General features: G+C 56.3%; 106 protein-coding genes (2 of these 106 only partly in view). 67 read left to right on the top strand and 39 right to left on the bottom strand.

Annotation, left to right across the window (positions count from 1 at the left end):
- A protein-coding gene (gene mnmG, locus OSH04_RS17125) for a tRNA uridine-5-carboxymethylaminomethyl(34) synthesis enzyme MnmG (RefSeq protein WP_266108929.1) crosses the window boundary here: on the bottom strand, positions 1–582 show its beginning. It extends 1,335 nt beyond the left edge of the window; only the first 582 of its 1,917 coding nucleotides appear in the window; its start codon is at positions 580–582; the stop codon falls past the left edge of the window.
- Positions 583–1,470: 888 nt separating this feature from the next.
- On the opposite strand from mnmG, the gene OSH04_RS17120 reads away from it, so the two are divergent.
- Positions 1,471–2,643: a methionine aminotransferase gene (locus OSH04_RS17120; protein ID WP_203145277.1), complete on the top strand. Its 1,173-nt coding sequence runs from the start codon at positions 1,471–1,473 to the stop codon at positions 2,641–2,643.
- A 466-nt stretch (positions 2,644–3,109) separates the two neighbouring features.
- On the opposite strand, the gene OSH04_RS17115 is transcribed toward OSH04_RS17120, so the two are convergent.
- Entirely contained in the window at positions 3,110–3,325 is a 216-nt protein-coding gene (locus tag OSH04_RS17115) for a hypothetical protein (RefSeq protein ID WP_035269546.1), read from the bottom strand.
- Between the two features lie 486 nt (positions 3,326–3,811).
- Positions 3,812–4,870 carry a metallophosphoesterase gene (locus tag OSH04_RS17110; protein WP_266108928.1) on the bottom strand — a complete coding sequence of 353 codons (1,059 nt, stop codon included), beginning with the start codon at positions 4,868–4,870 and terminating at the stop codon, positions 3,812–3,814.
- Positions 4,871–6,377: 1,507 nt separating this feature from the next.
- Between OSH04_RS17110 and OSH04_RS17105 the strand changes: the two genes are divergently transcribed.
- From OSH04_RS17105 to OSH04_RS17095, 3 genes are all read left to right on the top strand, one after another.
- A complete protein-coding gene (locus OSH04_RS17105) occupies positions 6,378–7,745 on the top strand; it encodes a diguanylate cyclase (protein ID WP_035269543.1) in 1,368 nt (455 codons plus the stop codon).
- 220 nt (positions 7,746–7,965) lie between these two features.
- A complete protein-coding gene (gene asd / locus OSH04_RS17100; protein WP_009458320.1) occupies positions 7,966–8,814 on the top strand; it encodes an archaetidylserine decarboxylase in 849 nt (282 codons plus the stop codon).
- A gap of 198 nt (positions 8,815–9,012) precedes the next feature.
- On the top strand, positions 9,013–10,014 hold the full coding sequence (locus tag OSH04_RS17095; RefSeq protein ID WP_266108927.1) for an Lnb N-terminal periplasmic domain-containing protein: 1,002 nt from the start codon (positions 9,013–9,015) through the stop codon (positions 10,012–10,014).
- A 217-nt stretch (positions 10,015–10,231) separates the two neighbouring features.
- On the opposite strand, the gene OSH04_RS17090 is transcribed toward OSH04_RS17095, so the two are convergent.
- Entirely contained in the window at positions 10,232–11,149 is a 918-nt protein-coding gene (locus tag OSH04_RS17090; RefSeq protein WP_266108926.1) for a pyridoxal-phosphate dependent enzyme, read from the bottom strand.
- A 562-nt stretch (positions 11,150–11,711) separates the two neighbouring features.
- Between OSH04_RS17090 and OSH04_RS17085 the strand changes: the two genes are divergently transcribed.
- The 4 genes from OSH04_RS17085 to OSH04_RS17070 all read left to right on the top strand — a co-directional run bounded on the left by OSH04_RS17085 (position 11,712) and on the right by OSH04_RS17070 (position 15,340).
- Complete coding sequence (locus tag OSH04_RS17085) at positions 11,712–12,065, top strand: MarR family transcriptional regulator (protein ID WP_021447165.1); 354 nt, start codon at positions 11,712–11,714, stop codon at positions 12,063–12,065.
- 270 nt (positions 12,066–12,335) lie between these two features.
- Entirely contained in the window at positions 12,336–13,124 is a 789-nt protein-coding gene (locus OSH04_RS17080) for a PhzF family phenazine biosynthesis protein (protein ID WP_060186807.1), read from the top strand.
- Between the two features lie 157 nt (positions 13,125–13,281).
- The gene (locus OSH04_RS17075) at positions 13,282–14,307 is read left to right on the top strand and encodes a hypothetical protein (RefSeq protein ID WP_060186806.1); all 1,026 of its coding nucleotides are present in this window, start codon (positions 13,282–13,284) and stop codon (positions 14,305–14,307) included.
- A 280-nt stretch (positions 14,308–14,587) separates the two neighbouring features.
- Complete coding sequence (locus OSH04_RS17070) at positions 14,588–15,340, top strand: DUF4880 domain-containing protein (protein ID WP_266108925.1); 753 nt, start codon at positions 14,588–14,590, stop codon at positions 15,338–15,340.
- A gap of 27 nt (positions 15,341–15,367) precedes the next feature.
- Here OSH04_RS17070 and OSH04_RS17065 read toward each other — a convergent pair whose 3' ends face one another.
- Positions 15,368–18,670 carry an autotransporter outer membrane beta-barrel domain-containing protein gene (locus OSH04_RS17065; RefSeq protein WP_266108924.1) on the bottom strand — a complete coding sequence of 1,101 codons (3,303 nt, stop codon included), beginning with the start codon at positions 18,668–18,670 and terminating at the stop codon, positions 15,368–15,370.
- A gap of 232 nt (positions 18,671–18,902) precedes the next feature.
- Between OSH04_RS17065 and OSH04_RS17060 the strand changes: the two genes are divergently transcribed.
- Positions 18,903–19,373: a hypothetical protein gene (locus OSH04_RS17060; RefSeq protein ID WP_235332444.1), complete on the top strand. Its 471-nt coding sequence runs from the start codon at positions 18,903–18,905 to the stop codon at positions 19,371–19,373.
- Between the two features lie 126 nt (positions 19,374–19,499).
- Here OSH04_RS17060 and OSH04_RS17055 read toward each other — a convergent pair whose 3' ends face one another.
- From OSH04_RS17055 to OSH04_RS17040, 4 genes are all read right to left on the bottom strand, one after another.
- On the bottom strand, positions 19,500–19,889 hold the full coding sequence (locus OSH04_RS17055) for a DUF6180 family protein (protein WP_137431124.1): 390 nt from the start codon (positions 19,887–19,889) through the stop codon (positions 19,500–19,502).
- Positions 19,890–20,025: 136 nt separating this feature from the next.
- A complete protein-coding gene (locus tag OSH04_RS17050; RefSeq protein ID WP_088451666.1) occupies positions 20,026–21,063 on the bottom strand; it encodes a virulence RhuM family protein in 1,038 nt (345 codons plus the stop codon).
- A 43-nt stretch (positions 21,064–21,106) separates the two neighbouring features.
- A complete protein-coding gene (gene mnmE, locus OSH04_RS17045; protein ID WP_009461414.1) occupies positions 21,107–22,480 on the bottom strand; it encodes a tRNA uridine-5-carboxymethylaminomethyl(34) synthesis GTPase MnmE in 1,374 nt (457 codons plus the stop codon).
- 276 nt (positions 22,481–22,756) lie between these two features.
- A complete protein-coding gene (locus tag OSH04_RS17040; protein WP_022983402.1) occupies positions 22,757–23,359 on the bottom strand; it encodes a helix-turn-helix domain-containing protein in 603 nt (200 codons plus the stop codon).
- Positions 23,360–23,468: 109 nt separating this feature from the next.
- Between OSH04_RS17040 and argE (OSH04_RS17035) the strand changes: the two genes are divergently transcribed.
- From argE (OSH04_RS17035) to OSH04_RS16965, 15 genes are all read left to right on the top strand, one after another.
- A complete protein-coding gene (gene argE, locus OSH04_RS17035; RefSeq protein ID WP_083055098.1) occupies positions 23,469–24,665 on the top strand; it encodes an acetylornithine deacetylase in 1,197 nt (398 codons plus the stop codon).
- A gap of 30 nt (positions 24,666–24,695) precedes the next feature.
- Positions 24,696–25,670 carry a threonine ammonia-lyase gene (locus OSH04_RS17030; RefSeq protein ID WP_266108922.1) on the top strand — a complete coding sequence of 325 codons (975 nt, stop codon included), beginning with the start codon at positions 24,696–24,698 and terminating at the stop codon, positions 25,668–25,670.
- A 2-nt stretch (positions 25,671–25,672) separates the two neighbouring features.
- The gene (locus OSH04_RS17025) at positions 25,673–26,677 is read left to right on the top strand and encodes an ornithine cyclodeaminase family protein (RefSeq protein ID WP_266108921.1); all 1,005 of its coding nucleotides are present in this window, start codon (positions 25,673–25,675) and stop codon (positions 26,675–26,677) included.
- A 30-nt stretch (positions 26,678–26,707) separates the two neighbouring features.
- Positions 26,708–27,679 carry a tripartite tricarboxylate transporter substrate-binding protein gene (locus OSH04_RS17020; protein ID WP_026483987.1) on the top strand — a complete coding sequence of 324 codons (972 nt, stop codon included), beginning with the start codon at positions 26,708–26,710 and terminating at the stop codon, positions 27,677–27,679.
- Positions 27,680–28,304: 625 nt separating this feature from the next.
- Positions 28,305–29,435, top strand: coding sequence for an ABC transporter substrate-binding protein (locus OSH04_RS17015; RefSeq protein ID WP_226349074.1), 1,131 nt, complete (start codon positions 28,305–28,307; stop codon positions 29,433–29,435).
- Positions 29,436–29,479: 44 nt separating this feature from the next.
- Positions 29,480–30,355 carry a branched-chain amino acid ABC transporter permease gene (locus OSH04_RS17010; RefSeq protein ID WP_035269511.1) on the top strand — a complete coding sequence of 292 codons (876 nt, stop codon included), beginning with the start codon at positions 29,480–29,482 and terminating at the stop codon, positions 30,353–30,355.
- The gene (locus OSH04_RS17005) at positions 30,356–31,315 is read left to right on the top strand and encodes a branched-chain amino acid ABC transporter permease (RefSeq protein WP_045930453.1); all 960 of its coding nucleotides are present in this window, start codon (positions 30,356–30,358) and stop codon (positions 31,313–31,315) included. It begins immediately after the preceding gene.
- Positions 31,308–32,066, top strand: a complete 759-nt coding sequence (locus OSH04_RS17000; protein WP_035269509.1) for an ABC transporter ATP-binding protein — start codon at positions 31,308–31,310, stop codon at positions 32,064–32,066. Before OSH04_RS17005 ends, OSH04_RS17000 begins: the two co-directional genes overlap by 8 nt.
- Positions 32,063–32,791 carry an ABC transporter ATP-binding protein gene (locus OSH04_RS16995; RefSeq protein WP_254002473.1) on the top strand — a complete coding sequence of 243 codons (729 nt, stop codon included), beginning with the start codon at positions 32,063–32,065 and terminating at the stop codon, positions 32,789–32,791. Before OSH04_RS17000 ends, OSH04_RS16995 begins: the two co-directional genes overlap by 4 nt.
- 8 nt (positions 32,792–32,799) lie before the next feature.
- Entirely contained in the window at positions 32,800–33,627 is an 828-nt protein-coding gene (locus OSH04_RS16990; protein WP_254002474.1) for an alpha/beta fold hydrolase, read from the top strand.
- A gap of 19 nt (positions 33,628–33,646) precedes the next feature.
- Positions 33,647–34,687, top strand: a complete 1,041-nt coding sequence (locus tag OSH04_RS16985; RefSeq protein WP_060186799.1) for a M29 family metallopeptidase — start codon at positions 33,647–33,649, stop codon at positions 34,685–34,687.
- Positions 34,684–35,301, top strand: a complete 618-nt coding sequence (locus tag OSH04_RS16980; protein ID WP_035269504.1) for an isochorismatase family protein — start codon at positions 34,684–34,686, stop codon at positions 35,299–35,301. Before OSH04_RS16985 ends, OSH04_RS16980 begins: the two co-directional genes overlap by 4 nt.
- A gap of 93 nt (positions 35,302–35,394) precedes the next feature.
- Entirely contained in the window at positions 35,395–36,603 is a 1,209-nt protein-coding gene (locus OSH04_RS16975; protein WP_266108919.1) for an FAD-dependent monooxygenase, read from the top strand.
- 23 nt (positions 36,604–36,626) lie between these two features.
- Entirely contained in the window at positions 36,627–37,502 is an 876-nt protein-coding gene (locus tag OSH04_RS16970) for an oxygenase MpaB family protein (RefSeq protein ID WP_035269503.1), read from the top strand.
- 36 nt (positions 37,503–37,538) lie between these two features.
- Complete coding sequence (locus OSH04_RS16965) at positions 37,539–38,246, top strand: TetR/AcrR family transcriptional regulator (protein WP_035269502.1); 708 nt, start codon at positions 37,539–37,541, stop codon at positions 38,244–38,246.
- Between the two features lie 112 nt (positions 38,247–38,358).
- Here OSH04_RS16965 and OSH04_RS16960 read toward each other — a convergent pair whose 3' ends face one another.
- The 3 genes from OSH04_RS16960 to OSH04_RS16950 all read right to left on the bottom strand — a co-directional run bounded on the left by OSH04_RS16960 (position 38,359) and on the right by OSH04_RS16950 (position 40,635).
- Positions 38,359–38,748 (bottom strand): VOC family protein, encoded by a 390-nt coding sequence (locus tag OSH04_RS16960; protein WP_060186797.1) that lies wholly within the window; start codon positions 38,746–38,748, stop codon positions 38,359–38,361.
- Between the two features lie 104 nt (positions 38,749–38,852).
- Entirely contained in the window at positions 38,853–40,295 is a 1,443-nt protein-coding gene (locus tag OSH04_RS16955) for a catalase (RefSeq protein ID WP_063690085.1), read from the bottom strand.
- A gap of 103 nt (positions 40,296–40,398) precedes the next feature.
- Complete coding sequence (locus OSH04_RS16950) at positions 40,399–40,635, bottom strand: hypothetical protein (RefSeq protein ID WP_254002477.1); 237 nt, start codon at positions 40,633–40,635, stop codon at positions 40,399–40,401.
- Positions 40,636–40,690: 55 nt separating this feature from the next.
- On the opposite strand from OSH04_RS16950, the gene OSH04_RS16945 reads away from it, so the two are divergent.
- From OSH04_RS16945 to OSH04_RS16900, 10 genes are all read left to right on the top strand, one after another.
- A complete protein-coding gene (locus tag OSH04_RS16945; RefSeq protein ID WP_080747977.1) occupies positions 40,691–41,461 on the top strand; it encodes a response regulator in 771 nt (256 codons plus the stop codon).
- Positions 41,446–42,606: a sensor histidine kinase gene (locus OSH04_RS16940; protein WP_035269499.1), complete on the top strand. Its 1,161-nt coding sequence runs from the start codon at positions 41,446–41,448 to the stop codon at positions 42,604–42,606. Before OSH04_RS16945 ends, OSH04_RS16940 begins: the two co-directional genes overlap by 16 nt.
- Before the next feature lie 108 nt (positions 42,607–42,714).
- Positions 42,715–44,088 (top strand): efflux transporter outer membrane subunit, encoded by a 1,374-nt coding sequence (locus tag OSH04_RS16935; RefSeq protein ID WP_160289039.1) that lies wholly within the window; start codon positions 42,715–42,717, stop codon positions 44,086–44,088.
- A complete protein-coding gene (locus tag OSH04_RS16930; RefSeq protein ID WP_035269498.1) occupies positions 44,085–45,218 on the top strand; it encodes an ABC transporter permease in 1,134 nt (377 codons plus the stop codon). Before OSH04_RS16935 ends, OSH04_RS16930 begins: the two co-directional genes overlap by 4 nt.
- A 16-nt stretch (positions 45,219–45,234) precedes the next feature.
- Complete coding sequence (locus tag OSH04_RS16925) at positions 45,235–45,963, top strand: ABC transporter ATP-binding protein (RefSeq protein ID WP_200884461.1); 729 nt, start codon at positions 45,235–45,237, stop codon at positions 45,961–45,963.
- 1 nt (position 45,964) lies between these two features.
- Complete coding sequence (locus OSH04_RS16920) at positions 45,965–46,876, top strand: efflux RND transporter periplasmic adaptor subunit (protein ID WP_052159257.1); 912 nt, start codon at positions 45,965–45,967, stop codon at positions 46,874–46,876.
- Positions 46,869–47,576, top strand: coding sequence for an MtnX-like HAD-IB family phosphatase (locus OSH04_RS16915; RefSeq protein WP_266108918.1), 708 nt, complete (start codon positions 46,869–46,871; stop codon positions 47,574–47,576). The genes OSH04_RS16920 and OSH04_RS16915 overlap by 8 nt, the downstream gene beginning before the upstream one ends.
- Positions 47,573–48,499: an alpha/beta hydrolase gene (locus tag OSH04_RS16910; RefSeq protein ID WP_266108917.1), complete on the top strand. Its 927-nt coding sequence runs from the start codon at positions 47,573–47,575 to the stop codon at positions 48,497–48,499. The genes OSH04_RS16915 and OSH04_RS16910 overlap by 4 nt, the downstream gene beginning before the upstream one ends.
- Positions 48,496–48,855, top strand: a complete 360-nt coding sequence (locus OSH04_RS16905; RefSeq protein ID WP_035269496.1) for an EamA family transporter — start codon at positions 48,496–48,498, stop codon at positions 48,853–48,855. The genes OSH04_RS16910 and OSH04_RS16905 overlap by 4 nt, the downstream gene beginning before the upstream one ends.
- A gap of 9 nt (positions 48,856–48,864) precedes the next feature.
- On the top strand, positions 48,865–49,257 hold the full coding sequence (locus OSH04_RS16900; RefSeq protein ID WP_035269494.1) for a DMT family transporter: 393 nt from the start codon (positions 48,865–48,867) through the stop codon (positions 49,255–49,257).
- Positions 49,258–49,459: 202 nt separating this feature from the next.
- Here OSH04_RS16900 and OSH04_RS16895 read toward each other — a convergent pair whose 3' ends face one another.
- The 7 genes from OSH04_RS16895 to rpmH form a co-directional block, all read right to left on the bottom strand.
- A complete protein-coding gene (locus OSH04_RS16895) occupies positions 49,460–50,362 on the bottom strand; it encodes an arginase family protein (RefSeq protein ID WP_266108916.1) in 903 nt (300 codons plus the stop codon).
- Positions 50,344–51,405 carry a peptidogalycan biosysnthesis protein gene (locus OSH04_RS16890; protein ID WP_266108915.1) on the bottom strand — a complete coding sequence of 354 codons (1,062 nt, stop codon included), beginning with the start codon at positions 51,403–51,405 and terminating at the stop codon, positions 50,344–50,346. Before OSH04_RS16890 ends, OSH04_RS16895 begins: the two co-directional genes overlap by 19 nt.
- Positions 51,402–52,781, bottom strand: coding sequence for an aspartate aminotransferase family protein (locus OSH04_RS16885; RefSeq protein ID WP_035269489.1), 1,380 nt, complete (start codon positions 52,779–52,781; stop codon positions 51,402–51,404). The genes OSH04_RS16890 and OSH04_RS16885 overlap by 4 nt, the downstream gene beginning before the upstream one ends.
- Before the next feature lie 140 nt (positions 52,782–52,921).
- The gene (yidC, locus tag OSH04_RS16880; RefSeq protein ID WP_266108914.1) at positions 52,922–54,589 is read right to left on the bottom strand and encodes a membrane protein insertase YidC; all 1,668 of its coding nucleotides are present in this window, start codon (positions 54,587–54,589) and stop codon (positions 52,922–52,924) included.
- 107 nt (positions 54,590–54,696) lie between these two features.
- The gene (gene yidD / locus OSH04_RS16875) at positions 54,697–54,939 is read right to left on the bottom strand and encodes a membrane protein insertion efficiency factor YidD (protein ID WP_035269485.1); all 243 of its coding nucleotides are present in this window, start codon (positions 54,937–54,939) and stop codon (positions 54,697–54,699) included.
- Positions 54,936–55,301: a ribonuclease P protein component gene (rnpA, locus tag OSH04_RS16870; protein WP_009461433.1), complete on the bottom strand. Its 366-nt coding sequence runs from the start codon at positions 55,299–55,301 to the stop codon at positions 54,936–54,938. Before rnpA ends, yidD begins: the two co-directional genes overlap by 4 nt.
- A 69-nt stretch (positions 55,302–55,370) precedes the next feature.
- On the bottom strand, positions 55,371–55,505 hold the full coding sequence (gene rpmH, locus OSH04_RS16865) for a 50S ribosomal protein L34 (RefSeq protein WP_003800771.1): 135 nt from the start codon (positions 55,503–55,505) through the stop codon (positions 55,371–55,373).
- Between the two features lie 224 nt (positions 55,506–55,729).
- On the opposite strand from rpmH, the gene dnaA reads away from it, so the two are divergent.
- The 4 genes from dnaA to OSH04_RS16845 all read left to right on the top strand — a co-directional run bounded on the left by dnaA (position 55,730) and on the right by OSH04_RS16845 (position 61,910).
- Entirely contained in the window at positions 55,730–57,127 is a 1,398-nt protein-coding gene (dnaA, locus tag OSH04_RS16860; RefSeq protein WP_009461437.1) for a chromosomal replication initiator protein DnaA, read from the top strand.
- 2 nt (positions 57,128–57,129) lie between these two features.
- Positions 57,130–58,239, top strand: coding sequence for a DNA polymerase III subunit beta (gene dnaN, locus OSH04_RS16855; protein ID WP_026483982.1), 1,110 nt, complete (start codon positions 57,130–57,132; stop codon positions 58,237–58,239).
- 76 nt (positions 58,240–58,315) lie between these two features.
- A complete protein-coding gene (gyrB, locus tag OSH04_RS16850; protein WP_083055118.1) occupies positions 58,316–60,769 on the top strand; it encodes a DNA topoisomerase (ATP-hydrolyzing) subunit B in 2,454 nt (817 codons plus the stop codon).
- 439 nt (positions 60,770–61,208) lie between these two features.
- The gene (locus OSH04_RS16845) at positions 61,209–61,910 is read left to right on the top strand and encodes a pseudouridine synthase (protein ID WP_060186789.1); all 702 of its coding nucleotides are present in this window, start codon (positions 61,209–61,211) and stop codon (positions 61,908–61,910) included.
- 170 nt (positions 61,911–62,080) lie between these two features.
- Here the strand turns inward: OSH04_RS16845 and OSH04_RS16840 are convergent, their stop codons facing one another.
- Positions 62,081–62,548, bottom strand: a complete 468-nt coding sequence (locus OSH04_RS16840) for a GNAT family N-acetyltransferase (RefSeq protein WP_125304012.1) — start codon at positions 62,546–62,548, stop codon at positions 62,081–62,083.
- Between the two features lie 478 nt (positions 62,549–63,026).
- Here OSH04_RS16840 and OSH04_RS16835 point away from each other — a divergent pair, with 478 nt between their 5' ends.
- From OSH04_RS16835 to OSH04_RS16810, 6 genes are all read left to right on the top strand, one after another.
- Positions 63,027–63,509: a TRAP transporter small permease gene (locus tag OSH04_RS16835; RefSeq protein ID WP_196784084.1), complete on the top strand. Its 483-nt coding sequence runs from the start codon at positions 63,027–63,029 to the stop codon at positions 63,507–63,509.
- Positions 63,509–64,798, top strand: a complete 1,290-nt coding sequence (locus OSH04_RS16830) for a TRAP transporter large permease (RefSeq protein ID WP_266108913.1) — start codon at positions 63,509–63,511, stop codon at positions 64,796–64,798. The genes OSH04_RS16835 and OSH04_RS16830 overlap by 1 nt, the downstream gene beginning before the upstream one ends.
- Positions 64,799–64,837: 39 nt before the next feature.
- Entirely contained in the window at positions 64,838–65,872 is a 1,035-nt protein-coding gene (locus OSH04_RS16825; RefSeq protein WP_266108912.1) for a TRAP transporter substrate-binding protein, read from the top strand.
- A gap of 7 nt (positions 65,873–65,879) precedes the next feature.
- Positions 65,880–66,710, top strand: coding sequence for an alpha/beta hydrolase (locus OSH04_RS16820; protein WP_266108911.1), 831 nt, complete (start codon positions 65,880–65,882; stop codon positions 66,708–66,710).
- Positions 66,711–66,891: 181 nt separating this feature from the next.
- Entirely contained in the window at positions 66,892–67,182 is a 291-nt protein-coding gene (locus OSH04_RS16815) for a helix-turn-helix domain-containing transcriptional regulator (protein WP_239054931.1), read from the top strand.
- A 67-nt stretch (positions 67,183–67,249) separates the two neighbouring features.
- A complete protein-coding gene (locus tag OSH04_RS16810; protein ID WP_266108910.1) occupies positions 67,250–67,705 on the top strand; it encodes a GFA family protein in 456 nt (151 codons plus the stop codon).
- A gap of 246 nt (positions 67,706–67,951) precedes the next feature.
- Here the strand turns inward: OSH04_RS16810 and OSH04_RS16805 are convergent, their stop codons facing one another.
- The 3 genes from OSH04_RS16805 to OSH04_RS16795 all read right to left on the bottom strand — a co-directional run bounded on the left by OSH04_RS16805 (position 67,952) and on the right by OSH04_RS16795 (position 71,183).
- Positions 67,952–69,136 carry a porin gene (locus OSH04_RS16805; RefSeq protein WP_035269984.1) on the bottom strand — a complete coding sequence of 395 codons (1,185 nt, stop codon included), beginning with the start codon at positions 69,134–69,136 and terminating at the stop codon, positions 67,952–67,954.
- A gap of 165 nt (positions 69,137–69,301) precedes the next feature.
- Positions 69,302–70,225, bottom strand: coding sequence for a dihydrodipicolinate synthase family protein (locus OSH04_RS16800; protein WP_266108909.1), 924 nt, complete (start codon positions 70,223–70,225; stop codon positions 69,302–69,304).
- 43 nt (positions 70,226–70,268) lie between these two features.
- On the bottom strand, positions 70,269–71,183 hold the full coding sequence (locus OSH04_RS16795) for a Rid family hydrolase (protein ID WP_230940662.1): 915 nt from the start codon (positions 71,181–71,183) through the stop codon (positions 70,269–70,271).
- Between the two features lie 360 nt (positions 71,184–71,543).
- On the opposite strand from OSH04_RS16795, the gene OSH04_RS16790 reads away from it, so the two are divergent.
- From OSH04_RS16790 to OSH04_RS16775, 4 genes are read left to right on the top strand one after another with little or no spacing between them, the layout of a single operon-like run.
- Complete coding sequence (locus OSH04_RS16790; RefSeq protein ID WP_026483973.1) at positions 71,544–72,080, top strand: helix-turn-helix domain-containing protein; 537 nt, start codon at positions 71,544–71,546, stop codon at positions 72,078–72,080.
- Positions 72,081–72,123: 43 nt separating this feature from the next.
- Positions 72,124–73,353 carry an NAD(P)/FAD-dependent oxidoreductase gene (locus OSH04_RS16785; RefSeq protein ID WP_266108908.1) on the top strand — a complete coding sequence of 410 codons (1,230 nt, stop codon included), beginning with the start codon at positions 72,124–72,126 and terminating at the stop codon, positions 73,351–73,353.
- On the top strand, positions 73,346–73,636 hold the full coding sequence (locus OSH04_RS16780; protein WP_080655528.1) for a (2Fe-2S)-binding protein: 291 nt from the start codon (positions 73,346–73,348) through the stop codon (positions 73,634–73,636). The genes OSH04_RS16785 and OSH04_RS16780 overlap by 8 nt, the downstream gene beginning before the upstream one ends.
- The gene (locus tag OSH04_RS16775) at positions 73,629–75,065 is read left to right on the top strand and encodes an NAD(P)/FAD-dependent oxidoreductase (protein ID WP_266108907.1); all 1,437 of its coding nucleotides are present in this window, start codon (positions 73,629–73,631) and stop codon (positions 75,063–75,065) included. The genes OSH04_RS16780 and OSH04_RS16775 overlap by 8 nt, the downstream gene beginning before the upstream one ends.
- A gap of 9 nt (positions 75,066–75,074) precedes the next feature.
- Here OSH04_RS16775 and OSH04_RS16770 read toward each other — a convergent pair whose 3' ends face one another.
- Genes OSH04_RS16770 through OSH04_RS16750 form a run of 5 tightly spaced genes read right to left on the bottom strand, consistent with a single transcriptional unit; the run spans position 75,075 to position 79,993 of the window.
- Positions 75,075–75,893, bottom strand: coding sequence for an enoyl-CoA hydratase/isomerase family protein (locus OSH04_RS16770; RefSeq protein ID WP_266108906.1), 819 nt, complete (start codon positions 75,891–75,893; stop codon positions 75,075–75,077).
- Positions 75,893–77,002 carry a nitronate monooxygenase gene (locus OSH04_RS16765; protein WP_266108905.1) on the bottom strand — a complete coding sequence of 370 codons (1,110 nt, stop codon included), beginning with the start codon at positions 77,000–77,002 and terminating at the stop codon, positions 75,893–75,895. Before OSH04_RS16765 ends, OSH04_RS16770 begins: the two co-directional genes overlap by 1 nt.
- A gap of 1 nt (position 77,003) precedes the next feature.
- Positions 77,004–77,969, bottom strand: coding sequence for a tripartite tricarboxylate transporter substrate binding protein (locus OSH04_RS16760; RefSeq protein WP_086069710.1), 966 nt, complete (start codon positions 77,967–77,969; stop codon positions 77,004–77,006).
- Between the two features lie 41 nt (positions 77,970–78,010).
- Positions 78,011–79,159: an acyl-CoA dehydrogenase family protein gene (locus tag OSH04_RS16755; protein WP_035269439.1), complete on the bottom strand. Its 1,149-nt coding sequence runs from the start codon at positions 79,157–79,159 to the stop codon at positions 78,011–78,013.
- Positions 79,160–79,183: 24 nt separating this feature from the next.
- A complete protein-coding gene (locus OSH04_RS16750) occupies positions 79,184–79,993 on the bottom strand; it encodes an IclR family transcriptional regulator (RefSeq protein ID WP_266108904.1) in 810 nt (269 codons plus the stop codon).
- A gap of 158 nt (positions 79,994–80,151) precedes the next feature.
- Here OSH04_RS16750 and OSH04_RS16745 point away from each other — a divergent pair, with 158 nt between their 5' ends.
- Genes OSH04_RS16745 through OSH04_RS16735 form a run of 3 tightly spaced genes read left to right on the top strand, consistent with a single transcriptional unit; the run spans position 80,152 to position 83,401 of the window.
- Positions 80,152–81,363: a CaiB/BaiF CoA transferase family protein gene (locus tag OSH04_RS16745; RefSeq protein ID WP_266108903.1), complete on the top strand. Its 1,212-nt coding sequence runs from the start codon at positions 80,152–80,154 to the stop codon at positions 81,361–81,363.
- A 14-nt stretch (positions 81,364–81,377) separates the two neighbouring features.
- Positions 81,378–82,379 (top strand): YhdH/YhfP family quinone oxidoreductase, encoded by a 1,002-nt coding sequence (locus tag OSH04_RS16740; protein WP_266108902.1) that lies wholly within the window; start codon positions 81,378–81,380, stop codon positions 82,377–82,379.
- On the top strand, positions 82,376–83,401 hold the full coding sequence (locus tag OSH04_RS16735) for a CaiB/BaiF CoA transferase family protein (protein ID WP_266108901.1): 1,026 nt from the start codon (positions 82,376–82,378) through the stop codon (positions 83,399–83,401). The genes OSH04_RS16740 and OSH04_RS16735 overlap by 4 nt, the downstream gene beginning before the upstream one ends.
- Before the next feature lie 209 nt (positions 83,402–83,610).
- On the opposite strand, the gene OSH04_RS16730 is transcribed toward OSH04_RS16735, so the two are convergent.
- From OSH04_RS16730 to OSH04_RS16720, 3 genes are all read right to left on the bottom strand, one after another.
- Positions 83,611–84,303 carry a GntR family transcriptional regulator gene (locus OSH04_RS16730; protein WP_251196924.1) on the bottom strand — a complete coding sequence of 231 codons (693 nt, stop codon included), beginning with the start codon at positions 84,301–84,303 and terminating at the stop codon, positions 83,611–83,613.
- A 68-nt stretch (positions 84,304–84,371) separates the two neighbouring features.
- The gene (locus OSH04_RS16725) at positions 84,372–85,469 is read right to left on the bottom strand and encodes a porin (protein ID WP_247966206.1); all 1,098 of its coding nucleotides are present in this window, start codon (positions 85,467–85,469) and stop codon (positions 84,372–84,374) included.
- Positions 85,466–86,824 carry an MFS transporter gene (locus OSH04_RS16720; RefSeq protein ID WP_060186773.1) on the bottom strand — a complete coding sequence of 453 codons (1,359 nt, stop codon included), beginning with the start codon at positions 86,822–86,824 and terminating at the stop codon, positions 85,466–85,468. Before OSH04_RS16720 ends, OSH04_RS16725 begins: the two co-directional genes overlap by 4 nt.
- 257 nt (positions 86,825–87,081) lie before the next feature.
- Here OSH04_RS16720 and argE (OSH04_RS16715) point away from each other — a divergent pair, with 257 nt between their 5' ends.
- The 11 genes from argE (OSH04_RS16715) to OSH04_RS16665 all read left to right on the top strand — a co-directional run bounded on the left by argE (OSH04_RS16715) (position 87,082) and on the right by OSH04_RS16665 (position 98,770).
- A complete protein-coding gene (gene argE, locus OSH04_RS16715; RefSeq protein WP_266108900.1) occupies positions 87,082–88,251 on the top strand; it encodes an acetylornithine deacetylase in 1,170 nt (389 codons plus the stop codon).
- A gap of 58 nt (positions 88,252–88,309) precedes the next feature.
- Positions 88,310–89,503 carry a pyridoxal phosphate-dependent aminotransferase gene (locus OSH04_RS16710; RefSeq protein WP_266108899.1) on the top strand — a complete coding sequence of 398 codons (1,194 nt, stop codon included), beginning with the start codon at positions 88,310–88,312 and terminating at the stop codon, positions 89,501–89,503.
- A 323-nt stretch (positions 89,504–89,826) separates the two neighbouring features.
- A complete protein-coding gene (locus OSH04_RS16705) occupies positions 89,827–90,984 on the top strand; it encodes an ABC transporter substrate-binding protein (RefSeq protein WP_035269405.1) in 1,158 nt (385 codons plus the stop codon).
- Between the two features lie 79 nt (positions 90,985–91,063).
- Positions 91,064–91,909, top strand: coding sequence for a branched-chain amino acid ABC transporter permease (locus OSH04_RS16700; protein WP_021447158.1), 846 nt, complete (start codon positions 91,064–91,066; stop codon positions 91,907–91,909).
- Entirely contained in the window at positions 91,906–92,886 is a 981-nt protein-coding gene (locus OSH04_RS16695; RefSeq protein ID WP_021447157.1) for a branched-chain amino acid ABC transporter permease, read from the top strand. Before OSH04_RS16700 ends, OSH04_RS16695 begins: the two co-directional genes overlap by 4 nt.
- The gene (locus OSH04_RS16690) at positions 92,883–94,490 is read left to right on the top strand and encodes an ATP-binding cassette domain-containing protein (RefSeq protein ID WP_266108898.1); all 1,608 of its coding nucleotides are present in this window, start codon (positions 92,883–92,885) and stop codon (positions 94,488–94,490) included. Before OSH04_RS16695 ends, OSH04_RS16690 begins: the two co-directional genes overlap by 4 nt.
- Positions 94,483–96,000, top strand: coding sequence for a class I adenylate-forming enzyme family protein (locus OSH04_RS16685; RefSeq protein WP_250756386.1), 1,518 nt, complete (start codon positions 94,483–94,485; stop codon positions 95,998–96,000). Before OSH04_RS16690 ends, OSH04_RS16685 begins: the two co-directional genes overlap by 8 nt.
- Complete coding sequence (locus OSH04_RS16680; protein WP_021447155.1) at positions 96,000–96,371, top strand: hypothetical protein; 372 nt, start codon at positions 96,000–96,002, stop codon at positions 96,369–96,371. Before OSH04_RS16685 ends, OSH04_RS16680 begins: the two co-directional genes overlap by 1 nt.
- A gap of 2 nt (positions 96,372–96,373) precedes the next feature.
- A complete protein-coding gene (locus OSH04_RS16675; RefSeq protein ID WP_086060709.1) occupies positions 96,374–97,174 on the top strand; it encodes an alpha/beta fold hydrolase in 801 nt (266 codons plus the stop codon).
- A 12-nt stretch (positions 97,175–97,186) separates the two neighbouring features.
- A complete protein-coding gene (locus tag OSH04_RS16670; RefSeq protein ID WP_266108897.1) occupies positions 97,187–97,954 on the top strand; it encodes a GntR family transcriptional regulator in 768 nt (255 codons plus the stop codon).
- A 27-nt stretch (positions 97,955–97,981) separates the two neighbouring features.
- Positions 97,982–98,770 carry an enoyl-CoA hydratase/isomerase family protein gene (locus tag OSH04_RS16665; RefSeq protein WP_266108896.1) on the top strand — a complete coding sequence of 263 codons (789 nt, stop codon included), beginning with the start codon at positions 97,982–97,984 and terminating at the stop codon, positions 98,768–98,770.
- Positions 98,771–99,072: 302 nt separating this feature from the next.
- Here the strand turns inward: OSH04_RS16665 and OSH04_RS16660 are convergent, their stop codons facing one another.
- The 3 genes from OSH04_RS16660 to OSH04_RS16650 are packed head-to-tail and all read right to left on the bottom strand — an operon-like array spanning position 99,073 to position 101,591.
- Entirely contained in the window at positions 99,073–99,828 is a 756-nt protein-coding gene (locus OSH04_RS16660) for an arylmalonate decarboxylase (protein WP_266108895.1), read from the bottom strand.
- Between the two features lie 16 nt (positions 99,829–99,844).
- Entirely contained in the window at positions 99,845–100,813 is a 969-nt protein-coding gene (locus OSH04_RS16655; protein WP_009461472.1) for a Bug family tripartite tricarboxylate transporter substrate binding protein, read from the bottom strand.
- Positions 100,814–100,862: 49 nt separating this feature from the next.
- Positions 100,863–101,591 (bottom strand): GntR family transcriptional regulator, encoded by a 729-nt coding sequence (locus tag OSH04_RS16650; protein WP_026483950.1) that lies wholly within the window; start codon positions 101,589–101,591, stop codon positions 100,863–100,865.
- A gap of 206 nt (positions 101,592–101,797) precedes the next feature.
- Here OSH04_RS16650 and OSH04_RS16645 point away from each other — a divergent pair, with 206 nt between their 5' ends.
- Together OSH04_RS16645 and OSH04_RS16640 are read left to right on the top strand one after the other, a co-directional pair.
- The gene (locus OSH04_RS16645; RefSeq protein WP_035269388.1) at positions 101,798–102,724 is read left to right on the top strand and encodes a DMT family transporter; all 927 of its coding nucleotides are present in this window, start codon (positions 101,798–101,800) and stop codon (positions 102,722–102,724) included.
- 34 nt (positions 102,725–102,758) lie between these two features.
- Positions 102,759–104,000 carry a CobW family GTP-binding protein gene (locus tag OSH04_RS16640; protein ID WP_266108894.1) on the top strand — a complete coding sequence of 414 codons (1,242 nt, stop codon included), beginning with the start codon at positions 102,759–102,761 and terminating at the stop codon, positions 103,998–104,000.
- A gap of 214 nt (positions 104,001–104,214) precedes the next feature.
- Here OSH04_RS16640 and OSH04_RS16635 read toward each other — a convergent pair whose 3' ends face one another.
- The 3 genes from OSH04_RS16635 to OSH04_RS16625 form a co-directional block, all read right to left on the bottom strand.
- Positions 104,215–105,192 carry a tripartite tricarboxylate transporter substrate binding protein BugD gene (locus OSH04_RS16635; protein WP_035269381.1) on the bottom strand — a complete coding sequence of 326 codons (978 nt, stop codon included), beginning with the start codon at positions 105,190–105,192 and terminating at the stop codon, positions 104,215–104,217.
- Positions 105,193–105,414: 222 nt separating this feature from the next.
- Complete coding sequence (locus OSH04_RS16630) at positions 105,415–106,935, bottom strand: MFS transporter (protein WP_115634709.1); 1,521 nt, start codon at positions 106,933–106,935, stop codon at positions 105,415–105,417.
- A gap of 84 nt (positions 106,936–107,019) precedes the next feature.
- Positions 107,020–107,721, bottom strand: a complete 702-nt coding sequence (locus OSH04_RS16625) for a glutathione S-transferase (protein WP_266108891.1) — start codon at positions 107,719–107,721, stop codon at positions 107,020–107,022.
- A 127-nt stretch (positions 107,722–107,848) separates the two neighbouring features.
- On the opposite strand from OSH04_RS16625, the gene OSH04_RS16620 reads away from it, so the two are divergent.
- Entirely contained in the window at positions 107,849–108,850 is a 1,002-nt protein-coding gene (locus OSH04_RS16620) for a 5'-nucleotidase (RefSeq protein ID WP_083055291.1), read from the top strand.
- A 35-nt stretch (positions 108,851–108,885) separates the two neighbouring features.
- Here the strand turns inward: OSH04_RS16620 and OSH04_RS16615 are convergent, their stop codons facing one another.
- A complete protein-coding gene (locus OSH04_RS16615; RefSeq protein ID WP_035269374.1) occupies positions 108,886–109,626 on the bottom strand; it encodes an IclR family transcriptional regulator in 741 nt (246 codons plus the stop codon).
- A gap of 255 nt (positions 109,627–109,881) precedes the next feature.
- On the opposite strand from OSH04_RS16615, the gene OSH04_RS16610 reads away from it, so the two are divergent.
- Together OSH04_RS16610 and OSH04_RS16605 are read left to right on the top strand one after the other, a co-directional pair.
- Positions 109,882–111,477 (top strand): sulfatase-like hydrolase/transferase, encoded by a 1,596-nt coding sequence (locus tag OSH04_RS16610; RefSeq protein ID WP_266108889.1) that lies wholly within the window; start codon positions 109,882–109,884, stop codon positions 111,475–111,477.
- Between the two features lie 62 nt (positions 111,478–111,539).
- Entirely contained in the window at positions 111,540–112,523 is a 984-nt protein-coding gene (locus OSH04_RS16605; protein WP_009463828.1) for a Bug family tripartite tricarboxylate transporter substrate binding protein, read from the top strand.
- A gap of 228 nt (positions 112,524–112,751) precedes the next feature.
- Here OSH04_RS16605 and OSH04_RS16600 read toward each other — a convergent pair whose 3' ends face one another.
- Positions 112,752–112,958 carry the 3' portion of a MarR family winged helix-turn-helix transcriptional regulator gene (locus OSH04_RS16600; protein ID WP_009463827.1) on the bottom strand. 252 nt of this gene lie beyond the right edge of the window, so the window shows 207 of its 459 coding nt (coding positions 253–459); the start codon falls outside the window, past its right edge; its stop codon occupies positions 112,752–112,754.

Below are 112,958 nucleotides of genomic sequence, written 5' to 3'. Positions count from 1 at the left end.
TTGCGGTAACTGCAGTTCCCGCAAACGATGCGCCAAGCTGATGGACGGCGGATCCCCTGCCCGGCCCGCAGAATAATTATTCAGGCCTACATGGACCAGACCATTCAAAAAAGTTCCTGCTGTCAGAACCACAGATTTGGCTTTGAATTCCAAGCCGATCTTGGTCACAGCACCCACAACCCGATCTCCTTCCACAATCAAGTCTTCGACTGATTGCTGGAACACCATCAGGTTGGGTTGGTTTTGTAGAACCTCGCGAATAGCCTTGCGGTACAAAGACCGGTCCGCCTGAGCACGAGTGGCGCGCACGGCCGGACCTTTGGAGCTATTCAGAGTACGGAATTGAATACCGGCGTGGTCGGTAGCCAACGCCATTGCCCCGCCCAGCGCATCCACTTCCTTGACCAAATGCCCCTTCCCAATCCCCCCAATAGAAGGGTTGCAGGACATCTGCCCCAAGGTATCCATATTATGGGTTAACAATAAGGTAGACACGCCGGTTCGAGCTGCCGCTAAAGCCGCTTCGGTACCAGCATGTCCGCCGCCTATGACAATAACGTCAAACTCTTCGGGATAAATCATGTCAGAACAGCTAAAAAATAAAAATCAATTATACGATTACCAGCGGAGTATGTTCCACGTGAAACACATGGAACCAATATCTGTTCCACGTGGAACACAGTTTTTTGCGTAAATACCACTGTGGATAACTTTGTGGAGAAAGGGACGCTTTTTTATCCCCAGGCCACCTTGGGAAGCACAGGCAGCGCTTGCAAAGATTTTCTTCAGCCAGAACTCCCCACGGAGCCAAGCCATAAAAGGCGCGCTTATCACTCTTAAATCCCCTAAAAGGGGCTATCTAAGCCAGTACCTCACAACAGGTGGATAAAAGCAGCCCAAGCAGGCAGCAAAATTGTGGATAACAGAGCAATAAAAAGAAATACTGCCTGAGGACCACATCCACCGTTCTACAGTGTGGCGATAAGGATATTTCGGCTGGCCTGCGGAAAATATAAGGCGTCGATTATGTAATCCGACTACCTTGGCTGCAAGAAAAAAGTGTCCTATGCGCAAAAAGACAGCTACCCAGATAGAACAGGATTTACTTGAGACGACAGATACTTTGAAGAAACAACAGCAGCACCTTTAACGCCTAGCTTAAAACCTGGGACTTAATCGAGAGGACGAAGTTAAGACACAGGTCTAGCCAGAAAATTCCCGTGGCTACAAGACGAGCCTGCAGCGCGAGAGCTGAGGAAGCAAAACAGAAGGAGAAGCCGGGCTCGGAACCTATATAGGCAATAGCTATATCAATGTAAGAAACCGATCCTGAGTGCTCAGTTCCACGATCAACAGATACGCGCAGAATCTATGGTATTTTCGACAAGAATTTGTCTGATACTTCGCCACCCAACTTTTTACTCAAATCTGAAGCGCGGGTGCATTTTTATTATTCATATCAGTAGACCCATGCAGATCACTTCCAAGCTCCCTTCTGTGGGCACCACCATCTTTACCACCATGAGCCAGCTGGCTCTGGAGCATAAGGCCATTAACCTGGGCCAGGGCTTTCCAGACTTCAATCCGGATCCAGCCCTGATTGAGGCTGTGCACCAGGCCATGCTGGATGGCATCAACCAATACCCTGCCATGGCTGGTTACCCTGCCCTGCGAGCCGCCATTGCCAGCAAGACGCAGGCTCGGTATGGCCGCCTTTACAACGTGGATACGGAAATCACCGTCACCAGTGGCGCTACTGAGGCCTTAATGGCCAGTTTCCAGGCTTTTGTGCACACAGGCGATGAGGTCGTCGTAATCGAGCCCTTCTATGACCTGTATATCCCCGCCATCGAGCTGGCCGGAGGTACCCCTGTTGCTGTCCCGATGACAGCGCCTGGCGAGGCTGTACCCTACTACCGCGTCGACTGGGACCGAGTGGAACAAGCCATCACCAGCAAGACCCGTATGCTGGTGATCAATTTCCCACACAACCCAACCTGCACCATCTTGCAGCCCCAGGATCTGGACGCGTTGGAGCAGATTGTAGAAAAGCATCCTTCCTTGATCATCTTGTCCGATGAGGTCTATGAACACCTGACCTTCGATCAGAAAGAGCATCTAAGCCTTGCTACCCGCCCTCTCCTGGCAGAACGAGCAGTAATCGTTTCTTCCTTTGGCAAAACCTTCCACGCCACAGGTTGGAAAGTAGGCTACTGTTGTGCTCCTGCCAGTCTCAGCACGGAAATTCGCAAGGTCCACCAATACACCGTCTTTACCGTTCCTAGCCCCTTACAGGCTGGTTTAGCCACCTATATGCAGGATCCAGCCACCTGGGAGAGTCTGCCCGCTTTCTACCAGGAAAAACGCGATCATTTGCATCAAGGTCTGCAGAACACCCGTTTCACTCCTATGCCCAGTGAAGGGACTTTCTTCTTGCTAGCCAGCTACGAACACATTTCGGAGCTGTCCGAGCTGGATTTTGCCAAGCATCTGAACCAGAACTATGGCGTAGGCGCGATCCCCGTGTCTGCCTTCTACCTGAATCCCAATTCTGAGCAGGCTAACCATCGTTTGCTGCGTTTTTGCTTTGCCAAGCAGCTCAACACCCTGGACCAGGCTATTGAACGCCTGAAAAAGGTCTAAAGGCTTTTTTCCCTACCTTCATCAAACCGCCGTCAGGCGGTTTTTTTGTGTCCTGATTTTTGTGGACAAGTGCAGTCGTCGCAATCTTGCCTAAATCTGTCACACAAGCCCTGCAACGGCGACGTAAAACAGCAAGCATTGTCCGAAGCACAAACCATCCACCGTAAACCACAAAACCCGCATCTTGCGCCCCATAGAACACCAAACGTGAAACAGGCAATATAGCCTTCCAGCGCTGTCCTGTTGATAACTTTGGGGGTAAACCTGATTTTTTGCCCAGTTATCGCTTCTTTTCCTTTGAGAAAAGTAAAAATCAGCCAGCTCGCAGGCCTTCCTGTTTCAGTTCATGTGGCTTGCCAAAAAACAGGCCTCAAAGTTAAAACCACAAAAAATATAGATATAAAACAAGGACTTATTTCAATATCACAAGCTTTGAACAGACTTTGCAACTGTGAAAATACACAGGTCACCAAGCCTCTTCGAGCACCACAAGATACGAGCAAGCACAAACCAACGCTTTACCCACAAAATGTGGATAAGTCAAAAATTCAAACAAGATTGACCTAGTACAAGCTCCAGGCGCAGCAATCCCTGCAGCCATAGCAAACTCTTGGCCAAACATGTCGTCCAGGTAGAACACCCCTCTTTTGCCATCCCGTTCCTTTGTTTGAGTTTTTCTCATGTTGAAAGAAAACTCCGGGAACAGACGACAAAGTCGATCTTGTACGGTTCTGAAAATAAATTTTCAGCCTTTGACGCTCAGATTTCTGTATGCAAAAGCCGCATAAGCCAGCTTTGAGCGAGATCGTGATTTTTGTTCATGGACTGCATCTTAGTCGAGAACTTTTAGCTTGCAAAGGGCATGGAGCTGGCCTGCAGAGAGTTGAACTTATCTTATATAACAAGCACTTAAATCTTTTATTGGAATTATTGGATGGAGCCCTGTTGATAAGTCGAACAAGTGTCTTTAGCAGCGTTAAAACAAGAGCTTAGCGCTTTTTTTTCCGGGGATAGATCTAACGCTTACCGGTGGATGGTTTAGGTACAACTTTTAGACTTCACAAAGAAGTACCTACTTATGCCTTATGTATCCACACCCTGTTCACAATGCCCTTCCTAGAGCTTATCCACAGCAAAGAAAATTGTAACAGCGGAATATAAAGTGAATTTACCGGGTTGCTTGGGTAAATCCGGTGTCTGTCATGATGATTTTCTCTGGCCAACGCAAAGCGGCCAGGTGAAAAGCGGAGCCTTCAGGTGCCTGGTCCTTGCGGCGATCGCGCCAACGAGCTCCTACGGAAAAATCCACGCAAAATGTGTTTTTCTTTGCTCCATGCCAGGAAAATGGATCTATATCCTTGAATAATAAGGAATATTTAGACATTTTCGCTGCTGGTTGAGGAAAAAGCTGACGCCAATAATGACCAAAAACGACAGGAATATCGTCCTGGTAGCTGTTCCACCAAGGAGTTCGGTCGGAAAAACGCCAACGGTTGCCAGCAAAAAACGGACGATCTGCGGGTCCTTCAGTACCGGAAGTCAGCAAACGGATGGGGTTGAAGTCATTTTTGACCAAATCGTAGTCAATGTAGGCCTGCAATAAAGGTATCAGGGCCTTTGGGTCTTCAATTTTTTCTTTCCATTCTTGTTTTGCAGCTAGATATTTATTCAGAATTCCTTTTTTTTCTGCATAAGTATCAGCTTTACGCTCACATTCAAAGAAAAAATCAAGAAAATCTTCGTTTTTAACCGATCTAATTGCATCAATAGCAGGATTATTCCAGGCTGCATGCACAATTCTCAGGTCATTTCTTTCCAATGCAATAGGTAGTGAGCCTAAAAACCCTCGGATTTTGTCTCTATTTTGAGGTTTTGCACGTATAAATGGCGAGTAATTCTTTAAATCTGATTGATATCGCTGATCAAAATACCAACCTGATCCATCTTTCGCATCATCTATCAGTAGATTGATTTCATGATTACCTAATATCCCTTTTGCTTTACTATTATTTATCAAGGACTTAAGGTATTCAATTACAGCAGGGCTATTTGGACCTCGGTCACAATAATCTCCCACGAATATCAGGCTACGTTGCTCTGGATGAGAGCCATCTTCTTGGTAACCCAAATTTTGGATCAGTTGTTGCAAGGCCTGAAGCTCTCCATGTACATCACCGATGATGTCTAAAGAACCAGCAGGTAAAGGCTGTACAAGAAAGTTGGGCATGGGTGAAGAGATCTTTATTTAATAATAACTATATATATAACTGGTAATGGATAATGGGTGTCTGTGGATAAGTGGCATAGATAGAAATTAACCTTTAATTTCAGTACTTTATTGACCACTTTCGCCTGTGCACCACCCCGATGGAGTCGGTGGACCGAAACTGGACAAAATTTGAGGCCTGGCCAGACAGGCAACTTATCCCCCTTTCATCCACAGCAGGTCCACAGCAGGCCTTCTTGGAGCTTATCCACAGGGGGCCAGAGCCAGTAGCTGCCTTAAATATAGCTTTTTTGCCCCGTTCTTGACCGATTTTCTGGCCGGATCTCGCCCGCCTGGAGCGTCTGGATGAGCGGATGTCGGTGTTTGCACCAACACTATGTTGAAGTGCGAATTAAGCCCTTATAATATCCACAAATTATTCACTTTCTTGTTAACTGCTGATTTCTCCGGATTTTATATTTCCATTTTTGGTTTAATCTATTTTGTTAATAAAATTGTGGATTTCTTTGTTATCCAGATTTGTGGATAAGTTTGATTATCACGACTGTTATTTGTTTTCCAGTTCCAAACAAAATCCTGTTCTTGTAATTCAACACCGTGATTTTGTTTTCTTTCATTTTTTATTTCTGTATTCAAAAAATAAAAAATTAGCAGTCCGAATTATCATTTTTAATTGTTGTCTGGATTGCTTTCTTCTTACCTATCTATCTTTTATTTTGACTGGCCTCTTTTTTGGTTAATGTGTTTCCTTAGAAAAAATAGAAACTAATCAAATATTTGAGTCTGTTTGTCTCTATTCTCCAGTCGCTTTCTTTGATTATTTCTTGATTCCTTTCCGAGTTTTTTAGATAAAGTTGACTTATTTTTAATAAAAAAATAACTTGAAGCAGAGTAATAAGTATTGAATGATCGGGTTTAGCGATGGAACCTATCTGCCGACCCGACCCGACCCGACCCGACCCGACCCGACCCGACCCGACCCGACCCGACCCGACCCAATCGTTTCGGCCCGGCTTGTCTCATAGGAATCTGGGTATTTGCTCAGTATTGGATATAAACCCAGTTCCTGTTTCTTGGTAGCCCCACCTGCTTGAGCACCAGCATGCTTTATTGTTCGTTCTGTGCTTGGATGCCAAACGTGGCTTTTTGACGATAGTGGGCAATTCGTTTTGTCAGCTATCTACTTTGATAGGACAATCTGCTCACCGTGGAACTTTCGAGGCGTTTGGGACGACAAAGCCATGGGTTTGAATCGCAAATTGCTGTCAAAGTGAGGCGAAACCGGCACTTGCTCCAGTACATGGACAACGTATTTCTGCCTTGGCCCGTGGAATCACCCACTTATCTTCAAGGGGTATGTTTTTTCCTTGTGGGCAGCAAGGGTATTCTCCTGCTAGCCCGTGGCTTGTATCGCTATAAGAAATAGCGCGAAATCTCCCCTCATGTAACAATTGCCGCCAAGGCTGTTTAATCCTTAAGTATCGTCTCGCTACTCTCCCTGTACTTCATGTCTCAACCGAATATCGAAGAAGCCGCTCAGGACTGGCACGGCTTGCTCCAGAAAGTGCCCCTGGCGGTCCGTGCTCATGTGCTGACTATCACTCAAGATAACCAGGACGAGCTTGCGACCCACTTTTATACGCATATGCTCAAGCACCCTGCCGCACAGGTGTATCTCTCGCATGATCAGGTACATAAGCGCTTGCATCGCTCCTTGCGCAGTTGGTTGGTACAGCTGTTTTCGGTGGATGAACACAGTGATATGCAAGATCAGGTCAAGCTGCAAAATCAGGTTGGCGAGGTCCATGCTCGGGTTGGGGTGCCGGTTCACCTGGTGCTGCGTGGTGCTCGCTTGCTCAAGGGGCGTTATGCCCGCTTCCTGTTTGAATCTTCGACTATTAGTTCCGAGCAGGCCTGGGAGTGCTATCGCTACATTCAGAACTTCATTGATCTGGCGATGGAACTGATGAGCCATGCTTATGCCAATTCGCGTGAGCGTAAATCCCGTGCCGAAGAGTCCTATCGCCTGTTTGCCATTGTGCAGAACGTGGCGGCCGAGCGTGGCCGACAGCGAGCCGCGTTGCTGGACTGGGAAAATCTTTTCATGTTTGCTATGGCGGTCAACAATGGTGTGACGCCTGCCCCGCGGATTGGAGATTCGGACTTCGGTATCTGGTTCAAGCATAAGGGTGCGCATGCCTTCCAGGGCACGGTAGAGAGTCGTGAGATCCTGGACTTGATGAATCTGATTGATACCGAGCTGATGCCGGCTTTCGAGCAAGGGGATGCGAAAGGACAGGTTCTACGCTTGCATGAGCTGCGTGATCGAACCCGAGCCATTGGTTTGCACTTGGATCGCTTGTTTGAGCAGCAAAACGAGCTGGAGTCGGGCCGGGACGTGCTGACCCGCCTGTTAAGCCGTAAATACCTGCCTGTCGTGCTTAGCCGTGAAGTGGGCTATGCCCAGCAGCGGGGATCGCGTTTTGCGCTGCTGGCCGTGGATATAGACTTCTTCAAGCGGGTTAATGATACTCATGGCCATGATGCCGGTGATCGTATCTTGCGTCAGTTTGCTGAGCTGCTCAGCAATAGCGCGCGTGCCGGTGATTACGTGTTCCGCCTTGGGGGCGAAGAGTTCCTTCTGGTCTTGGTCGACGTGGATGCGGATGGTGCGATGCGTGCCGCCCGTAATTTGCGTCTTCGTATTCATGCGGAGACCTTCCGGGTTGTGGATGGCGAAAGCATGAATATCACCGCCAGTATTGGCGTGGCCTTGTACGACGGTCACCCGGATTACGAGCGCACGCTGCGCCGGGTTGACCGCGCCTTGTATCAGGCCAAAGAAGAAGGCCGCGACCGGGTTGTCTACGTCTGATGGGACGGGCTTGCCCGCCCTTTTATGTCGTATGGCGGCAACCTGTGCTACAAGTGCGTATTGTTTTGTTCCTGCCAGTGTTTGGTGCCTGATTCCTGACGGTTGCGCGGCCTTTGAAGTGGTGGCTCCGGCCGGATGTGGCGCGTGAAACACAATTACATTGAATGGCATAAACGCTTTGGCCCCAGGCTGAAGCAGGATTTGTTTGCGAGCTGATTTTATGCATCCCCGTTTGGCTGTTCTTCCCCAGTACCTGCTCCCTAAACAGGCTCTGACCCAGTTTCTAGGCGGTTTGGCCTCCAAGCCCATGGGCGGGCGCACGACCTGGGCTATCAAGCGTTTTATCGACCGTTATCAGGTCGACATGAGCGAGGCAGAAAACTCCGACCCAGCCAGCTACGCCACCTTTAACGAGTTTTTTGGTCGAGCTTTGCGTCCGGGGGCCCGCCCTATCGCGGAGACGGCCTTGGTCAGCCCGGTTGATGGTGCCATCAGCCAGTTGGGGCCTATCCAGGGTGCCGAGGTGTTCCAGGCGAAGGGGCATAGCTACTCGACGACGGCTTTGGTAGGCGGAGACGCTCAGGAGGCTGCCCGCTATCAGGATGGGCTGTTTGCGACCCTGTACTTGAGTCCTAGCGACTATCACCGGGTACATATGCCTTGTGCGGGTGTGCTCAAGCGCATGATTCATGTACCGGGCGATTTATTCTCGGTCAATCCGACGACGGCGCGCGGTGTTCCCGGCCTGTTTGCCCGTAATGAACGTGTGGTCTGCTTTTTTGACTCCGAGCAAGGCCCGTTCGTATTGGTGCTGGTGGGGGCGACGGTGGTGGGCAGTATGGTTACGGTTTGGCATGGTGTGGTAAATGCCTCGCGTGACGGCAAGATCCACGAGTGGAACTACGAAGGTCAGAATATCGCCTTGCAAAAGGGGCAGGAAATGGGCCGATTTCTGCTGGGTTCCACGGTGGTGATGTTGTTCCCCAAAGAAAGCGCCTATCGTTTTGATCCGAGCTGGCAGCCGCAAGGCGTAATCCGCCAAGGTCAAGCGATGGGCTATCAGGGCTAAACCCTGTTTTCTAATGAATAAAACCTGTGTTCAAGTGGACACAGGTTTTTTTTTGTCGTCGGGTCGTCTAAAGGCTCGGCGCCTCCGGCAAAAAACACCCCCTTGGGGGAGCCAGCAAGCCGAAGGCGTTGCGTGGAGCCTTTTTTGACGGTTCAGCGCTTAAAAGTAATCTGTATTCAAGAGGTCTGTGGAGTGAGTATGAAAAGGTGGGGGGCGATGGTGATCAAGATTTTGGTCCTGTTATTGGTCTTGGCGGTAGCGGCCTGGGGCGCGCTGGCACTACAGTTTCAGTTGTCAGCAGGTCTGGGGCGCTGGCTGGCATTGGCTGGCTGGGTCGCGGTGGCTGGATTGAGCCTGTATGCCTTGAGCAAGGGCAAGAACTGGCTCTTTGCACCCCAGGCGTTGGGCTTTCTGGTGCTGGTGGTCTGGTGGAGCAGTATTGCGCCCAGCAACGACCGGGAATGGGCGCCTGATGTGGCCAGAATGAGTTACGGCGAGGTAAATGGTTCAGTGGTGACTCTGCACAATGTGCGTGACTTTAACTGGCGCAGCGAGACCGATTTTGATGAGCATTGGATTAGCCAGGACTACGATCTGCAGACGCTCAAATCGGTAGATATGTTCCTTTCGTACTGGATGGGCCCGGTGATCGCCCATACCCTGGTGTCTTTCGGGTTTGAGGATGGCCGCCATGTGGTGTTTTCGGTAGAAATACGCAAGGAAAAGCACGAGGCATTTTCTGCGATAGGCGGTTTTTTCAAAGAGTTTGAGTTGAGCTTGATTGCGGCAACAGAGCAGGACATTGTGCGTACCCGTAGCAATGCGCGCGGCGAAGACGTGTATATGTACAGCGTGGAGTTGGCGAAACCTGCCATGCAGGCCTTGTTCTTGTCTTATGTGGAGCAGGGCCAGCAACTGCAGACTACTCCTCGTTTCTACAACACCTTGACGGCTAATTGCACCACCATTGTTTATGACATGGTCTCCAGGATTGTGGACGGGATACCGTGGGACTGGCGTGTGCTGGCTTCGGGCTATTTGGCCGAGTATGTGTATGGTCTGAATGCTTTGGCGCCAGGCCATAGTTTCCAGGAACTGAAGCAACTGGGCTACATCAACCCGAGAGCCTTGTCGCAGCAGGAGGGGCAGGATTTTTCTGCTTTGATTCGACAGAATTTGCCTCTCGTAAAGCCTTTTTAAGGCTGTTTTAGGCGCTTTTGTTCCACGTGAAACATATGTTTTACTTTATACGCTCTGAAAATTAGAGCGTATCAGGAATGAAGATAAGAAATAAAAACCCCATCGTATGAAAATCATGTGATGGGGTTTTTTAATCCCTGTACCCTGTTTTCCAGATTGCAGATGCGATAGAAAATAATTGTTTTTGCCAAATGCGTCAGGGCTGATAACGGACAGTTTAAGGAGCGGCCCGCCACTGCACCAACTGCTCCAGCGTCGTGGTGTTGCCACCACACACAACGACTAGAATGTTGTTGTAGGGAGCCAGGGCCTCATGATCCAGGTAGAGAGTCGACAAAGCCGCGCCACATGCGGGTTCCACCAGAACGCGATGATCGGTCAGAAAGCGCAGGCATGCGCTGACGGCCTGAGCATCGCTGACCTGAACGCAGGTGGTGGGATGAGATTGGTTGATGGCGTAAGCCTGGTCGCAGACGCGTGGTGCAGCCAAGGAGGTGGCAACCCCACTGACTTCACTAAGTGTGATGTGCTGGCGCTGCCTTACCGACTCGCCCAGGCTGGCGGTGCCCTGGGTTTCTACCGCAATAATCGGGGTTTTGTCCCAACCCTGCTCCCGCAGGCCTTGAGCCACACCGCATAGCAAGCCACCCCCGCCTACAGCCAGCAAGACGGCATCCGGCTGTACGCCCATTTGGGCCACTTCTGCGATCAGGCTGGCATGGCCTTCCCAAAGCAAAGGATCATCAAATGGGTGAATCAGGGCGTCGTCTTCTTGCACCAGGGTCAGCGCATACTCATGAGCTTCCTGCCAGTTCTTGCCGATTACGTGCAGCTCGGCTTTTTCCCGTTGAATCAAGCGTCTGGCGTGTTCGCTAGTGGTTTCGGGGACGACAACAAGGGTGGGCATGGTCAGGCGGCGTCCGGCATAGGCAACGGCAATTCCGGCATTGCCTCCCGAAGAAATGATAAAGCGCTTCTTTCCTTGCTGGGCATGGTGCTGACACAAGTGGCCAATACCGCGAATTTTGAATGATCCGCTAGGTTGCAGCGCATCCATTTTTAACCAGATTTGTTTGCCAAGCTGTTCGCTCAAGGCGTGTGAAAAAATGAGCGGTGTCTCAAGGTGAAGAATCATTTCTTATCGTTCCAGATTTTATAGTGATCTGAGGGGGCGCGTTGGGCGCTCCGAGCGCTGTTCACCACATTTTATCGGTCTGAAACACGTGTGGCTAAAGATCCTGGGCACGGTTTTGTGACGACCAGGACAAGCGGGCGGAAAATTGTTTGGAAAGGATGCTTATATCATCGGGCCTGGATTTTGTAACTGTTCTTGTTCTCTGCGCTAAGTCCCTTTATTAGCGTTTAATGTGAGGCAGCTTACTAACTAACTACGTGTCTGCACCTACTTACAATTTTGCTTCGTCAGGACTGTAGTGTTCAAGCTAAATCAAGGGCTTATCTGATAAAATTCCAGATAAATCGCCCGACTCAAGACCCCTTTCCGTACGGAATTCAGGCCCGGTCTTAAGCGTTTAATTTTAAGTGCATGATAAGCACCGAAACTCATTCCAATCACTCGGGCCATAAAGCAGTGTTGTTTTTTGCTTTGCCTGGGCGGAATAAAAACAATAATAACCAGAACTTATTTCTAGAAAGGACGCTGTGGTAGCGGTTCTTAAAGGAATAAAGATTTTGTTATGAAAACTGCCACCAGACCTGCTGATATTTATATGCGTTTTTTGCAGCTCGCCGATTCGCTGCATACCCTGCCTTGCTTGCCTTGCCTGGACCCTCTTGAAGAGCGGATCCTGGTGCTGGTTGCCAAGGCATCGAAAGACTGTTTGCGTTTGTCGGTGCGCGATGTCATGGCCGTAGAACGGCTGGGATCGCCCGCGACTATTCATACCCGCCTCAAATCCATGCGCGAGAAAGGCTGGATCGTCCTTAGTGATACGGAGGACACTCGCCGCAAACAAGTGGACTTGAGCCAGGCTGCCCTGCTGCATTTTGATCGTCTTTCCGCCTGTCTTTTAGAGGCGGCAAATGTTTGATTGATCAAATGGAGCGGCCAGGCACCCGTTGTAATTGCTGAACCCGCAAAAAGAAGCGTTTGGCATCAGGTAAATAAGCGGGAAGCGCTCGGGTCCAACTAATGGAATGCAAACAGGCGTTTGCAAAAAGCGCTCGCGTGTCTGGTGCTTAAAAAACGGAAAAGATAGGCGGCATTAAAACAATGCCCCTGTTCCGCGGATTTACCTGCCTTCAAAGAGTCTATTTTTCTATACTGGGGACTCACCTTGAATTCCATGCCTGGAGGCAGAATGCGCTTACCCATCTATCAGCTTGATGCCTTTACTGACACCTTGTTTGCAGGCAATCCTGCCGCCGTGGTGTTGTTGCCCGAGTTCCCTGACGATGCCTTGATGCAGTCGATTGCACAGGAGAACAATCTTGCCGAAACCGCCTTTCTGGTGCCACAAGGCCAGGACTTTCGCCTGCGCTGGTTCACCCCTACGGTAGAAGTGCCCTTGTGTGGACACGCAACATTGGCCAGCGCCGCCGTTGTGCTGCAGCATGTGCGTCCCCAGGACAGCCAGGTGGTGTTCCATACGCTAAGTGGTGCTTTGACGGTACGTCGTGACCAAGACAGCTATGTCATGGATTTGCCTGTGCGCCCGGTTCACCGTGTGGATGACAATCCTTTGCTGGAGCAAGCCTTGGGCACCAAGATTACGCAACTGTGGCGTAATGACTTCACCCATCTGGCTGTATTGGAAACGGAAGAGCAAGTGCGACAGCTGCAGGTGGATGCGGCAGCCATGCTGGCCAGTGGGTGTGACGGATGCATTGTGACAGCGCCGGGCTCGGGCCAGTTTGATATTGTCAGCCGCTTTTTTGCTCCTGGTCACGGTATTGAGGAAGATCCGGTGACGGGCTCGGCCCATTGTGCTTTGCTGCCGTACTGGGCTCCTATCCTGGGCAAAACTCATTTGCTGGCGTATCAGGCTTCTGCCCGTGGTGGTGTACTGGACTGCACCTTAACGGGTGACCGCGTGTTCTTGAAAGGCCAGGCCGTCCTGTATATGGAAGGACACATCCAGATCGCCTGAGACGATGCCAAGCGGTTTAAACGGGCATGGCGGTGCCATGCCTGTATTGGTAACGCCCTTCCCTTGTTTTTGCCCGATCAGCACAGTAGTCAGCAAGACAGGCTGTACATTTTTTCGGCCTTCTTTATTGCGACTTTTTATGGTTTTTTGATCTCTTATGATTCCTGTCGCTCCATTTTCTTTGCTGTTTCTGCTGATTATTACGCTCGGGCCGCTTGCCTTAATTATTGTGCTGGTCTGGGTGGTTTTGCTTTTAGTACAGCCACATCGCCGGGAAAACTTTAAGAAAAAACCCTGGCCACGCCTACTGGTTTTGCTTCCTTTGCTTGTATTGGCGCTCTACTACAGTTATTTCCAGTGGGAGGTCTATCAGTTCGATAAACGTCAGGCACAGGAGCTGGCTAGTCGGCAGCATGTTTTAAAAGAGCCTGGCCGTTTTGCCGGAATTGATATGCCAGCCGGAACAGAGCTGGAGTTGAGTGTGTGGGGCGACCCGGACAGCGTGTCCTGGGCTCGTTTCCCGGGGGCGGTCATGGTAGGCAATGCTCCAGTGCTGTCTTTCAAGCGCCCCCGGCCCGATTTGCAGAACTCCAGCTGGAAGCTGCATCTGGCAGGCGATACGGAATTGGAGGGCTGGCAATGTGATGGCAGCCAAGTGATTGAAATGGAACAAGATTCCATGGCAGAGCACGGTTTTCGTTTTGTCAGCTGCTTTTTGGCTAAAGGGAATCAGATCAGGGGCTGGAGTCCCTATGCGGCGGCTTCCAATATGAATACAGCCCCGGATTTTGTTCTGGATCTACCTGCCGGCACTTTGGTTCAGGCCAGGCCGGATGGGACTTTGTATGTCAACGGTGAGCGGGATCAGGACCGTTGGATGGTACGTGTAGAGGAAGAGGGTTTACAGGTTCAGGCATGGAATCTGCCTTTGGAACGTGCTTATTTCTCAGTCGATAAAAATAAAAATCTGCTTTATCTCTCGCATGCTCAATTGGCTCGAGAATTTCAATTCGGCGGATTTAGTTATCCAGCCGGTACGCGTGTGTCGACGCCCAACTATCGCTTTTACCCGCAGTGGCCACTTTTATTGAGAATGGTATTGCCTGCGGATGGCGAATCGGATCAAAGAAAAGAACAGGTTCATGACCTGCTTAGTGGCCAAATTTTGGACGGATTTCACTAGTTAACGACCTGATTTCGGCTTTTTTTACCTGTAATCTGCAGTTTTTTTGTGGTGAGTGTAATTAAATAAGGCGAATTTGTTTGGAATGGGTCAATTTGAGTTAATGTAAGCATTTGAAGCGAATGTATAAAATAAAAACGTATCGTTTTCAAAGGTGGAATGTAGAGGGTTGGTGGCTGCTGGTTTCGTTTTTTAAGGTTTTGGCCTTGAGCGGAAGAGACAATCCGTCGGACTGAAACCGCCCTATTGCTGGCTTAACTGAACAAGGTTAGATGCCGCTATGACGACATATCAAGGGGAACTGCTGGAGCATACGCAGGCCCACGCACAGGCTGCTTACTGGTTTACTCGCTTGAACTCGGGCGAGGCTACCGCAGCTGAATTACGGGAATTTGAGGATTGGCGCCGTGACAATCCTGAAAATGAACGTTCATATCGATATATTTGCTATTTTTGTGACGCCAGCCTGGATGCGCCCGAGCATGAGATACGCCGTTTATTGGCTGGCTCGGGGGAAAAGCCAGTGTTGCTCAAGCCCTATCACCGTGGTTTGCTGGCGGGTTTTCTGGTGTTGGCCTTGGCGCTGACCGTGTTTTTCTCCTGGCCCGAGCCGGTATTGCGAGAAGAGCACTTGGTATCGGGGGCTCAAATGCTGGAGCAACGGTTTGTCGATGGGGCCGTGCTGCGCTTGGGCCCGGATTCAGCCCTTGAAATCCGTGAATATGAGGACAGATTGAATCTGCAGCTTTTACGTGGACAGGTCACGCTGTTGCTGGCTGATCCCACACCAAAGAGTGTGACGGTCTTTTCCAGCTTTGCGCAGGCCCGCAGTAACAAGGGGCAGTTCTCGGCTTTTCTGGACAGCGATCAAATGAAATTTGCTGTGGATACTGGATCGGTCGAAGTATCTAGCGGGACATGGTGGCGACGACAGAGTCGGGTCTTGATTCCCGGTCAACATATTGATGTGGATCGATGGTCTGGAATGAAACGGGTTCAACCCGCTCCTGTATCTCCGAATGAGGCCGACTAACAGTCGGCCTCTTACGTTTCAGAGCGTTTAGAACATCCAGTTCAGGAACAATTTACCGTTTATATCGGCGCGGCTATCCCCTAATAAACGGGTGCTGGCCGACAGACCTAAACGCAGACGCTCGGATTGCTGCAAGCTGATGCTGGTGCCCAGCGCCAAAGCATGGCTATCTACCCGCGCGTAACGACCATCAAAACTCACGGATTGGGCACTGGCGAAGGCCGCCTCCTGGTTCTGGTTACGGCTTAGCAAAGCCTGCTCCCAAGCAATCGATAAGGACGTTTGCAGTTGGCGATCCTGGCTTAAATTCCAGTTTTGACGCAGGGCCAGGCCAATGGAAGCCTGCAAGGCATTTTGGCGGCTGGCGTCCAGGCGCAGACGGCTGGCGGCATCGCCGCTCTCTTCCAGTCCAGGACGCCGGTAATGGAGGTAATCCAGAGCCAGAACCGGCCCGATGCTGCCGTTCTCGCCCAGCGCCCAGTTGTAGCCAGTCTGTACACCGAGCGAGAAGGTATGCCCTGTCCAATCCGAGGAGGGACGTGCCTGATAGCCCGCAAAGCTGATGTTGCGGTTCATCTTGCCCTGTTCGATACCCACACGTAGTTGGGCCAAGCCATTCCAGCCTTCCTGGCTGTAGCCACGGTAGCGGGCATGCACCCCCAGGCCCAGACCGGTCAGCTTGCTCTTGGCCTGGAAGGGGGCGTCTACGTTGACGCGCTGCTCGTTGGCATTACCATGCACCCCCAGGCTCCAGTCACTGCCTTCAGCCCGGTGTTCCGCCCCCAGCATTACCCCATAGGTCTCGCTGCGGTGGTCAACATCGTTGTTACCCAGTTGCCAGTGGTAGCGGCCCCCATAGGTCTGGATGAAGCTTTGCCAGCCGCTCTTGTTGATACCGTCGGTTTGGCGCAATTGCTCGGATACCAGTTGTTCGCGACGCAAGGCGGCGGCGGTTTGGGCGGCGTAAGATCCTGCACTTAATTGGTCCAAAGCCAGGCCAATATCGCTGCCATCAGTTCGAGAGAAGTCCATGGCCAGATACACCGCTGCCAGGGACTGATTGCCCGAGAAAGCTTGTGCCAGGCTGGTACCTACCGAGGCTGCATTGGGCGAAGCAGCATATTGCGCATAAGCGTCCTGATTACGGCTGACGGACCAGCCATTGCCGGTACTTTTTACATTCAGGGTGGGGGATGCCAGCGTGGCATTGAGCGCAGCAAACTGCCCTTGTGTCTGGCTGGCAGTAAACACCTTGTCCTGATTCAGTGTCCATCCGTTCTGATACCAGTCTGGCTGCAAGTCCACGTGCAGTTCACCATCCAGCTGAGCCAAGCCTTGCACATCAATATGATCGTTCTGCGTGGTCGAGGCCTCCACCAGAATCCGGCCATCGGCACCTTGGACAAAGCTGCCCTTGATCGTCATGTTCCCGTAGGAATTCCCAGGGCTGAGTGTGCCGTTATTGGTGAAGTTGTATTCAGGGTTGATCGTGAATTCGCTATTGCCGTACAGGGTGGCGCCCTGATCTACTCGCAAGCCATACAGCTCGTGCTGCCCATTCAAGGAAGTTGAGCCCCCGGCAATGACAACAGCCAGATTGTTTTGACCTTTGATATTGCCGTCATAACGCATCTGGAAATTAGGATCAGCCGCCTTGGTGGCACGACCGTTTTCATCGGCCTTTTGACCGAAGCTGATGCGGGTCAGGAGCAGTTGCTGGTCAGAACCGCGACGGTTGTAGTTCGAGGTGATGTCACCAGTAATTTGCGCGCCCTGCAAGATATTGATGTTCTGTACCCAGGCATTGTCTGCGATATGGATGGCTGCTTTCTGGCCCGACAAGGTGCCGGACAGATCGTAATTGCTGATCAAGGCACCTTGCAAAATGGTCGGTACAGCTTGTAGCCGGCCATCCACTACGACTAGCCAGGAGCCGTGATACTCATCGTCGCTACCCATGGCGTTCTGGCCAAAGTCAAACAGGGCTCCGATGCCATCCTGGCCATCTGCCCGGACCTCACCTTGCTGAACAATATTGTGATGACGACCATAGCTGAATTGCAGGCCGCGGCCATACCAGCCCTGGGCATGAATACGCGTGGCTTCGGGGATAAGGAGAGTGTTTTCGCTACCATCCACACGTACGCCTACGCCTCCTGGCCCGGCTGTCAGTAAATCCGCCGCCTGGGTAATGGTGTTGCGTTCGCCATAAATGTGCAGCCCCAAGCCTTGCGTGGCCATATTGTATTGACCGGGCAGGTAGGCCGTGCCGTTTGCATTGCGGGCAAAGTAGCCATTGGTATTGTTCAGGGTGACACCGTCCCCATAGACCGAATAGCCAAAGAAGTTGCGGCGATCAATGCTCAGCCCAATATCCTGCAGGGCGGCAAGCTCGGCTTCCATCAGATTCACATAGTTGCGATAGGTCTGATGGCTCATCAAGCTGTTGCGCAGTTCGGTGTGGCTCATGTAGTTGCGATCCACTCCGTATCGCGGTTGGTCATGAACGTTCAGGATGCTGACGGGGATGCCCGGCATGGCGCCATTCAGGACTTCCTGTACATGATCTCCAGTGAAGTAGCCCTTGTCTTCGCGCAGGTCAAAAGCGGCAGGATCATATGGGTTGGTGCAGACCGAGCACAGGATTTTCTGTCCGGGGCTGGGGGCTCGACCCTGGTCATCGCGCAAGCCCAAGGCCCAGGGGCTAAGGTCATTCAGGAAAAAGGGATCGGGTGGATCAAAGCTGTTTTCAGGCAGGTTGTCGGTGACTGTATTGCTGATGCCCAAAGCATGCGCCAACTCGTGGAAAATGACTGCGTTGTAGTCCGCCTTGCCAGTTAAGGGCAGTTGGCTTGGATTGACGGGGGCGGTATCCAGATCCAGCTTTCCGACGCTGATAACCGCATCGGGGTTGTTTGGGTCACCCTGGAAGATTCCGTGCAAGCGTGCTTGCAAGGCCGACAGGACGAAGTTGGGATGATCAGGGTTACTTAGTTGGGCACCATAGGCATTGGCGTTCTTGTCATTCATGGTGCCCAGGTTGATCACAGCCGGTGTGTAGCCCGCCGGCAGATTCAGGATTTCGGCCCAGCGCTCCAGTGCGGCACGAATTTTCAGCCGACCATTCTCGTCAATATTCCAGGGGGAAACGCGTGGATTAGATTGATCCGACGTATCGTAACCGCCATCATCCGGCCCATAGATCCGCAGCTCAAAGGCTTGTTGACCTTGTTTGTTCAGAATGAATTCTGTCTCGTAGGCATAAGCGCTGCCGGCCCAGCTCAAGGCCAACAGGGTGTGGCCTAGTAGTGCTTTGATTTTGAAGTCCATGGGGTTCAGATAAAGAGAAGACAATGGTTAGGGGGCACTTTTCGTATAAAAGTAAATAAAAGTGTCTTTTCTTGCTACTTATTTCTGAGCTGTGCCGAACAGCTGAGTAAAAGGCGCCACACTTGGTGCACACATCACGGTAAAGAACTACCGGGTTTCAGCCGTAACCCTCTAGGGGATGATGTGTACAAGAGAGGAAAGTATGACCATAGAGATCAGTGGACAGGGTTTAATGCATAGACAAACTATGCCTGTGGCCGAACCATTAAACGCGTCGGCCATGACGCCCCCTGTGGTGCCCGAGCAGGAAGAGTCTGGTTCCATAGACTCATCGGGACGTATCAAGGTGCACCTGTCTCCCATGGGCAAAGATCTGTCGTTGACCAGTCAGCAAGCTCAGAAAAAAGGCCGCGACAAGGACATTGATGACAGCTCTTTGCCTGACGGAGTCAAGGACATACTTAAACGTATCCGCGACCTGAAAGAGCAAATTCAGCAAAAACTGATGGAGTTGCAGCGTATCCAGGCCAGCGACAAAGGTAGTGAAGCCGAAAAGAAACAGGAGCTGGAGCGCGTGCAAGGCGAGCTAACCAGCTTGAACGGTGCTCTGTCCAGTGCCCACGCCATGTTGAACAAGGTTATGGACGACATTGAGCTGGATGGCGATAGCCGTATGGAAGTGGCAGATTTGTTGATGAAGTAAGAAGCCGTTCGACTGGCTTCGGGAGTCCTCGGGGGCGCGGGTGGTTTGTTCGGGCGCAAGCCTGTATGAACCATTGACCGCGCCCTTTTTTGACTCTGGACAGCCAGGGGCTGCCGTCACTGATGCTCAGGGCTGGTTTGCCACCGTCAAGGCCTGCGTAATTTTGTGGTTGAGCTGATGTGGAGACATCAAATCCGCCGTGACCTGTGCTTTGGTACGAATGATGTAGGCAGTTGAAGGATTCAAATCAATGCAATACACCACCAGCGATCCGCCCCCTAGGGGAGCGGCACCAATATAAACCCCTAACTGTTCGCTGGCTGCCGAGTCATTGCGCTGCTGGTAGCCTTCGCCCGCGGCGGTTTGCTGAACGGTATCCAGGCACTGGGCCACGCTGAGACGGGAGATGGAGCGCTGTTCCGCCTCCAATTCCAGAGGCATCCATTCTTGAGCTTGTGCTGCCCAAGCGCCATGAAGCAAAGCTGCCATCAAAACCCACTTGTTGAGTGTGTGCATGATGTCCTCCCGCAGGAGACGATGGAATGCTCAGCATAGTCCTGATCGATGAGGGCGAGCTTTGATAGGGCTTAATTCAGGGATGAATTTCGGGTTTTTACTGAGGTGGGGGAGCAAGCCGTTTGGAGCGATCAGGCTATTGATCTGATTCCGGACTTGAAGAGCCTAGTTCTTTTATGGCTCTATCAAAGTCGCTCTCAAACAAGCGATCTTGTATGACGCGGTATTTCTCGAACTCGCTTTCAGCATGGGTTTGGGCCAGCTTGGCAGAAATTTTGCCGCTGTCTTGCAGAATTTCCCGATCGTCGAACTCCAGAAACATATCCAGGCGTTTGGCCCAGTCTTCCATTGTCATGGGGATTTTTCTGCGGGCACGGTTCTCAGCCAGCTCCAGATAGGCATTGACGATGCGCCCCAAGGCATCCAGCTCGTCTTGTTTCAGATAGTTCTTGGCAATACTGATGTCTGTTTTCAATATTTTGCCGTCGGGAGCATTGGCCCAGGAAGTAAGTCCCATATGGGCTTGCCGGCTGTCGGCACGCTGATGAACAAGCTCCGCTGCAGTTTGACCGTGGATGGCGTAATGCAGCTTGTTCTGCACCTTGGCAAAGAAGGTTTTACTGGTCGGGGCGTTCTTGTTGTAGTCCACGCTGGTTGCGTAGATATCGGTGATTTTCTGGTAGAAGCGCCGTTCGCTTAAGCGAATCTCTCGGATTTCTGCCAGCAACTGCTCAAAGTAGTCTTCGTTTAGAAAACTGCCGTTCTCCATGCGCTGACGATCAATCAGGTATCCCTTGATCGCAAATTCGCGCAGGATTTGGGTGGCCCATTGACGGAATTGGGTGGCACGGATGGAGTTGACCCGATAACCGACAGAGATGATGGCGTCCAGATTGTAGAAGTCGACTAGACGCGTGACTTCCCGATTACCTTCCTGCTGAACTATCCGGAATTTCCGGATAGTTGCCTCCGAAGCCAGCTCATTGCTGGCAAAGATGTTTTTCAGGTGCTCACTGACCGTACGCACATCAACGCCAAAAAGCTCCGCCATCAGCTTCTGGGACAACCAGACGGTCTCGTCTTCGTAGCGAGCCTCGATGCTTTGCTCACCAGCCTGACCGGTAAAGATCAGAAATTCAGTGGTGCTATTTCGAATCAGCTTCTTGCCGCTCATGCTTGGCCCCTCTGCACATCGATGGCTCAGTCTTTCGACGAGGTCACTTCCCAATACAAAAACTGGAGAAAATCTCCCCCAGCAAATCATCGCTGCTGAACTCGCCGGTAATCGAGCACAGATCCAGATGTGCCAGACGCAGCTCTTCCGCAAACAGATCCAGCACCTGATCGCTGTGTGTGGCGTGTTCCGCAGCCAGGCCCAGGTGGTACTCCGCGCGCTCCAGGGCCCGCAGGTGTCGTTCTCGTGCCAGCCAGGGGGACTCACTGCCGGGGTTCCAGCCTGCGATATCCAGCAAGGTGCGGCGCAGCGTGTCCAGACCGATGTCCTTACGGGCAGAAATTGGCAGCACGGTGGCGCCGCTTTCCTGTGCCGGCAAGGCGGCCTGTTGCTCAGCTGTCAGCAAGTCTATCTTGTTATAGACGCGCAGCACGGGTACGTGTGATGGCAGGCGAGTGGTAATGGCACTGTCCAGCTCGTCTTGCGGGTTGCGAGCATCGAGCAGGTGCACGATCACGTTCGCCTTGGCGATTTCGTCCCAGGTACGGGCGATACCGATGCGCTCTACGGTGTCCTCGGTTTCACGCAAACCGGCGGTATCCACGATATGCAGCGGAATGCCATCAATGTGGATCAGCTGCATGACGCGATCGCGGGTGGTGCCGGCAATGTCGGTCACGATGGCCACATCTTCACCGGCCAGGGCGTTGAGCAGGCTGGATTTGCCCACATTGGGCTGGCCTGCCAGTACAACGTGCAGGCCCTCGCGCAGGATCGCTCCCTGACGTGAATGCTGCAGGATGCGTTCCAGCTCGTCCTGTATACCTTGCAGGGTGGCCGCTGCCTGATACTTTTCCAGGAAGTCGATTTCTTCTTCGGGGAAATCCAGCGTAGCTTCTACCAGCATGCGCAGGTGAATGATGCGGTCGGCCAGGGCGTTGACGTTGTTGGAAAACACGCCGGACAGGGAGGCGACGGCACTGCGGGCGGCGGCCTCCGAGGAAGCGTCAATCAAGTCGGCCACGGCCTCGGCCTGGGCCAGGTCCAGTCTGTCGTTCAGGAAGGCGCGCTGGGTGAATTCGCCGGGCTCGGCCAGGCGCAGGCCCTGATCTTTACCCGCTTCCAGGCAGCGATCCAGCAGGCGGCGCAGAACAGCCGGGCCGCCGTGACCTTGCAATTCCAGTACGTCTTCGCCGGTATAGGAGTGCGGGCCCTTAAAGAACAGTGCAATGCCCTCGTCGATTGCCTCGCCTTGTGCATCCTTGAAGGGTAAAAAGTGCGCATGACGCGCTTGCAGCGTGCGGCCAAACAGGGTCTGGATCAGAGCATCAAGCTCCTTGCCGGACACACGGATGACACCAATACCACCCCGGCCGGGGGCGGTGGCAATAGCCACAATAGGGGAAGAACTGGACATGGGCAGATCGATCAAAGAGGCGGAACAGAGCCGTATTGTAATGGAGCAGGTGGATGGTTCGGGCTTGGAGCGTTAGCCCTTGTTGGTATCTGAAATGCTTGCTTTTATGTACTGGTGGCCCAGGCTCTTGAGAATCAGGCAATCAGGCAATCAGGCAATCAGGCAATCAGGCAATCCAGCAGACATCTGGGCTATCTAATCGGGGACAAAGCAAATAAACGAGCTCTTTGGTATGCCACCAAAGCGTCAAAAGCTAACTGTCTACGCCTCTTGAGCCTAGTGATTGTTCACACAAACCACCAAGATCTCCACGCTTTCCCCGTGTTCGCACAGGTACAAGTGGCCCAGATTGCTTTTGAAGTAGATGCTGTCGCGCGCCTGCAGCACGTGGCGGCGCCCGTCCTGAAACTGCATGGTCAACTGCCCTTCGATCACAAAAATAAATTCTTCGCCTTCGTGCTGGCTGAAGTCGCTGGCATCGCGTGGTTTACCGGCCAGGACACGCCCGTGCATGGGCGTCATCTTCTTGTTGATCCATTCCGATGCCAGCATGCCATATTCATAACGATGCGCATGGTAGGTCACGGTACGTGAAGCCCGTCCTACCAGAATATCCATGCCGGACTCATTCTGATCGCGAGGCGTCTTGAACAGGTCGGACAAATCCATCTTCAAGGCCCGGCTGACGGCCAGAAATTTTTCGTAGCTCAGGCCAATCAGACCGCGCTCTGCCTTGGACAGGGTGGACAAAGACACATTGGATAAGCGTGCCAACATCAGCAGGGTCAAGCCCTGTCGTTTGCGTTCATCACGTATGCGCGCCCCCATGGCTGTTTTGCTTAATAAATTGGGGGCGGTGTTGGCTAAGTCTTTTGTCATAACCTAAAGAAGTAAAAAACCATCTTCTTATAAATAATATTAATTTTCTTATAAGAAAACTCTGTCCTATTGTATAGAACTACACGCTTTACGCTGGGAGAAAGAAGGCATGACTGCGTTGTTTGATCCTACTGCTTATCCCTCTACCTCGGTGGAATGGATACAGAAACTGATTGCTTATGATACGACAAGCCGGGAATCCAACCTGGAACTGATTCATGACGTGCAGGCCTATTTGCAGCAGCAAGGGCTGGAAACTGTGCTGACGCATGACGCCAGCGGCCGCAAGGCCAATCTGTTCGCTACGATTCCGGCTGCCGATGGCACGCGTACGGGTGGCATTGTTTTGTCGGGCCATACTGATGTGGTGCCTGTCGATGGCCAGAACTGGAGCAGTGACCCTTTCAAAGCCGAGATTCGCGACGACCGCCTGTATGGCCGCGGTACTTGCGATATGAAAGGCTTTGTCGGTGTGACTTTGCAATTGGTTCCTGAAATGCTGGCGACCAAGCTGGCCAAACCCATCCACCTGGCTTACTCCTACGACGAAGAAGTCGGTTGTGTCGGCGCGCCCGTCATGATTGATGATCTGGTTCGTCGTGGCGTGAAACCCGAAGGCTGCGTGGTGGGTGAACCCACCAGTATGCGCACCATCGTGGCGCATAAAGGCATTAACGCCTATCGCTGCCGGGTGCACGGTCATGCCGCGCACTCCTCGCTGACCCCCAAGGGTGTGAACGCGATTGAACATGCGGCACGCATCATCACGGCCATCCGTGATCTGGCCGACGACTACAAGAGCATGGGCCCTTATGACCATGATTTTGACGTGCCCTTCACCACTTTGCAGACCAGCATGATTCGTGGCGGTATCGCCTTGAATACCGTACCTGACCTTTGCGAGTTTGAATTTGAATATCGCAATCTGCCCGGCGTGGACCCCGAGCCGATCTTGCAGGAAATCCGTGAGTTCATCGACCTGAAAGTCCTGCCAGCCATGCGTCGCGAGCATCCCGATGCTTTGGTGGAACTGGAGAAACTGGCCAGCGCCCCCGGCCTGAATCCTGAAGAGCAGGCCGCCATTACCAAGCTGGTGCGTGAACTGACGCGAGACGATACGGTGCGCAAAGTGGCCTATGGCACAGAGGCAGGTCTGTTCCAGCAAGCCGGTATCCCTTCGATTATTTGTGGTCCCGGCAATATCGAGCAGGCCCATCGTCCCGACGAATACGTAGAACTGGAGCAAGTGGAGCAGTGCGAGCAGTTCTTGCGCGCTCTGATTCGCAGCCAGGCCGTAGCCTCTTAAAAATAGACAAACAGGTTTCAAGGCAAACCCATGACAACAGAAAAAGTTACCAAGGAAAATGTGGTGCAGGCGCATGAGCGTCTGCGTCCCTATGTGCGCCAGACGCCCGTGTTCGATTACCAGACCGGGCGTCTGGATAGCGCCGTCAATTTCAAGTTCGAGCATTTGCAGGCCTCGGGCACGTTCAAGGCACGCGGTGCTTTCACCAACTTGCTGAGCTTGTCCGAAGAAGCACGCCAGCAAGGGGTGACTTGTGTTTCTGCAGGTAACCACGCCGTGGCCGTGGCCTATGCCGCCCATCAAATGGGGGTGAAAGCCAAGACCGTGATGATCAAGACGGCCAGCCCGGCGCGCGTAGCCTTGTGCCGCGAATATGGGGCCGAGATCGTCTTTGCTGACAATGGCGAGCAGGCGTTTGAACTGGTGCGTCAGATAGAGAAGAACGAACAGAAGACCTTCATTCATCCGTTCAGCACCTACCCCACCGTGCTGGGAACCGCCACGCTGGGCTACGAATGGTTGCAGCAAGCGGGCAAGCTGGACGCGGTGCTGGTGCCCATTGGGGGCGGTGGCTTGGCCGCCGGTGTGTCGGCTGCCGTCAAGCTGTGGCAGCCTGATTGCGTGGTCTATGGCATCGAGCCTGTGGGAGCAAACGTCATGGCGCTTAGCCGCCAGGCTGGCGAGCCGCAAAAAATCGGCGCCATGCAGTCCATCGCAGACAGTCTGATGGCTCCGCATACTGACGAGTTCAGCTTCCGTGTGTGTCAGGACAATATCGATACGCTGGTGACCGTCAACGACGACCAGATCCGTGCAGGGATGCACTTCCTGTTCAACGAATTCAAGATGGCCACTGAACCGGCTTGCGCTGTGGCAACGGCTGCCTTGATGTTCCCCTTGCGCAAACATCTGGCCGGGCAACGAGTGGGCGTGTTGTTTTGCGGCTCCAATACGGATACCGACACCTTTATCCGCCATATCACCACGCCACTGGCGCAAGGCTAAACATGCAGCTAAGCGTTTATGTAGCAAAAGCCCAGGAAGTGTATGAAGGGCTGGATATGGGGGCGGCGATTGATCTGATGCGCCAGGGTTTTATCGCCATGCAGCAAGGGCGTATTGACCAGCCCTTGCGTACGATTGTGCGCAGCCATTTGTCCAGCGGCTTTCTGGGCATGATGCCTGCCTGCATCGACATGCCGGAGATTTATCCCGAGCCTTTGTACGGTGCCAAGATGGGCACCCTGTTTCCAGACAATGTGCGCCTGGGTAAGGACCCCCATCAAGGCTGCGTGCTCTTGATGAGCGGCTTGACCGGCGAAACACGTGCCATTCTGGATGCCAGCAGCGTGACGGCCTTGCGTACCGCAGCGGTCAGTGGCCTGGCCACCGACATGCTGGCGCGCCCGGATGCCAGCGTGCTGACCTTGTTTGGTGGCGGGCATCAGGCCTTGTGGCAGTTGCGTGCCGTGGCGCAAGTGCGTCGCTTGAGCAACGTATTTGTGATTACCCGCTCCGCACAGTCGGCTCAGCATTTCATTGAAGAAGCCCAGGCGTATCTGGATTGCCCCTTGATAGCCGGAGTCTCGGCCCAGGAAGCCGTGTCCCAGTCGGATATGGTACTGACAGCCACCAGCTCTGCCACGCCTGTCTTGCAGCGCGAATGGCTGCGCCCTGGTACGCACATTACCGCCATGGGTTCCAGCACACCCGCCAGCAGTGAGCTGGATGGCCCCACCATGACGGCAGGCCGTTTGTTTGTGGACCGTGCGCAATCCACTCGTAATGAGTCGGGCGAGTTCTTGAATGCGTGTAAGCAGGGCTACTTGTCGGCCGATACCGAGCTGAACGAGCTGGGTGCCATTCTGGAGGGGCAAGCCGCAGGCCGCATCAACAATGAAGAAATCACGATTTTTAAATCCTTGGGCTTGGCATTCGAGGACGTATTGACGGCGGCCGCCTTGTTAAGCCGTCATGCCGCACAAGGAAATGGACGAGTAGTAGAACTTTAATAGCGTCATCAAGAGGTAGGGAGACAAGTAATGAAAAAGAAATGGGCGCAGGTTTTGCTGGGAACGGCGTTGGCCTTGGCAACAGGCATGTCTGTTGCCAGCAAATTGCCGGACACCATACGTTTGGTCGTAGGTTATCCGGCCGGAGGAACAGCGGATGCCGTCGCGCGGGTGTATGCCGAGCAATTGCGTGAAAAGCTGGGTGTGAATGTGGTGGTGGATAACCGCGCAGGCGCGGGCGGGCAGGTTGCTGCTCAAGGCTTTTTGCGCTCGCCTACCGATGGCTCGGTGCTGTTGGTCGCTAATAATCACATGATGACCACCCTGCCCCTGACCGTAAAAACGGTCAGCTACGATCCAATAAAGGATTTTGCGCCGGTAGCCGTGATCGCCAAGTTCGAACATATCTTTGTGGTGGGTAAAACCACGCCTGCCAATACCTTGCAGGAGTACGTGGAGCTGGTGCGCAAAGAACCGGAAAAGTACGGCCACTATGGTATTCCCGCCCCCGGCAGCGCCCCTCAGTTCATTGGCTACAGCATCGCCAAGAAGAACGATATCCAGATGTCCCCCGTGCCTTATAAAGGGGGTGCCCCTTTGATCAACGACCTGCTGGGTGACCATATTCCTGCTGGCGTGGACGCGGTGGGCATGATTACCGAACACGTTGCCGCCGGTTCGGTGCGGGTGCTGGGGATTACCGGTGCGGAACGCCTGCCTATCTTGAAAGACGTGCCCACCTTTGCAGAAATGGGCTATGGCGACCTGAAAGCGTCGGGCTGGATGGGGATTTTTGCCCCGCTGGGCATGGAGCCGGAGATGGTCAAACAGTTCCAGGATGCCTTCAATGAAGTGGCCAAGCTGCCACGCATTGAAAGCGCGATTGTGCCGATCGGCTTCCGACCCGAGTCGGGCGATGCGCAGGAGCTATCGCGCATTGTTCAGGATGATCTGGATACTTGGGGACCCATCATCAAGGAGTCGGGGTATTTGCAGCAGTAAAACTCAAGGCGTCGGTGCAGACGCTTTGTTGTGCTGTGTCGTGCTTTTCAAACTTGAATGAGTACAGACTGGCGTTTCAACCCAGTTCTGATGGGGTATGTAGAGAAACGACTAGTAGTAGCTAACAACGCAAAATTTGTGAGCGCAGAAAAGCTGGACGCGGACCTGATTCCAAATCAGGTCCGTTTTTTTTATGGCGATTTCAAGAAGGTAACGGGCACTGACAGAGCATGTTGCCTGTGCGTCGTGGGAACTCAGCTCATGGACAGAACATCACCATTGGAAAGAGGCTTTGCACTCCGAAAGGGAGCTGATCATCTCTGTGCCGGGCTATCGAATTCTTGTTTCGTAGCCAGCCTCGGAGTAGCCGAAGTACCTCTGGTTCACCCCTTCAAATAGCACTTGGAAGTTGTTCCTAAGATGGGGCGGCCAAACGTGTTTCTCCCGGCCACGAACATCCGATCAAGTTGCGTTAATTCCATTAAGTGACTGATAGATAACAATAAAAAATTATTTTAAGTCTGTAGGGAATTCCCTATATTTTATTTATTGGCTAGTCAGTTAATAATATTTCAAACTAGAAATAATCAATCAGTTAATTAAAAACCAAGGAAGGAGATACAAGGTGCGTAAGACGATATTGACGATGGGGTTGCTCATGACGCTGGGTGCTGTGGGGGCCGTGCAAGCGCAAACCATCAAGATTGGTGTGATTCAGCCTTTGACCGGGTCGGTGGCCTACAACGGGGAGGCCGATGTGAATGGCTCCAAGTTGGCTGTCAAAGAGCGTAATGCTCGTGGCGGGGTGTTGGGGAAACAGGTTGAACTGGCTATTGAGGATGGAGAGTGTCAGCCCTCCAAAACCGTGAACGCGGCTGAAAAACTGATTCAGAAAGACAAGGTGCCGATTATCTCCGGCGCCTTTTGCAGCTCCGCCACCATCGCAGCCATGAGCGTGGCGCAAAAGTACAAAGTGCCCCTGCTCTCGGGCGTGTCGTCAAAAAGTGATTTAACCGAGCGTGGCAATGAGTGGTTCTTCCGCACCGCAGAAACCGATGGTTTGCTGGCTCATGCCTTTGCCACGATTCTGGTCGAGCAGCTCAAGCTGAAAAAAATCGCCTACATCGGTGTGAATGATGATTGGGGCCGAGGCGGCATGGAAGAGTTCTCCAGCCAGATCGAAGCCTTGGGCGGTGAAACTGTGCAAAAGCTGTATTTCGACCATGGCACCACGGACTTCTACACGCTGTTGACGCGGGTACGAGCCGCCAAACCGGATGGTGTTTTTGTGGCAGCCGAAACCCAGGATGGCTCGATTCTGGTCAAACAGATGAAGGAAGTGGGTCTGGAGAGTCTGATTTTTGGCGTGGGTAGTTGGGCGACGGCGGACTTTGTGAATTTGGCGGGCTCTGCCTCAGAAGGCATTCATGCTGCCGTTCCTTATGCCCACACCTTGCAGCGTCCCGAAAATCTGGAGTTCGTGCAGTCCTATCAGAAAGAGTATGGCGAGCTGCCCGGCAAGTATTCGGTAGCTGGCTATAACGCGATGAACATCATCATGGACGCGATCGAACGCGCAGGGGAAGCCGATCCGGACAAGATTCGTCTGGCACTGCCGGCCACGGATTACAACGGCCCCAATGGCAACTTCAAATTCAACGAAAAACGCCAGGGCTACGGCTTTGATGCCGTGCTGGTGAAGCTTCAAGGCGGGCAGCCGGAAATAGTTGCTCAGGCCAAGGTAACGGCGGACTAAGAGCACGATGAGCTGCGGATTCTATCGTTTGATGAGGGGGCATTGTGTTTGATTTATTGCTGCAGTTCATTGCCAATGGACTGGTGAACGGGACGTTCTACGCGCTGTCGGCCCTGGGCCTGACCCTGATTTTTGGCTTGATGCGATTGGTGAACTTTGCTCATGGCGAGTTCTACATGATCGGTGGCCTGCTGGGATGGTTGGTGACCCAGCAACTGGAGCTGAATTTCTTTGTGGGCCTGGCGCTGGTCATGGTGATCGTCGCGGTGTTTGGTTGGCTGCTGGATCGCTTCCTGATTGCTCGTATCCGGGACAAGGGCCCGGAGCCCGGCATTTTGCTGACTATCGGTTTGTCGATTTTCCTGACAAATACCGCCTTGATGATCGTGGGTACGGCACCTCTGAAAGTGGTGGCGCCGGTGCCTAATACTCCCCTGTTTTTGGGACCGATATTCATTACCGAGGTGCGTGTTTTTGCGATCGGGATGTCTATTGCGGCCATCGTCGGCGCACGCCTTCTGATCCAGAAAACCCGTTTGGGCAAAGCCATGCGGGCCACCTTCCAGGACTCGACGGCGGCCAGTCTGGTCGGTATCAATACCGCCACTATCTACGCCTCCACCTTCGCCTTGGGTGTAGTCCTGGCGGCAACCTCGGGCATGTTGCTCAGCTCCATTTATGTCGCGCAGGCTTCGATCGGTGGCCTGATCAGTTTGAAGGCCTTTGTGGTGGTCATTCTGGGCGGGATGGGCAATTTCGGTGGTGCCATTCTGGGTGGCTTGATCCTGGGCGTGGCAGAAGCGCTGTGGGGAGGTTATGTGCAAACGGGGACAGCGGACATGGTGGGCTTTGCCCTGGTGATTTTGATTCTGTTCTTCCGCCCCTATGGCTTGTTTTCGGTTCGAGCGGAGCGCGCGTAAATGAAAATAGAACGTCACTTTATGGTGGGCTTCCTGGCCTTGTCGGCGTTGCTCGCTGGTTTTGTGCAGAACGATTATTTGCTGCATATCCTGGTGCTGGTGCTGATGTATAGCGTGCTGGCCAGCAGCCTGAACCTGATCATTGGCTATGTAGGGGAATTCCCGCTGGGTCATGTGGCATTTTTTGGTCTGGGTGCGTATTCAGTCGCCATTTTGAGCTCGCCCGCGGTGGGCTGGCCCGTTACGGTCACCATTGCTGCGGCGGCCTTGATTGCTGCGGCAGCGGGTTACGTGATTGGGCGTGTGACTTTGCGTCTGAATGGGCCCTTCTTTGTCATTGTGACGCTGGCCTTTGCCGAGGTCCTGCGCCTGCTGGCCAATAACTGGGTGGACCTGACCAATGGCCCGATGGGCATCTCGGGTGTGGCTCATCCTGCTTTGCTGGACATGTCGCCCTGGCTGGCTGGCAAGCGGGGTTTTGTGGTGATGGGCATTGTGCTGGCCGCCATCACTTTCTACATCTGCTACCGCCTGGTGCATTCCAGTGCGGGCCGTGCTGCCGTCACTCTGCGAGAGAACAACTACGTGGCGCAATCGGTCGGTATTGATCCTTTTCGCTACTCGCAGTTTGTCTTTGTGGTGGCGGCCTTTCTGGCCGGGATTGCCGGGGCTTACTACGCCAGCTACATCAGTTTTGTAGGGCCGGAAGTTTTCGGTTTTCCGTTTACCGCGACCATGATCATTATCGTTTTGCTGGGCGGTAAGGGCACCTTGCTGGGGCCGATTGCAGGGGCCATTGTGGTGGCCTTGCTGGAAGAGTATTTGCGCGAATTCAAGGAGTTGCGTCTGTCCTTATTTGGACTGATCGTCATGGCTTCGGTGCTGTTTGCGCCGGATGGAATCATGGGATTTGTGCAGCAGCGTTTTCATCATTTATTTGGGAGGACGCGTCATGCTTGAAGTGTGCGGTCTCAGCAAATCCTTTGGCGGTATTCATGCGGTTCAGGATATTGATTTCACCGTTCCTGCCGGGCAAATCGTCAGCTTGATCGGGCCCAATGGGGCTGGCAAAACAACGTGCTTCAACCTTATCACCGGCTTTTATCAGCCTACTCGTGGGCGGGTGTTATGGGATGGCAAAGAGGTCACGGCCAGCAAGCCGTATCGCATGGCACAGCAGGGCGTCATTCGCACTTTTCAAAAGACTAATGTGCTGCGGGCTCTGAGTGTTTTCGACAATCTGGTCCATGCCCATTATTTGGCTGATCGGGCACCCTTGTGGCGCACTTTCTGGCCCAGCAAGGAGCAGGCAAAAAACGAACAGGAAATCATCGTCTCGGCCCGCCGTATTCTCGATCAGATTGGCTTGGCCAAGCGTGCTGATGTCCTGGCCAGCTCCTTGTCTTGTGGCGAGTTGCGACTGCTGGAGGTGGGCGTTGCTCTTGGTGCTAAACCCAGATTGTTGATGCTGGATGAGCCAGCCGCCGGACTTAATACACATGAAGCAGAAGGCTTGGCCGACTTGCTCAAACAGCTGCCTGGGCAGTGGGTGGAGTCCATTTTGCTGGTAGAGCACAACATGGGTTTGATCATGCGTGTGTCTGACCAGATCGTGGTCATGAACTTTGGCAAAAAACTGGCAACGGGAACACCGGCAGAGATTCAGGCCAATGAGCAAGTGTTGGAAGCCTATATGGGGAAAGCGGCATGAGTAAACAGGACATTGAACCTCTATTGGCGTTGCAGGATGTGGTGGCGGGTTATGGCAATTTGACGGCCCTGCATGGCGTCAGCTTGCATGTGCAGCCTGGTGAAGTTGTAGCCATTCTGGGAGCCAATGGCGCCGGGAAATCCACCACGCTCCGGGCAATCTCCGGTCTGATCCGCCCTACTTCTGGCCAGATCACCTGGAAGGGACAGGTGATCAGTGGTCGTAGCCCTGAACATATTCTGAAGCTGGGTTTGGCTCACTGCCCTGAAGAACGGCATGTGTGGCCTGAAATGACCGTTGAAGACAATCTGGATCTGGGCGCTTACCTGATCAAGTCCAAGACTGAAGTGGGGCGGCGTAAAGGCATTGCCTTTCATCGCTTCCCGCGCCTGAAAGAGCGATACAGGCAACTGGCAGGCACGCTGAGCGGCGGGGAGCAGCAGATGCTGGCGATTGCTCGGGCATTGATGTCAGAACCGGAGCTGTTGATTCTGGACGAACCTTCTTTGGGGCTTAGCCCCAAGATGGCGCTGGAGGTTTTTCAGGTGGTGCGGGACATCAGTGAGCATGGCGTGTCCATTCTGGTGGTGGAACAGAACGTGCATAACGCGCTGAACGTAGCCAGTCGAGCCTATGTGCTGGAGACAGGGCGCGTTATTGCAGAGAAAGACAGCGCCAGCATGCTGAAAGATCCTGAACTATTGAGTGCTTACCTGGGAGGCTGATGATGAGCATGAACAAGACGACTGAACTCCCATCGCGACTTAGCTATGGCGCTCATGTCCACGCTAACGGCATCCGGCAGCACTACTTGCGTTATGGCGGTCCCGGACCCGCTTTGGTGCTGGTGCCGGGTATCACCAGCCCTGCTCCCACCTGGGGGTTTGTGGCAGAGCGTCTGGCCCTGCATTTTGATGTGTATGTGCTTGATGTACGTGGTCGTGGTCTTTCTCAAGCAGGCGCAGATCTGGATTACGGCGTGAATGCTTGCGCGGATGATCTGTGCGAGTTCGTTCGGGAGCTGGCACTGGAGTCGCCCATTTATGTGGGGCACTCCATGGGGGCGCGCATTCTGTTGCGTGCGGCCAGCCGAGGGTTGGCCAAGGGGGCCGCCATGGTGCTGGTGGATCCGCCAGTGTCCGGCCCAGGGCGACGCCCCTATCCGGCGAATATCGCCTGGTACACCGATTCGATTGCACAGGCTCAACAAGGTATGAGCGCCGAGCAGATGCGGCAGTTTTGCCCGACCTGGACTCCCGAGCAACTGGCGCTGCGCGCCCAGTGGCTGCACACCTGCGATGTGCGCGCGGTGACGGACAGCTATGAGTGGTTCCACACCGACGATGCGTTCCCGGACTTCAGCCAGCTTGCTGGCTGGCGGGTGGCCCTGATGGTGGCGGGCAAGGGGGATGTCATTCGCGATGAGGATATTGAAGAGGCGCAGTCCTTGAAGCCTGACTTGCAGATCTTACGTGTACCAGACGCTGGGCACATGATCCCCTGGGATGACGAGGAAGGCTTTTATCGCGCATTGGGCACCTTTCTGGGCCTTACCTTTTAACAAGAAACAGGAGTGGAAGATGGCTGTATCTGATCATCAAATGGTTCAGGCCTGGAATGAGGTGCTGAGTCTTTCTGGAGTGAAGCCGGGGCAGATGGTCACCATTCTGACCAGTTCGCATACCCATCCTCAAACCTTGGCTACCGCCAAGCTGGCCGTGGCATCTTTGGGGGCAACCCAGATGCAGGTGGACTTGCTGCCTGTAAACGCAGAAAAAGCATTGAGCCGCGACCTTCTGGCTTACTTGGGCACGACCCCGTTGACGGGTAATCCAGCCGCGATTGCCGCCCTCAAGGCCAGTGATTTGGTGCTGGATCTGATGACCTTGCTGTTCTCTCCCGAACAGCATGAGATTTTGAAGTCGGGCACCAAAATTCTCTTGGCAGCCGAACCGCCCGAGGTGCTGGTGCGTATGGTGCCATCCTTGCAGGATAAGGAACGTGTGGAGCGTTCGGCACAGGTGCTACAGGGCGCTCGTGAAATGCGGGCCACGTCCAGGGCAGGTACGGATCTGGTCATGCCTTTGGGGCAGTACCCGGTAGTAAAGGAATACGGCTTTGTGGATGAGCCGGGGCGCTGGGATCACTGGCCCAGCGGTTTTATCCTGACTTGGCCAAACGAAGGTCAGGCTCATGGCCGCATCGTGATTGATCGTGGCGACATCTTGTTGCCCATGAAGTCCTATGCGGCTGACCCGATCACCATGACAGTCGAGAACGGTGTGGTGACCTCGATTGAGGGTGGGTTGGATGCCGAGCTGCTGCGCGAATACATGGCCTCGTTCAATGATCCTGAGGCTTACGCCATGTCCCACATAGGCTGGGGTTTGCAGCCCCGTGCTCACTGGTCCACGCTTGGCCTTTACGACAAAGAGCAAACCTTGGGCATGGATGCCCGTGCCTATGCGGGCAATTTCTTGTTCTCTTTTGGCCCCAATAATGAGGTCGGGGGCGACCGCACGACGGCTTGCCACATCGATATTCCGCTGCGTGCTTGCACCGTGACCGTAGATGGTCGCGAGACCGTTCGGGAGGGCAAGCTTGTGGAGGAGTTGGCATGAGCAGCCAGAGTGTTTACGAGCGTCAGGGATTTGGGCAAGGGCTGGAGCTTGAAGGCAATGTCGGGCTGTTAATTGTGGATTTCGTTAACGGTTTTGCGGACCCTCAAGCATTTGGCGGTGGAAATATTCTGGAAGCCATTGAGCAAACGCGCACGGTTCTGGCGGATGCGCGGGCACAGAACTGGCCGGTGGCGCACAGCCGCATCGTCTTTGCCGATGACAGTGCCGACCGTAATGTATTCGGCCTGAAAGTCCCCGGTTTGGTGCAGCTGCGAGAGCACAATCCAGCCAGTGCCATTGTCGATGCCTTGAAGCCAGCACCGGGTGAGCTGGTCGTGCGTAAAACGGTTCCATCGGCCTTCTTTGGAACGGCTCTGACTGCCTGGTTTGCGGAACGGGCGGTGCAAACCTTGCTGATTGCTGGCGCTACTACAAGCGGGTGCGTACGTGCCTCTGTCGTAGATGCCATGTCCTGCGGCTTGCGCCCTTTTGTCCTGGCAGATTGCGTGGGTGACCGAGCCAAGGAGCCTCATGATGCGAGCCTGTTTGATATTCAACAGAAGTACGGCGAGGTTCGTCCGTATGCAGACTTGCGTCCTTTGCTGGTGATCTAGGCTTATCAGTTTTTTTGCTTATTTATTATTTATTTGTTTAATTAATTGAGGAGGTTTGGGCTGCTCAAGGCCCAAACACCGAGGATGTACAGCATGAAAAAAACGTTGAAAGTAGGTGTGATAGGCGGTGGTATTGGCGGCGTGACTTTGGCAGCAGCCCTGGAGCAACGCGGCATCGAAGTCCATTTGTTTGAGCGTGCCGCCGCCTTTGGAGAGGTCGGTGCCGGGATTCAAATGACTCCGAATGCCGTTAAGGTGCTCAACGCTTTGGGCGCCCATGATGCGCTGGCCAAGGTGGGTTTCTTGCCCGAGGCTTTGGTGGGGCGTGATTGGTCCAGTGGAGAGGAAAGCTTCCGTATCCCTTTAAAGAGCGACTGCCCGAAGCTGTATGGGGCAGAGTTCTTTCACGTGCATCGCGCGGACCTGCATCATTTGCTGACCGAGCTTCTGGGGACAACGAAGGTTACCTTCAACACGCAGTGCACCAGGGTGTCGCAGCAAGACGGCAAGGCGGTGGCGCATTTTGCTGATGGCTCTAGTTTTGAGGCCGATCTGATTGTGGGTGCTGATGGCGTACGTTCGGAAGTACGTCGCTCCATCTTCGGGGAGGAAGAACCCAAGTTCACCGGCAATATGTGCTATCGGGCAGTCGTACCTTTTGACCAGATGCCTGACTTCGTCGCACCCGAGTCTTCATTCTGGCTGGGGCCTAAAAGCCATGTGGTGACCTATTACGTAAACGGCGGCAAGGCCGTCAATATTGTGGCGGTGAATGAAACAGCCAGCTGGGTGGAGGAGTCCTGGAATGCGCGCAGTACCCAGCAGGAAATGCTGCAGGATTTCAAGGACTGGCACCCCAATATCGTCAAGCTGTTCGAGCGTGTGACGGATGTCTATCGCTGGGGGCTGTTCGATCGTGACCCTATGACTAAATGGTCGTCGGGCCGTGTGACTTTGCTGGGCGATGCGGCGCATCCCATGCTGCCCTTCCTGTCTCAGGGGGCGGCAATGGCTATCGAGGACGCCTACGTGTTGGCGGTTGCGCTAGCCGCTTTGCCAGATGATCTGGACACCGCTTTGTCGCTTTATGAAGCAGAACGCTTGCCACGTACCAGCCGGGTGCAACTGGAAGCACGTGAGCGCGGCCGCACCTATCACCTGTCCGATAGCGAAGCCAAGGCCAAGCGTGATGCCGAATACCGTGAGCAGCAGAAGAAAAACCCGCACGCGGGCGGCATCAAGACGGACTGGGTTTATTCATATAATGCTACTGACTTTCAGCCGAAAGCATTACAGGTTTAATGGGTAGGGCCGGAGGGAGCGTCTTGTTGTCGATACGTCAGTATGTTGAGAACCAGATTCACATCATTACCGGTCTGCAAGGCAGCCCGGTAGACTTTACGACGCCTGCGGGCGACCCCGGCTTGTTTGGCCCACAGTCGGCTGTGTGGCAAGTGCATGCAGATTTCACCTCCATGATGCTCGGGGGGATTTCTGCATTGTGTTTGCAGATGCTGGACCCGAAGGTTTTGGCCGGGGTCTGGGATCATTCCCGCTTTCGCCAGGATATGCAGGGGCGCTTGAGTCGAACGGCGCAGTTCATCTCGGCAGTCAGTTATGCGGGTACGGAGCAGGCTGAGCGTTGCATTGATCAGGTACGGCGGGTGCACGAGCACGTACACGGGTATTTGCCGGATGGCACGCCTTACGATGCCAATGACCCGGAGTTGCTGCGTTGGGTGCATCACACGCAGGCCTACTGTTTTCTGCAATCCCATATGCGCTGGCGTAATGCCAGACTGGCGCCAGAGCAGCAGGATCGCTATGTTGCACAATACTCGAAAGTTGCCGTGTTGCTGGGTGCGGATGGCCTGGTCATGGATGCGGCAAGCTTGAGGGAGCTGTTTGCCCAGGCCGGTCCGCAATTACGGGTTGATGCGCGAACCCGGGAAGTGGCTACAATTTTAATGTCTTCACATACCCTGTTTAAGGGGCCCAAGGCTTGGGTTGCCAGGGTGTTCCTGTTGGCGGCGCTGGATATGTTGCCAGAGTGGGCTCAACGCTGTTTTGAGCATCGCCCCAGCACGGCATCCATGTGGTGGCGTCGCAAGGTGGTGAACAGCGTTGCTGGCGTCTTGCGTTGGGCCACACGTAACGGTTCCGTGCATCGGGCGCGGCGTCGCGTCGCCAATCTGGCTTAGCTGGTAGATAAGAATGAATCAAATTTTGAGGCAAATATGGGCCGTGTAACTTTGTCGTCGGATAGCTCCTGGGTCAAGCGGGATAAGCCTGGACGCCCGGAAGGGGTAGGTGACAACACGTCAGAGCGGATTCTGGACGCCGCTGAGGAAGAGTTTTCCGAGACTGGCTATGCCGGGACCACATTGCGCGTTATTGCTCAAAAGGCGGCTGTGACCCAAGCCTTGATCAACTACTACTTTGGTTCCAAATACGGCCTGTTTGAGGCCGTGTTCATCCGCCGAGGCAAAACCATTTCCGATGAGCGTTTACGGCGCTTGCATGCTTTGCGCGATCAAGAGGGCAAGGTCCTGGTCGATGATGTGGTGCGCGCTTTTCTGGCACCCACGATCGCCTTGCGCGAGACGCCCGGAGGTCGACGCTTCTTGCGGCTGCAAGCACGTTTGCACACCGAGCCAGCCGAGATTTCCTACAAACTGCGTAATGAAGCCTACGACGGCTCAACGCGTGCGTATGTGCAGATTCTGGAAGAAATATTGCCGGAGTTGCAGGCTAAAGATGTGTACTGGCGTGTGGTCCTGATGATTGGGGCCTATATGTATGCCTTCTCCGATACCCACCGGCTGGAAGAGCTGGCGCCAGGTATCTGTGACCCCAACAATACCGACGAGATTCTTGAGCAGATCATTGCCTTTGTCTCTGCCGGTTTGCTGGCTGCGCCGGTTGTCTTGCCTGGCAAGGCTTGAACTGGACGCCTGCATACCGACCAGGGACCCTGTTGAACTCTCTACTTTGAAATGACACTTGTCCTTTCTCTACATCAGGGCCGACGCCAGCAAATTTTGCTGGCGTTTTCGTTTATTTAACCGGCGTACACAACTCCACCACAACACGCTCTGGCGTCTGCACATAAGACACCATCTGTCCCCATGGCTTGTTCTGTGGTGGCGCCAGTTCCGTGCCCCCTTCCGCCAGTGCCTTGGCATGAGCTGCAGGCACATCGTCGCAGACCAGGGCGATTTCAATGGCTAGTGGCACGTCGGATGCGTGAGTCGACAAATGCCCTTTGGGGTAGTTCATGTAGGCCAGCATTTCCCCCGCAAAGGCCAAGGTGGTTTGGCCAGTTTCCAGCTCGCCGTACAAGCCGGTTTCATGCAGCATTTTGGTGGACAAACCAAACGCGCGGTTAAAGTAATCCAGTGCCTGGCCGACGTCGGGAACGTAGATGATGGTGTAGCCAAATTTCATGGTGGGGCTCGATAGGAAAACGCAGGGCCAGTGCAAAAAAAATCGGCTCCCCGATTGTAGATGGGGAGCCGATTCTTTGATGGCTTAAACAGCCCGGTCAGGGTTTAAAGCTGACCGCGTTTTGTCAGTTCTGCCCTTACACCGGCACCGTAGGCAGGGTCTGCCTTGGTGAAGTGGCCCAGCTGACGCTCGATGATTTCCTTGGGAACACCCGCCATGGCGTCGGCAATATTGCTGAACAGACGCTGCTTTTCCTCGTCGTTGAACAGGCGGAACAGATTGCCGGGCTGCGAGTAGTAATCCTCATCCACGCGGTGATCCCAGTGATCTGCCGGCTGGCCGTCCAGCGCCAGAGGCGGTTCGCTACGGGGAGCCTGTTGCCATTCGCCCTGGCTGTTGGGCTCGTAGTTGATCGTGCCGCCGTTATTGTCGCCAGTACGCATGGCGCCATCGCGGTGGTAGCTGTGGAACGGGCAACGCGGTGCGTTCACTGGCAGCAGCCCGTGGTTCACGCCCAGACGGTAACGCTGGGTGTCGCCGTAGGAAAAGATACGACCTTGCAGCATGCGGTCGGGCGAGTGACCAATGCCGGGCACCAGGTTGGCAGGCGTAAAGGCGGCTTGCTCCACCTGGGCAAAGTAGTTGGTGGGGTTCTCGTTCAACTCCAGCATGCCCACATCGATCAGCGGGAAGTCGCCATGTGGCCAGACCTTGGTCACGTCAAAGGGGTTGATGTGGTAGGTGCGTGCCTGCTCTTCGGTCATGATCTGAATGCGCAGCGCCCAGCGAGGGAAGTTGCCCTTTTCAATGTTCTCGTACAGATCGCGCTGCGAACTCTCGCGGTCCTGGCCCACGACTTTGGCGGCTTCTTCATTGGTGTAGTTGGCAATGCCCTGCTGGGATTTGAAGTGGAACTTCACCCAGTGGCGCTCGCCCTTATCGTTGATCAGGCTGTAGGTGTGCGAACCAAAGCCGTGCTGCTGGCGCAGGTTACAGGGCAAACCGCGGTCGCTCATCAAGATGGTGACCTGGTGCAAGGATTCGGGCGACAAGGACCAGAAATCCCAGGCGGCGCTCATATTGCGCAGGTGGCTGCGAGGGTCGCGTTTCTGTGTGTGGATGAAGTCGGGGAACTTCAGTGGATCCCGTATAAAGAAGACAGGAGTGTTATTGCCCACGAGGTCCCAGTTTCCGTCTTCTGTATAGAATTTGAGGGCAAATCCTCGAACGTCGCGTTCTGCATCGGCGGCTCCTGCTTCACCTGCTACGGTGGAAAAACGTAAGAAAACGGGGGTCTGGCTGCCTGGCTTGAAGACCTTGGCCATGCTGTACTGCGTGATGTCGTGCGTGACGGTAAAGGTACCGAAAGCGCCCGAGCCTTTGGCGTGTACGACACGCTCCGGGATGCGTTCTCGATCAAAGTGAGCCAGCTTCTCCAGCAGCCAATAATCCTGCATCAGGACGGGACCACGAGGGCCTGCCGTCATGGAGTTCTGGTTCTCCTCAACAGGGCGGCCAGCGGCGGTCGTCAGGGTTTTATTGCTCATTGTGTTTCTCCGTTGAAGCTGACCCGAACCGAGGGGGGCGGGTCGTTTTAAGAAGTTGAGATCAGTCTACTTGCCTTGGTCGAAATAGTTAAATCAAATGATTTTAGTGAACGTATAGCTTTTTGCTATCAAGACGGTTTTCATCCCGATCATAGCGGTAAGTAGAAACGCTGCGCATGAAATTTCTATGAGCAGAATCTGAAAAATTGATAAATGTTTGTAAATACGGGCCTTTTACGCCGTTGGACAGAGTATTTCGGGCAGGTGTATCATCCACCCAGCCGCCTGCGGCGTACTGCGGTGTACTAAATGGGCCCAGCGTTGAGAAGCCCGTTTTCATGCCTTCTGCCCCTGGTCGGGGTGCCGCCTAGCAGGACTCAGGACAACGATAATTTATGAATTTTCCCCCCAAGACCGGTGGCCATTCCTTTGGCGACACCCTCTCTCACACAGCATCTACACGTGATGCCACCTTGCAAAAACTGGTGCTAGTGGTGGAAGACGAACCCGATATTGCCAGTGTGCTGGATGCCTATCTGCGCCGCGATGGCTTGCGTACAGCGATAGCGGGCGATGGGTTCCAGGCTTTGCAATTGTTCCGGGATCTGCGCCCGGACATGGTGTTGCTGGACATTCATCTACCCGGTGTGGATGGGTTGGATGTATTGCGTGCCATCCGTAACGCGGGTCAAACCCCGGTGATCCTGGTCACGGCATTGGCCGATGATGTGGACAAGCTTCTGGGCCTGCGTTTGGGGGCGGATGACTATGTCATCAAGCCTTTTAATCCGGCGGAGGTGGTGGCCCGTGTCCGCGCCGTGCTGCGACGCAGCGGCGCTGTTGCACCCAGCACTCGCATCCGTGTGGGTAGCCTGGAAATTGATGAGCAGGATCACGTGGCCTTGGTGCATGTGGAGGGTGATCGGGTTGTGCCCTTGCCGCTGACCGTCACGGAATTTCGCTTGCTGGCCTGCCTGGCGGCCCAGCCGCGTCGTTGCTTTTCCCGTAACTATCTGATTGAGCAATGTTTGCCTGAAAGTAATGCGATGGAGCGGGTGATTGACTCCCACATCTCCAAGTTAAGACGCAAACTGCAGGTGGTAGGCCAGGGCGAGCTGGTCGAGGCCGTACGTGGAGTGGGCTATCGCTTATGGCGCGAATACTAGACCGAATCTGGGTTCGCTTTGGCTTGGCGGTGGCCATCGCGATTGTGGTCACCCTGTCTGTGCTGGCCATCACCCAGCTGCTGTTCTGGAAGTACGAGGAGGATCGCTTTTACCGCTCTCTTCCCACCGATATTCGCCTGGAGTATGACCAGCTTGTGGTTCAGGGTCTGGAAGAAGGCCCACGTGCCATGCAGATTTATGGCGAGTACTGGCAGGGTGATCCCTGGACTCGCGAATACCTGACCTTGCTTTTTACTCTGATGATAGGCCTGCCCTTTGGGCTGGTGTCGGGGTTTTGGGTATCGCGCCGGGTAATGCAGCCTCTGGAGTCCATGGCGGAGGCGGCCAACCGGGTGGCGGTAGGCGACTTTACCGTGCGTGCGCATGAAGGCCAGGCACGCGGTGAAATGGCCGAGATGGTGCGCGACTTCAATCACATGATTGATTCGCTGGAAGCGCTGGACCGTGAGCGCCGCATGACGGTGGCCTCCTTGTCGCACGAGCTGCGCACCCCTTTGGCGGTGTTAAGTGCCCGCTTGCACGCTATTGTGGATGGGGTCATTCCCGGCACCGAGCAGGAAATGCACGGCTTGTTACAGCAATCTTTGCATCTGGGCCGTTTGGTCAGCGATCTGCATACGATTTCCCTGGCCTCTGCGGGGCGATTGTCCTTGTATTGCGAGCAACTGGATCTGGTGCCGCTGGTGGCGGAAGAACTGGATCGTTTTGATGCCCGCCTGCAGGAAAAGGGTTTTGAGCTGGAGGCTGACTTGCCGCCAGTGCCTGCTTGCGTCCTGGTGGACCCGGACCGTTTGCGGCAGATTATTGGCAATTTGCTGGAGAACTGTCTTCGCTACGCCGCCCAAGGGCGCTGGGTGGGGATTTCGCTGGAGCTTAGCGAAGGCCATGCCACCTTGTCGATTAATGATGCGGGCCCCGGCTTGCCTGAATCCATGCGTGACCGCCCTTTCGAACGCTTTGCTCAAGAACCGGGCAGCAAACGCCATGCTTCGGGTTTGGGCCTGTCGATTGTGCAGGCGCTGGTTGAACAGCAAGGCGGCACTGTCATCGTTGGGACCTCCAAACGGGGTGGTGCCAGCGTACAAATGCGTTTTCCGCTGGTGAATCGCAGCACGGCGAACTAAGCCGCATTTCTATCTCCATCATTTCTCCATCATTTGTGCACGGCTACGCAACGTGGCCCGTGCATGCTGTAGCCATCTCTTATTTCGTGCTTGGGAGTGGCTGCCCTGTTGTCCATTCTTCGTCTTTTTCCGGCGCTATGGTGTGCCGCCTTACTGTCGGGTTGCTTTGCGCCTCTCGTCCCGGATTTGTCGCGCCCCCAGGCGCAGGAGTGGGATAGCCAGGTCGCCAATGAAGGGCCAGTGGTTGAGCTACGTGCCTGGTGGCATGTGCTGGGCGACCCGCAGCTGGACGCCTTGGTACAAGAGGCCCTGGCCCAGAATCTGGATCTGGCGCAAATGTTCAGCCGTGTTCAGGGTGAACGCCAGATCACCGAGCGCTGGAGCAGCAAATTTCTGCCCGCTTTGAATGCGGACGCCCATCCGGTGCAGGACGTACCCGCACAGGATATGTATTTCCATGCGAGCCTGGATATGGTGTGGGAGCTGGGCCTGTTTGGTGCCATGGAAAATGCCCGGCTGAAAGCGATGGCGGATCTGGGCTATGCACAGGCTGACTTGCAAAGCATGCGCGTGACGGTCATCGCCTCCGTGGTACGCAATTACATGGACCTGGCTCAAGCCCGTCGTCAACAAGCCCTGCTGGAAGAGACAGCCAAGCTGGATGAACAGGCCCTGTCCTTGGCTCAAGTGCGCTGGCAAACCCATCTGGGTTCATACGAGGCGCTGGAGCAGGCCCGCCTGACCCAGACTCAAACCAGGGATCAGTACCTGAACTTGCAAGAGCGTGCGGATCGGGCCGCTCGTGCCCTGGCTTTGCTGTTGGGGCGTGATCAACCTGATTTTCTGTGGGCAATGGGTGCCCAGGCGCGCTTGCCTCAAACATTTACCTTGCGCCAAGTACCGGCGGATCTGGTTCGTATTCGACCCGACATCAGCATGGCCCAGGCCGAAGTGTTGCAGGCTGCCGCCCAAGTCGGAGTAGCGCGTTCGGCTCTGTACCCTCGACTGCGTTTGGGGGGCTCCATCCTGTATTCCTACAACATCACCCGCAATATGCGCACCAGCACGGATTCGGTGCCGTCTATTGGTCCCATGCTGGATATCCCTCTGTGGGATTGGGGGGCACGTCGTGCCCGTGTGCGGGCTAGCGAAAAGGAGCTGGATGCCGCCTTGCTGGGCTATCGCAAAGCGGTGGTCACGGCGGTATCTGAAGTGGAGCAGTCCTTGGCAGCGTTGGTGAATCAGCAAAGCCGTATTCAAACCTTGCAGCAAGCAAGCCAGGTGCTGCAACAGGGGCAAATACGTCAACAAACCTTGGTAGGCCTGGGTCTGTCCAGCGAACTGGAGTTACTGCAGGCGCGCCGTGCCCATTTGAAGGCGCAGGCGGATCTGGAACTGGCACAGGATAGCCGTGTGCTGGCGTTTGTGGCTTTGTACAAGGCTTTGGGCGGTGCGCCTTTGCCGCAAGAGCAAGAGCCATGATCGCACTGGCACGTAAAACCCTGGTTTACGAGTGGCGGCGCTTTGTCCCCGTCGTGCTGGCTGTGGGCTTTTCCGGCTTGATGCTGGTGGCGCAAGCGGCCTTGGTGCTGGGGATTTTTGGGACAGCGGCCATTTACGTCAAAGCCTCGTCGGCGGACTTGTGGGTGGGCTATCCCGGTACACAAAGCGTGAATTTCGGGCAGTCCATTGACCCCGATGTGGCCATGCGTTTGCGCATGGACCCCGATGTGCTTGACGTCGAACCCTATGAATGGGTGGATGGTGATTGGCGGGCCCAAGCCAGTGATAGCGGCAGCGTTTCGGTCTATTTGTCGGGCGTATCGGTCAGTGACGGGGCCATGATGTTTGACCAGCTATTAGGTGCCGATATGCGCGCTCGTTTACGGGAACCCGGTGCGGTGATTGTGGACGAGGCGGATCTGCAGACCTTGGGATTGAATCGAGATGTCAGCCGCGCCTGGATCAATGGCAAACCGGTTCGTGTCGTGGGCTTGCTGCGCGGTTTGCGGGGTTTGGGTGGTGTGAATGTGTTGGCTTCAGTGGATACCGCCCGAGAGGTCAAGGGGGAGCCTGATGTGCGTGGCAGTACGTATTACGTGGCTCGCACTCGCATCGCCCCCGAGCTGGTGCAGGCCAGGCTTAACGATGGCACAACGGCTTTTGGTCCCTATGAAGTCTGGACGGCTGACCAGTTTGCCTCACGCTCGCAACGCTACTGGTTGCTGGATACCGGCGCAGGTATGGCGGTGTTGTTCATGGCCTTGATTGTGTGTCTTGTTGGGGCCGTGATTACGAACCAGTCCTTTGCCGCGGTGGTGGCCGGGTCTGCCCGCGAATACGCCACCTTGAATGCTTTGGGAGCCAGCCGTACGGCGTTGGCCAGGGTGGTGATCGAGCAGTCGTGCATGGTGGGTGGAATGGGTATGGTGCTGGCCGCGGTGATCAGTTCTGCACTGTTGGCCCTGGCAGCTTTGTACCACGTACCGGTCGCGATGACCCCTTTAGTGGCACTGGCCTGCGCCGTGCTGGTAGGCCTGATGTCCTTGCTCTCCAGTGTGATGGCAGTCCGTGTCTTGTGGCGTACCGATCCGTCCCTGCTCTTGCGCTGATTCAGGAAAACAGACCATGACTATGTCCTTGCCCCCGAGTGGCGAACCCAGCCTGAATGCCCTTGCCCTGGGTAAATCCTTTTTGACGGGGGTAGTGCAACTGCGTGTGCTCAATCGCCTGTCGTTGGCGGTTCATGCAGGCGAGCTGACCTTGGTGTCCGGCCCGTCCGGTTGCGGCAAAAGTACCTTGCTGGCCTTGCTATCCGGGCTGCAGCAACCCGATGAGGGGCAGGCCTTTGCCTTGGGCCAGAACCTGGCAGAAATGAGCCGCCGTGAACGGGATGATTTCCGCCTGCAGCACACCGGCTTTGTGTTCCAGGGCTTCAACTTGTTTCCCGCGCTGACCGCACAGGAGCAAGTGCAATTGCCCTTGGGCTATTTGGGCATGAACGCCCGTACCAGTGCAGAGCTGGCGTATCAGGCTTTGGAAGAGGTAGGGCTGCTGCATCGCGCGCATATGCGTCCGGCGCAGCTATCGGGCGGCGAAAAGCAGCGGGTGGCCATTGCCCGGGCGATTGCCAAGACGCCACAGCTTCTGTTTGCCGATGAACCTACCAGCGCTCTGGATGCCGAGAACGGGCAGCGTGTCGTGGACATCTTGCACCGCTTCGCCCGCAAGCATCGCGCCACCGTGCTGTGTGTCAGTCATGACCCACGTGTGGTTCGTCACGCAGATCGGGTGGTGGGCATGGAAGACGGGGCTATTCGCAGTGATCGGCGTAGTCCGGAACATACACAGGAGTGAAATGATGATGAATGCGTCTCCAGGACGCTGGCGCTGGGCCTTGATTGCGGCATGTGTGATGTTGGCAGCGTGCTCCAAACGCCCCCCGGAACCTCTTGTACAGACCGCTTCCAGTGGATTGCGTGACATTGCCATTGCGCGTGGCAAGGTAGAGGTGGAAGGCGGCCTGCTCAAGCTGGCAATGCCGGTATCCGGCGTGGTGTCCGAACAGGCGGTGCGTGAAGGCGATACGGTGCAAGTGGGCCAATCCTTGTTTGCTTTGCGTGATGGTGTAGAGCTGGCGCAAGTAGAGACTGCGCAGGCCCGTCTGGCCTTGGCCCAGGCACGTTTGCGTGCCGCCCAGGCTGCCCTGCCCGCCGTGCAGCAAGCTGCTCAGCGTTATGCCACGGCGGCACGCGCTGGCGCGGCTCAGCCCCAACAGGCGGACCAGGCTCAGCAACGATTGCGGCAGGCCCGTACCGAAGTCGAGATTGCCCAGGCAGATGTGGAGCTGGCGCGCGCTCAGGGCAAGCAGCAAAAGGCTCAATTGGCGCAGTTTGCATTGCTCGCTCCCGAGGCCGGCGAGATTGTCAGTCTTGCTGTCCGTCAGGGCAGTTTTGTACAAGCCGGGGAGGTGATGGCCACGCTATTGCCCGCCCGTCCCTTGCAATTGCGAGTGGAGCTGAATGCGGCCTATGTGGAACAGGTCAAGGTGGGCATGAAAGCCCGTGTGGTCTTTGATACCGAAGGCAGTGGTCAAACGACTGCCCTGCCTTCGGCCCATGTGCTGCGTATCAGCCCGGTCTACGGTGAAGGCCGTTTGCAGGACGACTCCCAACGCGGCCCGGTGCGTGTGGTCGAGGCCGTGCTGGCTTTCGATGAAGCGGCTCAGGCTCGGGTGGGACAGAACGTCAGGGTGATTTTCCATGAATGAAATGCTCCTTAATTACAAATCCGCCATGCAAACAGGGCAGTGGCGAATACAGTGCGACTTTGACGGCACGATCAGCCTGCAGGATGTGGCCGACACCTTGCTGAATCGGCACGGCATGCCCGGCTGGCAGGAGCTGGAGGAGGCGTGGGAGCGTGGCGAGATTGGCTCGCACGATTGCATGTGCGGGCAAGTTGCCTTGCTGGACATGAGTGTGGCTGAGCTGCACAGCTGTCTGGATGAGGTCGGAATTGACCCGTTTTTTGCGCAGTTTGTTGCTGTCACCAAGCGCTTGGGTGTGCCCTTGCAGATCGTCAGTGATGGTCTGGACTATGCCATTCACTACCTGCTGGGCCGCGAAGGCTTACGCGGCTTGCCGGTGCTGGCTAATTGTCTGGAAGTGCAGGGGCCACGTCGCTGGCGGCTGGATACGCCTTGGCACAGGCTGGATTGCGCCAGTGCGAATTGCAAGTGTGGCCATCTGTCCCAGACACATGCTCAGAGCCAGCGCGTGCTGTACATCGGCGATGGCAGCTCGGATTTTTGTGTGGCGGCCAAGGCGGATTTTGTTCTGGCTAAAGGTCGTTTGCAGGACTATTGCCAGGAGCGCGGTATTGCGCATGCCCCTTTCGAGGACTTCAGCCAGGCGATCGCCCTGCTGCCCTCCTTGCTGCACACTCCGGATTTAAGGTCAGTGGTATGAGTGACGCGGCTTTGCACCCGGCTTTCTCCAGCCTGCCTGAATTGGCTGAACAAGGTTTGACGTCTCGACCGGACGAACTGTTGTCGCATGAGTATTTGCTGCGGGGCCACGGCGCACATGCGCGCACTGGCGTGCTGCTGATTCATGGTTTGACGGGCACACCGAATGAAATGCGTGTGCTGGCTCGAGGGCTGAATCGTCAGGGTTTTACGGTCTATGCGGTGCAGTTGGCAGGACATTGCGGGTCCATGGATCAACTGGTGTCGACACGCTGGCAAAACTGGCTGAGCAGCGTCTGTCGTGGTGCCGATTTGCTGGCGCGTTATGTAGATCGTGTGGTGGCCGGTGGCCTGTCCATGGGGGCGGTACTGGCCCTGGGATTGGCGCAGTTGCGCCCGAATCAGATTGCCGGGGTCGTGGCCCTGTCCCCCACCTTCCGCTACGACGGCTGGAGCATGCCCACGTACACCAAGTTCTCTTTCATCCTGCCTTGGTTACGGGCCTTGGGTATTGGCCGACGCAGTGTGTTCATGGAGCAGCCTCCTTATGGCATCAAGGACGAAGCCTTGCGGGCACGCATCGTCAGTCAGATGAATAGTGGAGACAGTGCCGCTGCCGGTTTACCCGGAAACCCTTGGTGGGCCGTGATCGAGATGCATGCCTTGTCGGCGCGGGTACGCAAGAACCTGGACAAGGTGCGTGCACCCTGCCTGGTCATACATGCTCAACATGATGATATTGCCGCAGTCGGAAATGCCTACGAGATCGTGGATGGCGTGCGTCACGCGCCGGTGGAATTGTGCTTGCTGCAGGACAGTTATCACATGATTACCATTGATCGCGAACGCAGGCAGGTGATTGCGCGCGTGGTGGATTTCGTGACGGCTATTGATGCTGCTGGCCGTGGGACCCGGCGGTCATGAGCCCTTTGGTGATTGCTTTGTGGATCTGCAATGTGCTGGTCGATAGCGGTGGGCAATTGGCTTTCAAAGCGGCTGCCGCGGATCCAGGTGACAGGCAGGGGCTGGACCGTTGGCAGCGCATGTTCAGCCGTCCTTGGCTTTGGGTGGGAATAGCCTGCTACCTCGTTGAGTTTGTTGTGTGGCTGGCCTTCTTGTCTTTAGTGCCCTTGTCCGATGGTGTCTTGATGGGCTCGATCAGCATTGTGATCGTGATGCTGTTTGGCCGCATCTTGTTTGGGGAAAGCCTGACGCCTTTACGGGTGCTGGGGATTTTGCTGGTGTCGATTGGTGTGGGTATTGTGGGCTTGAAAGGCTAGGAGGCCGATATGCGGCGTTTTTATATCATCGGTTTTCTGGTTCTGCTGGCTTTCGACACTTTGGCGCAGATCAGCTTCAAGCTGGCCGGAGAGCATGCTTTGCCTTTGCAGGCATCCTGGGAATGGCTGGCGCGGGTCTTTAGCCAGCCGTGGATTTATGGCGCCTTCATCGGCTATATCGGCACCTTTTTCTGCTGGCTGACCTTGCTCAAGAAGGCCCCCATAGGCCCGGCTTTTGCCGCGTCACATCTGGAGATTGTGGCGGTGCTGGCGGTATCGGCGTATTTGTTCAACGAGCAAATCGCCTGGCCACAGATTCTGGGAACCCTCTTTATCTTGGGCGGTATTGTGTGTCTGGCACTTAGCGAGTCCAAACAGGCGCAGCAACACAAGTCAGTTTGAGTACCTGCAATACAAGAAGCCCCCTTGGGGACACAAACCGAAGGTGAAGCTTGGGGGACCGCCGGGCTGCACCAAGGCTCGGCGCCCCTGGCAAAAAAGCTCCCCTCAGGCACGAGCCCGGACACACAGTGCCCATTGCGGACTGCTATGAGCCAGTCGATTCCGAGCAGCATGCAGGCCGTAAGGTAGATCTGGAGGATTTTTACCGGAGCTCGTGCAGCCAGCGAGTCAGCTGTAGATTGAACTCATGCTGGCGTGCCTGCCAACGTGGCAGATCAGCTTGCTGGCGTTCGGTGCTTTGCCCGTCTGCTGTGCTTAGCCAGCGCTTCCAGGCACTGCGGTACTGCCAGGTAGAGACATCGCCCGTCACGTCGCTGCCTATGATGCGTCCGCGCACGGCTTTGAGCAGACTGCGCAGATGCGGCTCCTGCATTTTCCCTTGATCCCAATTGGTGCGCAGAACCTCGGGGTCGAAGACGTCCTTATCAATGCTGACGTACACCTGCCTGGGGGACTGGGCCAGATGTTCGCTGGCTGCAAGTACCAGCGTGTCCAGATCCGGGAATCGGCGAAAGCAGGAGGCCAGCCCCAGCCGGCTGGCCCATTTCACGTTTACCCCACTACTCCAGTACGTGACCTTGCGGGCGTAGAGCGCACCCAGATGGTGTTCCCAAACATGGCCAAAGCCTATGTCTCCGGAGGTAATGCCGATCACATGCACTTGGGCCACTTGCGTCAGCTTGGCCACTTCATGCACCCAGGAGCCGCAATGGATGCCCCAGGGAAAGCGCATATTGTCGGGGTGGTTATCCAGCACCACCACATCCACTGGCTGTTCCTGCTTGGACAGGCAGCGCAGAATCAGCGGCCAGCTCAAGTGATGGAAGTCCCCGCTACCCAGAAACACAGGCCCATGTGCTCCAGGTTCGGGCATGGTGGGTGTCAGCTGTGTCATACCTTCAAACAGGGTGTGGCGTCTGCATCCAAAGCGTAATGCCTCGCGCCAGTCCTCGCTTAGTGCCAGGCGGATTTCACCGGGCAAGGGGCCAACCGAGCTGTCCGTATCCAGTACGACAGGCGGGCGGATCAGGTCGCTTTCAGCCATGTTTTGTCCATTTCAAAGTGTCCCAGAAAGCGCCGAGCAAGGGCGCGCAAGACCGGGTTACGCACGTAAATCAGATGACGCGTTGGGGTAAAGTCCGCGCCCAGCAACGCTTTGACGCCGGGGTCCGTCCAGCCCGCAATGTAGTGGCTAAGGCCCTGCGCCAGTGCGTATTCCAGGTTCACCATCCAGCTGACGAAATACAGACTGAGCTCCCGCGAGCCGGGATAGGACAGCCCTATGTATTTGTCGACCAATCGGCCCTCATACTCAAAGCACAGATTCCAGCCAATCAACTCATTGGAGTCCGCGCGGTAGTACTCGAAAACCAGTCCTTTGGATGACTCATCGCGCAGCACCGACGCCAGAAACTCCTTGCTGAGCAGGTCAAAGTGAATCTCGCTTTGGGCATACACGCTGCGGTACAAGGTGTAGTACTGATCGACTCGTTGCTCGCTGGCAAAAGCTTTGCCGGTTTGGACTTGTTCAATACGAAGCTGATTGCGCTTGCGCAGCTTGCGGGTCAGGTAGCGACGCGCATCTTTGGGCAGGCGGGACAGGTAGGTATCCGTATCGGGGAAATCAATGCGTACATAGGCCAGCGCCTGGCCTTGCAGCGGGATAAAACCCTGTTCCACACAAGCGCTGACCAGGGCATTGGTCTGCGCATTGGCGTGGGCACTTAATAAGGGCGAGTCTGCCGGCAAGTCCTTGATGATAGTCAGCGCATAGTGTCGCCCAAGCTTGTCGCGCACGGTTTTGGCAAGCCCCTGCACATCCGACTCGGAAGGCAGCCAGGCGTATTCGCTGACGGTCGTGCCGACAAAGGCAGTACGTACCGTCAGGAAACGCTGCCACCACGAGTGACCCGGCCAACGACGCACCCGTTCCTTGAGTACATCATCAGCCGTGGTCAGCAGCTCAAACGGTGCCTGGAAGGCAGGCATGGGCAGCTCGTCCAGTGCCGTAAACCCCTCGGGGGGATAGGACAGGAAGCGCTGCACCAGCCCTGCTGGTTCCAGTGCGTTCAGCAAGCGTGGCTTCATTGAGACTGCTTGGCGCGGGTGATCAGCTGATCGAGCAGAACCATGGCTTCGTCGATCTCGCTGCGTGTAATGTTCAGCGATGGAGCGAAGGTGATTACGTTCTTGTAATAGCCGCCTACGTCCAGCACCAGGCCGCGCTTTTCGCCCTGGTAATCCAGATCACCTGCCAGGCCGATATCCACCATGCGATCGAGCAGTGCCTTGTTGGGAGTGAAGCCATCGGTCGTGCAGATTTCTGCGCGCAGGGCCAGCCCCAGGCCGTCCACATCACCAATTTCGGGATGACGTTTCTGCAGATCGCGCAGCCCGTCCAGGAAGTAGGCGCCGGAGTCACGGACCTGTCGACCAAAATCAACTTCGTGCGTCATCTTCATGACTTCCAGACCAACGGCCGTACCCAGCGGGTTGGAGGCAAAGGTCGAGTGGGTGGAGCCGGGTGGGAACACGGTGGGGTTGATCAGTTCTTCACGAGCCCAGATACCGGATAGTGGGTTCAGACCGTTGGTCAGGGCCTTACCAAATACCAGCACATCAGGCGTGATGCCAAAGTTCTCGATTGACCATAGCGTGCCGGTACGCCAGAAGCCCATCTGAATCTCATCGACCACCATCAAAATGCCGTGCTGGTCCAGGACCTGCTTCAGACCTTTGAAGAAGTTGGCAGGTGGCACTACATAACCGCCGGTGCCCTGAATGGGCTCCACATAGAACGCGGCGTACTCGCACTGGTTGGTTTTGGGGTCCCAGATGGCGTGGTACTCGTTCTCGAACTTGCGGGCAAAATCACGCACGATGGAGTCCGCGTACTCTTCGGACGTCATACCTTTAGGGCGACGGAAAGGGTATGGGAAGGGAATGAACTGGGCGCGGTCACCAAAGTGGCCGTAGCGGCGGCGGTAACGGTAGCTGGAGGTAATGCCCGAGGCACCCAGGGTACGGCCGTGGTAACCCCCTTCAAAGGCGAACATCAGGCTCTTGCCTTGGGAGGCGTTGCGTACCAGTTTCAGGGAGTCTTCCACCGCCTGTGCGCCACCCACGTTGAAGTGCACGCGGCCAGCCTGGCCCCATTTTTGCTCGGCGTCCTGGGCAATAAAGCGGGCCAGTTCGATCTTGGTGGGGTGCAGATATTGGCTGGCGACCTGTGGCAAAGTGTCCAGCTGATTGCGCAGGGCATCGTCCAGACGCTTGTTGCGGTAGCCAAAGTTCACGGCCGAATACCACATCTGCAAGTCCAGATAGGATTTGCCGTCGTCGTCAAACAAATAGCTGCCGTCGCAGCCAGTAAAGACTTTAGGTGGGTCTACGTAGTGAACGGTATCGCCAAATGAGCAGTAACGGGCTTCGTCAGCCAGCAGGTTTTTGATGTCGAGGGACATTGAGAGAGTGCTCCTGAAAAGAGTGCCACCTCAATGTACGAAGGCAAGTTGGACTGACCGTTGATGGATGATGGACGTAGTGTGGAGATGGGCAAAAAAAACCCCGCTAAACGTAGCGGGGTTTTTTGTGTCAGAGCGAATTAGCTGTTGGCTGCTTTCGCGCTGTTCTTTTCGATCTGCACCATGATGTAGCGCTGCTGGGCAATGGACAGGATGTTGTTCACGCACCAGTACAGAACCAGACCGGCGGGGAAGAAGAACATCATGCCACCAAAGACCAGAGGCATCAGCATCATGACTTTGGCTTGCATTGGATCAGGCGGAGTGGGGTTCAGCTTGATCTGCAGGAACATGGTACCCATCATGATGGCGGGCAGAATCATCCATGGGTCGCGTGCGGCCAAGTCGTGAATCCACAGAATCCAGGGTGCACCGCGCATCTCGACGCTGCCCAGCAGCACCCAGTACAGCGCAATGAACACAGGGATCTGAACCAGCATGGGCAAACAGCCACCCAGCGGGTTGATCTTCTCGGTGCGGTACATCTCCATCATGGCGGCGTTCAGCTTGGCCTTGTCGTCGCCGAACTTCTCGCGCAGGGCTTGCATGCGTGGCGCAAATTGCTTCATCTTGGCCATGGAGCGGTAGCTGGCGGCCGACAGCGGGAAGAACACCAGCTTGATCAGCACGGTCAATGCCACAATGGCCCAGCCCCAGTTACCCAGCAGGGAATGCAGCCAGGTCAGCAGCTTGAACAAAGGCTTGGAGATGATGGTCAGCCAGCCGTAGTCCACCACCAGATCCAGACCGGTAGCCAGTTGCGACATGGCTTTCTGGTCTTGCGGGCCTACCCACAGGGAGGCGTCCACAGCCTTGCTTTGGCCAGCGGCGATCGAACCGACCGATTCCAGCGTGCGCACGGCGTACAGATTGTTGCCCAGCTTCAGGATCTCATTGGTGCGTTGCAGGTCCTGGGCAGGAACCCAGGCGGTTGCAAAGTAATGCTGCACCATGCCGATCCAGCCGTTATCCACGCTGCGCGCGTAGGTGGCCTTGTTCTTGTCGATGTCCGAGAAGGTGATCTTCTGGAACTTGTCGCCGCTGGAGTAAACCACAGGACCGGTGAAGGTGCTGTACAGGCGGGAAGAGTCGGGTGGGTTGTTGCCGTCGCGAGTCAGTTGCAGGTACAGGCGTGGGTCAATCGCGGCGCCGGTATTGTTCTGGATGTCGTGACGAACCTGGATGTCGTAGCGGCCCTTGTGCAGCGTGTAGGTCTTGGTGACCTTCACGTCGTCCGAAGTGGCTTCAAACACGACGTCAAGCGTATCGCCCGTCATGCTGCGCTGGCTGGAGACCAGGGTGAACGGGGTCAGGTGGTTGGGCAGGTTCTGGCCGGCGGCACCCACAATACCGGACTGAGCCAGGTAGGTGGAGGCAGGCGAGTTATCCAGCAGCACCATGGGCTGCTCGGGGTTCTCGGGCGAACCGTACTTCAACAGCTCGGCCTTGATCAGCTGGGCACCTTCGGTGCTAAAGCCCAGCTTGTAGACGTCTGTGGTGATGTCGATAGTTTGCGCTGTGGCAGACACCGCGCTGTTGCTCGAAGGCAAGGCAGCAGACGCAGTCGGCTCTTGAGCAGCGGGAACACCACCGTTTGCGGCAGGTTCGTCGGAGGCTGCTGGCGCTTGTGTGGTGGCTGGGGTGGAAGCGAACAGCGATGGTTTGCCGTTATATTCCTGCCAGTTGTTCCACAGCAGCAGCAGTGCAAAGGAGAAGATCATCCATAGGATGGTGCGTCGGATATCCATAGCGCCTGTATCACATTTATAAAGCTGAGCAAAAGCTTAGCAGTTTAACGTAGCTGGTCAGCAAACAGGGGGTTGCCTTGAAAAACAAGGCGCAGACCAGGACGATTTTAGAAAGTGTTGCGGTCTTCGGGCGTGCGAGCGGGCACAGGATCATGCCCTCCCTTGCACCAGGGATTGCAGCGGCAGATGCGTACACCACCAAGCCATAGCCCTTTGAGCGGGCCATGAATGTCAATGGCCTGCAAGGCATAGTTGGAGCAGCTGGGAGTAAAGCGGCAGTTTCTACCGATCCAGGGACTCAGAAAAAACTGGTAAAAGCGGATCGGTGCCGAAGCCAGTTTGCGCATCATGGCCGTACCTTGGAGAACAAGGTGTCGGCCTCGGTGCGAACCAGTTGCTTCAGGGCAGTCAGCGACACCTGGGGTACCTTGCTGTGCAGCCTAAAGACATAGGCGGCATTGGGCAAGCCTTCACGTTTGTGGCGGAAGGTTTCGCGCAAGATACGCTTGATGGTGTTGCGGGTGACGGCGCGGTTGGCAAAGCGCTTGGGGACGATCAGTCCCAGACGGGCGCCTTCGGTCTGGTGTGGATCTTCGCCACGAGAGCGAGTGACCACGAACAAAGCCCCGCGACCTACGCGTTGCCCTTTAAGAGACTGTGCGTATTCGGTGGGGCTATGTAAGCGAGCCGTAGCTGGAAAGGAGGCACGCATGATGCGTATCGTGGGAGTCGGGCTTTAGATAATAGATCCATCACCCTGGGCCCCGCATCCCGACATGGCTTATACAGCCAGACGTTTGCGACCTTTAGCGCGACGTGCGTTCAAAACAGCGCGGCCACCGCGAGTTTTCATGCGAACGCGAAAACCGTGGGTACGCTTGCGACGGGTAACAGAGGGTTGGTAGGTGCGTTTCATGGTGTATCCAAAAAAATGAGCCGCCAGAAATCGCAGAAAATCTCCACCCCGACAGCGCAAACGCTTGGGATCTGGCAACAGAAAATCGTGTTAAGCCCGTCATTTCAGCAAATTCTTTCTGTTGTGTCAATTATTTAGCCCGATATTACGCAACTAAATTTGTTAGCCTGTGGATAACTTGGCACAGCTCAGGGTAGAATCGAGGTTTACAGAAGTGATGACCGATGAATGAATTCTGGCAGTCCTGCGTTCAGAAATTGGAGCAGGAGCTTCCCCCCCAACAAATAAGTGCGTGGATACGTCCACTGGTTCCCCTGGACTTCGACAGCGAAGCCGGGGTGTTGCGCGTTTCTGCTCCTAATCGTTTCAAACTGGATTGGGTCCGCAAGAATTTCGCCACTCGCATAGAGGAACTGGCTTCGGATTTCTACGAATGTCCCGTAACGGTTCAGTTCGAGCTGCCTTCGGCCAGCGCGGCGCCTCGTCGCGCCCTGGCCGATCGTGCCGCTCCTGCGCCTGCAGGCAGCCCCGCCGGTGAAAACCTGGCCCCTCCTGTTGCCAACCCGGCCATGACGGCGGTGGTGGATGCGGTACAGGATCGTTCGCGCCTGAACGCCGAACTGACTTTCGACAACTTCGTGACGGGTAAAGCCAACCAGCTGGCACGCGCAGCGGCCTTGCAGGTGGCCGAGAACCCCGGTGTCTCCTATAACCCACTCTTTCTGTATGGCGGTGTGGGTTTGGGCAAGACCCACCTGATTCACGCGATCGGCAATGCGCTGGTCGCCAATGGCAATGGTGTGCGGGTACGTTACGTCCATGCCGACCAATACGTGTCGGACGTGGTCAAGGCGTATCAGCGCAAGGCGTTTGACGAGTTCAAGCGCTACTACCATTCGCTGGACTTGCTGCTGATTGACGATATTCAGTTTTTCGCCGGCAAGAACCGTACGCAGGAAGAGTTTTTCTACGCCTTTGAAGCGATGGTGGCTCAGCGCAAGCAGATTATCATCACCTCGGATACCTATCCCAAAGAGCTGGCCAATATTGATAGCCGCCTGATCTCGCGCTTTGACTCCGGCCTGACCGTGGCCATCGAGCCGCCCGAGCTCGAAATGCGCGTGGCTATCTTGTTGCGCAAGGCTCAGGCCGAAGGCATTGCCATGCCCGAAGAAGTGGCCTTCTTCATTGCCAAGCATCTGCGCAGCAACGTGCGCGAGCTGGAAGGGGCGCTGCGCAAGGTTTCGGCCTACGCGCGTTTCCATGGCCGCGATGTCTTGACGGTGGAAGTGTGCAAGGATGCACTGAAGGATTTGCTGTCGGTCTCCAATGGGCAGATCACAGTGGAAAATATTCAGAAAACCGTGGCCGATTTTTATAAAATCAAGGTCGCGGATATGTACTCCAAGCGCCGCCCCGCCAATATCGCCATGCCGCGCCAGGTGGCCATGTATCTGGCCAAGGAACTGACCCAAAAGAGTTTGCCGGAAATTGGCGATCTTTTCGGTGGTAGGGACCACACTACGGTGCTGCACGCGGTGCGCAAAATCTCGGATGCACGCACCAAGCAAGCCGAACTGAATCACGCATTACACGTACTGGAACAAACTCTCAAAGGATGACCATGCAACTCGTTCAAGCTACCCGCGACGCATTGCTAAAGCCCTTATCCACAGTAGTTGGCATTGTGGAGCGCCGCCATACTTTGCCGATTCTGGCCAACATCCTGCTGCGTAAAAACGGCTCTGATGTCTCTTTCCTGGCAACCGACCTGGAAGTGCAGATCACCACCAATGCCGATTTTGGCGTGGGTGAGGACAATGCAGCCACCACGGTGGCGGCCCGCAAGCTGCTGGACATTCTGAAAGCCCTGCCCGACTTTGGCGATGTGCGCCTGGGCCTGGACAGCGGCAAGCTGACCATCCAGTCCGGCAAGAGCCGCTTTCAGTTGCAGACTCTGGAAGCCGCTGATTTTCCAGTGCTGAACATGCCAGAGCAGTGGGACGTGTCCTTGAGCATGCCCCAGCGCACTTTGAAGCACCTGTTCAATACGGTGCACTTTGCCATGGCGCAGCAAGACATTCGCTACTACCTGAACGGTATGTTGCTGGTGTTTGAACCCGGCCTGGTACGTACGGTTACCACGGACGGTCACCGTCTGGCTCATAATGCCACCGCAATTGACGGCGTGCAGGAACGTCACGACATCATCGTGCCGCGCAAGACGGTGCTGGAAATGCAGCGTTTGCTGGGCGATACCGACGATCTGGTCAACATTGATGTGTCCAGCCGTCAGATTCGTTTCCGCTTTGGCGATGTGGAGTTGGTCTCCAAACTGGTTGAAGGCAAATTCCCCGACTTTGCTCGTGTGATTCCTTCCAACTACACCCGCCACTTCGATGTCAGCCGTGAAGTGCTGCAAGGCAGTTTGCAACGTGCTGCCATTCTGACCACCGACAAACTGCGTGGCGTGCGACTGCAACTGTCGCAAAACCAGCTGAAGATTTCTGCTTCCAACGCTGAACAGGAAGAAGCCGTCGAAGAGCTGGATATTGATTATGAACACGAAAGTCTGGACGTTGGCTTTAACGTCAGCTACCTGCTCGATGTGTTGGCCAGCATCAAGGACGAAACAGTCCGCTGGTCTGTGCAGCCCGATGCCAACGCCTCTGTGTTGATGACGCTGCCCGAGCAAGAAGACTTCAAGTACGTGGTCATGCCGATGCGCATTTAATGCAGCATGTTTGACCGGTATGGCCCGCCGGGCCATACCCGCTTGAAGCAGACAGGCTATTACAAGGTTTTATGCTATGACCGATCAAACCACGACCACCCAGCCAGCCGATTACGGCGCTGATTCCATCAAAATGCTCAAAGGCCTGGAGGCCGTGCGCAAGCGTCCAGGCATGTACATCGGGGACACCTCCGATGGCACCGGCCTGCACCACATGGTTTTCGAGGTGGTGGATAACGCGATTGATGAGGCCTTGGCCGGTCATTGCGACGATATCGTCGTCACCATCCACTCCGACAACAGCATTTCGGTGTGCGATAACGGCCGCGGTATTCCAACCGATATCCACAAGGACGACGAACACCAGCGCAGCGCCGCTGAAATCGTCATGACCGAACTGCACGCCGGCGGTAAATTCGACCAGAACTCCTACAAGGTATCTGGCGGTTTGCACGGTGTGGGTGTGTCTTGTGTGAACGCCCTGTCCGAATGGCTGTTGCTGACCATCTGGCGCAATGGCAACGAACACCAGGTCGAGTTCCGCCGTGGCGAGCGCACTGCGCCCCTGGCGGTGACCGGTCCTGCAGAAGGCCGCACGGGTACCTGCGTGCGTTACCTGGCCGACGTGGAAATTTTCAGCAATATCGAATACCACCACGAGATCCTGGCCAAGCGCCTGCGCGAGCTGTCCTTCCTGAACAATGGCGTGAAGATTCGCCTGGTTGACGAGATTCAGGGCAAGGAAGAAGACTTTGCCTTCCTGGGCGGCGTCAAAGGCTTTGTGGACTTCATCAACCGCAACAAGACCCCGCTGCACCCTAACGTGTTCAGCGTCGCAACCGAGTCCAATGCCGGTGGTACGCCAGTATCGGTTGAAGTGGCCATGCAGTGGAACGACAGCTACGCCGAAACCGTGCTGTGTTTCACTAACAATATTCCCCAGCGCGACGGTGGTTCCCACCTGACCGGTCTGCGTGCGGCCATGACCCGCGTGCTGAACAAGTACATTGCCGACAACGAACTGGCCAAGAAAGCCAAGGTCGACACCTCCGGCGACGACATGCGCGAAGGCCTGGTCTGCGTGCTGTCGGTGAAGGTGCCCGAGCCCAAGTTCAGCAGCCAGACCAAAGACAAGCTGGTGTCCAGCGAAGTGCGTCCCGCCGTGGAAGAAGCCGTTGCCCGCACCCTGGAAACTTGGCTGTTGGAAAATCCGAACGACGCCAAGGCCTTGTGCGGCAAGATCGTGGAAGCAGCCCGTGCCCGTGAAGCGGCCCGTAAAGCCCGCGAAATGACCCGTCGCAAGAGCGTGCTGGAAGGCGCTGGCCTGCCCGGCAAGCTGGCCGACTGCCAGGAAAAAGATCCCGCCTTGTGCGAACTGTACATTGTGGAGGGTGACTCCGCAGGCGGCTCGGCCAAGCAAGGCCGGGACCGTAAATTCCAGGCCATTCTGCCGTTGCGCGGCAAGGTGCTGAACGTAGAAAAAGCCCGTTTCGATCGTCTGATTTCCAGCGAGCAGATCACCACCCTGATCACCGCCCTGGGTACCAGCATCGGCCCGGACTTTGATATTGACAAGCTGCGTTACCACCGCATCATCATCATGACTGACGCGGACGTGGACGGTGCTCACATTCGTACCCTGCTGCTGACACTGCTGTACCGTCAGATGCCCGAGCTGATCGAGCGTGGCTATGTGTACATCGCGCAGCCGCCCTTGTTCAAGGTCAAGGTTGGGCGTGAAGAGATGTACCTGAAGGACGAGGCCGAGGAAGCGGAATTCATGTTGAAGCTGGCCCTGCGCGATGCAGTGCTGACGCCAGCTGAAGGTGCAGCTCCCATCACAGGCGAAGCCTTGTCCGACTACGCTCATCGCTACGTGAAGGCCAAGGCCGTGATTGAGCGCCTGTCGCGTCATATGGACGGTGATGCCCTGTCAGCATTGGCTGAAGGCGTGAAGTTGAACTTGGATACACAGGAAGCCGCCGAACAAACTGCTAAGGATTTGGAGAAGGCCCTGTTCGACGAAGCTGCCCCCACCGTCGTCAAAGTCTTTGCCGCCTTTGATGAAGGGAGCGAATCCTGGCGTGTGGTGGTGCAGCGTCTGCACCATGGCAACATCCGTGTCACGGTGTTTGACCGCAACTTCGTGCGTGGTGGCGATCACCAAACTCTGGCCCGCGCTGGCGAGACCTTTGCCGGTCTGATCGGTGATGGCGCCATGGTGGCTCGTGGTGAAGGCGAGAAGCGTCGTGAAACCGCCGTGGATGACTTCCGTGAAGTCATGCAATGGCTGTTGACCGAAGCCGAACGCGGGCTTAGCAAGCAGCGCTACAAAGGTCTGGGTGAGATGAACCCCAGCCAGCTGTGGGAAACGACCATGGACCCCACTGTACGTCGTTTGCTGCGTGTGCAGATTGCTGATGCTATCGATGCGGATCAGATCTTCACCACGCTGATGGGTGATCACGTTGAGCCACGTCGTGCCTTTATCGAATCCCATGCCTTGCAGGCGGGGAACCTGGATATTTAAGGCTGTCGGTGTTCACAGTTCCTGAAAGCTGTTCGGTTTGATGAAAACTGATCTCAGAAATTTGTGAAAAACCTCGCAGTGATGCGGATAAGAAAAATGGGCTCCGGCGTTCCTGCTGGGGCTCATTTTTTTGGTGATGACTGATGAGCTCTGAGTCTTAAAGATTCAGCGTCTTTGGGCAGGCTCAATTAATTTTTGTCAGTAGACACGGACTGATCAATTGCCTGGTGGGTTGGTGGCAATGGCGTCACGCGCCAGGAATGGAAAGGCGCGGAATCAAGCTGATGTGGTCTACTTGCAGTGATACACCCTGCTTCAGAACGAACTAAAAGAAGGGTCGTGGGATCTGATGGTGGCAACTGGCGTTGGCCTTGCAAGGCCTCTTGATCGATCGTAAAGACGCTGTAAATTATTCAATAATTCTTTGTTTGGAAATGGAATGCGACTGGACAAGTTTCTTGGTGAGAGCACGGATCTGAGTCGCTCAGACGCGCGTAAAGTGCTTAAAAGCGGAGAAATCACCGTCAATGGCGAGGTAGTGACCAAAGGCACACACGTTGTACAAGAGGGTGATGTAGTGTGCTGGGATGATGAGCCGCTTGCCCTGATTGGCCTGCGTTACATCATGCTCAATAAGCCCGCTGGTTACGAGTGCAGCCTTAAAAATAGTGCTTACCCGTCCGTGATGATGCTGATCGATGTGGATAAGCGTGAGCGCTTGCACACCGTCGGTCGATTGGATGTGGATACCACCGGGCTGATTTTGATTACGGATGATGGCCAGTGGACGCATCGTATTATCTCGCCCCGCCATCAATGCGATAAGGTCTACGTGGCGACCTTGGCAGAGCCTTTGCCTGATAATGCAGAAGAACTGTTCAAGGCCGGTATCTTGTTGAATGGCGAGGACAAGCCGACGCTGCCAGCCGTGCTGGAACGCATTGATGAACGTACCGCAAGGCTAACCATCCAGGAAGGGAAATACCATCAGGTGAAGCGTATGTTTGCTTCCCTGGGGAATCTGGTTCAGACCTTGCATCGCGAGCGTATTGGCTCTCTGTCCCTGGACGACAGCCTGGAGCCAGGCGAGTCGCGCTACTTAACGCCTGCCGAGGTGCAGCAGTTTGTAGAAGAAGGCTGAACTCCTGGCCCTTGGTTCTGGATTTGATAAGTCAAAGGTGTATCAAGCCCAAGGCTTTGATGTCCTGACATTGGGAAACCAGTCAAAAAAAGCGCTCAAACACATTCTGTTTGAGCGCTTTTTTGTGCCTGCATCAATTGTCAAAGTGGCTGGTGGCGCGGTGTCCTGCCTTATTTAAGCGCCTTGCGCATGATGCTGGTGTTGTGTTCATAACCCAGTTGCTCATACAGAGCGATAGCACCCCGATTATTGCTCAAGACTCCCAGCTCGATGTAGTCCAGTCCACGCACGTGTGCCCACTCCTGGGCGGTCTGCATCAGCAGTTTGCCCAGTCCCATGCCTCGTGCCGATTCCGTCACGACAAGATCAATCACATAGGCAAAGTCATGCGGCGTGATGCAGTTGTACGGTGGGGTCTTTTGCTGCTGAACAATAATAAAACCCAGCGCCTGATCGTCCTTCTCGGCCACAAACAAGGCTGCCTGGTCCGACTCGATCATGGACTGGATAAAGCCCTCGTCCTGCCGTGCTTGCAGGTAGTAGTGCGGCTGCAAATGATGCATGTGGGCGAATAGCTCGGCGTACATATCTCCAATCGTGCCAATGTCAGCAAGTTGGGCGGGACGTAGGGTGGGCATGGTTGGGGCTCTTGGTCAGTAATAAAGCGGAAGCGAAAACAGAAGCGTCTTGATGGTAGGCCGGGCACGGGGAGGAGGCAAATCTTCTGTTCAGAATATCCCTTCAATAACAAGGGGTAATCCGCTTTCATGCAGGCCTGAAGCTTGGGTCCGGCTTCGTTCCCTGTACACCTTTTCCCCCTGAGAGCCGCTTCTGTACATTTATCCCTGTTTTTGTAAAGTATTTGTGCACGTACTTTACGACCGTTTTTTTCCTGCAAGCTCTTTGCCCGGGTTTCATAATGAGGCTCTGAAACCCTTGTTTATTCAGGTTTCTTATAAATATTTAATGGAAAACCCCAAGCTTATTTTTTTCAAAAAACTAGAGGTTTAAAGTAATATCACACTGTTTTTGGGCAAATTTTGTGTACATTTAATGCACGAAATTTACACGAGGCACTGAAATTTACACGCAATGCCTATAGAGGGGAGGAGATTGATGCAGACCCGTTTCTTGCGTCATGTTTGTAGTTGGATGTTCGGGCTGTCCGCACTGGCCATTCTGGCCTTGATGGCGGTGGCCTTTGCCGATGTCATGATGCGCAGCTTCGTGCGGCCGCTGTCTGGCGCTTTTGAATTAACCGAGGTGCTGGTCGGGGTGATGGTGTTTGCCGCCCTGCCCTTTGTCACCTTGAGTGGCAAGCACGTCAAAGTGTCCTTGCTGCGCTCTCTGGTGGGCAAGAACGTGCTGGTGCAAGGTCTGTTGCGCTGGTGCAGTCGCGTGGCGACAGGTGTGCTGATGGCCTTTCTGGCTTACCACCTGTGGGCCCTGGGTGTGCAGTTTGCACAGACCAATTCGCGCGCGGTTTTTGCGGACCTGCCCCTGGCGCCTTTTGCCTATTTTGCAGCGGCAATGTGCGCCCTATCCACGCTGGCCGCACTGTTCAGTGCCGACAGTGACGAGCTCGCTGAGGAAAAATAATGACTGTCGTTGTCACTGGCATGATCATCCTGATCGTGCTCATGATTCTGGAAGTACCCATCGCTGTGGCGATGGCTCTGGTTGGTATTGGTGGCTTTGCTTACGTGGTCGATTGGGGGCCGGCTGCCTATATGGCCGCAGAAACCTCTTATCGTCTGGTTCACAACTACAACTTGTCCGTCATCCCGCTGTTCATCCTGATGGGCAATCTGGTGACACGGGCGGATGTCTCTAAAGATCTGTTCGATCTGGCTTATCGCTTTGTAGGCCATCGTCGTGGCGGTCTGGCCATTGCAACGGTGCTGTCGGGCGGTATGTTCTCGGCCGTATGCGGCTCCTGCTTTGCGACGACGGCCACCATGGCTCGCGTCGCCTATCCCTCCATGAAGCGCTATGGCTATGCCGATTCCCTGGCAGGCGGCGCTATTGCCTCGGCCGGCACCCTGGGTGCCATGATCCCGCCCAGCGTGCCCCTGATTGTCTATGGCGTGCTGACCAGCAATGACATCGGCAAGCTGTTCATTGCGGCTGTATTGCCGGGCATCCTGGGCATGGTGCTGTACATAGGCGCGGTTATGGTGGCCACTCGCATGACACCCGGCCTGGCTGGCGCGGGCGAGCGCAGCTCCTGGATGGAACGTGTCCGCGGCTTGAAGAGTGTGGGTTCGGTCTTGCTGCTGTTCCTGCTGGTGATTGGCGGGATTTATGGCAACTTGTTCACGCCGACTGAAGCGGCCGGTATTGGTGCGGTCGGTGCCCTGCTCATCATGATCTGGCGTCGCAAGTTCTCCTGGCAGAGCTTGATGGGTGCCTTGCGTGAAACCGCCATGACCAGTGCCGCCATCTTCGTGATTATGGTGGGGGCACAGATCTTCACCACCTTTGTGAACGTGGCCGGCTTTACCGCCCTGTTGTCCGATGCGGTTCAGCAATGGGACTTGCCGGGCTGGGGCATTTTGCTGGGCATTGTGGTGCTGTACCTGGTCCTGGGCTGCATGCTGGAAGGCATGTCCATGCTCTTGCTGACCTTGCCCATTGTTTACCCGCTAATCATCAACCAGGGCCTGGACCCGATCTGGTTCGGCATTCTGGTAGTGACCTTGATTGAAGTGGGCCTGATCACACCGCCCTTGGGGATGAACGTGTTTGTACTCAATTCCGTGGTGCCGTCCATGTCGCTCAGCACTATTTACCGCGGCGTTATCTATTTTGTCTTTGCTGATCTGCTGCGCCTGGCGCTCTTGATTGGCATTCCCGGCATTGCTTTGTTTCTGCCCTCATTGATGTAAGCCATTTTTATTGAATCTGATTTTCTCGAAGGAATAAGCATGATTAAGCAAGTTAGCAAATGGGTGGGGGTAGCGGCAGTCGCCCTGGCAGCCAGCACCAGCGTGCAGGCACAAAACGTCACGCTGCGTTTTTCCAACTGGCTGCCACCCACCCATCCCATGGTGACCGAGATGTTGAATCCCTGGGCCAAGGATGTGGAACAGGCCACGGAAGGACGGGTGAAGATTCAGGTTCTGCCGCCCCTGGGCACCCCTGCTTCGCACTACGATCTGGTGCGCAATGGCGTGGCGGACATGACAATTGGTGTGCACTCCTATACACCGGAGCGCTTCAAGCTGACGGAAATGGCGGAGCTGCCCATGACGGCTGAGAACGCTCAGGTGAATTCGCTGGCCTACTGGCGCACCTACCAGAAGTACTTCATGGGCAAGAACGAGCACGCCGGTACCAAGTTGCTGGGCGCGTGGGTTCCTGGCTCGTACCAGTTGTGGACCGCTGCCAAGGTAGACAGCCTGGACAAGCTGGATGGCACCAAGATCCGTATTCCCGGCGTGCTGGTGGAGCGTATCGCCAAGTTGCTGGGGCTGGTGTCGATTTCCTCGACGCTGACCGAAGCCTATGACCAGATTTCGCGCGGCATTATTGATGGCATGTTCCAGAACTACACCACGGTGATCGACTTCAATCTGGCGCGCTTCATGCCGAATCTGTTCGTCCTGCCCGGTGGCTTCTCCGCTTCCAGCCAGTTCATGGTGGTGAACGAGCGCAGCTGGCAGCGTATCAGCGAGGCCGACCGTGCCGCGATTGATGCCTTGTCGGGTGAAGTACTGGTCAAGCGTTTCTCGGGTATCTGGCAAAAGAACAATATGGCGGCTTTTGATCGCTTGAGCGCTGAAGGCATCAAGGTGCACCGTATTGAAGGCGAGCAGCTGGAAGCCATGAAGACCAAGCTGGCGGTGATTGAGCAGCAATGGTTGAGCGAAGCCAAGGGTGTGGAGGCTCAGGAAGCGCTGAACTTCTACCGTGCCGAGCTGGATCGCGTGGCTGCTGAATTGGGCGTTCCCAAGGACTAAGCCCGTCATGACACAGCATCTGGAAAGTGAATACAACGCCAGTTGGCATGTGCCCGATCACAAGGAGATTGTGGCCTCGTGGCCGGGGTTGGCCGAGCAGTTTCGGGCTGGTTCGCGTCATGAAGCCAATCAGCCTTACGGCCCGGAAACGCGTAATGTCATGGACATCCACTTTCCGGCTGTGGAACGCCCGGATACGGCAGTGCTGATGTTCATTCATGGTGGCTATTGGCAGTCCATGGATCAGCGTCGTTTCAGCCATCTGGCACAAGGCAGCGTGGATAACGGCCTGATTACGGTATTGCCCACCTATACCTTGTGCCCGCAGGCGAGCGTGGCGAAGATCATTGATGAGCTGCGCCTGGCTTGCGCAACGGTCTGGCGACGTTTCAAGCGTCCGATCGTGGTGGCAGGACACTCGGCAGGGGGCCACTTGGCAGCTTGCCTGCTGGCTACGGATTGGCCCGGTTTTGCACCGGACCTGCCCCACGACATGTTGCAGGCGGGCCTGGGTTTGTCCGGCTTGTATGACCTGGAACCGCTGACGCATATCGGCATCAATGATGCCTTGCAGCTCAATGCCGATACCGCCCGAGCCTCCAGCCCCTTGTTCTGGCCTGCCCCTGCCAATGGGCAGCCTTTCGAGGCCTGGGTAGGCGGTGACGAAACCTCGGAATTTCATCGTCAAAGCCAGGAACTGGCCAAGGCCTGGTCCAGGCAAGGAGTGGATGCGGTGTACCGCAGCCTGCCGGGAACAAATCACTACAACGTGATCGCGGCCTTGGCCGATAAAGAATCCGTACTGTCAGCGCGTCTGGTTGCGCTGGCAAGGAATTGAGTTATCTCTGTCTTTCATTAGACACACCACTTTTACCGGGCCTTTGGCCCGGTTTTTTTGTGCCTGCTTGATTCTCTTTAACTTTGTTCATTGTTAATAATTCGTCTTTAAACGAAAATTAACGCAGAAAGACCGCATGGGGCGCTTATTTATTGGCAGGACTGGCAGGAGAGAAAAGACCATGAGAAGCAGATCACATGATGAGGCTATGGCCGATCTGTATCGCAGTGATCCGGCCTTGGCATTAGAGACTATCAATCAGATTTTGGAGGACGGGGATCAGGCCGAACTCCTGATCGTGTTGCGTCAATTGGCACAGGTTTTTGGTGGTGTGCAGGCAGTTGCCGAGCAGGCGCAGTTAAATCCGACGCAGCTTTACAGGACCTTGTCCCCCAAGGGGAATCCGGCCTTGAGCAGCCTGACGGCCATTTTGAAGGCAATGGGCCTGCGTCTTGCGGTGCAGCCTTTGTAGGCTTCTGGCGGATCATGATTTAGCATGACATTTCCCGCCCTGGACTTATTGTGATTCAAAGCCATTCATGACTGAAAACACCCCTGATACTCGCCCTGTGCATAAAGCGGCCTGCCATTGCGGAGCCGTTCGTTTCAATGTGAAGCTGACCGATGGTCTGCGTTCGGCGCGCCGTTGCAATTGCTCCTATTGCCGCATGCGTGGCGCGGTGGCGGTGTCGGCTAACCTGGCCGATATTCAGGTGGAGCAAGGGCAGGATGCACTGATGCTTTATCAGTTCAACACCGGGCAGGCCCGGCATTATTTCTGTTCGCATTGCGGGATTTATACCTTCCATCAGCGCCGTTCCAACCCGGAGCAGTATGGAGTGAACGTAGCCTGTATTGAGGGCATGAGCCCCTTCGACTTTGAAGAAGTACCGGTTAATGAAGGCCGTAGTCATCCCAGGGATCGTCCGGGCGGTGGCAGTGTGATTGCTGGCTGGTTGCGTTATCAGGCAAATCCCCAGGCGCAGGACGACTGACGTTGCGTGCCTGCTTTGTGCTGCGACCAATAAGAAATACCCCCAAGCTGTACCTTCGGCTTGCAGCCCCCTCGAGGGGCGCTTTTACATGGGGCACCGAGTCTTGAGACGGCCAGGTGGTAAAAAAACGCCCCTGACGACTTACGTACAGGGGCGTATAAAAACAGATAGCGCGGAACAGAATCGCGTATCTACGGAAGAACAGTACAGCGAGTCAGGGAGTGGCCCCCGAAGGGGCATCCTGCTTTAGAACTTGTGGTTGAAGGCCACGTACAGCTGCGTAGCACGTGCGTCTGGCAGGAAGGTCAGGTTCTGTGCATAGCCGCCGTACACGTACACCATGGTGCGCTTGGACAGGTCGTACTGGTAACCCACCGAGTACACATGCTGACGTTTGGTTTGCGCATTGGGGCCGGTAATGCTCTCTGGCAAGTTGCGTGGATCAGCCATGTTCCAGCCCAGCGAGAAGCGACCGCCTGCCAATGGTGTGGTCACACCAAAAGAGTAGGAGTTGATACGCAGGCCTGGCACTGCTGCAAAGGAAGGCAGCGGGTTGGTGACGTTGCTCAGGCCAAAGACCTGGGTGGCGAACAGGCCGTCGCGAGTCTGGCCGATGCCGGCAAATACTTTGACCACATCAAAGTCGTAGCTGGCCGCCCCCGCCCAGGCGCTGACACGGGTAGAGTCGGCGGCAGGACGTGCGCCGCTGGCAGACTGTTTATTGATGTGCAGTTGGTCGTAGACCAGAGCGGCACTCAAGGGGCCGTTGTTGTAGCGCAGGCCGGTGGTCACTGCACGGATGTTGTTGTCCTTGCTGTTGGTGCCATCCGGGCGCTCGCTATCCCAGTGCTGCTGCCCGTTGATGTTGAAGGAATAGCCAATACCGAACTGGAAGCCGTTCAGCGTGGGCGATTGGTATTGAATCTGGTTGTCATAACGCACCGTGTTGGCCACGCTGAAGGTCGATCCAAAGCCTACAATTCCACCACCGCCACCCAAGGGGTGAGCCATGCTGAAGTATTCGGTAGGCATATTGTTCTTCAGACCGAAATCCACCTGACCCCAGTCCTCGCCTGCCAGACCCAGTGTGGCCTGGCGGCCAAACAGGCGACCACCCTGAATGGACTTGCCGGTAGGCACATCAAAGCCGCTTTCCAGCACAAACTTGGCTTGCAGCCCGTTGCCCAGATCTTCCGTGCCACGGATACCCCAGCGGCTGCCAAAGTGCACCCCGCTGTTGGGGCCCAGACGCGAGGTCTTGAACTCGGTAGCATCGGTTCGGTCCCGGCTGTAGCTGCTATTGCCTTTGTTCATGTCGTAACCAACACCCGTGTCCAGAATCCCGTACAGGGTGATGGATGCGTGGGCTGCCGAGCTGGCCATCAGTAAAAACAGGGCCGTACTGACCGCGGTTTTATTTCTTGTTTTCAATTCCTCTTCTCCTTCGTGGTAGATAAAAAAAGCGTGCAGCAATCCCCCTACCGCAAGTGATGCAGCAAGAAACAGGCGCAACAAAGCAGGCAGGGCAAAGTGCCTGCGCCGTGTACCAGCGAAGGGGGTGTGGGGCGAGTACCGGCGGTACTCGCGGCAGGGGTCTTAGATCAGTTCAAGATCGACCAAAGTTTGGCGTATGACGTCTATCTCGGTGTCCTCGACCTCCAGAATGGGGCGGCGTACATAGGGCTGCACGGGTACGCCGCGCATCTTGAATGCAACTTTCAGCACCGAGGGCGAGGAGCCGTAGCGGCCGATCAGCTCAGGGGTGTACCAGCGTTGCAGAATCTGTATGTCTTTCTGGCCGCAGGCGCGGGCGGCGTCTATATCGCCGCGCCAGATGTGGTTGTAAAAATCGGGTTGATAACGGCCAAGCACACCGCCTGCGCCAATCGTGCCGTCGCCGTCCACACTTTGCAGCAAGGACAGGCCGTGCTCATCCATGCGAAAGCCGTACACACGTACTTTGTCTTTCAGGCGGAACAGTGTCTTGATGAATTGCTCAATGCTGGGGCTGGATTGCTTGATGCCGACGACACCATCGATATCGCTCAGTTGCTCCAGCAAATCCACCGACAAATCGATTCCGGTCCCGGCAGGCCAGTTGTAAATCACGATAGGCAGGGTGATTTCTTTGGCGATCTGCTGGTAAAAGGCCAGTATTTCCTTGTCATTGGGGCGTACATAGGGGGGCGGTGCAATCACGACCCCTTCATAGCCCAGTGCCTGGGCTTGCTGAGCAAGAGCGACTACTTCGGCGGGTGTGTAGCCGGTACAGCCCGCCAGCAAAGGCAGCTTGCCGCGCATGGCGTCGGCACTGGCGCGGAACAAGTCTACCCGTTCCTGGTTGGACAGGCTGGTCCATTCACTGGTGGTGCCGCCTATAAACAGACCGTGCATGCCTTCGGCATGCAGCCATTCCAGCATGCTGTGCAGTGCCGGTACATCCAGCTGTCGTGCTTCATCAAAAGGGGTGATGATGGTCGGGATATAGCCCTTCCAGTTCACCCGGTGTTTCTTGCTCATGTGTGTCACTTGTATGGGTTGAAGAAAAGAGGAGGCCTCTGGCTCAGGGCAGACGTGCCGTGGCTTCGATCTCGACCAGCATGTCTGGCAGTGCCAGATTGGCTACTCCCAGCAAGGTGTTGGCAGCCGGTTCGGCCCCTTCGTAAAACTCGTTGATCAGCGCGCAGATGGGGCCCAGCTCTTCAGGTGTGTGGCCGACCAGGTAGGTGCGCAAACGCACGACATCGCGCGGGCTGGCACCGGCTTCTTTCAGGACGGTTTTCAGGTTCTGCAAAGCCTGGCGGGTTTGTGCGATGCGATCGCCTGCACCCACTAACTGCCCTTCACCATTCCAGGCGACTTGCCCGGCCAGATGCACGGTGCGGCTGTTGTCCTGTACGACAGCGTGGGAAAAACCGAAGTTGGTGCTGTTGTAGAGCGATGCCGGATTCACGCATTCACGGCCCTGGGGGGCGTTCAGTGGTTGGCTGCGCTGGACCAGCTCAAAAATATTGCCCCAGGGGTCGGTGAAGTACTGGAATTGAGCCCCGGCGGTCGGGCCAGAATCAAAGGCGATGCGGTCCAATACTGTGCAGCCGTGCTGTTCAAGTTGTGCAACTGCCTGATCCAGATCGGCCACCAGAAAACCCAGGTGATGTGCACCCACATGGTTGGACTTCAGGGCTCTTTGGGTGTCGCTGGCAGGTTGTGCGTAGGCAAACAGCTCGATATGAAAGCCATTGGGCAGCACCATAAAGGCCAGTTCCAGCTTGGCATCGGGTATGTCCAGGTGGGCGTGGGTCCAGTCTTTGCCTTGCGCAGAACGGGGCAGGTCAGCGCTGTTGATGGGCCCCAGACGGTAGAGTTGGCGGGCACCAAACAGGCGTTCATAAAAAGCAATGGCCGCATCCAGATCGGGTACGGTCCAGGCGGCGTGATCAATTTGTTCAATAGCCAATGGCAAAACAGGCGATGTCATGAAGTCTCCGTTTATGCCCGTACGGGGGCTGTATACAAGATTGTGCAATAAAACTGCACATAATTTACGGTTAAATAATACTTTAGGCCTGTAGTTTTTTGTTGAAAAACCAGACTACGTATTTTCCCTAGGTAAAATATTGTTTATAAACAATGGCTTGTGATTTGTGTCTGTGAGGTCTATATCGATGTGACGTGTAAAGTGCTTGTGCACACGTGTAAAGTCTGGAAGAATTCAGCACTGAAACTGCACGGTTTGTGCAGTTTCGGAGCATGCATTTGCACACCATTAGGCTGCCTCTCTTACCCTATAATTCGTGAAGTTCGGCTACACATAACTACACGAACATAGGACTTCAGAATGATAGGCAAACGACTTCATGAGCTGCGCGTGGCCAAGGGTCTGTCCCTGCGGGAGTTGGGTCAGATGGTCAAGCTCTCGCCCACGCTGCTCAGTCAGGTAGAACGCGGTGTCACCACACCCAGTTTGACGACCCTGCGCAAGCTCAGCGGGATCTTTGGGGAATCCATGTCTTCCTTGTTCATGGATACCAGCAAGGGGCCGTCGGTATGGATCAGCCGCCCTGGTGAACGCATGTTGTTGCGTGGCCCGCGTGGGGGTGTCGTCTATGAACGGCTCACCCGTGGCAATGGCGAGATGGAAGTGTTCCGGGCTGTTTACGAAGTCGGTCAACAGTCCATGGACGATATGTCGCACCCGTCCCTGGAAAGTGTGTATGTGGTCCGGGGTGTCATTACTGCAGAGATTGATAAGGTAAGTTTTGACGTCAAAGCTGGCGAGAACATCAGCTTTGATGCACGCCAAAGCCACCGTTACCTGAACCGGGGAACGGAGGAAGCGGAAATCATCATGTCGATTACCCCGCCCGTCCCCTGATTGGTCTTGATACGGGGCGAACGGTGTATCGCGTAACTACACTATGAGCCCCAAGCCTGATTCTCTTTCCCCCCTACCTGTCTGTGCCCCTGGCACCCCGCCCGCCCGGACGGATGTCCTGATCATTGGTGGCGGGCTGCTGGGCTGCGCCGCTGCCTACTATTTGAGCCTGGCGGGTGTGCCCGTGACCTTGATCGAACAAGGTGAGCTGGGCCTGCAGGCATCCAGCCAGAACGCGGGCAGCCTGCATTTTCAGATGGAATACCGCATGATCGAGGCGGGGCTGAAGGCCAGCAAACGCGCCCTGCAAGCCATGCCCTTGCATGTGGACGCCATTGCCCGCTGGCGGGCTTTGGAAGATCAGTTGGGTGTGTCGGTGGGTGTGCGCCAGAAAGGCGGCTTCATGCTGGCAGAAACGGCACAGCAAGCCCAGGTTCTGGAACAAAAAAGCCGCCTGGAAAATCAGGCCGGCCTGAAGGTCGAGCTACTGGACCGGGCCGCTTTACAAGCCAAAGCGCCCTATTTGTCGGACTCCGTGCTGATGGGGGCTTTTTGTGCTGACGAAGGCAAGGCCGACCCGCGCCGTGCCAGTCTGGCCCTGGCCGCCGCCGCACGTGCCTTGGGAGCACAGATCGTCAGCCAATGCCAGGTGGTGGATTTGAGGCGAGTGGGTTCTGACTGGCAAGCCCAGGTGCTCAGTGGCGAGCAATGTCGCAGCAAGCAGGTTCTGATTGCGGCCGGTGTCTGGTCCGGGCGTATTGCGCAAATGACCGGCTCGCAGTTACCTGTCAGCCCGATTGCCCTGACCATGACCGCCACCGCACGCACCGCGCCCTTTATGGATTACCTGTTCCAGCACGTGGGACGACGTCTGTCCTTGAAGCAAACGGCTGAAGGCACGGTGCTGATTGGCGGCGGCTGGCCTTCCACACTGCATCATCGTAAGGGGATAGCGGATCTGGAACGCAAACCCAGTCTGAACCTGGATTCTTTGCAACGCAGCGTACAGACCGCCTGCAGTGTCGTCCCCCAACTGGCCTCCTTGCCTGTCTTGCGCTCCTGGACCGGGGTGACCTCTTTGGTGTCGGATCAACTGCCGTTGCTGGGCCAAGTGCCGCACCGCCCCGGTTTGTTCATTGCCACTGGTGGAGCCGCCTTCACCCTGGGTTTGACCTACGCTCATTTGCTGGTAGCGCAGATGCTGGGCCAGCCGCCCAGCCTGGATATCTCTGCCTACGATCCTGATCGTTTTAGGAGTTTGACCTTTGCCTGACGCACAACGCTTGTTGCATAAACGCCAGCGCTTCGAGCCAGCTGTGGTGACAATCAATGGTCATGAGACAGCCTGTTATCTCGGTGAAACCGTGGCGACGGTTTTGCTAGCGGCCGGAGTCGGCGCTTTTCGTCGCACCGCCAGTGGTGCGCCACGTCGTCCGGTGTGCAATATGGGCGTGTGCTTTGACTGCATCGTGACCATTGACGGGGTGCAGGGGCAGCGCAGTTGCATGACTACGGTGCGTAGCGGTATGCAGATCGAGGTAGCCGACGATGTCTGACATTCTGGATTTATTGATTGTGGGGGCAGGTCCGGCAGGACTGTCTGCGGCTCGAGTCGCCAGCTCACAGGGTTTAAGCGTGGCCGTGCTGGACGAGCAGCCGCGCTTTGGCGGACAGGTATTCCGGCAGGCACCCGAGGAGTTTGCGGCAGCGGACCCGGACTCCATGCACACCTATCCTTTTTCACACAGCTTGTTTGCCTGGGCGCGGGCCACCACGGCTGTGCAGTGGCATTTCAGTACCCTGGTGTGGGGGATTTTTGACGACCCGCAGGATGAGCATATGCGTCAGATCGGCACTGCTGGCCCACAGGGCGCCTCCGTGCTGAAAGCCCGCCGGGTATTGATTGCGACCGGGGCCTATGACTTGCCCGTGGCCTTTCCGGGCTGGACCTTGCCGGGCGTGCTGAGCGCCGGTGGTGTGCAAACCATGATCAAGAGCCAAAGCCTGATGCCGGGACAGCGTTTTCTGTTGGTGGGCGGCCATCCCCTGCTGCTTCTGGTTGCTGAGTTGTTGCTGGATGCCGGTGCACAGATTGCCGAAGTCGCCATCGCCCGCAGTTTGCCGTCCATGAGGGAAATGCTGCGCGCTACGCGTGCTCTACCGGGACAGTCCCGGCTGGTTAAACAGCTGCTGGCGATCTTGTTGAAACTGCGTCGTCATGGCGTACCGTTGTGCTTTGCTACGGGCATAGAGCGTGTCCATGGAGACGAGTCCGTTCAGGCTGCGACGCTGTGTAACGTGGATCAAGGCTGGCACGCCATTGCGGGTACACAAAGGCGTGTAGAGGCCGATACGGTGGTTGTGGGCTATGGCCTGCTCGCCAGTACTGAATTGGCGCGCCAGGCAGGTTGTGCCGTGCGGTGGGACAGTGCCGCTGGCGGCTGGCTGGTGCAGCATGACGAGAGGCTGCACAGCACTCAGTCAGGTGTGCTGGTTGCCGGGGAGCAAACGGGCATTGCAGGGGCATTCAATGCCCATTTGCAAGGTGAGTTGGCCGCGTGGCAATGTGTGCTGGAGTTGCAGCAGCCAGTTGCCGAGACAGAGATAGCAAAAACCATTGCTGACCTGCAAGTGCGCCTGGGTCGTAATCGTCGTTTTACCGACACCGTTATTGCCTTGTCTGCCCCCAAGCTGGAGGCACTGGCCCAGGCAATCACCCCGGATACAGTGGTGTGCCGCTGCGAGGAAGTCACGGCACAGGAGGTGAATCAGTTTCTGGACGCTCATCCTTATGTGACGGACATCAATAGCATCAAATTGGCCTGTCGTACCGGAATGGGCATGTGCCAGGGGCGCTACTGCCAACACACCGTGGCGCAGATGCTGGCCAGCCGTTTGGGCCGGGGCATAGATCAAGTGGGCATTTATAAAGCCCAGGCGCCAGTGAAGCCTGTGCCGGTCGCGGTGTTGGCGAATATGAAATAAGCGGCCTGCTTATTTTTCTTGCCGATCCCAGTCATAAGTCAGTGTTTGGCCGGCCTGAAATTGCTGTACGCAGTCCTGGTGGTAGCGGGTACTCATGGATACGGCCTGAGACAGGGCCTCCAGGTTGGACAGTGCTCCGTAGTTCATGTCGAAGCTTAGATTGAGAAGACGTTTGCTCAGTGCCAGGGCTTCGGGTGGACCTTCCAGCAGGCGGCGAGCGAATGCAAGCGTGGCCGTGGCCAAGTGTTCGGAAGGATGGACGGCATGGACCAAGCCCAACCGCCTTGCCTGGGCTGCCGTCAGGCTGCGGCCTGTCAGCAGCAGGTCGCGGGCGACTGACAGGCCCACCATGCGCGGGAGCAGATAGTGCGCGCCAAAATCTGCGACGGCCCCAACGCGGGGGAAAGACATGCGAAAGCGACTGCGTGCACTGCACAGAATGAAATCCGCGTGCAAGGCCAGGCTGAATCCCGCACCGGCTGCAGCCCCGTCTACAGACGCTATCAGCAGTGCATCCAGTTCCAGCAATTGGCGTAGCCAGGAGCTGCTGTGATCCAGCCGCTGGCGTGTGGCCATGGGGGAGCTGGCTTGTGGATCGGCATGCCGTTGTGCCATCTCGTGAATATTGCCGCCCGAACAAAAGGCACCTTCGGAGCCTTGCAGGATCAAGACCCGTATCTGCGGGTTGGCTCGAACCTGCTCCAGCATCCGCATGTAGTCCTTGCGTAGTGCCTCGGACATGGCATTGCGGGAGGCAGGATGTTGATGAGTGAAGATGGCGATACCTTCCTCAATATGCAGGCTGGAGACCTCAAGGTGGGCAGACATCAGGGCTCCTTGGGCGTGTACTGAGCCATGCTTTGCAAGCGAGCCCAGGCGGTGTCCATGCCTTTGACTAGGCCCGCCATTTGCTCGGCAATAGTTGTCAATTCCTGAATACCGAAAATGCTTTGGCCTGCAGCCTCGTAAATCAGATCCTGATTGTTGTGCTGATGAATGGAGGCAAATACATCGCCTGTCAGAACCTGTTGCAAGGGCATATTCAAAGGAGTGGGTGCGTCCGCTGTGGCCCAGGCGTCAATCCACTCGCTACGGATGACACGACATGGTTTGCCGCTGTGCGCACGAGAGATGACGGTGTCTTCGCTGTCTCCCTGGATCAAGCGTTGCAGCAGGGCCGGTGGCGTGTGATTTTCCTTGGCGGCCATCCAGAGAGTGCCTAACCAGCCTCCTTGAGCCCCCATCCCTATGCAGCCCAGAATTTGTGCGCCGGTAGCGATACCGCCCGCAGCCAGAACGGGTGTGCTGCCTGCGACGGCAATAATCTGTGGCAGCAGCGCCATGGTGCCGATCGGTCCGGTGTGTCCGCCCGCGTCATAGCCTTGGGCTACCAGTACATCCACACCCAGTGCCATGGCTTTGTGGGCGTGGCGTACCGAGCCGACCAGTGACATGGTCACTTTGCCTCGTGCGCGGGCGGCCTGGATCAACTCAGGCCGTATCCCAATGGCGGTGGCGACAGCACTGGCGTTGGAGTTCAGTACGGCCTGGATCTGCGCCTCAAAAAAAGCCTCCGAGCGCACATGGCTGGTAAAGAAACTGGGCTGTGTGGGTGCTGCTATCTTGAAGCGCTGACGCAGGGACTCCACAAACTCCAGATGCTCATTGGGCAGGCTGGCACGCATGCTTTCGGGGTCTGCCTGGGCGGGGACCTTACCAGGCAGCATCAAGTCGATGCCATAGGGCAGCCCGTTCAGTGCCTGTTCGACCTTGGTGATGATGGCCGGAATGTCGTCCGGTGCATCCCGCCCCAGGCCTAAAACAGGGAACCCCCCTGCCTGGGCAATTGCCACCACCACATCGGGTTCATGAGAAAACCCGAATATGGGGTGAGCAATATTCAGGGTGTCACACAGGGGAGTACGCAGCAGACTCATATCAATTGTTCTCGATATTGGCTTGCTTGATGACCTGGGCCCATTTGCTCTGTTCAGCGGCAACAAACTCGTCGAACTCCTGGGGCGATTGCGGGTTCAGCTCCATACCCAGCATATTGAATTTCTCCTGTACGTCGGGCATGGCCAGAATGGCCTGCATATCGCTGTAGAGTTGATTCACAATCTCGTCTGGTGTTGCTTTCGGAGCGACCAGGCCAAACCACGTCCCGACGGAGTAGTTGGGCAGATTGGCGGATTCCGCCACGGTGGGCAGGTCGGGCAAGGCTTTGGCGCGCTCGCTGGTGGTCACAGCCAAGGCGCGCAGCTTGCCCGCTTTGACATGTTGCATGGCCAGGGCTGCCGTCAAAGGCATCAGGTCCACACGCCCACCCAGCAGATCGTTCAAGGCATCGCTTTGGCCTTTGTAGGGGATGTGTGTCAGGGGAATCTGGGCTTCTTGAGCCAGCAATTCGCCAGACAAGTGGTTGGATGTGCCTATACCCGCGGTCGAGTATGTCAGTGGCGGGTCTTTCTTTTTGGCCAGCTCGATCAGCTGTGCCATGTTCTGTGCTGGCACACTGGGGTGCACCACAATCACATTGGGGACAATCCCAAAGCCAGCAATAGCGCGAAAACTCTCTACCGGGTCCCAGGTAACACGGGGTTGCAAGCTGGTGGTGACGGCATGGCTGGGGCTGACCAGCAGCAAGGTATAGCCATCAGCCGGGGCGCGCGCCGCGTAGTCCGTACCGATAGCGCCTCCCGCGCCGGTGCGGTTTTCCACGATTACCGTTTGTCCGTGCTGCTTGGTCAGTTTTTCCCCCACCAGGCGGGCTACGGAATCCACAATACCGCCGGCCGAAAACGGGACGACGATTTTGATGGGTTTGTCTGGGTAGGCAGCGTGGGCGGCGGCCAATGGGGCTGCCGTGAGCAGGCAGGCAAGGGGCAGGTGCAGGAATCGCATATTGTCTCCGGATTTATTATGGTGTGGGTCTGGCGCGGTGTTCAGGCCCGTGCCAGGGTCTGCTTGGCGATGTTGGCGATATGAATCTGGCTGGTGCCTTCATAAAGACGGAATACACGTACGTCTCGATAAAAGCGTTCAGCAACGTTGTCGGCGATATAGCCGCTGCCACCAAAAAGTTGCACGGCCCGGTCGGCGACGCGACCGCACATCTCAGAGGCGAACAATTTGCACATGGATGCTTCCAGGGTGATGTCCTGGCCAGCGTCCCGTTTGCGGGCAGTCTCCAGGACCAGCGCTCTTGCGGCATAAGCTTCGGTATTGCTCTGGGCAATCATTTGCTGCACCAGCTGGAACTGGGCGATGTCCTGACCGAATTGCTGGCGGGTTCGGGCATGGCGCACCATCTCGTCAACCAGCCGCAATGCGGGGCCCACGCACAGGCCTGCCAGATTGATGCGCTGCTTGTTCAACGCTTTCATGGCGGTGCGAAAACCCTGCCCTTCCAGGCCGCCGATAATCGCGTCTTTATGGACACGTACCTTGTCCAGCACGACCTCACCCACGGGCGAGCCATGCTGACCCATCTTGCTGTAGGCCGGGGGCGTGTGCAGCCCTGGAGTGCCGCGTTCGATCAAGAAAGCGGAGATGCCGCGAGAGCCTGTGGAGTCGGGGTCGGTGCGGGCAAACACAGTGAACAAATCGGCAATGGGCGCATTGGTGATAAAGCACTTTTTTCCGGTGATTTCGAAGTAGTCCCCATCCCGTACTGCGACTGTTTTTTGAGCGGTGGCGTCCGAGCCTGCATCGGGCTCTGTCAGCGCAAAGCAGCCGGTTACTTCTCCGGAGGCTAATAGGGGCAGATAGCGTCTCTTTTGGTCTTCAGTTCCATCCACGACCAACGACTCGGACGCGATGCCGGTATTGCCCCCAAAGCGGGCCCGAAAAGCGGCAGATACCTGGGAGACTTCGATATTGACCAAGGCCAACTCTTCGGTTGTCAGACCGGCGCCGCCGTAGGCTTGGGGAATGCTGTGGCCAAACAGCCCAAGCTCTCTCATGCCCTGCACCACGCTTTCGGGGATCTGGTCGTTCTTGTCCACCAGGGCTTCCAAGGGCAGGCATTCAGCGTGGAGGAACTCGCGCACTTCATGTAGCAAGGCATCGAGTCGGGCGGCATCACGTATCATGGATTTCTCCGAATAAAGAAAGTATCAGTGCAGGCCCTGGGCCAGCTCCAGTTGCAGTACGGCCGATTTCAGCTGTGGCAGTACGTCTTGTGTCAGATAGCTTTTGCGCGCCTGATGGGCAGCAATGGTGCAGTTCATGGCGACGGGTGATTCACCGGGTATGCGGCGCACCGGCAATGCGATGGCATGGATATCGACATGCCAGTCACCTTTGGACAGGCAGTAGCCTTCACGTTTGTAGCGTTGCTCGTCGTCGGTCCATAGCTTCTGGTGGCTCTCGAAGGCGTGTGGATCGTGAATGCGCAGGTAGTTCAGAATGGCGGTGCGTTCGGCCATAGGATGAGCCAGGATCAAGGCGCGTCCAATAGCGCTGGGCAGCAGCGGGCGTGAAGTGCCTATGTCGGGTAGATGATGGTTGGCCGTATCCGCACGCACCGAGTCGATGTAGATCACATTGCCCCGGTCCCGAATACCCAGGTTGACCGTGCAGCCCGTGCTGCGTGCCAGGGCTTCCATAATGGGTTTGGCCGACTGGCGGATCTGCATGCTGGCCAGTAGCGGATGGCCCAGCGAGAGCACGCCCGGCCCTAGCCGGTACTTCTGGCGCTGCGGGTCCCGATCCAGATAACCGAGCAGGGTCAGGGTGTAGGTCAGGCGGGAAATGGTGGGTTTGGGCAGGCCCGTTCGTTCGGCAATCTCGCGATTGCCCAGCCATGGAGTGTGCACGGTGAAGCAGCGCAATACCTCCATGCCGCGCGCCAGGTTCATGGCGAACTGACGGTCGGACGTGAGGTCATGCGGGTTGACCAAGCCGGGCAAAGTAATGGTGTTCACGTGGCAGATTCTCCGAACAGGTGGACTTATGATTCGTTCTCCAAAAGGTGGAGTCAACGATTCGGACAGACTGTTTCGCTGTGCGAAATCCTATATTGCCCGAGTGGATAGGCTGGGTCATAAATGGTGCTCTTCATCACTTTTTGATCCGGACAACCATGAACCAAAATGACTCCCATACCGGCTCGCTTGCTGGGGTGCGTATTCTTGATATGGCCACAGTTCTTGCGGCTCCCAGCGGGGCGACACTGTGTGCGGATCATGGGGCGCAGGTGGTCAAGCTGGAGCTTCCCAATGGCAGTGATGCCTTGCGTCACATGCAGCCGGTCAAGGATGGGCAGCCCTTGTGGTGGAAGGTGGCCAATCGCGGCAAGAAGGGCATCACCCTGGATGTACGCAAGCCACGCGGCAGGGAAATTTTCCTGGAGCTGATTGCGGGTTTTGATGTGCTGGTCGAGAACTTTCGTACCGGCAGCCTGGATCGCTGGGGTTTGGATATCGAGACTTTGCATCGCGTCAATCCACGCCTGATCGTCGTGCGTCTGACGGGCTTTGGGCAGACGGGGCCTTATCGCCAGCGGGCCGGCTTTGCGCGGGTATTCGAAGCGATGAGCGGCTTTACCAATTTGACGGGTATGCCCGATGGCCCGCCCTTGCATGGCAATTTCCCCTTTGGAGATTCGATCGCTGGTGTGTTCTGTGCCTTTGCCATTGCTGCGGAAATTGCGCGCTTGCGCGCCGATCCGCAAGCCAGGGGTGTGGAGGTGGATCTGGCCGCTACAGAGGCCCTTTTCCGTCTGTTTGACCCTTTGGCGGTCGAGTATGAACAGTTGGGCCAGGTCCGGCATGCCGTGGGCAACCGTACGACTTATACGGCTCCGTCCAATATGTACTGCAGCCAGGACGGGGTGTATTTCACTTTGGTCGCTTCATCGCAGGCGGTGTATGAGCGGCTTTGTCAGGCGCTCGGGCATCCCGAATGGATAGAGGACCCGCGCTTCGATACCTTGCCTCATCGTGTCCAGCATATGCAGGCGCTCGATAGCGAGTTAGAACGCAGCTTCGCCAGGCTGAGTTTTGAACGGGTGAGTGCCCTGCTGGACCAGTTCCAGGTGCCGTTCAGCAAGGTTTACGATATTGAGGACATCAAGGCTGATGCGCATTTTCAGTCGCGGCAGATGATCATTCGTTTGGCCGATCCGGAGTACGGTAGCCTGCCCGCGCCTTGTGTTGTGCCCAGAGTGGTAGGCCGTGCGATGCCCGTGCCTCACACCGGGCCAGCGGTGGGGGAACATAACGCCGAGATTTATGCCTCCTTGGGCTTGGATACCGGGGCCTTGGCCGAACTGCGTGCACAAGGCGTCATTTAAAAAAGGAGTAGGCGATGCATGGCAAGGACTTTCAGGCCTTAGTAACGCGACAGAACGGCGAGACGGTCAGTAACGCCTTGGAGTGGCGCTCTCCAGTCAGCCTGTCGCCAGGAGAGGTCCGGATACGCACGGCCTATGCCGGTGTGAATTACAAGGATTGTCTGGCTATTCAAGGGCAGGCGCGCATCATTCGGGACTTCCCGCGGGTGGGTGGCATAGAGGCGGTTGGCCAGATTATTGAGTCGGCCAATTCCTCCTTTGCCGTGGGCGATCCGGTTATGGCCCATGGATTTGATATGGGTATTTCCCAGGACGGCGGCTTTGCACAGCAATTGCATGTGTCGGGTGACCATGCGCAGAAAATCCCGTCAGGGCTGTCCTTGCGGGAAGCGGCTGTTTTGGGCGTGCCGGGGTTTACGGTGGGTCTGGCCCTGGACAGGTTCGAGGCTCAGGGTTTGACGCCACAATCCGGCCCTGTGGCGGTATCAGGGGCGAATGGCGCGGTAGGCATGTTGACCATTGCTCTATTGGCGCAGGCGGGCTACGAGGTCGTGGCTTTGACACGGCGTACTGAGTTGGCCCCCGCTTTGCAGCAACTGGGTGCCAGCGAGGTGCTGGATACCGCGATCACACAGTCCAATCGTCCTTTGGAGACCGCCCGGTTTGCGGCGGCCATCGACAATGTGGGTGGGGCGGTGCTGTCCTGGCTGCTTCGGTCGATGAGCGACTCTGGTCAGATTGCCTCGGTGGGTAATGCGGCAGGCAATACGTTTGAAGGCAGTGTGTTGCCTTTCTTCGTGCGGCGTGTGCAGATCTTTGGGGTGCTGGCCAATGCGCCGTGGGAGCAACGCTACCGTGTCTGGAATCGATTGGCGACAGAATGGCGTCCCGACTTTGCCCTATTGGAACCGTATGTGCATGTCGTCGAATTGGCGGATGTCCCTGATCTGGTGCAACGCCAATTGGAGGGTGCCGCACATGGTCGCAGTCTGGTTGCCTACGGAGACGTCCTATGAATCAGGTGCTGGCAGGGGTACGGGTTCTGGAGATGGAGGCTATTGGGTCGGTGCCTTGGGCAGGGATGATTCTGGCGGACCTGGGCGCTACCGTGGTTCGTATTGCCAGGCCAGAACCAGCTGATATGGGGATCGTGCGTGATCCTCGTTTTGAAGTCACGACACGAGGCAAACAGCGGGAAACAGTGGATTTGAAGTCTGCTGCCGGACGCGCCAGGGTGCTGGAACTGGCCGCAGAGGCCGATGTGTTGATAGAGGGAATGCGCCCCGGAGTGATGGAACGTCTTGGATTGGGTCCACAGGATTGCTGGCAACACAATCCGGCACTGGTGTATGGCCGGATTACGGGCTGGGGCCAGTCCGGGCCTTTGGCCAGGACGGTGGGCCATGACATCAACTATCTGGCCTTGAGTGGTGTGTTGCATGCCATCGGTCCGGCAGACGGTGCACCGGCGGTACCCTTGAACCTGATCGGGGATTTTGGTGCGGGCGGCATGTTGCTGCTGGTCGGAGTTTTGGCCGCTTTGATGCAGGCTCGTAGTACCGGCAAAGGGCAGCTTGTGGATGCCGCCATGGTAGATGGTGCCTTGTTGATGTTGGCCCCGATTTTGGGTCGTTGGCAGGCAGGGCAATGGCAGGATCGGCGTGCCAGCAATTTGCTTGATGGCGGGGCACCTTTCTACTCGACTTACCAGACGGCTGATCATAAAGCCGTGGCGGTGGGCGCTATCGAGCCGCGTTTCTACAAGGCCTTGCTTGACGGTCTGGGTCTGAATTCGGATAACGTTCCCCAGCAACATGATCAGAGCGCCTGGCCTGCAATGAAAGAACGATTTGCCCAGATTTTCAGGCGATATCCTAGAGCGCATTGGGAAGCGGTGTTTACCGGCACTGAAGCGTGCGTGACACCGGTGCTTTCCTTGGCGGAAACAGTGACACATCCTCACTTTGTCGAGCGTGACAGTTTTGTATGTTTGGATGGGGTTGTGCAGCCGGCTGCGGCTCCCCGGTTTTCCTGCTGACAGCTTAGGCATAGTTGTCGTAAAAAAGCCCCTGAACTGCACCCCAAAAGTTAGACACAGGCCCAACCTTTGGGGTGTGCCGCGCCCCTGGAATTTGGACGGTTTAAAACTGGAGAGGGGTTGCCACTTTGGGTTTCACTGCTCACTTTTGGACGAACTTGCTTGGGCTCAGCTCAAAGAGGGGCTTTTTATTAAGGCGTCCTGCGTTGTTAAACCGCAGGCAAATCCATCTGCTGCCTACGCAAGAAATACGAAGCCTCCGCCAGCTTCAGGAACCCCACCATCTCGGTACGCGCATACTCCGGATCCCCGCTGGTCAGGGCTTTGCCCAGCTTTTCCAGCGCCTCTACCGTGGCCTGGTAGTTATCGGTATCGCTGGTATTGGCAAAACGCACCTGGTTGGCGTGGTCGGCGGACATGGCGATGGCGTCTAGCAGGCGCTCGTTGTGTACGCATTGCAGCCAGGCTTGGCGAAAGCTGGCGTTAGCGCTGAACATCAGGGCGGCGTCTTTGTGCACCATGGCTACTTTAGCCAGATCAATGGCTTTGCTAAGACCGGCATGGAGCTGATCGCGGTCGGCGATGTTGACGGCCAGCGCTGCAGCAGCCGGCTCCAGAATGCGGCGTAACTCAAAGATGTCGCGCACCATGGCGTCGGTCAGCACGGGGACCTGAAATCCCCGTGTGGTGCTGTTCAATAAACCTTCGTTGACCAGTCGCAGCAGGGCCTGGCGCACGGGCATGCGGGTGCAACCAAAGCGCTCGGCCAATTCGTAATCCAGCAGGCGGTCGCCGGGGTGCCAGTCGCCTGCATTCAAACGCTTGCGGGTGTCCCGGTAAATGGTGTCTACCAGCGTTTCCGCCTTGCTTGCCTGTGTGGATTTACCAGTCGAAGTCGCCATACGAAACCGATCAGAAAAGAATGGATGATTGTATCGTACAGACCCCGCTGCGCTGATCGGGTTTGTGCCTAGAACTTGGTTCGTATCCCCACCCTTAACAAGGTCTGGTTACGCCCCGTGGAGCTGGGCATGCTGATTACGTTGGCCGTCGCGCCCTCGCCTTGCGCGTGCTGGATGATGGCCTGGGTATAAATATCCGTGCGCTTGGACAGGAAGTAGTCGGCCGTCAGGTTTAGTTGGTGGTATTTGTTCGACCCCAGGGTAGTCAGCCCATAGCCCGGTCCCAGTACCAGATTGGGTGCCGCGCGCCAGGCAAAACCCAGCTGATAGTTGCGGAAGGTATGGTTCTTTTGCTGGCCATCGGGAGCCACGTACAGGGCTTGTGAAAACACACCGTAGACGGTCACTTTATCGAAGGCGTAGTTTGCTCCTATGCCCCAGTCGCGCAGGTAACGGCCACCAACTCGATTGGGCGCGCCGCCGCCGGTCAGCGGGCTGATGTCCAGGCTGGCTTCCTGCACCTCGGTATAAGCGGCACCCGTCGCAAAATTGCCGTTTTTATAGTTGGCCGTAAAGCTGATGGTGCGCCCGGTTTGGGCCTGCCCTTCGCGCCGTTCCGGGAAGCCGTACATGGCACCCAGCTCAATACCGGCAAAGGAAGGCGTCACGTATTTCACCGACTGATTGACCCGCTGGCCGCTCATGCGGTCGTTGTCCAGAGGGCTGTTGGAATAGCCGCCTGCCGACCAGGTGGGGGTGTAGAACGCCTGCAAGGTATCGGTGAAGAAATCGTATTGTCTGCCCAGCTTGATGCTGCCCAGATAATCGGATTTCAGGCCCACCCAGGCTTGTCGGCCCCACAGGGCGCCGCCTTGCCCTGCTTCCCCAGTCGCCACGGAAAAGCCGTTTTCCAGTTGAAAGATGGCAGTCAAACCATTGCCCATCGACTCGGAGCCACGCAGACCCAATCGGTTGCCTTGCATGACGCCGGTATCCAGCGTGGTTTTGGAGGGGCCGTTGGCATTGCTGATCCAGGTCAGGCCCGCATCCAGAATGCCGTACAAGGTGACGTTGTCGCCGGTTTGCGCCGTGGCGCTGGAGCTGGCGATCAGCGTGGCCAGTCCGACACAGCCAGCCATAGCGGTTTTGACGTGACGGCGCATCATTGGGCACCGCCTTTGCTGGGGACAGCGTGTAATTTAGCGGCCTGATCCAGGGCGTTTTGCTGGCGGGCAGATGGCAGGGCAAAGACGCACAAGCCACCCAGCACAGCCAGACCGGCAATGGTCAATACAGCGGTGCTGGTGCTGCCGCTCATTTCTTGTGCCAGACCCATGGCGTAGGGGCCAAATAAACCGCCCAAGGCTGCTACTGCATTGATCAGGGCATAGCCGGTTGCAGCGGCGCGGCCACTCATGAAATTACCGCCCAAGGCCCAGACCAGGGGTGTGCCGCCAATGAACATGGCCGTGGCGATGATGACGCCAATAATGCGCACGGTCGGATCCGGTGCCAGGGCAGTCATCAGCAGGCCGATAGCACCACCGGCGCAGGCAATGGCCAAGTGCCAGCGACGTTCCCCAAAGTAGTCGGAAGAGCGGCCCAGAATCAGCATGGCCAGAGCCGAGGCAGCATAGGGCAAGGCGGCAATATAGCCAATGTGGGTCAAGTTCTTGATACCGGCTTCCTGAATGATGGTGGGTGTCCAGAAGATCACCGCATAAATGCCCAGGTTCAGGGATAGCAGCACGCAGGCCAGCCACCACACATTGGGTTTGCCCAGTACTTCAGCAATTTTGTCCTTGCGCGGCAGCTCGCGTTGCGCGTCCTGGTTCAGGGTGTGCAGCAAGGTTTTTTCTTCCTGGCTCAACCATTTGGCGTCTTCAGGACGGTTGGGCAAGGTCGCCCATAGCAAGGCCGCTACAAAGACAGCGGGCAGCCCCTGCAAGAGGAATAGCCATTGCCAGTTATGCAGGTGCTGGGACTCCGAAAACACATCCATGATCCAGCCCGAGAGCGGGCCTACGATCATGCCGCCCGCAGCAGCGGCAGTAACCAAGGTCGCCATGACGCGGCCCTGGCGTTGTGGGGGGAACCATTGCGCCAGGTAATACACCACGCCAGGCAGAAAGCCGGCTTCCGCCACGCCCAACAGGAAGCGGACGATATAGAACTGTGTGGGGGTGGTGACGAACATGGTCAGCACGGACAGGATGCCCCAGGTAACCATGATGCGTGTCAGCCAGGCGCGGGCACCAAAGCGGTACAGCAAGAGGTTGCTGGGGATCTCGAACAACAAAAAACCCACAAAGAAGATGCCCGAACCCAGGCCATAAACCTCGGCCGAAAAATTCAGGTCTTGCAGCATTTGCAGCTTGGCAAAGCCCACGTTGACGCGGTCGATGTAGGCAACGATGTAGCTGATGAACAGGATGGGCATCAGCCGCCAGAGGATTTTGCCGAAAAGCAGATCCTCGGCCTTGGAGGGAGCCGGGTCCGCGGGGCGCGATTGTTGTCTCATGATAGTCCTTATTGGTAATCGCAGTAAGTGAATTCAATTGAACTCATTTTTTGTGAATATATTCATTTTCATACTTGATGGTCAATAAGTGCTATAGGTATAAAACAAGTTAGAAATTCATTAATATATTGAAATTAAACGAATTTATAAAAATTAAAAAGCCAGTTTATAGTACAAACACCTAGACTCGTTGACAGCGATATACCTGCTCTATAAACTGAATTCAGTTTTAAATAATAGCTATAAGGAGCTGGCATATGAGCAGGCAGGAGGCCCCTTCGGCCCAGGTGATCGAGCATGTTTCGTCCCTGATTGGCTTTGATACGGTAAGCAGAAACTCCAATCTGGCATTGATTGAATGGGCCGCCAACCGGCTCGAAGCGGCGGGCGCGCAAGTGCGTTTTGATTACAACGAATCGCGCTCCAAAGCCAATCTGCTGGCAACCTTCGGTCAGGGGCCGGGGGGCGTAGTCTTGTCTGGCCATACAGACGTGGTGCCGGTCGACGGGCAGGTATGGTCCAGTGATCCTTTTGAAGCCCAGATTCGTGATGGCCGTTTGTTTGGCCGTGGAGCTTGCGACATGAAAGGCTTTATCGGCGTGGCCTTGGCGCAGGCGCAACGCCTGGGTTCCATGACACTGCGCGAGCCCGTGCATCTGGCCTTGAGCTACGACGAAGAAGTGGGCTGTCTGGGCATTCCTGGCCTGATCGAGGAAATGCGTAAAGCCGGCATCCAGCCCAGCGGCTGCATTGTGGGTGAACCCACCAGCATGCGCGTTGTAGCGGCCCATAAAGGCGGCCGCATTTATCGCTGCCGCGTTAAAGGCTGCGCCGCCCATTCTTCTTTGACGCCACATGGGCTGAACGCCATTGAGTACGCCGCCAATCTGGTCTCGCACATTCAGCGTCTGGCGGATGAAGAGGCCCAGGTCGGCAAGCGCATTGAAGGCTTTGATGTGCCCTTTTCCACCATTTCCACCAACACGATTTCCGGTGGCAATGGCATGAATATTATCCCGGCCCATTGCGAGTTCTCCTTTGAATACCGCTATCTGCCTGGCGTGGACCCGGATGGCTTCATCGGCAATTTGCGCCGCTTTGCCTATGAGCAGGTCTTGCCGCGCATGCAGGCACGCCATGGTGATGCGGCGATCGAGTTCGAGTGTCTGGGCAGCATTCCTGCCCTGGATGACGAAGACAGCCAGGAGCTGAAAAAAATGGCGCTGGCTTTGCTGGGTGAGTCCGCCGCACAGCGTGTGGCCTATGGCACCGAAGCCTCGTTTTTCCAGGAAGCGGGCGTGCCCAGCATTGTCTGCGGGCCTGGCTCCATCACCGTGGCACACAAGGCCGATGAGTACGTCAGCCTGGAGCAGTTGGCCGCCTGCGAGTCCTTTCTGGGCAAGGTGATCCAGTCCTTGGCTGCTTAGGGCGGGATGGTTTCCGGCAGGTCTTGGGGCCTGTCTTATTCTGAAGGAACAATTTTTCATGAAGCTAGCAAAACGCATTACCGGCACCTCCCAAAAATCCTTTGGCATGTACGAGCAGGCGGCTCGTCTGCAAGGCGATACCTCGGACCTGATTCATCTGGAAGTTGGCCGCCCGGACGCGGATACGCCAATGGCGATCAAGCAGGCGGCAGCCGATGCCTTGATGCGCGGCGAGGTGCATTACAGCGATCTGCGTGGGGTGCCCGCCTTGCGTGAAGCCTTGGCCGCCAAGCTGCGCAAGCAAAACAAGCTGGATGTCGGGCCGGATGATGTGCTGGTCACCAATGGGCTGACGCACGCCTCCTTTGCCGCTTTCTTCGCCATTCTGGACGAGGGTGATGAGGTGATTTTGCTCTCGCCGCACTACCCGCAACATATAGGCAAAATCGAGCTGGCCGGGGCGCATCCGGTGCTGGTGCCGCTGAACAAGGAACAGGGTTTTGCCATTGATGCGCACGCCATCGAAGCGGCGATTACGCCCCGTACCCGGATGGTGGTGCTGGTGAATCCGGCCAACCCCACGGGTCGTGTGTACCGTCGCAGCGAGCTGGAAGCATTGGCGCAATTGGCCATCAAGCATGACCTTGTCGTGGTCTCGGACGAAGTCTACGAAGACATTACCTATGACGATGCCGAGCACATCAGTATTGCCTCCCTGCCCGGCATGCAGGAGCGTACCGTGTCCATGTTTGCCTTCACCAAGTCCTACGCCATGGATGGCTGGCGCATTGGGTATCTGGCCGCGCCTGCCTGGTTGATGCCCGGCTTGTTGAAGATCACTGCTAACGATGTCACCCATGTGAATACCTTTATTCAGGCGGGCGCGCTGGAAGCGGTGGTTGGGCAGCAAGAAGCCTTGCGCGGGATGATTGCGGACGACGACGCCAAGCGCCGCCTGATGCTGCAACGTCTGAATGCCATGGCGAATGTCAGTTGCGCCCAGGTGGAAGGCACGATTTATGCCTTTGCCGATGTGCGCGCCACGGGAGTGCCTTCGCAGGAACTGGCCGAGCGCTTGTTAAAGGAAGCCCGCGTGGTGGTTGAAGCAGGCAGCTTCTACGGTCCGCAAGGTGAAGGTTTCTTGCGCCTGTGTTTTGGTTCTGCCTCGTATGAGCAGATCGAGCAGGCCATGGATCGTTTGCAACTGTTCTTTGCTCAATTGGAGGCTCAGACCAGCCAAACCGCCGCCTGATAGCGTGAGCCGACAAGATTTCAAGGCCGCTTTCTGTCATGGAAAGCGGCCTTTTTGTGTCTACCAGCGGGTGTTTTGCCCTGACGATCTAGCGAAATACATGCCCAGACCATGACTTTTTCATATAAATATATAGACTAAAGTCCGTACAAATAAACCGACAACCCATGTCGGTGTTTTCCCTTAAATTGGTGCGTATCCCCCTGTAGGAGCTGGTTATAAGGTCATTATCAATCCATATTTCCATAGACAAGTATCGGCTCCTTATTATATTGTTCGTATCAAACAACAATTATGTCCGGTCAATTAATAGGAGCAGGTCCATGAAATACGGGATACGGGGTGTACTGGCAGCAGCAGGGATGGTGGCCGCGCTGGGCGCGCAGGCTCAAACGCTCAAGCTGGGTGTGGTAGGAGGCATGACAGGTCCAGGCGCGCCCTGGGGTCTGGCTATTGATGGTGGCGTGAAAATCGCCGTGGATGAAATCAATCAGGCCGGCGGCCTGGAAGTGGGCGACAAGAAGTACAAGGTTGAAGTGCTGACCTACGACGACCACTACAAGGCAGCGGATGCAGTAACCGCCACCAACCGTCTGATCGATCAGGATGAAGTGAAATACATCATCGGCCCGATTGGCTCGGCTTCGGTCATGGCCATGAAGCCGATTACCGAGCGCAACAAGGTCATCATGCTGTCCAACAGCTACTCGACCGAAGTGCTGGATGCGAATACGCAATACATGTTCCGCGTGCTGCCTACGCAGTACGAATACAACCGTCAGCTGATCGGCTGGTTGAAGCAGGAACGCCCCGAGCTGAAGCGTCTGGCGATCCTGTCGCCTAACGATGCAACTGGCTGGAGTACGCAAAAGATCCAGACCGCTGCATACAAGGACGCCGGTTACGACGTGGCTGAAACCAAGTTCTTCGAGCGCTCGCAAAACGATTTCCGCACCTTGCTGACCAGCATTCTGGCCAAGAACGTGGACTTCATCGAACTGGATACGGTGCCACCCGGCCCGGCCGGGATCGTGATACGTCAGGCACGTGAAATGGGCTTCAAAGGCCAGTTCACCAAGTTTGGTGGCAATAACGTGGCTGAAACCGTGAAGTCTGCCGGTGCGGACAATGCGGAAGGAACCTTGGTGTATTTGTCTGCCGATCCGTCCAGCGAACCGTACCAGAAGCTGAGCCAGGCTTACGCCAAGGTCCACAGCAACAGCATGGATGACTTCGTTTTCTACTTCTACGATGCCACCCGCCTGCTGTTCAAGGCCATTAATGAAGCTGGCACTGTGGACGATACCGATGCCGTGCGTGCCCGCATTGAAGCCAATAGCAGCTTTGACGGTATTCAAGGCGCGATTGTCTGGGGCGGCAAGGATGTCTACGGCGTGAACCACCAGATCGCCACCCCGGCCTACCTGGGTGTGATCGAGGGCGGCAAGGCCAAGGTCATCAACAAGTTCGACGCCCGCTAATTACCGGTTTTGTTTCAGTACGCACTCCGCCACGGCGGTGGAGTGCACCTTGATACGGTTAGCAATTATGCAGATCGCAATGCAAATCGCCATCATCGCCCTGATGTCCACGTTCGTGTACGCCCTGGTTGCCCTGGGTTTCACGCTGGTGTTTGGCATCTTGCGGGTGGTGAACTTCGCTCACGGCGAGTTCTACATGCTGGGCGCTTACGCCATGTATGTGTTTTATGGTCAGTTTGGCTGGCCCTACCTGCCCTCTATCGCGGCCGCTGCCGTGCTGGTGGGATTTCTGGGCTTACTGGCTGAACGCGGCCTGTTCCGTCGCTTTGTGGGCGACGAGATGGGCGGCATGATCATGTCCCTGGCTTTGGCGATTACCTTGCAGGCGGGGATCTCGCTGCTGTTCTCGGTGGACGAGCAATCGGTACGCCGTCCGGTGGAAGGTGCATGGCAAATTGGCCAAGCCTTTTTCGCCAAGGATCAATTGCTGATCGTAGGCATGAGTGTGCTGGCGCTGGCCGCCTTCTATTTTCTGATCGAGCGCACCCGTATCGGCATGACGATACGTGCGGTGGCGCAGGATCGGGAAGTGGCACGTCTGCAAGGCGTCAGTTCCTGGAAGATCATGGCCTTCACCTTTGCCTTGAGCTGCGGCCTGGCCGGTTTGTCGGGTGCCCTGATGGCGCCGGTTTACACCGTGCACCCCTATATGGGCGAAGCCGTGGTGGTGAAAGCCTTCATTATTGTGGTTCTGGGTGGTCTGGGCAGCTTGCCCGGTGCGGTGGTTGCCGCCCTGATTCTGAGTGTTACCGAGGCCGTGGCGTCCACCTTCTATAACGCGACCGTGGCCACCATGTTGTCCTTCCTGATCGTGATGGCCGTGTTGCTGGTCAAACCCAGCGGTTTGATGGGGAAATCGTCATGAGCGCGATCAAAACTGCTTCTTTCTATCCGCGTGATGGCGCCCTGCAATGGGTCTGGCATGCCGTTGTGGTCGCGGTGCTGCTGGGCTGGCCCGTGTGGGCCGGACAGCCTCGCTTTGCCCTGCATCTGGCCATCATGGTGTCGCTGTACGCCTGCCTGGCCATGAGCATGAATCTGGTTTTGCGCATCGGCCAGCTTTCGCTGGCGCATGGTGCCTTGTTCGGGCTGGGGGCGTATGCCTCGGCCATTTTGAGTCGAGATTATGGCTGGTCCTTTCCAGCCGCGTTTTTGGGCGCCGGAGTGCTGACGGCAGCATTAGCTGTGATCACCGGCCCTATTTTTATGCGTATCAAGGGTGTGCATTTCGCACTCTTGACCTTCGCCCTGGGCGAAGCCGTGGTGCTGTGCTTTATCGAGTTCCACGAACTGTTTGGCGGCAATAACGGCTTTGGCCAGATTCCGGCCCTGCAAGCCAGCTTGCCGATTCCTGAAGGGCGTTACGGCGTTTATCTGGTGACGGTCAGCTTTGCCTTGGTGGTGTATTTCGTGCTGCGGGCCCTGTACCGCCGCGAATGGGGCATGGTGGCGGACTCCCTGCATCAGAACGAGCAATTGGTGCGTTCCGGTGGTTTGAATGTGCTGCGCTTTCGGGTCAGTGTGTTTGTCCTTAGCGCCCTGATTGCCGGCTGGACAGGCAGCTTGTATGCCCACTACCAAGGCTATATCTCGCCTGATTCCTTCGGTTTCTGGACAGCGGTGAATGCCGTCATCATGAATGTGCTGGGTGGTGTGGGTGCCCTGGCTGGTGCCGTGGTGGGGGCCGCAATCCTGATCCCCCTGCCCGAGTTGCTGCGCGACTTGCAGCAGTATCAGCGCCTGATCTATGGCCTGACTTTGATTTTGCTGCTCTTGTTCATGCCGCAAGGTTTGGCGGGTCTGTGGCGTAAGTGGCGCGGCGCGCGCAAGGAGGCAGCATGAGCGTGCAATTGAATGTTCAGGGTCTTAGCCGACATTTTGGTGGGATCCGCGCGGTGGACGAGGTGTCCTTCAGCACGGCTCCCGGTCAGATTACCGGCGTGATCGGCCCCAACGGCGCCGGTAAAACCACGCTGTTCAATCTGATTGCCGGTACGACCAAGCCCAGCGCGGGTGCTGTCACCATGGATGGTGCCGCGATTACGGGTCGCCCGGCCGCGTCCTTGGCGCGCCAGGGTCTGGTGCGTACCTTCCAGATGACGCATGTATTTGCAGGCCACACGGTATTTGAAAACCTGTATCGCGCCGCTCTGTTCCGTCAGTTTCCTTCGCCCTGGTCGCTGTTCAACCCTTGGGGTGTGCGTCGTGGCCGCGAAGAGGCCGCGCGACAGGCTGAACAAGCCTTGGCCTTGATTGGCCTGGAATCTGTAGCCGATGAGCAGGCCGATTCGTTGGCCTACGGTTTACAGAAGATTTTGGGTGTGGGTATGGCCCTGACAGCCATGCCCCGCCTTCTTTTAATGGATGAGCCCGCTGCTGGTTTGAACCCGGTGGAAACCGTGGCTATGGCCGACCTGATTGAACGCATCCACGCCAGTGGCATTGATGTGGTGGTGGTCGAGCACGATATGGGCCTGGTGATGCGCCTGTGCCAAAAGCTGGTGGTGCTGGTTAACGGTCGTTTGCTGGCCGAAGGCCCGACCGCACAAGTGCGTCAGGACCCACGGGTGATTGAAGCCTATCTGGGTGCGGATCTGGACAAGGAGCCTGGGCTGGAGCCAGCCGTGGAAGCCCGCGCAGCGCAAAACGGGACGGGACACTCGGCTTCGGTCTCTACAGCTGGTCAGGGAGCTGCCAAGGTCAGCAAGCCTGCGCCCATGCTGGGAATCAAGGACTTGAGCGTGTCCTATGGCGCAGTACGGGCCTTGGACAAGGTCAGTTTTGCGGTGGAAGAAGCCAGTGTGTGCGCCGTGATCGGGGCCAATGGCGCGGGTAAATCGACCCTGATGAAAGCCATTAGCGGTCTGGTGCCGGTTGCTGGGGGAGAAATCCTGTTGGAAGGCCAGCCTATCCAGAACCTGAGTGCAGAACGCCGTGTGAATCTGGGTATTGCCCTGTCTCCTGAAGGCCGTCGCCTGTTCCCGGAACTGACGGTGCGCGAGAACCTCTTGATGGGGGCGTATCTGCGTCGCGATCAGGTCGACATTACGGTGGATCTGGAGCGTATTTATGGCTACTTTCCGCGTCTGCTGGAGCGCGAGCAAAGCCAGGGGCGTCATCTCTCGGGCGGCGAGCAGCAAATGTGCGCGATTGGCCGTGCCTTGATGTCCCGGCCCCGCCTGCTCTTGCTGGATGAACCCTCCCTGGGTCTGGCCCCGGCGGTCACTTTGGAAGTGGCGCGCGCAATTCGCCAGATCAGCCAGGACGGCACCACGATTGTGCTGGTGGAGCAGAACGCTCGCCTGGCGCTGAAGTTGTCGAATCACGCCGTTGTGCTGGAAACCGGGCGCTTGAGTCTGGCGGGCGACAGCAAAGACATCATGAATAACCCACAAATTGCAGCAGCCTATCTGGGCCACGCCGCAGAGGCTTCGCATCATGCCTAATATTTACCAGGTCGCCATGTTCAATGCCGAGCGCTACCCCGACAAGGTAGCGGTTTCGGACGAGCGCCAGGCCTTGTCCTTTGCTCAGTTCTGCGCCCGTGCGCGCGCCTTGTCGGCCTATTTGAAAGGTTTGGGCGTACAGCCGGGGGATCGGGTGGCCATCATGACGCCCAATTCCATCGATTATCTGGCCTTGCTGCATGCCACAGCCGTAGGCGGTTTTTCTCTGGTGCCGGTGAACACCCGTTACGGCGCCGCCGAACTGCGTTACTTGCTGGATGATGCCCAGCCTACCGTGTGCATTGTGGACCCGGCCTACCGTCCCTTGCGCGAGCAGATCGAGTCCGAAGGTGGTTTGAACAGTGCCGTGCAGTGGCTGGAGCATTTGCCTGAGGCCTTGCCCGATCACCGTGCGGATGATCCGGTGCAGCATCGCTTTGGACGTGTGGGGGATGAAGATGTGGCCATCATCATGTACACCTCGGGTACGACCTCAGCCCCCAAGGGGGCCATGCTGACACACGGCAATCTGTCGGCCAATGCGGTGAACTACATCATGGAGCTGGGCATTGATGCCAACAGCCGCTCCTTGCTGGCGACACCCTTGTTTCACATTGGCGGCTTCGGGGTGGTGAATGGCCCCATTCTGTATGCCGGTGGCAGCTTGCACGTGGTGCCACGCTTTGAGGCCGATGCCGTCATGGACGCGCTGCGTCTGTACCAGCCTACGCATGTGTTCCTGTTGTCGGCTATGTGGGTAGGCTTGACCGATCACCCTGAGTTTAAAGAGCTGTCCCTGCCCGGTGCCCAGTTTGTGCAAACTGCGGCTGCGCCTTTGGGTCAGTGGCGTCAGGACTTGATCCGAACCGTGTTTCCCAATGCTGAATTCAGCTGGGGCTTTGGCATGACGGAAAGCTGTGTCACCACCATCAAGAATCGCTACACGCAGGAGATTCTGGAGCATCCCGGTTCCATCGGCTACCTGTGGCGGCATGTGCAGTACCGCTTGGTTGATGCAGACGGCAAGGTGCTGCCCGATCAGCGCGGGCCGGGCGAAATGCAGGTGCGTGGCCCGACTGTGTTCAAAGGCTATTGGCGGCAGCCCGAGCTGACCGCCCAGGTGTTGGATGCCGATGGCTGGCTGCACACGGGCGATTTGATTCGGGTGGACGATGAAGGCTTTGCCTATTTCATGGGCCGCAGCAAAGATATGATCAAGACAGGTGGCGAGAACGTGGCCGCGCTGGAAGTGGAAAACTGTCTGGCCAGCCACACCGATGTGCGCGAGGCCGCCGCCTTTGGCCTGCCCCACGAGTATTGGGGCGAAGAGCTGGTTGCCGCGATTGTGCCCGCTAATGGCCGTGAGCCGGATGTGGAAGTCCTGCGCGAGTTTTGCCGGGAAAAACTGTCCGGCTTTAAAGTACCCAAACGCATCTTTATTGTGGATTCCCTGCCCCAGTCCTCTTCGGGCAAAGTGCAGAAGTTCCTTCTTCGACAAAGGTATGTCTGATGCTGACGTCTTTATCTCTGTTTGACCCTGCCGTGCTGGCTGCCTGGGCCAAGCGCGCCCGCGCCGATGATTTTGTACGGCAGCATAGTGTCCTGGCCGATGTTTGCGTGGCGCTGCGCAATACCGACACCGGCGAGCATAGTTGGCTGGCCGTGTCAGAACAGGATGTGCAGGCGGGCACCGGCCCGCGCGAGGTGCCGTTCTGGCTGGAAGGCGATAGTGCTGCTTTTGCGGATCTGGCCCAGGGCTTTCCATTTAACCGCTTGGTGCGTCAGCACCGTCTGGTTGTGGGAGGCGATTTGCGCGCCTGCGTGCAGAACTGGATGTTGTTGTACGCCCTGACCCGCCTGACGGGCGAGCTGGAGGTCTGAGCATGCCTTATGTGACAACCGCGGATGGTATCCGCGCCTATTACGATCTGGCCGGTTCCGGTCCGGCCTTGGTGATGGTGCACGGCGCCAGTCAGGACAGTCTGTCCTGGCAATATGTGCTGGATCACTTTGCGCCCTTTTATACGGTGTATGCCCTGGATTTGCCCGGTCACGGCAAGAGCGGCATGCCATTGGGTGGACCTCATACCGCCACCCCGCAAAACGCTCAGTATCTGCTGCAATTTCTGGATGCGGCGGGTATTCAGAATCCGGTCCTGATGGGCCATTCCATGGGCGGGGGCGTTGTCGCCCAGGCTGCTGCGATGGCGCCCGAGCGTATTCGTGGTCTGGTGCTGGTTGATGGCGCTTCGGTGAACGTAGTGAAATCTTCCGGCTATAACCCGCGCATTCTGGAGATGGCGCGTATCAATCCGGGCGACTGGTTTGAAGTGACCTTCCGCACCTTGATGGGCACCCTGTCCGACCCGGCCCGTGCGCTGGAAGTGGTGACGGATGCCCGACGTTGCATTCCGGCGGTGGCCTTTGCGGATATCTGTGCCTTTGGCGGTTTTCGCATGGAGCAGATTCTGGAGGATATTCGTTGCCCGGTGGTGATTGTGGAAGGCAGCGAGGATTGGTCCGTGCCGCCAGAGTCCGCCAGAGAGGTCGAACGCTTGCTGCGAGAAGGCAAAGTTCCGGTGGAATATATAGAATGGCCGGGCATCGGGCATTTTCCCCAAAGTGAATGTCCTGAGCAGTTCACCCGCGACACCCTGGCTGCGATGCGCCGCCTGTCTCTTTAAGCTGAAAACCGTATGGCAAACAACGAATCCCAGTCCAGCGCCAAGCCAACCCTGTATCAGAACATGAGCGATCGCTTGTTGGAGCTGATCCGTTCGGGCCATTACCCCGTCGGCTCCAAGCTGCCCACCGAGATGGAGCTTTGCGAGATGTACGGGGTCGGTCGGCACACGGCGCGTGAAGCCATACGCAAGCTGACTGATCTGGGTTTGATCGAGCGGCGTCGCCGTGCCGGTACCACCGTGATACGCCAGCATCCCAAGCCGCAATTTGGCCTGGCGCTGGACACCACGGACCAGTTGCAGCGCTATCTGGAATTTACCGATTTGCACGTGCATAAAAAGGCGGTTTGTGTGGATAAGCAGCCGCCTGAAACCGCGCTGGACGGTGAGCCGGCAGATTGGGTGAAGGTGGAAACCTACCGTAGTGTGCCGGGCAGCAAGCGCGGCATTTCCTGGACAGATATTTATCTGCGCAAGGAATACCAGGCGGTAGCTGACCTGATTTCGACCCAGCCTGGCGGTGTGTACCCGCTGTTGGAGGAGCACTGTGGCGAAGTGGTGGAAACTATCGAGATGGAAATCTCCGCCTCGCGCTTTCCCCCGCATGTTGCCCGCTTTCTGGGCTACGAGGACTCCGACCCGGCGCTGCTGATTATCCGTACCTTCCGCAATCTGGCGGGCAAGGTCATGGAAGTGGCGGTCAGCTTTTACCCACCTTATGAATTCCGCTACGTCACGCGCCTGTCGCGCAGTGATGGGAGCCACCGCTCACAGAGCTGATTTTTCCGAACCTTTGGGGAGACATTCATGAAACGCAAATATGGCCGCAGTGTGACGGTCAAGGTGACGGGCGACCATGCGCTGGTGCGCTTTGATCGCGGCGTGAACCGTAATGCTATTGATCAGGGCACTTTGCTGGCCCTGACGCAAGTGGCGCAGGATCTGGCCTTGTCGCTGGAGATTCACACTGTGGTACTGACCGGGGCCAAGGATATTTTCTCGGCCGGGATTGATCTGAAAGACCCGCAAAAGTGGAACGATGAACAGGCTGGTTTGCTGGAACGCCGTGATGTGGCCCAGCGTGGTGCGCGTTTGTGCCGTTTGTGGGAAGAACTGCCACAGCTGACCATTGCCGCCATTGAAGGCGCCGCCGTGGGTGGTTCGGTTGCTCTGGCGCTGGCGTGTGATTGGCGTGTGGCATCGCAGTCATCCTTTTTGTATTTACCTGAAGCCAAGGTGGGCCTGAACATGGGCTGGGGCGCCATTCCACGCATGGTGAACATGCTGGGTGCCGCTCGTACTAAACGTGCCATCTTGCTGGCCGAACGCTTCGGTGCTGAACAGGCGCTGGACTGGGGGCTGCTGGATGAGGTCTGCGAACCCGGTCAGGCCGTGGCGGTGGCACAGTCTTTGGCCAAGCGGGCTTCGGAGTCGCCTGCCGCGATTATCCGCATGACCAAGGAGTCGGTGAATCAGGTCGCCAATGCCTTGAACCGTCTGGGCATTTATATGGATGCCGATCAGGCGCTGGTGTGTCGCGACAGTGTAGAAGGAGCCCATGCGCGTGCGGGTTTTTTGTCCGCTGGTCGAGCCTAGATAAAACGGCTCTGCTTGGGGGCGGTCAGCGGACCGGCGACCAGGGCGGGAGAAGGTATTTTGTCGGACCGCGCTTGAGCGCACTGCGGGCGCATCGCTTTTGATGTTGCAGAGGTCTGAACAATAAATCCTGAAGCCAGTTGGGCGTACACCCCAGAAGTTGGAGACTGCTCCAGCCTCTGGGGTGTTTTTCATGGCGACGTACGATGAGCAACACAAGCTGCGTGGCGTTAGTGTGCGTAAATAGTGTGTTACGTGCCCCTATCCGCGTTTGCGGACAAGGGGCTATCTACATCGAGGGATCAGGCGGTTTGACGCTCTTGTGCCAGTCGTCCCATCCCCTGCGGAAATAAATCCAGCCCAGCCGTCGCCACCAGATCCCAGAAGCCAGCAGGCGAGCTGGACACAACAGTGACGCCCAGCTTGTCCTCGACCTGACGCACGGCTTCCAGCGACACCAGGCCGCCGCAAGACAGCAGCAAACCTTGTGCCTGACCGGGGGCCTGCTCTTGGGCGATGTCCCACGTCTTCAGACACAGGTCTACCAGCTCCTGCGTGCTGATTTTCGACATGGCCGTGACGTCATTAACGCCCAGTCCATAGGCGCAGACGGCCTGGATCTGGTTCTGGTCCAGAAATCGGACCAGGCGCTGGTTTACGTCATCAATATAGGACGAGGCCACCGCTACCCGTTCGATGCTGCTGACACGCAGACCGCGCAAGATGGCATGGCTCATGGTGGAGCATGGCAAGCCGGTGGATTCGCGCAGACGTGCCACCAGCTCTTCGTTAAAGTCCGAGCCGCGGTAAAAGCTCAGCGATGTTCCCATCAGGGACACGGCCCGGGCGCCACGGGCAGCCAGTTTCTGGGCTGCTTCCACCACCTGGTCGATAACCTGGTCATAGCCTTCCTTGTCCACCGAACTGAGCGCCAGACCTTGGGCGATGAAATCGATTTCCGGGTACATTTCCGGACCTTCCGGAGGCACCAGACCGGCGGCTGGCGGCACGATCAGGCCAAGTACGGGGCGCTGGGCGCCAGAGTTGTCAGTCGTCATAACTTAGCTGCTTATTTCATTGTTTAAAGTCGAGTTGGGCGGTCTTGATGACATTGGCCCAGCGTTCTGTTTCTTCACCCAGCCATTTTTCGGTGGCCTGGGCATCTTGATAACCGGCTACCGAGCCTTGGGCCAGGAAGGCATCCTGTACTTGCTTTTGCTGCATGCTGTTTTCCAAGGCCTTGCTGACGGTGGCGATCAAGGCCGGGTCCACGTTTTGTGGGGCCAGCATGAACAGCGACGGTGTCACGCTATAGCCAGGAATGGTTTCCGAGACGCTGGGCAGATCGGGCATGCCGGGGAAGCGGCGCTCGGACAAGGTGGCCAGCAGACGAATGCGGCCGGAGTTGGCCAGGCCGATCGAGGAAGCCAGGCTGGCAAAAGACATGGACACTTCACCGGAGGCCAGAGCCTGACTGGCGGGAGCGCCACCGCGGTAAGGAACGTGCACCAGTTCGGTTTTGGTCTGCAAGGCGAACAGTTCACCGCCCAGATGGTGCACCGAGCCTACGCCCACCGAGGCGAAGGTTTCTGTTTGAGGGGGCGCCTTGCGGATGGCCTCGATCAATTCGGCCACGGTTTTGACAGGGCTGTCGCCCGGAACGGCCAGCGCCAGATCAGACTGGCCCACCATACCGATAGGGGCGAAGTCACGCTGCAAGTCGTAGCGCAGAGCCGGGTAAATATACGGGGCGACCAGCAAGGAGGTATCGGCAAACAGCAGCGTGTTGCCATCGGCCTGGGATTTGGATACGTAGTCGGCAGAAATGGTGCCGCCTGCGCCGGATTTGTTTTCCACAATTACGGTGCGGTCCAGCTCCTTGCTTAGCGCCTGAGCGGTGACGCGGGCCAGGGTGTCGACCCCGCCGCCAGGGGCAAAACCCACGACAAGGCGAATGGGTTCGGCAGCGTGTAAAGCGGCCACAGGGCTTAATGTCAGGGCGAGCGCAGCCAGCGCACGCCGTGTGAAACGGCTTGCAAACATGAGAAAGTCTCCTCGGTATGAGTGGTAGTTTTTTTAGCTAATTATTAATTCAGTGCCGCATATAAAACCCGGCTAAAGGGTTGAGCTGGGCGTTTAGCCAGCTATAGCGCTCGCGCTTGTCGAACTCCCATTTCTCGGGATGGGCTTGGGCGACACGACGCAGGGATTCGGCCCCGGACAGCACATGGCTGGCCGCTGCCTGCATGGCGCTGGGGCCGTCGCGTTGGGCCAGGGCCTGGGTCAGTGCCTGATGTTCATGCCAGGACTGCTCCATGCGGTTTTCCTGATCCAGATGGCGGTGGCGGTAAGGGTTGGTCAGACGGCGCAGGTGTTCAATTTGCTGCACCATGAAGGTATTGCCGGCAATGCTGTGAATCAGGGCGTGCAATTCGGCGTTGTACGTGGCGTAATCAGCCAGGCTTTTTTCTTGCAGGGCCTTGGCACCGCGCTTTTGCAAACGCTCCAGTTCGCGAATCTGGGCATTGCTGATGCGGTAGGCCGCCAGCTGGGTACAGGCGCCTTCCAGCAGGGCCAGGGTTTCCAGCATTTCTTCCAGCTCTTCAATCGTGTGCTGGGTGACAAAAATACCGGCTCGGGGGGCAATGCGCACTTGTCCGGTGGCTGCCAACTGCAACAAGGCTTCGCGTACCGGCGTGCGTGATACCCGGAAAAAAGTGCACAGCAAGGATTCATCAATGGCGCTGCCCGGCGGCAGATCACCGCTGGCAATGCGGTGCTCCAGTTCGATTCGTACCCGGTCGGTATTGCTAAGCGTCATGTCTGTCTCCCAAGCCTTTTCCTGTTTTTTAGGCTTAAATGATTCTAGGGAGGGGTTTTTGATATATCAATTAAGGCTTATCCGAGGGTAAAGAAAGTTTTGCCCCGTTTTGATTCGGGGAAATTTCACGGATAATCATTTTTTGCGCCCCCTCTGGCCCTGTTCGGTCATAGAGGAAAGCACGCTATTTTTCGGATAAAAAAACCATGAGCGAAGAACGTAAACCGCTGGATGCATTGGCCAGCGGCGCCATGCTGGTCCTGTGCCTGATCTGGAGCTTTCAGCAGATTTTGCTCAAGGCCACGGCCAATGACATGGCGCCTATTTTTCAGATCGGTTTGCGCTCGGGTGTGGCTTGTGTGTTGGTGGCTTTGCTGGTTCTGGTGCGCACGCACAAGCTGGCCTTTACAGAAGGGGCCTGGAAGCCGGGGCTGATGGCCGGCTTGCTGTTTGCGCTGGAGTATTTGCTGCTGGGTGAGAGCCTGCGCTTTACCTCGGCAGCGCACGTGGTGGTGTTTTTATATACCGCGCCTGTGTTTGCGGCTTTGGGCCTGCATATTCTCTTGCCGTCCGAGCGTCTGGCCCGCTTGCAATGGGTAGGGATCGGGCTGGCGGTGGCGGGCATTGCCATAACCTTTCTGGGGCCGGCCAGTATGGACGGGGCCAATCTGGGCCGCATGTTGATCGGGGATTTGATGGCCTTGGCCGCCGGAGCCTTGTGGGGCTTTACCACCGTGCTGATTCGTAGCACGCGCCTGTCTGCCGTCCCGCCCTCGGAAGCTTTGCTGTATCAGCTGTTCAGCGCTTTTGTGATTTTGATGGTGGCCGCTGTCGTGACCGGGCAAACCGATATTCATTGGTCAGGCTTGTTGGGCGCCAGCCTGGTGTTCCAGTCTGTGGTGGTGGCGTTCTTGAGCTTTCTGGTCTGGTTCTGGTTGCTGCGTCAGTATCAGGCGTCGCGGCTGGGGGTGTTCTCCTTTGCCACTCCCTTGTTCGGGGTTCTGTTCGGGGCGTTTTTGCTGGGTGAAACGATCGAGCCGCGCTTTGTCACCGGAGCCTTGCTGGTGCTGATGGGTATTACGCTGGTCAGTGCTTATAGCTGGCTCAATCAATTGCGTAAACGCGTCCGTTGAGCATGAGTGCTCTCTTTTTACAGGCAGCAGGAATATGAAAACGGGTGCCAAATCTGCGCCTATTCCGGTCACTTTGCTGACTGGGTTCTTAGGCAGTGGCAAGACCACCTTGTTGAACCGCGCTTTGCAAGAAGCGCAGATGGCCGACACGCTGGTCATCATCAATGAGTTTGGGCAGACGGCGCTGGACCATCATCTGGTGGCGCATAGCCAGGAAAATGTGATCGAGGCTATGGGCAGTGGTTGCTTGTGCTGCACCATACGGCGCGATCTGGTACAGACCTTGCGCGACATTACCTGGCGTTTTTCGCGGGCAGGCCAGAGACAGTTTCGACGGGTTCTGATTGAAACGACCGGGCTGGCCAATCCTGCCCCTATCTTGCATACCTTGTTAAGCGATCCGCAACTGACCGGGAAGTACAGCCTGGCGGGTGTGGTGACGGTGGTGGATCTGGAGCATGGGCTGGAAACGCTGGCGCGCCATGCCGAAGCGCAACGACAGGTGGCTGTGGCTGATTTGCTGCTGTTCAGCAAGCGTGATCGGGTGGATGCAGGGGCGGAAACGGTACTGCGTGAATACGTGCGTGGTTTGAATCCTTTGGCGCAGCAGCAGATTCTGGCGGTATCGCAGCCTGTTGCGCCCAGTTTGTTGGGCTTGGGTGAGCAAGCGGGGCAAGGACGGGCCTGGAGCTTGGAAGCGTTCGAGGCATTGGGGCAAGATACTGGCGATCACGATCACGATCACGATCACGATCACGATCATGTGCATAGCCATAGCCATAGCCATAGCCATAGCCATAGCCATAGCCACGGCACGGGCACCCTGGCTGGCAACAGCAACAGCAACAGCAACAGCAACGGCAACAGCAGCAGTCAGCCCAGCAGCCTTGAGTCTACTCACCTGCATGGAGCAAGCTCCAACGAGTCCGCGGTCGGCCTGCCTGATGTTTCCCGCCATGGAGATTCCATCTACTCGTCAAGCGCCCTGTTCCCCCAAGCTCTGCCCGCCGACAAACTGCAATCCTGGTTGTCGGATTTGTGTCAGTGGGCAGGCCCTCGCCTATTGCGCCTTAAAGCTGTTCTGCCCGTCCAGGGCATGGACCAGCCGCAGGTGATTCATGCCGTGCAACATCAGTCCTATCCTTGGCAGGCCGTGCCGCAGTGGCCCTGGCCGGATCAACAAGGGCGCATGGTAGTGATTACACAGGATCTGGATTTCCAGGAGCTTTGGGCGCGGTTGCAGGCTTTGGATACGGCGGTTCGAAAGACGGATTGATACTCGCAGAGTCCGAGCCTCTCTTGGCCGGATTTTCTCTAGTCGTTGACTTCGAGCCTTTCTTGATCGGATTTTCTTGAGTCGCCGGGAGCTTGATGGAGCGTTGTCTCTTGGTCATCCGAACAGGCTATCCACCGCTGCGGCAGACAGCACCCCAAAGCCGAAAAAAAGGACGCCTAAGCGTCCTTTTCAAAAGCCTTTGGGCTAACAGATTTTATTGGGGCTCTACGCCCACTTTCTTGAACAGGGCGGCCCACTGGGGCACTTGTTGCTCCACCTTGGCCTGCAAGGCGGCCGGGTTGGCTTCCTTGTCCATGACCGTGGCTCCCAGAGTGGCCATGCGGCTTTGGAAGTCCTTGTCGGCCATACCGGCTTGAAGCGCTTTTACCAGGGTATCCACGACAGGCTGGGGTGTATCTTTCGGTGCCCACATGCCGTGCCAGATGCCTACTTCAAAGTCCTTGAAGCCGGATTCCTCCATGGTGGGGACGTCCGGGAAGGTCGGGACGCGCTCGCGGCTGGTGACAGCATAGACCTTCACCTTGCCGGATTTGATTTGCTGGGTGGTGTTGGTGGTTTGGTCACACATGATGTCCACCTGCTTGCCCATCAAATCCGCGATGGCCGGGGCGGTGCCTTTGTAGGGCACGGTCAGCAGTTCAATACCCAGTGCCTCAGTGAACATGGTGCCGCACAGGTGGCTGGCCGCGCCAATCCCGGCGTTGGCCAGGGAAACCTTGTCCTGGTTGTCCTTCAGGTACTGCACCAGCTCCTGAATGTTGTTGGGTGGGAAGTCCTCACGGGCAATGATGGTCATGGGAACGTCAACGACCAGGCCGATGGGAGACATGCCGTTGATGGCGTCATAGCCGGGCTTTTTGTATAGCGAAGGGGCGGTGGAAAAGCCGATGTGCATCAGCAGTATGTTGTAGCCATCCGGCTTGGCGCGGGCGACCTGGGAAGTGCCAATGGAGCCACCTGCCCCGCCTTTGTTTTCCACCACAATGGTTTCACCCAGAACTGGGCGCATGGCTTCGGCCAGAGCGCGTGCCACGTTGTCCGTGGGACCGCCCGCCGCAAAAGGCACCACCATATTGATGGGGTGGTCCGGATAACCGGCTGCCTGTGCGGTAACCGAGCAGGCCAAGGCCGCGCCCAGACTGACAAACAGCTTGTTTAATGCAACAGCCATAATGCCTCCTTGATAAGGATTACTTATTCTTTTGGGAGATACTTGGGTCCGGTCGCTCTGTGCTGCGAAGCGTTGCAGGAGTGGCTTTATTCTACTGAGGGTGGACGTGTTTCTTTTTCAGGTCTAACCCTAGTAAGGGGCCTGAATGGACTAGGGGAATATACGGGGGCTCGCATGGCGAGCAAGCCACAGCCAGAGGTTGTGGCTTGCCAAGGTGCCTGCTCAGGCAGAGGCCGGTTTATGCAGTACCGGCGTCAGATAGGCGATGATGGAAACAGTCAGTGCGGCGGTGGCGATCAGACTGCAGAAGATCATCAGGCCCTGGTCCAGACCCAAATGGTCGGCCAGCCAGCCCAGACCCAAAATAGGTAGGATGGCACCCAGATAGCCGGTGATCAGGTAGGTAGACGTCAGACCGGCACGCTGATGCGGGGGCGAGACACGCTGCACGATAGACATGCCGCCGTACATGCACAGGCCGTGGCCAAAGGCGGTCAGCAGCACGCACAGGATGAATAACAACGAGGAACTGGCCCACAGATTGATCAGCAAGGCGATACAGGCCAGGGTAAAGGACAGCAGGCCCACGATGACGCTGCGCTTGGCGGGCCAGCGGCGGATCAGCAGCTGAAAGCCCGAGGACAGGAACAGAATAATCCCGATGGAAAAGCCGCTGGTGGCCGGGCCGTGCCAAGGCACCATTTGCGCCATGAAGCTGGGCGCCAGAGAGGCGAACAGGCTGAACATGGCAAAGGCGCAACAGGCGGACAAACAGCCAATCAGATAGGGGCGGCGCAGATGGGTGGCGGGCAGTGTCAGGCGCGGCATCCAGGTGCGCCAGTTGGTCTTTTGCGGTACCGGCTGTTTGCTGGCAATGGGCTTGATCTGAAACAGGGCATAGATGGCCAGCACACCCAGGGCCATGGAGGGGATATAGCTGGAGAACAGTGGATTTGGCACCCACTGTGCAATCAGGCCGCCTACGACCGGGCCCAGGCCAAAACCAAAGGCCAGCATCAGTGAGGTGGTAGCGGCAGCGCGTTGCACGTCTCCGCCTCGGTTAAATTGCCCCAGGCCGATGGAGGCTGAAGTCACAATCATGCTGGAAGCCATCCCGATCATGATGCGGCTGAACACAAAGCTGCCTACATCCCAGGCAAAGGCGGACAGGGTTACGCCGCTGGTCACCAGAATCAGGCCGGTACGCAGCACGGGCATAAAGCCTTTCATGTCGCTCAAGCGGCCCAGAAACAGCAGGCCCGTCAAACCAGCGGCCATATAGGCCACGTACAGTTGGGTAATGTGACTGGCATTCAGGTCCCAGCGGTCCTGATACAGCGGGTATAGCGGGCTGGCCAGGGCCGTGCCCATCACCCCGATACACATGGCGATACTGATCCACACGTAGGGGTCCCACTTGCTCTTCTTGCACGCCGGGCGCGCAGCCGCAGGCTTGTCAGCAGCCTTTTGCTGGGCTGGATGGTTCAGGTTTTGTTCGACCCGTGCTTTTTGCAGGGTCTGAGCGGGGGCGCTGGCGTGAAAGTCCTTGCAGCTTTGGGAGTCTCGCCAGCTTTCATGCAGCACCCATTGTCCTGGGGGCTGGTCTTTGCGCAATACATCGAAGCGTAAACAGGCGCTGTTGGCTCGGGCTTGTTCAGCCAGCGAGTCTACATAAGCGGCCTGTGCCTGAGGGTCCAGATCGGTGAAATGGTAGTTTGTAGTGCGAAAGTACGTATCGCCCATACGGCGCAATCCTTGACAGCGAAATCATTCGGGACCATCAAGGATACTCTTTCGTGTCTGCACTGACATGGCAATTCGCTGACACTAGGCTGGCTGGCGTAAATCCAGATGTATATCAGCCACACGCACAATTTCGGCTTCGTGGTCCGGGTCGCGCCAGGTGTCCTGACAGGCCATCTGGTGCCAGCGCTGCATGGCAGGCAATTCCAGTATGCGATTCATGTAGTCCTGACAGGCTTCGTCCAGTTTCAGACCATAGGTTTGCAGGCGAAATACCACGGGAGCGTAAAAGGCATCGACGGCACTAAAGCGCTCTCCGGCCAGGAAAGGGCCGCCAAAACGGCTCAAGCCTTCTTGCCAGATGGTTTCCAGGCGTTCCAGCTCGCCTTGCAGACGCATGTCCTGCTGATGGTGGTGGGCGCGCAGGGCGACGGCAAAGGGGCAGAGATTTCGCAAGGAAGAAAAGTTGGCGTGCATTTCTGCACTGGCGCTGCGCGCCCAGGCGCGGGCAATAGGGTCTATGGGCCAGACGCCGGGATGCTGTTCGGCCAGGTATTCGGCAATAGCCAGACTGTCCCAAATGATTTGCCCATTGGTGTGTAGCACAGGTACTTGGCCCGCCGGTGCCATTTCATGGAAAGCCAGGGTGCTGAAGGAGGGGCCAAAATTGAACCAGCGTGCGTCAAAGTCTATGCCCAAGTGGCTCATTAATAACCAGGGGCGTAAGGACCAGGACGAATAATGGGGATTGCCCAGAACAAGGGTATAGCTTTTTGAGGGTTGCATGGCGGCAAGCTTTCACGAAGGTGATGGTGTTTGCACTTTAGTAGGCTTTGTTCTGCTTGGGTAGTACCAGTGCCGGCTTAGCGTTTTGGTATGCTGGTTTTTTTTGCGGATTTGGGGAGCGGTGTGCATGGCGTATGACCTGGAGAAACGGCTGGTGATTGGGCTGGCTTCCAGCGCTTTGTTTGATCTGAGCCAGTCCCATCAGGTCTTTCTGGAGCAAGGTGAGGCAGCGTATCGTGATTACCAGCTGGCGCGCGAGCATGAGCCCCTGAAGCCGGGCGTGGCTTTTTCCTTCATTCGGCGCTTGCTGGCCCTGAATGATCTATCGCCCGACGATCCCTTGGTCGAGGTCGTGCTGCTGTCCCGTAATGATCCCAATACAGGCTTGCGGGTGATGAATTCCATTCGCCATCATGATCTGGACATTACGCGGGCAGTGTTTCTGCAAGGGGGCGACCCCAGCCCTTACATCCAGCCGCTGTCCATCAGCCTGTTCCTGTCGGCCAATCAGGAAGACGTGCATCGGGCGGTGCAGCAAGGCTATCCCGCAGGTCAGGTTCTGAATTCCTCTTACGAGGATGCTTATGACGACCAGCCCATTCGCGTGGCTTTCGACTTTGACGGGGTGATCGCGGACGACGAGTCCGAGCGCGTGTATCAGCAGGAAGGTGGTTTGCCGGCCTTTTTCGAGCATGAAGTGCGTTTGGTGCAAAAACCGCATAATCCCGGCCTGTTACAGGCGTTTTTGCTGAAATTGGCGCACATTCAGGAAGTGGAGCAACGGCGACAGGAACAGGATGCCAGCTATGTGCCGCGTCTGCGGATTGCGATTGTGACGGCGCGCAATGCGCCGGCTCACGAACGCGTCATCAATACCATCCGCAGTTGGGGTATCGAGGTGAACGAGGCCTTCTTTCTGGGTGGCATTGAAAAACGTCGGGTGCTGGAGGTTTTGCAGCCCCATATTTTCTTTGATGACCAGACCACCCACCTGATTCCCACCGCGCAGACCTTGCCGTCCGTGCATATTCCGTTTGGGGTGGTGAACCATCCGCCGGCAAAAGTGGTGGTGCCGGAGAAAAAGAAAGGGCGAAAACAGGCCAAGACAAAGCCGCGAACTGATGCTTGATCAGGCGCGGCTTGGTTCCTGGGGGCACCCAGTCCTCAGACTTGGGCCAGGGCGCGGCTAACGGCGCGGGCAGCGGGCTGGATCAGGCTGGCTAGCGCTTCGGGGCTGATCGCCTCAAAGCGTTCCAGCGTACCCAACAAGGTCAGGCTGCCGAAGATACGTTTGGCATCATCAAAAATAGGCGCGGAAATACCGCCTATGCCCGGATTGATCTGCTCTTTGGTGATGCAATAGCCCGCACGGCGCAGTTCCTGCATATGGGCGGAAAACACCGGCCATTCCTTGCCCAGGCGCTGTACATAATCAATCTCCTGATTTTTCTCGTACAAGCGGCGCAGATGGCGGGTGGGCAGATAAGCCGTGACGATACGGGCTGTGGAGCTGCGGAACATATCCATGGTGCGGCCCCGGCCAAACAGCAGCTCGAAACGCTCCGGCCCGGTTTCCTGATGGGTGGTCAATATGCGTTCGCCATATTGCTGGCCGATCAGGACGTCCAGTCCGGTCTGCTCGACCAGCGAACGCAGCAAGGGGCGGCAACGGCTGACCAGCGGATCAAATTCGCGGATCAGCAGATCCATTTCTATAAACCGGGGCCCCGGCGCGTAACCTTCGGGACTGCGTATCAGCAGGCCGCTAGTGCATAACTCTTTCAGGTAGCGATAGGTTGTCGCGGGAGGGTAATTCAAGCGAGCGCAGATGGTTTCCACATCCAGAACCGGAGTGTCTGCACCGTACAAGTCCAGAATTTGCAGCATGCGTCTTAGACTATTCATGTGCCCTCGTAGAAGCGGAGTTGTTGGTTCTCTATTCTAACCATGCTGCGGCGTGTCAGTGGAGCGCAACATCGGGCATTGGCCGAGTCTACTGGTTTATACCTAAACCATCAGATTATTCAAAAATTATTCTCAGACTGCGGTAATAATCTGAGGCATAAGCGGGTCTGTTATGCATTTGCTTACACATGGCCTACTCCTTTTGTGGTGTCGGGTTCTACGCGGGCCCGGACCCGGTTTTTTTTTGAGGCGGACATGGATCAGGCTCAGCCCAGTCAGGTGTCTTTAGAGATCAAGAATGTGCTGTTCATCATGTGTGACCAGTTACGTGCAGACCACCTGTCCTGTTATGCCCCTGGGGGCGCATTAAAGACCCCCAATCTGGATCGCCTGGCCGCCATGGGTGTGCGCTTTGATCGTGCCTATGTGAACTCTGCCGTCTGTGGCCCGTCGCGGGCCTCGTATTACACCGGCCGCTATCCCTTGTCGCACCGGGTCACCTGGAATCGCGTTCCCCACCCCATCGACGAGCTGTATCTGGGCGATTATCTGGCCCAGTCCGGGCGAGACTGCCATCTGCTGGGCAAGACCCATCACGTGCCGGACCCGGCCGGTGCCAATGCCCGACGCTTCCAGGTTCAGCCCGAGGCGGCCGAGCGCTTCTGGCAAGGCGGCTTTACGGCGATTGAACGCTATGACGGTCACTTTGAAATGGGCCCGGATAGTGAATACCGCCAGTATTTGCAGGCTCAGGGTTACGACAGCGAGCGTCCCTGGGAAGACTATGTGATTGGCAGCCAGGATGCCCAGGGTCAGTTTGCCTCCGGTTGGTACATGCGTAATGCCAGCCTGCCAGCACGGGTACAGGCGCAGGACTCTGAAACCGCCTACTTCACCCAGCGGGCCATGGATTTCATCACGGCCAAAGGCGAAGAGCCCTGGGCCTTGCATCTGTCTTTCATCAAACCGCACTGGCCTTATAAAGCGCCAGCGCCCTACCACGATTGCTTTGGCGCGGAAGACGCCTGTACGCCCTTGCGTGCAGAGCACGAGCGCCAGAATGCACACCCCGTGCATGCGGCCTATCAGCAGCATGAAGAGTCCCTCTCCTTTGCCCAGGACGAGGTCTGGCGCACGATCAAGCCTGTCTATATGGGCCTGGTTCAACAGATTGATGATGCAGTCGGCCGTTTGCTGGACATGCTGGAACAGCAAGACCGCCTGAAAGACACCCTGATTATTTTCAGTTCTGATCATGGTGATTTGCTGGGCGACCACTGGCTGGGCGAGAAAGAGTATTTCTTTGAAAACGCCATACGCGTTCCGCTGATCGTGGTTGATCCACGGACTTCAGCGAATGTCACACGTGGTCAAAGCAGTGATGCTTTTGTCGAGTGCGTGGATGTCACCCCTACGATTCTGGATGCCTTGCACCTGCCCGCCCAGGAACACCGGGTGGAAGGCCGTTCGCTGATTCCCCTGTTGCACGGCCAGTCCGACTGGGCGCGTGAGTACACCGTGGCCAGCCTGGATTACGCCTATCGGGAAGCCCGCCAGATTCTGGGCCGTGGCGTGGATGAATGTCGTGGCCTGATGCTGCGCGATAGCGACTATAAATACATACATTGGCAAGGCTATCGGCCACAATTATTCGACTTGAAGCAAGACCCTGACGAGCTGCACGACCTGGGCGCAGACCCGGCGTATGCAGCGGTTTGTCGGCGTATGAAAGAAGGCCTGCTGGACTGGCATGACACCCTGAAAGGGCGTGCCAGCGAGAGCTGGGCTGCGGTAGAGGATCGTACCAATGCGCATGAGCGCATGATGAATATCTTGATTGGACGATGGTAAATGCGCTGCGGGGGGCTACCAGTCGGTGGCGGGCCGCAATCAATAACGATAAGGAGTGGACAATGAAGCAGCTTAAAAATACGACGCTGGCCCTGTTGTTGGCAGGTGTGGGTGCTTTGGCCCCGATGATGGCTCAAGCCGCCTGGCCGACTACGGACCAGGTGCGTATTGTGGTCCCCTACCCACCCGGCACCGAGCCTGACATTCTGGCCCGCGATCTGGGTGTGCATCTGAACAAGGCCACCGGCAAGGTCTTTGTGATTGAAAACCGTCCGGGCGCCAACGCCATTATCGGTACTGACAATATCGCCAAAGCCAAGGGGGACGGCTCGGCCCTGCTGATGGTCGATAGCCTGGCGGTATCGACCAACCCGCTGCTTTACAGCAACCTGCCCTACAAATGGGAAAAGGACCTGAAGCCGGTCACCACAGTCGCTGGCGTGAACCTGTATCTGCTGGTGCGTAATGATTTCCCGGCCAAGGACTACAAGGAATTTATCGCCCAGGCCAAGAAAGCCAATGGTGATACCAATGTGGGCACTGGTGGCCGTGGACACGTCACGCACCTGGGCATGGGCTTGCTGGCCCGTGAAGAAGGGGTGAACTTCACCTACATCCCTTACAAGGGCATGGCCCCGGCGACAAACGCCATTCTGGGCGGTGAGACAGATGCCATGCTGGTCGGTGGCATTCTGGCATCCCAGCACGTAGATGGTGGCAAGGTGCGAGTCTTGGCGGTAGGCGCTGACAAGCGTACTGAACTGCTGCCAAATGTGCCGACGGTGCAGGAAGCAGGTGGCCATGCCAACAGCATTCCGACGACGACTTTTGCGCTGTTTGCCCCCGGCACCACGCCGGATGACACCGTGAAAGAAATTCAGGAAAAGGTGGATGCTGCCCTGAAGACCCCCGAAATGCAGGCTGCCTTCAAGAGCCGTGGTCTGGCCCAGTTCTTCACCACCCCGGCCCAGACGCTGGAGCGCGTGCAGAACGACTCCAAGGTCTATTCCGAGCTGATCCCTACCCTGGGCATTCAGCCTGAGTAATGGGCTATCTGGCAGAGCCATACATCTGATCAGTAGCCTGGCTGCTGACGGTTATGGCTCTGTGAAGCCTCAAGGTTGGAAAGGATAAAAAAAACACCACACACGCCCCGTTCAGGTGAGGCCTGTGTGGTGTCTCTTGAATCTGGAAGTCGCTACAGACCAGGTTCAGAACGCCAAGCCCGCGCTATGCAGGGTTAGAACCGATAGTGTGGCCGGGCGGGCTGCGTTTTACTGATCGTTGTAGTCGTGCTGCTCGGAGATCAGACGCCGCAAGGTGGTTTTGAGGGCGCCGACATCCAGCGGTTGCAGGCGCTGCACCACTTCCTGCTCGTGCAGGCGGGCCTTGGCAATCAGGCCGGAGATCAGCGTCTGGCCTTCCTCGGTGATGCGTACCAAGGTGATGCGACGGTCCACATCGTGGGCCACGCGGCGCAG

This window comes from Alcaligenes nematophilus (assembly GCF_026344155.1).
GTDB classification, from domain to species: domain Bacteria; phylum Pseudomonadota; class Gammaproteobacteria; order Burkholderiales; family Burkholderiaceae_B; genus Alcaligenes; species Alcaligenes phenolicus.
Note: the sequence above shows the minus strand (reverse complement) of the source record. Positions and strands in the feature narration are given on the sequence as shown.

Coding starts and splice junctions, on each gene's coding strand:
- OSH04_RS16665 (WP_266108896.1), top strand. CDS start 97,982: ATGAAACGCAAATATGGCCGCAGTGTGACGGTCAAGGTGACGGGCGAC.
- OSH04_RS16995 (WP_254002473.1), top strand. CDS start 32,063: ATGAGTAAACAGGACATTGAACCTCTATTGGCGTTGCAGGATGTGGTG.
- OSH04_RS16680 (WP_021447155.1), top strand. CDS start 96,000: ATGCTGACGTCTTTATCTCTGTTTGACCCTGCCGTGCTGGCTGCCTGG.
- OSH04_RS16745 (WP_266108903.1), top strand. CDS start 80,152: ATGAACCAAAATGACTCCCATACCGGCTCGCTTGCTGGGGTGCGTATT.
- OSH04_RS16790 (WP_026483973.1), top strand. CDS start 71,544: ATGATAGGCAAACGACTTCATGAGCTGCGCGTGGCCAAGGGTCTGTCC.
- OSH04_RS17110 (WP_266108928.1), bottom strand. CDS start 4,870: ATGCCCAACTTTCTTGTACAGCCTTTACCTGCTGGTTCTTTAGACATC.
- OSH04_RS16980 (WP_035269504.1), top strand. CDS start 34,684: ATGAGCAGCCAGAGTGTTTACGAGCGTCAGGGATTTGGGCAAGGGCTG.
- OSH04_RS17040 (WP_022983402.1), bottom strand. CDS start 23,359: ATGACAAAAGACTTAGCCAACACCGCCCCCAATTTATTAAGCAAAACA.
- OSH04_RS17090 (WP_266108926.1), bottom strand. CDS start 11,149: ATGATTCTTCACCTTGAGACACCGCTCATTTTTTCACACGCCTTGAGC.
- OSH04_RS16920 (WP_052159257.1), top strand. CDS start 45,965: ATGATGATGAATGCGTCTCCAGGACGCTGGCGCTGGGCCTTGATTGCG.
- OSH04_RS16675 (WP_086060709.1), top strand. CDS start 96,374: ATGCCTTATGTGACAACCGCGGATGGTATCCGCGCCTATTACGATCTG.
- OSH04_RS17000 (WP_035269509.1), top strand. CDS start 31,308: ATGCTTGAAGTGTGCGGTCTCAGCAAATCCTTTGGCGGTATTCATGCG.
- asd (WP_009458320.1), top strand. CDS start 7,966: ATGCATCCCCGTTTGGCTGTTCTTCCCCAGTACCTGCTCCCTAAACAG.
- dnaN (WP_026483982.1), top strand. CDS start 57,130: ATGCAACTCGTTCAAGCTACCCGCGACGCATTGCTAAAGCCCTTATCC.
- OSH04_RS16700 (WP_021447158.1), top strand. CDS start 91,064: ATGCAAATCGCCATCATCGCCCTGATGTCCACGTTCGTGTACGCCCTG.
- OSH04_RS16815 (WP_239054931.1), top strand. CDS start 66,892: ATGAGAAGCAGATCACATGATGAGGCTATGGCCGATCTGTATCGCAGT.
- OSH04_RS16635 (WP_035269381.1), bottom strand. CDS start 105,192: ATGGCTGTTGCATTAAACAAGCTGTTTGTCAGTCTGGGCGCGGCCTTG.
- OSH04_RS16645 (WP_035269388.1), top strand. CDS start 101,798: ATGAGCGAAGAACGTAAACCGCTGGATGCATTGGCCAGCGGCGCCATG.
- OSH04_RS16900 (WP_035269494.1), top strand. CDS start 48,865: ATGCGGCGTTTTTATATCATCGGTTTTCTGGTTCTGCTGGCTTTCGAC.
- OSH04_RS17095 (WP_266108927.1), top strand. CDS start 9,013: ATGAAAAGGTGGGGGGCGATGGTGATCAAGATTTTGGTCCTGTTATTG.
- OSH04_RS16940 (WP_035269499.1), top strand. CDS start 41,446: ATGGCGCGAATACTAGACCGAATCTGGGTTCGCTTTGGCTTGGCGGTG.
- argE (WP_083055098.1), top strand. CDS start 23,469: ATGACTGCGTTGTTTGATCCTACTGCTTATCCCTCTACCTCGGTGGAA.
- rpmH (WP_003800771.1), bottom strand. CDS start 55,505: ATGAAACGCACCTACCAACCCTCTGTTACCCGTCGCAAGCGTACCCAC.
- OSH04_RS16785 (WP_266108908.1), top strand. CDS start 72,124: ATGAGCCCCAAGCCTGATTCTCTTTCCCCCCTACCTGTCTGTGCCCCT.
- OSH04_RS16895 (WP_266108916.1), bottom strand. CDS start 50,362: ATGGCTGAAAGCGACCTGATCCGCCCGCCTGTCGTACTGGATACGGAC.
- OSH04_RS17060 (WP_235332444.1), top strand. CDS start 18,903: ATGCATAGACAAACTATGCCTGTGGCCGAACCATTAAACGCGTCGGCC.
- OSH04_RS17075 (WP_060186806.1), top strand. CDS start 13,282: ATGATTCCTGTCGCTCCATTTTCTTTGCTGTTTCTGCTGATTATTACG.
- OSH04_RS16775 (WP_266108907.1), top strand. CDS start 73,629: ATGTCTGACATTCTGGATTTATTGATTGTGGGGGCAGGTCCGGCAGGA.
- OSH04_RS16910 (WP_266108917.1), top strand. CDS start 47,573: ATGAGTGACGCGGCTTTGCACCCGGCTTTCTCCAGCCTGCCTGAATTG.
- OSH04_RS16605 (WP_009463828.1), top strand. CDS start 111,540: ATGAAGCAGCTTAAAAATACGACGCTGGCCCTGTTGTTGGCAGGTGTG.
- OSH04_RS16755 (WP_035269439.1), bottom strand. CDS start 79,159: ATGATACGTGATGCCGCCCGACTCGATGCCTTGCTACATGAAGTGCGC.
- OSH04_RS16830 (WP_266108913.1), top strand. CDS start 63,509: ATGACTGTCGTTGTCACTGGCATGATCATCCTGATCGTGCTCATGATT.
- OSH04_RS16630 (WP_115634709.1), bottom strand. CDS start 106,935: ATGGGCGATACGTACTTTCGCACTACAAACTACCATTTCACCGATCTG.
- OSH04_RS17030 (WP_266108922.1), top strand. CDS start 24,696: ATGACAACAGAAAAAGTTACCAAGGAAAATGTGGTGCAGGCGCATGAG.
- yidD (WP_035269485.1), bottom strand. CDS start 54,939: ATGATGCGCAAACTGGCTTCGGCACCGATCCGCTTTTACCAGTTTTTT.
- OSH04_RS16610 (WP_266108889.1), top strand. CDS start 109,882: ATGGATCAGGCTCAGCCCAGTCAGGTGTCTTTAGAGATCAAGAATGTG.
- argE (WP_266108900.1), top strand. CDS start 87,082: ATGAGCAGGCAGGAGGCCCCTTCGGCCCAGGTGATCGAGCATGTTTCG.
- OSH04_RS16800 (WP_266108909.1), bottom strand. CDS start 70,225: ATGAGCAAGAAACACCGGGTGAACTGGAAGGGCTATATCCCGACCATC.
- mnmE (WP_009461414.1), bottom strand. CDS start 22,480: ATGTCCAGTTCTTCCCCTATTGTGGCTATTGCCACCGCCCCCGGCCGG.
- OSH04_RS16650 (WP_026483950.1), bottom strand. CDS start 101,591: ATGACGCTTAGCAATACCGACCGGGTACGAATCGAACTGGAGCACCGC.
- OSH04_RS16990 (WP_254002474.1), top strand. CDS start 32,800: ATGAACAAGACGACTGAACTCCCATCGCGACTTAGCTATGGCGCTCAT.
- OSH04_RS16625 (WP_266108891.1), bottom strand. CDS start 107,721: ATGCAACCCTCAAAAAGCTATACCCTTGTTCTGGGCAATCCCCATTAT.
- OSH04_RS16945 (WP_080747977.1), top strand. CDS start 40,691: ATGAATTTTCCCCCCAAGACCGGTGGCCATTCCTTTGGCGACACCCTC.
- OSH04_RS17055 (WP_137431124.1), bottom strand. CDS start 19,889: ATGCACACACTCAACAAGTGGGTTTTGATGGCAGCTTTGCTTCATGGC.
- OSH04_RS16655 (WP_009461472.1), bottom strand. CDS start 100,813: ATGTTTGCAAGCCGTTTCACACGGCGTGCGCTGGCTGCGCTCGCCCTG.
- OSH04_RS16705 (WP_035269405.1), top strand. CDS start 89,827: ATGAAATACGGGATACGGGGTGTACTGGCAGCAGCAGGGATGGTGGCC.
- OSH04_RS17080 (WP_060186807.1), top strand. CDS start 12,336: ATGCGCTTACCCATCTATCAGCTTGATGCCTTTACTGACACCTTGTTT.
- OSH04_RS16975 (WP_266108919.1), top strand. CDS start 35,395: ATGAAAAAAACGTTGAAAGTAGGTGTGATAGGCGGTGGTATTGGCGGC.
- OSH04_RS16810 (WP_266108910.1), top strand. CDS start 67,250: ATGACTGAAAACACCCCTGATACTCGCCCTGTGCATAAAGCGGCCTGC.
- OSH04_RS16710 (WP_266108899.1), top strand. CDS start 88,310: ATGAAGCTAGCAAAACGCATTACCGGCACCTCCCAAAAATCCTTTGGC.
- OSH04_RS16695 (WP_021447157.1), top strand. CDS start 91,906: ATGAGCGCGATCAAAACTGCTTCTTTCTATCCGCGTGATGGCGCCCTG.
- OSH04_RS16825 (WP_266108912.1), top strand. CDS start 64,838: ATGATTAAGCAAGTTAGCAAATGGGTGGGGGTAGCGGCAGTCGCCCTG.
- gyrB (WP_083055118.1), top strand. CDS start 58,316: ATGACCGATCAAACCACGACCACCCAGCCAGCCGATTACGGCGCTGAT.
- OSH04_RS16760 (WP_086069710.1), bottom strand. CDS start 77,969: ATGCGATTCCTGCACCTGCCCCTTGCCTGCCTGCTCACGGCAGCCCCA.
- OSH04_RS17085 (WP_021447165.1), top strand. CDS start 11,712: ATGAAAACTGCCACCAGACCTGCTGATATTTATATGCGTTTTTTGCAG.
- OSH04_RS16950 (WP_254002477.1), bottom strand. CDS start 40,635: ATGAAAACGGGCTTCTCAACGCTGGGCCCATTTAGTACACCGCAGTAC.
- OSH04_RS16915 (WP_266108918.1), top strand. CDS start 46,869: ATGAATGAAATGCTCCTTAATTACAAATCCGCCATGCAAACAGGGCAG.
- yidC (WP_266108914.1), bottom strand. CDS start 54,589: ATGGATATCCGACGCACCATCCTATGGATGATCTTCTCCTTTGCACTG.
- OSH04_RS16905 (WP_035269496.1), top strand. CDS start 48,496: ATGAGCCCTTTGGTGATTGCTTTGTGGATCTGCAATGTGCTGGTCGAT.
- OSH04_RS16795 (WP_230940662.1), bottom strand. CDS start 71,183: ATGACATCGCCTGTTTTGCCATTGGCTATTGAACAAATTGATCACGCC.
- OSH04_RS16640 (WP_266108894.1), top strand. CDS start 102,759: ATGAAAACGGGTGCCAAATCTGCGCCTATTCCGGTCACTTTGCTGACT.
- OSH04_RS16890 (WP_266108915.1), bottom strand. CDS start 51,405: ATGAAGCCACGCTTGCTGAACGCACTGGAACCAGCAGGGCTGGTGCAG.
- OSH04_RS16845 (WP_060186789.1), top strand. CDS start 61,209: ATGCGACTGGACAAGTTTCTTGGTGAGAGCACGGATCTGAGTCGCTCA.
- OSH04_RS16965 (WP_035269502.1), top strand. CDS start 37,539: ATGGGCCGTGTAACTTTGTCGTCGGATAGCTCCTGGGTCAAGCGGGAT.
- OSH04_RS17105 (WP_035269543.1), top strand. CDS start 6,378: ATGTCTCAACCGAATATCGAAGAAGCCGCTCAGGACTGGCACGGCTTG.
- OSH04_RS16960 (WP_060186797.1), bottom strand. CDS start 38,748: ATGAAATTTGGCTACACCATCATCTACGTTCCCGACGTCGGCCAGGCA.
- OSH04_RS17070 (WP_266108925.1), top strand. CDS start 14,588: ATGACGACATATCAAGGGGAACTGCTGGAGCATACGCAGGCCCACGCA.
- OSH04_RS16685 (WP_250756386.1), top strand. CDS start 94,483: ATGCCTAATATTTACCAGGTCGCCATGTTCAATGCCGAGCGCTACCCC.
- OSH04_RS16730 (WP_251196924.1), bottom strand. CDS start 84,303: ATGGCGACTTCGACTGGTAAATCCACACAGGCAAGCAAGGCGGAAACG.
- OSH04_RS17005 (WP_045930453.1), top strand. CDS start 30,356: ATGAAAATAGAACGTCACTTTATGGTGGGCTTCCTGGCCTTGTCGGCG.
- OSH04_RS16770 (WP_266108906.1), bottom strand. CDS start 75,893: ATGTCTGCCCACCTTGAGGTCTCCAGCCTGCATATTGAGGAAGGTATC.
- OSH04_RS17020 (WP_026483987.1), top strand. CDS start 26,708: ATGAAAAAGAAATGGGCGCAGGTTTTGCTGGGAACGGCGTTGGCCTTG.
- OSH04_RS16840 (WP_125304012.1), bottom strand. CDS start 62,548: ATGCCCACCCTACGTCCCGCCCAACTTGCTGACATTGGCACGATTGGA.
- OSH04_RS17115 (WP_035269546.1), bottom strand. CDS start 3,325: ATGAGAAAAACTCAAACAAAGGAACGGGATGGCAAAAGAGGGGTGTTC.
- OSH04_RS16925 (WP_200884461.1), top strand. CDS start 45,235: ATGACTATGTCCTTGCCCCCGAGTGGCGAACCCAGCCTGAATGCCCTT.
- OSH04_RS17050 (WP_088451666.1), bottom strand. CDS start 21,063: ATGAGCGGCAAGAAGCTGATTCGAAATAGCACCACTGAATTTCTGATC.
- OSH04_RS17065 (WP_266108924.1), bottom strand. CDS start 18,670: ATGGACTTCAAAATCAAAGCACTACTAGGCCACACCCTGTTGGCCTTG.
- OSH04_RS16930 (WP_035269498.1), top strand. CDS start 44,085: ATGATCGCACTGGCACGTAAAACCCTGGTTTACGAGTGGCGGCGCTTT.
- OSH04_RS16820 (WP_266108911.1), top strand. CDS start 65,880: ATGACACAGCATCTGGAAAGTGAATACAACGCCAGTTGGCATGTGCCC.
- dnaA (WP_009461437.1), top strand. CDS start 55,730: ATGAATGAATTCTGGCAGTCCTGCGTTCAGAAATTGGAGCAGGAGCTT.
- OSH04_RS16740 (WP_266108902.1), top strand. CDS start 81,378: ATGCATGGCAAGGACTTTCAGGCCTTAGTAACGCGACAGAACGGCGAG.
- OSH04_RS16885 (WP_035269489.1), bottom strand. CDS start 52,781: ATGTCCCTCGACATCAAAAACCTGCTGGCTGACGAAGCCCGTTACTGC.
- OSH04_RS16835 (WP_196784084.1), top strand. CDS start 63,027: ATGCAGACCCGTTTCTTGCGTCATGTTTGTAGTTGGATGTTCGGGCTG.
- OSH04_RS16735 (WP_266108901.1), top strand. CDS start 82,376: ATGAATCAGGTGCTGGCAGGGGTACGGGTTCTGGAGATGGAGGCTATT.
- OSH04_RS16985 (WP_060186799.1), top strand. CDS start 33,647: ATGGCTGTATCTGATCATCAAATGGTTCAGGCCTGGAATGAGGTGCTG.
- rnpA (WP_009461433.1), bottom strand. CDS start 55,301: ATGCGTGCCTCCTTTCCAGCTACGGCTCGCTTACATAGCCCCACCGAA.
- OSH04_RS16720 (WP_060186773.1), bottom strand. CDS start 86,824: ATGAGACAACAATCGCGCCCCGCGGACCCGGCTCCCTCCAAGGCCGAG.
- OSH04_RS16955 (WP_063690085.1), bottom strand. CDS start 40,295: ATGAGCAATAAAACCCTGACGACCGCCGCTGGCCGCCCTGTTGAGGAG.
- OSH04_RS16660 (WP_266108895.1), bottom strand. CDS start 99,828: ATGACGACTGACAACTCTGGCGCCCAGCGCCCCGTACTTGGCCTGATC.
- OSH04_RS16670 (WP_266108897.1), top strand. CDS start 97,187: ATGGCAAACAACGAATCCCAGTCCAGCGCCAAGCCAACCCTGTATCAG.
- OSH04_RS16725 (WP_247966206.1), bottom strand. CDS start 85,469: ATGATGCGCCGTCACGTCAAAACCGCTATGGCTGGCTGTGTCGGACTG.
- OSH04_RS16690 (WP_266108898.1), top strand. CDS start 92,883: ATGAGCGTGCAATTGAATGTTCAGGGTCTTAGCCGACATTTTGGTGGG.
- OSH04_RS17120 (WP_203145277.1), top strand. CDS start 1,471: ATGCAGATCACTTCCAAGCTCCCTTCTGTGGGCACCACCATCTTTACC.
- OSH04_RS17025 (WP_266108921.1), top strand. CDS start 25,673: ATGCAGCTAAGCGTTTATGTAGCAAAAGCCCAGGAAGTGTATGAAGGG.
- OSH04_RS16620 (WP_083055291.1), top strand. CDS start 107,849: ATGGCGTATGACCTGGAGAAACGGCTGGTGATTGGGCTGGCTTCCAGC.
- OSH04_RS16765 (WP_266108905.1), bottom strand. CDS start 77,002: ATGAGTCTGCTGCGTACTCCCCTGTGTGACACCCTGAATATTGCTCAC.
- OSH04_RS16615 (WP_035269374.1), bottom strand. CDS start 109,626: ATGAATAGTCTAAGACGCATGCTGCAAATTCTGGACTTGTACGGTGCA.